This is a genomic window from Paludisphaera borealis, assembly GCF_001956985.1.
Taxonomy (GTDB): domain Bacteria; phylum Planctomycetota; class Planctomycetia; order Isosphaerales; family Isosphaeraceae; genus Paludisphaera; species Paludisphaera borealis.
Genome location: NZ_CP019082.1, coordinates 6,276,874 through 6,392,216, shown reverse-complemented (window position 1 = coordinate 6,392,216; position 115,343 = coordinate 6,276,874). Strand labels below are relative to the sequence as shown.

Genomic DNA, 115,343 nt, shown 5'->3' with positions numbered 1-115,343 from the left:
CCGGACATCGACGGGTTCCTCCCGCGTCGGCGGGAGGATGAAAAGGGAAGCCGGTGAGAATCCGGCGCAGGGCCGCTGCTGTATTCGGCGAGAGACCCGGCCACATAGCCACTGCGACGCGTGCGTCGCGGGAAGGCCGCTCGGGGATCGATCGTAGCCGTAAGTCAGAAGACCTGCCCGTCGTGCGACGCCAATGGTGCCCCGGACCCGGGTACGCGGCAGGTCAGGCTTCATCCGCACGTGCGGAACCCTCCTGCGTTCACGGTCCGACACCTCCATCTGCCCGGACCGGCAGGAAGGACCTTACCCTTGGATTCCTCGTTCGAACGCGAATGCGCGGGTATTCGCTCGCGCCACGCGGCACCCATCCGTCCCGTCTTCGTGGCCGCCGCCGTTTTGGCGGTCATGGCCGCCAGACTCCTTCCCCATCCGCCGAACTTCACGCCCGTCTGCGCGAGCGCCCTCTTCGGCGGCGCCTGCTTCGCCGATCGCCGCGCGGCTTTCCTATTGCCCCTCGCTTCGATGGCCCTGAGCGACCTCGCCCTCGGCTTCCAGTTTCATGCCCTGACAGAGGTCGTCTACGGCTGCTTCCTGCTGGAAGTCACCCTCGGTCTGTGGCTCCTTCTGCGCCGACGGCCCCTCCCGATCGCCGGTGCAACACTGCTCGGCGCGTTCCTCTTCTTCCTGATCACGAATGCCGCATGCTGGGTCTACTTCTATCCCAGGACGCTGGCCGGCATGAGGGACTGCTATGCCTCGGCCATACCTTTCTTCGGTTACACGCTTCTGGGAGACGCAACCCTCCTATTCGGGACGCTCGCCGTCGCCGAGGGCAGGTTCCCTGCATTGAGAGAACGAGCGATTCCTATCCTCGCATGATCTCCGGCCGGCAGCCTTTCTTCGTACGACACTCGAATCTAGGAGCTTGAATGATGACGACGGCGACGAACCTCGGTTTCCCCCGGATGGGCGCGCAACGCGAGTTGAAGAAGCCCCTCGAGCGGTTCTGGTCGAACCGGTCGAGCGGCGACGAGCTGGAAACGGTCGCGCGGCGGCTCCGCGCGGACCACTGGAAGCTTCAGCGAACGGCGGGGATCACCCACGTCCCCAGCAACGATTTCTCCCTCTACGACCACGTCCTCGACGCGGCGGTCATGTTCGGGGTGGTCCCCGACCGATTCGCCCACTTGCCGGCGGGTCCCGAACGCTACTTCGCGATGGCGCGGGGGATCGCCTACGAAGGCGGGCGCGCCGGGGCGGCGGCCCTCGAGATGACCAAGTGGTTCGACACGAACTACCATTACCTCGTGCCCGAGATCGATCCGCGCCAGGAATTCGCCCTCGGCTCGACCAAACCGGTCGACGAGTTCGTCGAGGCGAAGGCGCTCGGCGTTCTGACCAGGCCGGTCCTGCTCGGCCCTGTCTCGTTCCTCCTGCTGGCCAAGGCCAAGGGGAAGGACTTCGATCCGATCACGCTCTGGCCTCGGCTGCTTCCGGTCTACGAGGCGATCCTGGGCGCGCTCGCCGCGGCGGGGGCCGCGTGGGTCCAGATCGACGAGCCATGCCTGACGACCGACGCCTCCGCGCGGGCTCTCCCCACCCTGGAGGAGATCTATTCGCGGCTGGCGGGCGCGGCGGGGGCGACGAATATCCTGCTCGCGACCTATTTCGGCGACCTCGGCGAGGCCCTTCCCGCAGTGCTCCGCCTGCCTGTGAAGGCGGTGCACCTGGACCTCGTCCGCGCCCCGGATCAGCTCTGGCACGCGCTGCCGCTGCTCCGTCCGGAGCAGTCGCTCTCACTCGGACTGATCGACGGTCGAAACGTGTGGAAGACGGACCTGACCCGAGCCTGGGGGGTGGCCGAGGCGGCGGCCGCACGGCTAGGCTCTGATCGCATCATGATCGCCCCGTCCTGTTCCCTGCTCCACGTCCCGTTCGACCTGGATTGCGAATCGAATCTAGAGCCGGAGTTGAAGAGGTGGCTCGCGTTCGCCCGCCAGAAGCTCGACGAGGTCGCCCTGCTGGCCCGCGGCGCGTCGGAGGGCTTGCCGTCGATCGTCGAGAGTCTCGCGGAGAATCGGGCCGCGCTGAAGGGTCGCAGCGAGTCGCCTCGGGTCCGCTCTACGATCGTCCGTCGCCGGATGGCGGCGATCGCGCCCGACCAGCTCGTCCGGGCCCATCCATATCCGACGCGGCGGGTGGCCCAGCGCGGGCGCACGCCTTTGCCCCTGCTGCCGACGACCACGATCGGCTCGTTCCCGCAGACGGAGGACGTCCGCAAGGCCCGGGCCTCGTTCCGCGCGGGGAAACTGCGGGCCGACGAGTACGACGCCTTCCTCAAGGAGAAGACCGCCGAGGCCGTCCGCTGGCAGGAGGAGGTTGGGCTCGACGTGCTGGTGCACGGCGAGTTCGAGCGGAATGACATGGTGGAGTACTTCGGCGAGAACCTGGAAGGCTTCGCCTTCACGGCGAACGGCTGGGTGCAGAGCTACGGCTCGCGCTGCGTCAAGCCGCCGATCATCTTCGGCGACGTCGCTCGGCGCGGCCCGATGACCGTCGAGTGGACTCGATACGCCCAGTCCCTGACCGAGCGCCCGATGAAGGGCATGCTGACCGGGCCCGTGACGATCCTCCAGTGGTCGTTCGTCCGGGACGACCAGCCTCGTAGCGAGACATGCCGTCAGATCGCCCTGGCCATCCGGGACGAGGTCGCCGATCTTGAGGATGCCGGGATCTGTGTGATCCAGATCGACGAGCCCGCATTGCGGGAGGGACTCCCCCTCCGCCGCGACGATTGGGCCGAATATCTGCGATGGGCGGTCGACGCCTTCCGACTCGCCTCGGCCGGGGTCCGCGACGAGACGCAGATCCACACTCACATGTGTTACTGCGAGTTTAACGACATCATCGACTCGATCGCCGCTCTCGACGCCGACGTGATCTCGATCGAGACGTCGCGGTCGCAGATGGAGCTGCTCGGGGCGTTCGGGGAGTTCCGCTACCCGAACGAGATCGGGCCGGGGGTGTACGACATCCACTCGCCGCGCATCCCGACGCGGGAGGACGTCGAGCATCTGCTCGGCAAGGCGCTCGCGGTGCTCTCGCCGGAGCAGCTCTGGGTGAACCCCGACTGCGGGCTGAAGACCCGCCGGTGGGAAGAGGTCAAACCCGCCTTGGCCACGCTGGTGGAGGCCGCACGGGTCGTGCGTCTTCGCCTAGTTGAAGCCATCGCGACGGAGCGAGGCCCGACATGACATCGTCCTCATGGACTCGTTTGTCCCCGGGGTGCACGACCGGGGTCGGCAGCCTTCCTTTCCTCGACGCCGACGAGGCGGTCGAGTTTGTCGCCAAGTCCTGCCCGGAACTGCCATTCTGGCCTCAACTCCCCCGCCGTACGGCGGGGGAGGGCGTGATAGGGCAAGGCATGGGGAGGCTCGTGCAGTACCTCGAACCGATCTCCCGGCCCTATTGCTGGACGGTACGTCCCGGCGCGGGGCCGTTGTTCGCGGCTGCGCTCGACGGCGGCAACTCGGGGCTCATCCCGGAGACCGCGGCAGGTTTCTTCGCGCTGGAGCGGGCGATCCGATCGGGCCGGTTCCCCGCAGCGCGGGCCGTGAAGGCGCAGTTGGAGGGCCCTGCGACGCTCGCTCACTGCTTCTACCTGGACGGAGGGCCGGTCTCGCGGATTCCCGGCTGGTTAGGTCGCCTCGCCGGTTTCCTCGAACGCCAAGCCGCCTGGCAGGTGCGGCGGCTCCGCGACCTCGGGCTGCTCGTGGTGTTCGTGCTCGACGAGCCGGCGCTCTCCCTCGTCGACGGTATGAGCCCCGCAGCCCCTGCGGTCGCCTCGGCATTGCGACGCGTCCTGGCTGCCGCCCGTCGCGAAGGCGCGGCCGTCGGCATCCACTGCTGCGCCACTCTGCCCTCAGCCGCGTTCGAGGACATCGACCTCGATCTACTGTCCTTCGACGCACATCTCCCGATCGCGGACGACTTCTACTCCCTCGCCCGCGGCATTCTGGCTCGCGGGGGCCGTTTGGCTTTCGGCCTCGCACCGACCGGCCCGTCGTCCATGACCGTCGAATCGATGGAATCGCGCTGGCTGGCCCTTGCATCCTTACTCGGAGATCCGGCGGCCGTCGTGTCGCAGTCGCTGGTCACCGCGACGTGCGGTCTCGGGCTCTCGTCGACCTCCGATACCGATAGTTCTTTCACCCTCGCCCAACGGGCCGGCGACTCGATCCGTTCGTACGCCGCTGCACGATCGTCTGCCGGCTTGCCCTGAAGCGAAGCGCGAGTCGTAGTCGTTCCTATTCCTGACGCTCAATCGCACGGGGCTTTAGATATCATGTCCGTAGAACCTCTGGTCGTCGCTCCCGAGAACGGCACATCGCCTCACACGGTGAAACCGCCTGCGCAATCGGCGGCGGTCGCCGAGTCGGGCATGCACGTGCGAAAGCGCAACGGCGGGCTCGAACCGGTCGACGTCAACAAGATCGTCCGGGCGGTGCAGCGCTCGGTAGGCGGTCTCCCTCATGTGGACATCATGCGGATTGCGGTGAAGACGATCGGCGGCCTCTTCGACGGGGCCACGACGCGCGAGCTCGACCGGCTCTCGATCCAGACCGCCGCGTCCCTTATCGCCGAGGAGCCCGAATACTCTCAATTGGCGGCGCGGCTCTTGGACCGCTACATCGACAAGGAGGTAAGGAACCAGGACATCCATTCCTTCTCCCAGTCGGTCGCGGTGGGTCATCGCCTCGGCCTCGTCTCTACCGAGACGGCTCGTTTCGTCGCCTCGAACGCCCGGAAGCTGAACTCGGCCGCAGACCGATCGTGCGACCTCTTCGAGTACTTCGGGCTCCGCACGGTCTACGACCGCTACTTGCTACGCCATCCGGTCGCCCGCGACGTGACCGAGACGCCCTCCTACTTCTTCCTGCGGGTCGCCTGCGGCCTCTCGACGAGCGTCAACGACGCTCTCAGCCTCTTCGAACTCATGGCGGCTCACCGCTACCTGCCCAGCTCTCCGACCTTGTTCAACTCGGGGACGCCCCGATCGCAGATGTCCTCCTGTTACCTGCTCGACTCGCCGGGCGACGACCTCGAAGACATCTACGCCCGATACGCCGACGTCGCCCGACTCTCGAAATACGCGGGAGGGATCGGGCTGGCTTATCACCGAATCCGCTCGCGAGGTTCGCTCATTCGCGGGACGAACGGGCACAGCAACGGCATCGTCCCCTGGTTGAAGACGCTTGATTCCTCCGTCGCCGCAGTCAATCAGGGGGGCGGAGGAAAGGGGCGTGTGCTGTCTACCTGGAGACCTGGCACGCCGACATCGAGGAGTTCCTCGAACTGAAGGACAACGCGGGCGACGAAGCCCGGCGGACCTACAACCTCAACCTGGCGAACTGGGTCCCGGATCTCTTCATGAGGCGGGTCGAGAGCGGCGAACGCTGGTCGCTGTTCGACCCCAAGGTCGTCCCCCACCTCTCGGATCTCCACGGCGACGACTTCGACGCGGCGTACTCGCGGGCCGAGGCCGAGGGGCACGCCATGAAGCAGGTCGCAGCCCGGGACCTCTACGCCCGGATGATGAAGACGCTCGCGGAGACGGGCAACGGCTGGATGAACTTCAAGGACGCCTGCAACCGGAAGTCGAACCAGACGCTGCTCCCATCGAACATCGTCCACTCCTCGAACCTGTGCACCGAGATCGTCGAGGTGACCTCGGCGGGCGAGACGGCGGTGTGCAACCTGGGCTCGATCAACCTGGCCCGGCATGTCGGCGACGCGGGGTTCGACTTCGAGGGCCTCGCGGAGACCGCGCGGACCGCCGTGAAGTTCCTCGACGCGGTCGTGGACATCAATTTCTATCCGACTCCGGAGTCGGCTGCGTCCAACAAGCGATGGCGGCCGGTCGGCCTCGGCCTCATGGGGCTCCAGGACGTCTTCTTCCAGTTGCGATTGCCCTTCGACCGCCCGGAAGCGAGGGAGCTGTCCGTCCGCATCCAGGAGGAGATCTACTTCCAGGCGCTCAGCACCTCGTGCGAACTCGCGCAGGTCCACGGCCCGCATCCCTCGTTCGCCGAAACCAGGGCCGCCGAGGGAGTCTTCCAGTTCGACCTCTGGAGGACGACTCCGCGCGAGCCTGCGCGTTGGGAGGCGCTTCGCGATCGCATCCGGCTGTTCGGTCTACGGAACTCCCTCGTCGTGGCCATCGCCCCGACGGCGACGATCGCGTCGATCGTCGGGGCCTTCGAATGCATCGAGCCGCAGATCTCGAACCTCTTCAAGCGCGAGACGCTCTCCGGGGAATTCCTCCAGGTCAACCGCTACCTCGTCCGCGAGTTGAAGGGGCTCGGCCTCTGGACCGAGGATGTCCGCAACCGGATCAAGCTCGCCGAAGGGTCCATCCAGAGCGTCGCCGAGATCCCGCAGGAGCTGAAGAGCATCTTCCGCACCATCTGGGAGGTCCCGATGCGGTCGCTCATCGACATGGCCGCCGAGCGTGCCCCGTTCATCGACCAGAGCCAATCGCTGAACCTGTTCATCGAGAGCCCGACTATCGGCAAGCTCTCATCAATGTACATGTACGCCTGGAAGAAGGGCCTCAAGACGAGCTATTACCTGCGCTCGCGACCCGCGACAGGCATTGCGAAGACGACCACGACGCGAGTCGTCGAGGCCTCGAAGGACGTCGCGTGCTCGCTCGAGAACCCCGAGACTTGCGAAGCCTGCCAGTAATCCGAGCCGATCGTGAATGATCGCTCGACTCCTCGAAACCCGAAAGGAACACTCTGATGCTGCTCGACCCAGGGATGGACCTGACGCTCAGGCCGATGCGTTATCCGGTCTTCTTCGACATGTACAAGGCGGCGCTCAAGAACTCCTGGGCGGTGGACGAGGTCGACTTTTCCACCGATCTCGCCGACCTCGATCGGCGTGTGACTCCCGCCGAGCGCCACCTGATCCAGCGGCTGGTGGCCTTCTTCGCCACGGGCGACTCGATCGTCGGCAACAACCTCGTGCTGAACTTGTATCAGCACATCAACTCGCCCGAGGCGAGAATGTATCTCTCGCGCCAGCTCTACGAAGAGGCGGTGCACGTTCAGTTCTATCTGACCCTGCTCGACAACTACCTGCCGGACATGGCCGGGAGGGAGCAAGCGTTCGCGGCGATCAACAACATCCCCTCGATCAAGGCCAAGGCGGACTTCTGTTTCCGCTGGATCGACTCGATCGAGGGCCTCGACCGACTGGAGACCCGCGAGCATCGCAGGCAGTTCCTGCTGAACCTGATCTGCTTCGCCGCCTGCATCGAGGGGCTGTTCTTCTTCGGGGCGTTCGCCTACGTGTACTTCCTGCGCTCGAAGGGGCTGCTCCACGGTCTGGCGACCGGGACGAACTGGGTCTTCCGCGACGAGAGCGCGCACATCGCCTTCGCCTTCAACGTGATCGCAACAGCCCGCCGGGAAGAACCGGACCTCTTCGACGCCGGCGTGGAGGCGGACGTCGTTGCTATGATGCGGGAGGCGGTCGATTGCGAGGCGGCCTTCGCAGGAGACGTCTTGTCTCTCGGCGTCGCTGGGATGAGCCCCCAAGACCTGAGGAAGTATCTCGAGTACGTGGCCGACCGTCGCCTGGAATCCCTCGACATCGAGCCGATCTTCGGTTCACGCAACCCGTTCGCCTTCATGGAACTCCAGGACGTCCAGGAGTTGGCGAACTTCTTCGAGCGGCGCGTCTCGGCCTATCAGGTCGGGGTGACCGGCGACGTCGTCTTCGGAGAAGAGTTCTAGTGTCTCTGGCCACAAGTAATGCAAGGAATTCAAGGGGCGTGTCGAGCGAACCACTTTCTCATCTTCTGGTTGGTCCACGTCCACTCGAACGGGTGGGCGTAGCGCCGGCAGCCCTCTAAACGTGAGCTATGTACATGGTTTTCGAGCTTTCAATATCTTCGACGTGGCGACATGGCTGATCTTCGCCCCGCTTTGTTTCTTGGGCTTCGGCTTCTTCGGGCCGCGCGTGCTCTTGCGGTACTCCGACAGGGGCACGGTTCGCGCTCAGCCGACCAGCGTCGCGGCCAACTCCTCCGGCGGCATCTCCTGGAATTCCACCCATTCGTCCTTGGGGATCGCCCGCATCATCCCGCGGCTTCCTCCTCGCCGTGGGCCGCGCGGAGGGCCGACTTGACCGTGTTCATCACGTTGTACGACAGCAACGCCACGCAGAAGCTGAACAGGGCCGCCCGCGGGTAGCCCAGTTCCTTGATCTCCCCCTTGAGGGTCTTCTCCATCTCCTGTAACGCGGTCTCGATGGTCCATCGACGCCGGTAGATTTCCGCGACCTTTCGGGCGTCCGCGGCCTCGGCCGGCAGATTCGTCAGCAAATGGATCTCGTCGTCCCCGTCGCGAGTCGGCTGGTCCAGGACCACCGTCACCCGCCTCATCAGGAGTTCCTGGCCGACGGAGTTCGTGGCCCGCAGGGCTTGCTCGAAGACCGCGCCGGTGGCCGTCGGCTCCCGGGCTTCCCGCTCGCCCTCCAGGGTGCAGTACAGCGTCGAACTGTGCTGGCGGATCACGAAACAACCATCGCGGCGGGCGATCCCGAAGAGGAAGTCGGTCGTGCAGAAGTTGCGGTCCGCGATCCAGAGGTCCCGGGCCGCGACGGTCTCCACCACCTGATCCAACAGCGACCGTTTCTGGGCGTGGCCGTCCTCGCAGAGGACCACGTCGACTACCAGAGCCAGTTTGGGATCGAAGACGACCAAGGCGTGGCCGGGCAAGACCCCGGCGAGGATCGTCCGCAGTTCCTTGATCCGGTGCTCGGTCTTGGCCAGGTGGTTGCCGTCGAGGATCTTGGCGCGATAGCCCGCCAAGAACGGCGTCAGGCCGCCCCCCATGGCCTTGACGACCGGGGCGAGCCGCTCCGCCGAGGTTTGAACCAAGGCGGCGGCGATCGCGGGCTCGATGCGTTCGATCTTGCGGTAGAGGGCGGTGAGCGAGGCGTTGATGCGCACGGCGTTCTTGGCGTAGGCCGCGTTGATGGAGGGCCGGACGCCGCAGACGACGACGCTCATCAACTCGACGATCGAAGAGAACAAGAGCTCGCGAGTATACTGCCGCTCGGCGACGTCCTCGAAGAGTTGGTCGAGGATTCGAGGGCTGAGAGCGTTCTCCATCACAGCCTGAGCCATGACGGAGATGGTGTCCCCCTGGGTGAATCGTTCGAAGACTTCGCTGTGGATCATCGGGGCGGCCTCCCTACCTACAATGCTGACAACTCCTTGCATCGCGGCAGTTTAACAAATTCATATAGTGCATGTTGAAAGGGCTGGGTTCGCGTGGGGCCGGTTCCAGGCGGCCCAGCAGCCCTTACACCATGACCCGGTTGAAGCGATCGACGTGCTTCGGGGCCGGAAGCCCTGCTCGTTCAGCCGCTCGGCGATCGCCGCGGCGATCAAGCCCTCGGCGAACAGGGCCTGGAGCCTCGAAATCAGTACGGGGTAGTCGGCGCGGAGTCGTAACGCCTCACCGACCGGGCCAGGACGTGCGATTCCACATGTCCGCCGATGCAGTGAGGCTCGACGTCCACGTGCTCGACGGCCTTGTCGACGACTAAACTCACATGCTCGATCAAGAGCCTGGCGATCTGCGGAGAGGGCCGAACCAAGGTCGATCAAAGTTAATCGACCCGGCAGGGCCCGCCTTTCGTCCCGTTCCATCCGTTTGAGAAAGCCGCCCGTCAGGCCGATCCACCGAAATCCTCTCGTCGCGATCCCTCTGCGAACCGCTCGTTCAATCCGTCTGCGTGCCGGCTTCGACCCATAACCCGTTGTTGCGCACCTGGTCGAGGAGGTCGTGCGCGCCTACGAGGCGCGGCATTGGTCAACTGGCGTTGCCAAGCCCCCACGCTACGAGGAGGTCGTGCGCGCCTACGAGGCGCGGCATGGCCGTCACTCCCCGACTCGCCCGGTAGGACGGCGAGCGTGGCGAGGACGACCGACAGCCAGCGAGCCGGCGCGAAGGGGTTTGAGCCGCGCTGTCAACGTCCGAGGATTCCTTACACGTGCTTGGGGTACTCCGGCTTGTAGACTTGGCCTTCGACGAATCCCCGCACGCCGGCGGGCGCCTCGGCGCCGGCCAAGCCCCCCTGGCGAAGATGGTCTCGGCCACCTTGACCGCGACCGCGATCTCCGTCTGCAGGATGTTGCTCTGCGGGGGGGGACGGCAGCTTCGAGTCCCGTTCGGCCTAAGTCACCTGGTCGGCCACCGCTCTGGCGGCGTCCTCGAACATCTCGTCGGTCACCCGCCGCCGGGAAACAGGAGTGGGTATACGTCGAGGCATGCCGCTGATCGGAAACCGGCCCTCTCGGGATCCCGGATCGACTCGGGCTGGTTGCGGCGCGTCGGCAACCGTTCGGTGCTTCCAGGGGCGGGACCTTGGTGCCATCGCCCCATCCCAAAGCGGGTCGAGCAGCGTCTACCTTGGATCGCTCCGGCTGATAGAGTAGGAGGGGGTGAGAATCGGAGCCCGACCGAACACTCGATCAGCAGCGGGGTGAATGATGAGATCGATGACGCGCGGCCGACTTCCTGGTCGCCTGTTCGCGGCGGCGCTGGTGGGCGCGTGCGTTGCCGCAGCGCCGCCGCCGAGCGCGGCTGTCGAGGTCCCGGACGACGCGGGTTGGTCGACCGGCGCGCCGCGCGACGAGATCCGGCCCGAATTCGCATGCGAGCCCGGCGACGAGCCGGGCCGTCCAGCAGTGCTGATCATCAAGGCCGGGCCGCGCGACGGTGTGGACGGCTGCTGGACGAAGGCTTTTCCGGTGACAGGGGGCCGCCATTACCGCTTCGACGCGCGCTACCAGGCGAAGGGCGTGGAGGTCCCCCGACGCAGCGTCGTGGCCGAACTCCACTGGAGAGACGCGAACGGCCAGCACGTCCCGCTCGACGAGCCGGCCGTCAGCGGCTACCTCCAGGGGGCGACGCCGATGGCCGAGACGGAATTCCCCACGACGCGGGGGGACGACGGCCGGGGCTGGGCCGAAGTTTCCGACACCTACCGAGCCCCTGCGCACGCCACCCAGGCAGTCGTCGAACTGCACTTGCGATGGGCCCGGGACGGCGAGGTGCGATGGCGCGGCGTTTCCCTGAGCGAAACGACGGCGCCTTCGCCGCGCACGGTGCGGCTCGCCACCGTCCACTTCAAGCCGTCGGGCGGCAACACGCCGGAGGAGAACCGCCGGCTGTACGAGCCGTTCATCGCTGAGGCCGCCCGGCGGAAGGCCGATCTCGTGGTGCTCGGCGAGACGCTGACCTACCTGGGCCTGGGCAAGAAGTACCAGGAGGTGGCCGAGCCCATCCCCGGCCCGTCCACCGAGTACTTCGGCCGGCTCGCGAAGCGGCACGACCTCCACATCGTGGCCGGCCTGCTGGAGCGAGACGGGAACCTCGTGTACAACGTCGCGGTGCTCATCGGCCCCGATGGCGCGATCGTCGGCAAGTACCGCAAGGTCTGCCTCCCGCGCGGCGAGGTCGAAGGGGGCATCGCGCCGGGCTCCAGCTATCCCGTCTTCTCGACCCGCTTCGGCAAGGTCGGGATGATGGTCTGCTACGACGGCTTCTTCCCCGAGGTCGCCCGCGAGCTGACCAACCACGGCGCCGAGGTGATCGCCTGGCCGGTCTGGGGTTGCAACCCGTTGCTCGCCCGCGCCCGCGCGTGCGAGAACCACGTCTACGTCGTCAGCAGCACGTACGAGGACGTCTCGCACAACTGGATGATCTCGGCCGTTTTCGACCACACCGGCGAGATCATCGCTCAGGCGAAGGACTGGGGCACCGTCGCGGTCGCCGAGGTGGACCTGGACAGGCGCCTGAAGTGGGTCAGCCTCGGCGATTTCAAGGCCGAGATCCCCCGGCACAGGCCGGTCGCAACAGCCGGTGAATCCGACAGGTAGTCCGTTGGCGCCCGCCGTACCATGCTCCGAGACGACGGCAAGAGGTCCCCGTGACGCCCAGACGTCTGGTCCAGCTTACCCGGATGGAGTGTGCCCCCATGAGAGGTCGGAACGGCAAGACCATGAGGTCCGAGAGGGATCGGTTCATGGCGGGCGCCTGTTCTCGCGCGTTCCTGCTCGGGTTGGCCGCGCTGGCCGGGACGGCCTCGGCGCAGGATGAGGCCAAGCCGCCCGCAACTTATAAAGACCTGCCGAGTGAGACCCCCGCGAAGTTCGAGCCGACGAACGACGGCTTCGACCACGTCAGACGGGAGGTGATGATCCCCATGCGGGACAGCGTGAAACTCCATACGGTGCTGCTAGGTCGTGTGGACAGCAGCTGGTGAACCGCGGCGTTCTGGGCTATCGCAAGAGGATCATGATCGAAGCCACATGAACGAATCCGAGGAAGTTCTTGGCCGTCTTGTCGTACCGCGTCGCCACGCGGCGGTACTGCTTGGCCTTGTGCCAGAACCGCTCGACCAGGTTTCGGTCGCGGTAGCGATCCCGATCGTAAGGCCGCTGGATCTTGCGGTTGCGAAGCGAGGGGATCACCGCCTTGGCCCCGCGCGATTCGATCGCCTCGACCACGGCACGGCTGTCGTACCCCTTGTCGGCGACGACCACTTCCGTCGCCAGGCCGTCGATCAGCGCCTCGGCCTGGGGCGAGTCGGCGGCCTGGCCCGGCGTCAGGATCAGTCGCGTGGGGAGTCCGAGCCCGCTGACCGCCACGTGGATCTTGGTCCCGAATCCGCCTCGGCTGCGGCCGAGGGCCTGCTCGGCGTGTCCGCCGGAGCCGTCCCACTTTTTTTCGAGCCGGCCGCCGCCGGATGCGCGCGGATCACCGTGGAGTCGAGGATCAGCCATTCGAGGTCCTCGTCCTGCAACGCGGTCATGACCCGGGCCCAGACCCCCTTGGAACACCAGCGGTCGAACCGCCGCCAGGTGCTGTTCCAGTTGCCGAACCGCTCGGGGAGGTCGCGCCACGGCGCGCCGGTCTTGGCGATCCAGAGCACGGCGTCGACGAACCGGCGGTTGTCCTGGGCGCCCCCGCCGTGCCCCCCGGGAAGCCCCGGCAGGAGGTCCTTGATCCGGTCCCAATCGGCGTCGGAGATCTCGTGGCGGCGGCGCATGACAGGCCCTCCGTGATGGTGAAGCGTCGCCGTCATTAGCCCACAACGCCTATCTGCTGTCCACACGACCTAGGCCCGAAGGAGAATCAGGGCTTCTTCAAGGGGAAGCGATTCGTCCCGAGGGTCGTGACCGGGAAGAAGTGCCCGCTCTCCAACGATGTCGTCAAGGTCTATTCGTTCCTGGCCTACAAGGCCCGAGACGGGAGGCCGGTCCGCCCGGCCTTGATCTCCAGGAGGACCGGGCTGGAGCGGGGCCGGTCCGGGGAGCGGACCGGCAGGGCTCGGGGCGTCCCCAGGCACCTGGAGGCGCTGATCGCCGAGGGGCTCGCCCGGAAGGCGGAGGGCGGCTACGAGGCGATCGAACCGACCGGCGATCGGCGGGAGTGGTTCGCCTGGAAGCAGGGCAAGGACGGGGACTGGCACCGGCGGCTCGCCACCTACAGGATCTACACGATCGCACCGGGGGTCAGGCGCAAGGCGGCGGGCGAGGCGGTCCGACTGACCCAATCGGCCAGCGACCTGTACTTCCTGATGGCTTCGCTCGCCCGCTGGGAGGGAAAGCTCCACGGCCAGACTCGGGCGGGCCTGGCCGTCTTGCTCGGCGTGAGCCGCCCGACGGTTGCGGCCGGGCTCGCCCTGCTCCAGAAGCTCGACCTCGTGAACCCGACGGGCCACGGCTTCGCCCTCGGCTACTCGTCCGTCGAGACGCTCGAACTCTGGCGGGACCGCAAGGCGACCACGGCCCGGAAGGGGCCGAGGGGCGGGGCTCGGCCCGCCGCCAGCGAGCCGGTGTACGACCTGGCGGAGATCGTCCGGCAGAGCCTTGAAGGGCGTGGCCGCAAGGACGACATCGAGGTCGCCATCCCCGCCATCCTGGCCCACCGGCAGACCCTGGCGAATGCGAGGTACACGGACGAGGACATCACCAAGTTGCTGATCGGCACCCTGCCGCTTTTCCCCGGCCCCCACGAGATCTGGTTCTACTTCCAGACCGGGGGATTCCTCGACGCCTTCACCAGGGCCGAGGCCGAGCACAGGGCCAATGCGAAGCTGCCCGGACGCCCCTCCGTGGACCTGCTCATCTATAAGGTCAGGGAGGTCGCCAGGCAGGTCCGGTGCTGATGTTCGGCAAGCTGACGTGTAAAGGAAGCCGCACCGGCCCGTGCGGCTTGTTTGACGCTCCCGATGCGGCTTCCTTGGCACGGCATGCGGCTTGTTTGACGCCCGATGCGTCTTGTTTGCCACAATTAAGACTACTCTTATGACTTCGCTCAGGACTTCCCTTCAAGACCCCGATGCCCCTCGCAGGGGACTGGAAGGGAAGCCTTGCCTGCGGCAAGGAAAGACGAAGACGCATGGGCGAAGGTTCTCGATCCTTCAGCACGGGAATGAGCTGCGTCGTGGCGGAGATCCGCCTTCCGAGCGGGGACCGACGGCTTCATGAGGGACCACCCGTCCTCGGTCCAGGACCACTCCCCTCGCCGGCTTTCCCCAGGGTTTCGCCCAGGCCCCCATCCCGTTGCCCCGGCCGCTGATAACGATTTCCCGATCGGCCGAGGCCCACCAAGGTGAAGGCCCTCTCCCGTACCACTTTTGTACTCGGATGTCCCGTCGGCTAATAAACCTGGGACGGGACTGGCCGCCGGGCGTGCCATGCCATCACGCCACGTCCTCCCGGCGGCGGGCCTCGCCTCGATCCCTTCGCTGGCCTGACGGCGCTGCTGCTTCCTCTCGACGGCGGGCGATTCAATCGTCTTCCCGCTCCCAATTCCGCCTGTCGTCGCCGGCCTGGGCGTCGAACTCGTCCGGGGCGGCCTCGTCCTCCAACTCCGATTCATAACGGGCGACGATCTTCCCGATCTCGCCCCGGAGGACCGAGCCCTTGGCCCGCCGGACCCAATCGGGAAGGTCGGGACGCCCTCGCAGGTCGGCGATGATCTCGTCCGTGGGCATGCCGATCCGATGTGCCTCCACCACGGCCTCCCGGATGTCCTCCGGGTCCGTCACGACCGGCCCCTTCTTCCGCACGGGACGCTTCGCAGGCGGCGGGGCCTTCTCTTCGGCCCTGGGCGTAGAGTGCCGCCTCGCCGCCGACTCCTCATCCTTGATCGCCCTGTCCACCCGGTCGGTCAGCCATCTCAGCGCCTTGCCGAGGTCGTCGCCGCAGGCACGAAGGGCGGCCGAGCCGATCGTCATCCGGTCGCCGAGCCCCTCGCTGCGGTCCCGGTAGGTGCCCGAGCCGCCGGGCAGCGGGGTGTCGCCCAGCATCTCCCAGAAGTCGTTGACCCTCCGCTCCAGCGACTCCCGATCCTCGGCGACGGACCGGGCGATCTCCGCCTCCAGGGCGATCCCGACCGGAGGTCGCTCATCGTGGTCGTCGTCCGTCGAGGGGTCGTCGCCGTGGCGGTGATCGAGCGACTTGCGGGGGGCGATCACCGCCTCGGGATCGCTGAACGGCTGCAAGAGGTCATCGCCGACCTCGCCGTGACGTGACTTCTCGAAGTCCTCGACGATCTCGGCGACGAGCCCACGGACCGCCTCGTCCGGCGATTGCGGGGTTTTGTCGTCCCCGATGAACCGGCCGCCGGATAGGCGATTGAGCAGCTCGTTCTCCAGGTCGGATTCGGCCCGTGCGGGCGAAGGATAGCCCCGGAAGAAGTGCTCCGCCTGCTCGGGGGAGAGGATCGCCACCACACGGGCGACCAGCGGCCTCGCTTCCTCTCGGGCTCGTGCCTCCTCCTCGCTCGGCCCCGGCTTGACCCCATCCCCGCCTGGCCCGGCTTGAGGCGGTGCCGTCTCCACCCGGCTCCCAGGCACACAGGCGGCGATATGGTCTCTGATGAAATCGATCGCCTCGTCGTTGTTCTTGCCCAGGAGGCGGGCGTACCTGGGCAGCCAGATCACCCGGAATGCGAAGCCCCCGACATCCTCCGCCGGGATGCGGAGGAGGCCGGCATGATCGGCCACCTCTCCCGGCGTGACCACGACCTCATCGATCCGGGGCAGGCCGTAGGTCCGCCACGGCCCGAGGCACCTGGCCTCCATCTCGCCGAGGGCCTGGCGGGCGACTTCCACGCCGATCCGCTCCGGCCACGGCGAGGGAGGTCGCACCGCCGCCTCCCCGGTCGGCGTCGGCCCGCCTCGGCCCTCCCTTCCGGGATCGATCGACCCGCCCCGTGCGATCGCCCGCTTGGCCGCCGCAACCCTTTCGGCCACGCTCATCCTCACTTCGCCCGCCCCTTGCGGTCGGACCGGCGGTTGAACGCCTGGCTCCGCCTCCCTCTCCGGGGCGGTGGGGCCATGATGCGACCGCACGGCGGCCCGGACCTGCTCGACGATCCCCTTGAGGGCGGCGTCCTCCTCCCCCACGAGGAGCACGTACCGGCGCATCTCCTCGCCGAGCTTCCCCGCCCCGTCCTCGATCGAGGACGGGGGCACGTACCCGTCCCGCCACCAGGGGGGCGGGCCGTGGACCACATCGGATGCTGCGGCATGTGAGGCCGAGTCGCCGACCGAGGCTGCGTCGTGGACCTCTCCGGGCGAGTCCCACCCGACCCCGAATGCGTCCGAGACGGCCTGCTGGATGGAGCGACGTGCCCGATCGGGGGTCGTCCCGAGGGCCTGGGCGTACTTCGCCAGCCAGAGGTCCGAGGCGTGGGGGGCGATCCCCCGGATCGTCTTCAGGCCGAGTCGCTCGGCGAGCGAGGCGACCTCGGCGACCGTGACCTCCACCTCCTCCAGTCGGGGGAGCCCGACGGCCTTCCATCTCGCCAAGACCTCCAGGCGGAAGAAGTCGAGTACTTGGCCCGCCGCCCGCATCCGCTCGCAATCGTCACGAAAGGACCGGACCTGCTCGTCCCGCACCCGACGACGCTCTTCTTCCTCCAGCCGCATCCGTTCCCGCCGCTCCTCCCAGGCGGCCAGCCCCTTCGGGCCGCCCGTCGTCATCCAGGCGGCGGCAAGCCGGTCGTCCAGCTCCTCGGCGTTCCTCCGCCTCGCCTTCGCTTCTTCTTCCGCCTGCCTCCGGCCCTCCTCCTCTTCGGCGAGCTTCTTCCGCCTCGCTCGCCGCTCCCCCACGACCTGCTCCATCCGGGCGACGATCGCTCCCAGCAGCGGGTCGTCGGCCCCGGCGTCCAGGGCGTACTCCCGCATCAACTCCGCCAGGCGATCGGCCTCGTCCTTGATCGAGGACGGCGGCGGGGGGACGTACAGGTCTCGCTCCCAGAAGCCGTCGATGCCGGTCAGGCCCAGGTAGTTGGCCAGGGCCTCCAGATGCCCCCGGCTCCGCTTGTCCGGCCGGGAGATCCCGTCGGCCACGGCCCGACGGAGCCACTGGTACGGAACCCCGGCCTCGGCCGCCGCCTCCTTGCGGGTCACGCACCGGGCCGTGAGGAGGGCGTCAAGGTTCCTGGCGAACCGTCGCTTGCGATATCGATCCACGGATCGAGCCTCGAAAACCAACTTCTGTAGCGATTTATCCTCGACGAGAAGGCACCGGTTTTCAAGGATGATTCAGGCAAACTGCAACTTCGGTAGCGATATATGCCTTCGAGGATGCCGCCGGGACTTACACCATCGGGACGATCCGTCACGGCAAGTCGCCGGGACGAACCTGATGGAGGGCCGAGAGTCATGGGCAGCGACAACGACAGCATGATCAACCGGGACGACGCCGGGGCGACCACGCCTGGCCTCGACATGCCGCACGCCTCGTGGGACGAGGGCCGCCTCCTCGACTACATGCGGCAACACGACCGGGCCATCGGCGGCTTGGAGCGGACGAGCCTCCAGCACGAGTACTGCTTCGGGGCGGCGGCCCAGCTCAAGTACGAGCAACTCGGCGGCAAGTGGACCCAGTGGGCGAAGGACCAGGGCTACCCGAAGGAGGCGTTCCGACGCCGCCGGCTCCTGTTCGTCCGGGCCGGGGGCATCGAGGCCCTCGACAATTACCCCGGCAAGATGGAGGCGTACTACGACCTGGGCATCTACCCCCGGCCCAAGTTCGAGGATCTCGCCGCCCAGGATGCCGGGTCGCCCGCCACCCCCGACGACTCGGGGCCGGCGGAGGGCGTCGTCAAGCCGACCCACTCCGCCGCCGGTGCAGAGCCCCCGGCTCCTCGCACGATCGCCGCCACCGGCCCGGCCGACGGCGGAGACAAGGGAGAGCCCGTGGACGATCGCCCCAGGGAGACCTTCCTGCGGGGCCTGGAAGACCTCTACGCCGACGCCGCCGAGGCGCTGCCCGTCGCCCTGCCCCTGGTGAGCTGGAAGCTGCTCGACCACCTGGCCGCCCAGGAGGAGGCCGGGCACGGCGAGGTGATCGCTCGGGCCGTCCGGGACTACTGGCTCCGCAACGGCGAGATGGCCCGGATCGACACGCAGCCCTCGGCGACGGAGGTGGCGGGATGATCCTGACACGGCATCCCGGCGGCAAGGCGACGATCCGGCGGTGGATCGTCGCCCAGCTCCCGCCGCACGGCCGCTACGTGGAGGCGTTCGCCGGGGCCGCCAACGTCCTGCTGGCCAAGTCCCGGTCGTCCGAGGAGGTGCTGATCGAGCGGAACCCCGGCCAGGCCGCCTTGCTGCGTGCGGTGCGGGACAAGGCGGACGCCCTCGCCCGGAGGCTCGCCCCCCTCCGTTGGCGTTACGAGACTTGGCGGGACGCCAGGGATCGCCTGCGGGCCGGGGATTGGGGCTCCGGCTTGGAGCTGGCCGCCCTGACGTACATCCTCCGCCGGATGGGCCACGGCGGGTGCGGCGGGTACTCCGACAGCAGCTCGACGAAGGACCAGCAGGGTTGGTGGGACCGGGGGATCGTGAAGCTCTCCGATGTCCACCTCCGCCTCCAGGGGGTGAGGATCGTCTCGGGCGACTGCCTGGACCACCTGCACGACCTCGACTCGCCCGAGACCTGCTTCTACCTGGACCCGCCCTACGTCGGCGTCGGCCGCAAGATCTACGGCCGCTTCGGCCTGTCCGACGAGCAGCACGTCGAGCTGTGCCGCCACATCCTCCAGCTCCGGGGCAAGGTCGCCCTCTCGGGCTACGCCAACCCCATCTACGCCCGCTGGCTGTCCGACTGGCGGGTCGTCTCCCGCCCGGTGTCGATCCGCATGAAGGGGGTCGGCCGGGTAGAGCGTGTCGAGTGCCTCTGGCTCAATTTCTGACCCATCGAGCGTGCCGCCTGGCGATCGGGCCGATTGGACGCCGACCGAGGACGCCAAGTCCGAGGGCTGACCAACTCCAGACGGAGCGGAGCCCGCCGACGCCGAATCGGCACGCCTGCCTTGAGTCCATCAAGCGGGCGGGGACGACCATCCCCGCCCGTCCTCGATCGAGGACGATCGTGAAGTCCTCGACCAACTTTCCCCGACCCAACCGTCCGAACGACAGAAGGCGCAACATGCCCAAGAACAAGATCTCGCTCGTCGATTCTCCCAAGCCGCCCGAGCCCGAGGCGGGTCGCCGCAAGGACGGCCGGGGGGCGGACGCCCCGACGATCGGGGGACAGGTCGAACTCCTCCTGGGGATGGTCCCCGGCCTCCTGGAGGAGGTCGAGTACAGCGACGAGGACATCGAGGACCGGGGGGACGACTTCGAGTACGAGGGGGACAACCCTAACGCCGTCGCCGCCCTGGAGGCCGTCCTGGACCTGTCCCCGGCCCCCGCCCACCTGGCCCACCTCCCCGTCAAGTGCCCCAGGCTGGACTGGGAGTACCTCCGGTGCCGGGTGAAGTCGGTCGGCGATCTCGTGGAGGCCATCCAGGAGGCGATCGGGGACCGTGAGGACGGCGAGTTCGGCGAGGCCCTCGCCGAGGCGATGAGCTGGTTCGACGAGTTCTGATCGACCCGATCATCTCGGAGGACGACCGGACCGCCGGGGCCGGCGATCTCCCCAGGGCCGGGGCCAAGGACTGACCCGCACCGGCGGTGATAGGGGCCGCCGAGTCGGCAAGGCAGCAACGACACCCGAGGCGTCCCGGAGCCGTGCATCCGGGCGGGCGGGGGAGGTATGTCCCTCCCCAGCCTTATTCGAGCCCGGTCCGCCCCGGCGGGGTCTTTGGCCACCCCGCCTGGCGATGAAGGTACGTGCCGAGGAGACATGATTATGGGCAAGAAGAGCATCAAGCGAATCGTGGTCCTGATCGTCCCGGTGGGCGGAGAGCCCTACCCGGCGGAGATCAAGGACGGCTGCGACGGATGGCAGGAGGCGATCGGCAGCCGGTCGTTCGATATGGTCGGCGTCGGCCCCGGCGTCTTCATCGTGTGCGCCGACGACTACCACGGCCTCGATGACCGGCCGAACGGGTGCGGGCTCTACGGGCCGTACTTCTTCGTGAAGGTGGACGCCAACGGGCACTCCCGCTCGCTGACGGAGGCGCAGCTGGAGAAGTGCCGCCGGTACTGGGAGGCCCGGAGGCATGTCGCCCCGCCGACGCCCGCCGAGATCGACGGCTCGGGGAAGGTCTTCTCCTTCTCCCTCGGGTCGCCCGAGCACGACGCCTACGTGCGGGCTCGACGCCGGGAGGCCGAGGACAGGCGGCGGTTCTGGGAATCGCTGTAACCGCACATGCCGATGGCACCGCTCATCCCGACGGGGCACGGCCGGCGATGCCCGCTCCTTCACGGCGAACGCCGTCCCCCGTCGGCGACTTTACAAATCGCAGACCAGGCGTAAAGGGATATGCCGCCCGCTCGGGCGGCCGAACAAGGATCGGAGGACACCATGACCGAAGTCGCAGGAGGGCTCGCCGGACTGGCCAAGCTCGGGAAGCCCGTCCCCGCCGAGTCCGAGCTGGACCGGTTTGCGGCGTATATCGAATCCGGGGCGATCATCACCCACGCCTCGGCGTTCGAAGTCTGTGCCGAGAAGGGCGACTCCGAGCGTTCGTACCGACCCGAGGGCGGCCTGACCGAGGCCGTGTACCGCCTCGCCGGGAACGACGACGAACGGGCGATCCTGGCTCGGGGCGTCCTGGAGGGCGAACTCGTCCGCCGGGGGCACGAGTACCGAGCCGTCCGGGCCACCCTGGGGCGTTACGAGTGCGATGACCTCCGAGACCTCATGGACGACCACTCGTTCGGGGCGGTCGCCGACGCCCTGGCGGAAGTCATCCTGGCATCGGCGGCCCGGTCCGAATGGGAAGGAATGGGTCGGTCCGTGCCCGAGGCCGGCCTGGTGATCGGCGGAGTCGTCGGCACGGCCCCGGCTTATGAGGGGACGGTGGCGGCAATGCTCCAACGACTCGATGCCCTTGAAGAGGCCGCCGGACGGTCCCCCACCCCCACGACGGCGTGGGAAGCGATGGCCCGGAGCATCGCCCGGATCGCCGACGCCCTCGCCCCGCCGCCACCCGGCGTCGTGGATTCCGTTTACGTCGCCCGCCGGCTCGGCTGCACGACGACCTGGATCGCCGACCAGGCCCGCAACGGCGACATCCCCCGGCGGTGCATCGTGGCCGGGACCGGTCGGGGCAAACCGTGGAAGTTCCACCGGGAATCGATCGACGAGTGGATCGAGTCCCGATGAGACGACTGGACGTGCGGATACGATTCGCCGGGCGAAATGACGCCGGATCGATGGGGGGGACGAGGGATGCCACGCAAGCCGCTGCTGAAGAAACAGAAGGTCACGGTCGTCATCGACGGCTCGCCGATCACCGTCACGCTCACCCCGCCGACCGGGACGAGGCGATCCTGGTACGTCTACTGGCCGGGCCTGGTCGCAAGCAAGTCCACCGGGGTGACCGACCCGAGCGAGGCCGTCCTCGTCGCCGAGGAGATGATCCGCAACGGTGGCCATCGTCGCAGCCAAACCTGCGCCATACCGACCGACGAGGAATTCGAGGAGATCCAGCGTCGGCACTTCTCCAAGAAGCAGTCGCCGGAGGAGCGGCGGAGGGCGGAGAAGTCGCTCGTCGCCTGCCTCGAAGCGATCTCGGCCTTCCGGCAGATCAGCGGCCTGGAGCCGATCGCCGCCGCCACGCCCGAGGACTGCGAGCGATTCCAGCACGAGGCCCTGAAGCGGCCGAAGAACTGGCGGTCCCAGTACCCGAACAGCAGGAAGGAGGTCGAGCCGCTCAGCGCCAACACGGTCATCAAGTGGTCGGTGGCCCTCCAGGCGGCGTTCGAGCGGGCCAATCGGAACGCCGGGAAGAAGTGCGTCCGGGGCGTCGTCTCCGAGGACCGCCTGCTCTCGGAGAACCCCTGGCGTCAGTTCACCTGGATCAGGGGTTTCGACCGCAAGATCCGCCAATTCAGCGGCGAGGAGCTGATCTCGCTGCTGGATCACCTGGGGCGGAGGTGGCCCGGCATGACGGTCGCCCCGGCCATCGCCAAGGTCTGCCTCTGGTCCTGGGGGGCGCAAGAGCGAGGTGATGGGGCTGAGGTGGGACCAGTTGAAGCCCGTGGGCGAGGAGCGCCACTTCGAGATCGTCGGCAAGTGGGGCATCGACAAGTGGTTCCGCATCCCGGAGGGCCTGTACCGGGAACTCCTCGCTTTGAAGACCGATAGCCCCTACGTCTTCGGGATCTACAAGGATCAGCTCAGGCGATTCCACCAGCGGGGGCTTCGCCCCTGGCTGGCGGCCAAGGTCTCCGGCGAGTTCGACCCCGACCAACTCGGCGACTGGTTCTACGAGCGCATCCAGGACTGGTCCAAGGACGCTCCGGGCGGGCGGGCCTACCTCCACGTCTTCCGCAAGACGAGCCTCCAGTACGCCCGGACGGGGGAGGATCTGAACCGGCAGGTGGCCGCCGATGCCCGGCTGGGGGTGTCGGTGATGCTGACGAGCTACGTGAAGGAGTCGGACGAGGAGATGCGGGCGAAGAGCAACCGGACGTACCGGCGGATCGCCGCCAGCCTCCCGCCGGAAGTGGCCCGGCGCTACGGGTACGAGGAGGTGGAGATCGACCTCCTGGTCGAGCGTCTCCAGGAGGCCGTCGCCCGCCAGGACTGGGGGCTCGTCGCCCGGCTCACGGCGGACCTTCAGCACCGTGGAGAGCCGGGCCGTCCTTGTGAAATCCTGTGAAAGGCCGGCGAGGGGGGGCGGCTCGATCCGCCCTCGACTTGGCGGACGACCGTAAGGACCGTGAACCGGGGCTTCCGTCTCGCTCCGCCGAAACGACAAGAGGGGCGAGCCACATGGGATTGTGGCTCGCCCCTCTTCTGTCTTTCGTCGAATCGGTCGAGACCCGGCCGGGTGTTGGGTCTGTGAAATCCTGTGAAAGGTTCCTCGGGGCAAGAAACCCAATTTCACGAGATCGCCGCAACTCCTGAGTCTGTCGGCACTTCTGAGTACACCCGATAGGATTCGAACCTATAACCTTCGGTTCCGTAGACCGATGCTCTATCCAATTGAGCTACGGGTGCGACTGACAGGAATATGGTACCGGAGAGCCAGGCGATTGGCAAGGCTGAGACGGCGCGAGTTCGCGGCATGGGCCGAAGTCGAGGCCGCATAATCGGTTCAGGCGGTCTCGCGGTGGTAGTGGATCTCGTAGAGCCGCCGATAGAGCGGGCTAGAGCGCTTCAGTTCGTTGTCCGTGCCCACGGCTTCGATCCGGCCGTCGTCGATCAGTACGATGCGGTCGGCGAACTGGATCGTCCCCATGCTGTGGGAGATCAAGAACGTGGTTCGACCCTTCGAGAACTCTTCGATCGCCTTACGGATCAGGGCCTCGTCCTGGATGTCCACCGCGCTGGTGGCTTCGTCGAGGATCAGGATCGCTGGATCGCGGAGCATCGCTCGGGCCAGGGCGATCCGCTGGCGCTGGCCGCCGGAGAGGCCGTGGCCGCGCTCGCCGATCACGGTGTCGTAACCTTCGGGAAGCGTCGTGATGAACTGGTGGGCGTACGAGCGTTTGGCGGCCTCGACGATCGATTCGCGGCTAGCGCTGGGGTCGCCGTAGGCGATGTTTTTGGCGATCGAGTCCTGGAACAGGATCGTCTCCTGGGGCACGATGCCGATCTGACGGCGGAGGCTGCGGCCGCGGTACTCGCGGATGTCGCGGCCGTCGATCCGGATGGTTCCCGAGTCGACGTCCCAGAAGCGGGGCAAGAGGTTCATCAGCGTCGTCTTGCCGCAGCCGTTGGGGCCGACCAGGGCGATCGTCTCGCCGTGTTTCACGGTCAGGCTCAGCCCCTTCAACACGGTATGTCGACCATGATAGCCGAATTGGACCTCGTCGAACTCGATCGAGTGGCAGTGTCTCGGCAGGTCAGCGGCGCCGGCGCGTTCGGCGACCTGGGGCTCACGGTCCATCAGGGCGCAGATCCGGTCGGCCGCGGCTGCGGCGCGCTGGAGCTTCGAGTGGACGTTGGACAGCTTGCGGATCGGGTCCGACACACCGGCCATGATCGCGTAGAGCGTCAGCAGGTCTTCGATCTTCATGACCTCGGACGCGAGCTGGAGCTTGAACGGGCCGAGGTCCAGGAAGATCCGCTGCTTGAGCACCAAGTACGATCCGGCCAACAGCGCGATCGTGACGGTGATCAACGTCAGCATCTCGAGGACCGGGTCGGACATCGAGTCGATCATCGCGACCCGAATGCTCTTGCGATAGAGGTTCTTGGTTTCGAGGAAGAATCGCCGTCGCTCGATCCGCTCCATGCCGAAGGCCTTGACGACCTTGACCCCCTGCAAGGTCTCCTGGAGGATCTTGTAGATCGAGGACATGCTCTCAAGCGAGCGGCGCACGGCGCGCTTCATGACGCGGCCGACGCGGTAGGTGGTGTAAGCGGAGATCGGCACCACGACGAGCGTCAGGCAGGTCAGCCGCCAGTTGAACCAGAATGCGCCGGAAATGCAGATCACGGCTCGGAGCGGCTCGCGGATCAGCTTGCTGAGAAGCGTATTGAGGCCCTGGCCGAACGAGTCCATGTCGTTCGTGAACCGAGCCATCAACTCCGCCGACCCCTGGTCCGAGAAGCTGGCGAGGTCGAGGTTCATCGTTCGGCGGAAGAACAGGTTGCGGACGTCGAACAGCGTGAGCTGCATGACGTTCGCCACCAGGACTTCCTGAAGGAACGTGAAACATCCCTTGATGACCACGCCCACGAGCACCAAGGCCATCAGCAGCACGAGGGCGCGGAACTGATCGGAAGGCAAATACGTATAGATGGCGGGCTTCATGCGTAGGTAGAAGCGCTGCCACCACTCTGCATTGCTCCGCTCCTCGGCGATCACTTCGGACCGCTTGGTCAGCGCGAGACGGTCGCCCTTGCGGAGCAACTCGCTGTCCTGTTCGATCTCCTTCATCCGCGCTTCGGCGATCTTGTACTTGCGCTCCAGAAGTTCGATGTCGCGCCGCGCCAGCTCGGCGGGCTTCAACGGCTGTCCGTTGAGGCCGGGCAGGTTGACTTGATGTTCGAGTTCTTTCACCTCGGTGCCGTGCTTGAGGAACTCCCCTTTCAGCTTGAGGAAGTGCTCGCTCAGACCCGTTCCGCTCGGGCCGTCGGCTTCGAGCGCGGCCTGGACTCGCTTCAGCTCTTCCCTCTGGGCGTCGAGGCGTTCGAGGTTCTCGTCGATCGAGTCGAGCTTGAGCGTGATCCAGCGCTGAGGATTCTCGTTGTTGATGAGGATCTTCAGAAGCGGAAGGACGGCGCCCAGCTCCGTGAAATAGAAGAGCGCCACCATCAACGCACAGCCGACGGACAGTCCGAATCGAACGCGATAGGGCCAGGCGAATCGCACCAGACGTACGAAATTGTTCATATCGACCAGCGCCAAAAAGAAAGGGGCGCCAACGAGCATCCATGCAAAACGAGACCGCGTCGTGGTCTCGAAACCGTTGGGCGGGGTATCTCTACCATGATCGGCGAAGGTGGACAATCCGAGTTGCGGAAGTCGCGGTCGAAGGCGAACCGCGCCGGGGACGATCTCAAAGTTGGGATGGGACTCGGCCTTGGTTTAATTTCGGTTTCGGTTTAAGATCCGTCCGTCTCGATCGCGGAACGGACTCCACGTACGATGATGATGCTTGCCCGAACCGTCATGGAGGACGGGATGAGACTCCTCGCCCTGGTTGATTCGCCAGACCACGTCTGTTGCCGATATCGAATCCGGGCGTTCGAACCGGCGTTGCGCGACGCGGGCTGCTCGCTGGTCTGCCAGCCGCTCGAACGGTACTTCCTCCCTCGCCTGACGCAGCTTCGAGACGCTTCGCGGTATCACGCCGTGATCTTGCAGCGCAAGTTGTTGCCGAGCTGGCAGCTCGCCCTGCTCCGTCGTCACGCGCGGCACCTGATCTTCGACTTCGACGACGCGGTGCTCTACCGCGATTCGTACGACCGTCGCGGTCCGCACTCGGCTCGTCGCGAGCGACGGTTTGCGGCGACCGTCCGGCTGGCCGACACGGTGATCGCGGGCAACGATTTTCTGGCCGACTGCGCCCTCCGCGCGGGGGCGGCCGCGGAGAGCGTTCGAACCATCCCGACGTGCGTCGATCCGATTCGTTACCTCCCCAGGACGGAGCGGCCGACGGAGCGCGGCGAACGGCCGATCGAACTCGTCTGGATCGGCTCGTCGAGCACACTCAAGGGCCTCGAATCGCAACGAACGCTCTGGGAACGGCTGGGAGGGGCGATTCCAGGGCTGCGGCTCCGGGTCGTTTGCGACCGTTTTCCCGACTTCCAGGGCGTTGAGGTCGTGCCCGTGCCCTGGACCGAGTCGAACGAAGCCGCGGAACTCGCGCGGGGCGATCTCGGTGTGAGCTGGCTGCCCGACGACGACTGGAGCCGGGGGAAATGCGGGCTCAAAATCCTCCAGTACCAGGCCGCGGGCCTGCCGACGATCGCCAATCCGGTCGGCGCCCACGTCGAGATGATCGAGCCTGGCGCGACCGGGTTTTTAGCCTCGACCCCGGACCAGTGGATCGAGGCCGTGCGCGCGGCGGCCGACCCCGCGTTCCGCGCCGAGATGGGACGAGCCGCTCGGAGTCGCGTCGAGACGCACTATTCCATCGCGGCCTGGGCGCCGACGTTCGTCGCCTCCGCGACCGGCGTTGATCACCAGGGGTCTTCGAGTCTACGTTGCGGCTGGTCGGACGCTCGACCCGCCGCGCCCACGCCGTTCGTCTTCAGGAGACGAGCCAACCACGAGCCGGAGCCGCCCGCGAGGGCGGTTTCGCCCGAGCAGCCACGCCGGGAGCAGGACTGATCAGGAAATGCTCATGAACTCTACGCTTCCGACAAGACGCTCGCAGACGGCCTCGAAACGCATGTTCAAACCGCCCGACTGGCGGTTCGTCCAGGCGGGCGACGTCGGATGGTGGGTACACGAACCGTGGCGCGACCTGCTGCTGGACTCGATCGGGCTCCGGCTCGACCAATGGCGGGCCGAAGGGCGGGTGACGACCGTCAAATCGGGGCCGCACCGGGTCGTCTACCGGGTTCAGCTCCCTGATTTCGCGGTCTATATCAAGCACTATCTCGTGCCGGACCGGCGCGCCAAGTACCGGCAGTGGTTTCGCCGAGGCAAGGGCCGCAATGAGGGCAAGCGCTCCGAGAGCCTCGCCTCGATCGGCGTTCCGACCATCTCGCCGATCGCGCTGGGCGAGCGCCGCAAGCATGGGTTTCTGTTCGACAATTACCTGATCACTCGGGAGATTCCCGATTCCACGCCGCTCGACGCGTTCGTGGAACGGAACCTCGAACAACTGTCCGAGCCCAGGCGGTCGCGGGTCCGTCGGCGACTGGCGACGGCGGTTGGGGTGTTCACGGCGAGGCTACACAACGCGGGCCTCTTGCACATCGACTTCCACCCTGGCAACGTTCTGGTCCGGCTCGACTCCGACGACACCCCGGTCCTGATGATGATCGACCTGGACGCGCTCCGCACGGTCAAGAAGCTGAGCTGGGTCAAGGCGCAGCAGAACCTCGCCTTGCTCGACCATTATTTCTGGCTGCGGAGCAGCCGGGCCGACCGGCACCGGTTCCTCAAGGCGTACCTGGCCTTTCGCAACGACGCGCACCCGCCGGTTCGGAGCTTCGCCAAGGGAGTCGAGGAATCGACCCGACGGTGGGCCGAACGGCTCTGGCGGCGGTGGGGCAAGCGCTGTCGGTCGACGAATAAGTATTTTCAGGTCTATCAGTCTCCGAACGCCTGGTGCGTCGCCTCGCGCGACCTCGATCCGGCCGACATCGAGCCCTTGCTGACCGACCCGGACGCGCCTTTCGACAGTCCGAACGCGCGGCTCATCAAGGACTCGCGGACGACCCGGCTGGCCGAGACGACGATGCGCGTCAACGGCGTGCCGACGCCCGTCATCTACAAGCGGTTCAATCGCAAGAAGTGGATCGATCCGGTCCTAGCCGTCTTCCGACCGTCGCGAGCCTGGCGATCGTGGCAGGCCGGGCAGCATCTCGCCAGCCGGGGCATCCCGACCCCTCAAAACCTGGCGTTCGTTTCGCGCCGTCGCAAGCCTTGGTTCTCGCCTTTCGAGGGCATGCTGCCTCACGAAACCTACCAGATCACGATCAAGCAGGAGCATGCGACGACCCTGCTGGATCATGTGCTCGAGGTGCTCCCGCAGCTCGATCCGGCGACCTTGCATTCGGAAGTGCGTCGAACCACCCTGGCGCTGGCGTCGCTCGTCCGATCGCTTCACGAACGGTCGCTGTCGCATCGCGATTTGAAGGCCTCGAACATCCTGATCTGCCACGACCGCAGCGTGCGCGATGGATTTCTCAGCCTCATCGACCTGGTGGGCGTCCGGCTCCAGAACCCCGTGCCGATGAATCGCCGCGTGCAGAACCTGGCGAGGCTCAGCGTCAGCCTGTCCGACGCCCCCGGTCGGACTCGCACCGAATCGCTTCGCTTTCTCCGCGCTTACTTACCGCGAGGGCTCGCCCCGTCGAGCGGGTGGAAAGACCTGTGGCGTGCGATCGACAAGGCGACTCGGACCAAGCAGGCCCGAAATCATCGTCGCGGTCGACCGCTGTCCTGATTCATGGAGGGATCGGTCTTGAACAGGTCCAGCACGACTCTTCGAGACGCATCGGCCCGCGCGGCCCTCTGGGCGGCTCTGCTGGCCGGCCTCTTGTCGGCCGGCTGCGCCACGACCGGCAAGCGCGGTTCGAGCCTGCTGCCGACCCAGCATCAGGTCAAGACGGGCCCGTTCGTCATTTACTCGAACAGCCCCGTCGAAGCCGATTCGCCCGCGGTCCTCGCGCTCGGCGACCTCAAGGACGACCTGGCGGCCAAGCTCGACTGCCGCGAGGACCCCATCGCTGAACCCATAGAAGTGTACGTCCTCGACGACCGCAACGCGTTCCTCCACCTCCTGCGGTTCTACTTCCCCGAACTGCCGCCGCGCCGGGCGTTTTTCATGGCGCAGGGAAACCAGCGCGTCGTCTATACGTACCTGGGGCCGAAACTGGAGGAAGACCTTCGCCACGAGGCGACTCACGCTCTCTTGCGCGGACGGTTCGGGGACATTCCGCTCTGGCTCGACGAGGGCCTGGCCGAATACTTCGAGGCGGGTCCGAACGATCTGGCGGACCGGAACGCGCGGCTGACGCGGATCGCCGACGATCGGCAGTCAGGCTGGAGCCCGAGCATGACGCGCCTGGAGTCGCTGGCGGACATCCATCAGATGACCCCTCGCGATTACCGCGAGTCGTGGGCGTGGGTCGACCTGCTGCTCGGGGACTCTCGGTCCGGGTCGGCGATCCTCGTCGACCATCTCCAGCACGGGCGGGACGCCGTCCATCCCGATCCGTTGTCGAAGATCCTCGCCGCCAAGGGGACGGACGCCTTGACGTTGATCGCTCATCTTGAAGCCGGTCCGCCCCAGAGCGTCGTTCAGAAGCCGGGCGCATTTGAACCCGGTCACGAACCGCTCATCCGCCTTCAGGATCGACCTCTCGACTCTTCCCGGTCTGCCGCCCCGCCTCCGCGACCCGGTCTGTTCCGTCGACTCGCGGGCCTGCTCGGGCTGTGATGAGTGCAAGCCGACGCCTCCTTCCGGGCGCGGTCGGCTCGCTTGGCCGGATCAACTGAAATCATCCTCGAAGTCGTCCGTATCCAGACGCGTGGAGGCTTTCTCCGACTTTCCCCCCACGTCGTCGCGATGAACGGCCACATCGACGCGCTTCGGCTCGTCGACTGGAGTGGCTCGGCTGCTCATGTCATATGCCCTGTTGCGCCGGAGGATCTCCTTGGCCTCGTTGGACTTGTCCATCGTATTGACCGTGACGATCGTTCGGCCGGCCGCGAACTCGTCATGATAGTAGCGGGCCTCGTGCTCGGGGACGCCCGCCCCCACCAGCGCGCCGATCAGCCCGGCGATTCCCGCGCCGGCCGCGGCGTTGGAGAGGATGACGCCGAGCGTCCCCCCGGCGATGGCCGGACCGATCACGGGGATGACGCCGGAAAGCACCCCGAGCCCCGCCAGGGCGCCCAGGCCCAAGCCGGCGACCGCGCCCGTGACAGCCCCGGGGCCGGCCTCGGTCCCCCCTTCGATCGTCTCGCCCACGACGGCCTCGACGTGCTTTCGAGCGACCCCGATCTGATCGTCCCGGAAGCCGTCTCTGTACAGTTCTGCGACGGCGCGATCGGCGTCGGCTTCGTTCTCGAAAACGCCGATGACAGTGTAATTCTGACGTGATTGCATGACGGTGTCCTGGTTGCAAGATGCTCAACGTGCGTCTCACGACGTCGAGTCGAACGCCACGCGGACGCCTCGTTCCAACACCAGGAACATCAGCAAACGACGCGCCGATCCGTTCGGCGTGTTCGATGAATTGATGTGGACGCCAGGATGGCGGAATCTGTTCACCCGTCTTAATGCCGCTTGAGCTGGATCGGGATCTCGTTGATCTTGGCCGCGAGGATGAAATCGTTCTCGGTGAGGCCGCCGGCGGCGTGGGTCCAGAGCTCGATCGCCACGTTGCGGTAGCCTTCGAGGTGGAGATCGGGGTGATGGCCTTCGCTCTCGGCCAGGGCGGCGACCTTCTCGAAGAAGTCGATCCCCGCCATGAAGTTCTTGGCGATCCACTCGCGGCGAATGCGCTGGCCGTCGTGGCTCAACGACCAGTCGGCGACGGCTTCGAGGAGGGCCTTGGCTTCGTCCGGCGAGAGCGGAGGAACGTCGCCCTCGCACGGCACGCACTTCTTGGATGTTAATTCGATCAGGGTCGGAGTGCTCATGGCGATGCTCCCGAAGCGTTGAGGAGTCGGAACCGGAGAGCCATCCTGGAATTGTAGGCGTCGAACCGATCCGAAACTCAACGAAAGCTCTCGCCCTCGGTGGGGAAGTCGCCCGATTCCACGTCCTTGATGTAGCGAGCCGCGGCGTTGCGGATCACATCGCCGAGTTCGGCGTAGCGGCGCGCAAACCGGGGCCGGAAATCGTCGAGTAGGCCGAGCATGTCGTGGAGGACGAGCACCTGTCCATCGCATGCAGCTCCCGCGCCGATGCCGATGGTGGGGATCGGGATTTCGGCCGTGATGGTCGCCGCCAGCTCGGCGGGAACGCATTCCAGAACGATCGCGAAGGCTCCCGAATCGGCGACGGCCTGCGCGTCGGCCCGGATCGCGTCCGCCTGGCGCTGGACCTTGTAGCCGCCGAATCTACGGACCGACTGGGGCGTCAGCCCGACGTGGCCCATCACGGGGATCTCCGCATCGACGAGCGACCGGATCGTGGCGGCCATGCGGGTGCCGCCTTCGAGTTTCACGGCCTGGCACCGGGTCTCCTTGAGCATCCGCCCCCCCGATCGGATCGCCTGGCGACGCGACACCTGGTACGAGAGAAACGGCAGGTCCGCAACAACCAAGGCACGCTTCGCCGCGCGTGCGACCATCTCGGCGTGGTAGACGATCTGGTCGAGGGTGACGCCCAGGGTCGTGTCGTGGCCCTGGACGGCGGTGCCCATCGAGTCGCCGACGAGCAGGCAGTCGATGCCGGCGTCGTCAAGCAGCCTGGCGATCGAGAACTCGTAGGCCGTGAGGACCGAGATCTTGCGTCCCTCGGTTTTCCAGGCGGCGAAATCGGGGATCGTGACGGAGCGATTTTCAGTCGGCATGTCCGCGAGGCTCTGGAGAGATGAGTTCGGCGAGGAGGAAGTCCGGTCGGTCCATCCAGATCTTGTAACGCCGCCGGATTCCTTCGTGCAAGGCCATTCGGCGCGCGTCGCCAGCGACGGCCCCGACGTCGGCGACCCATCGCGCCCCCTGGGTCCGATAGAATTCGATCAGATCGAGTGGATCGCCGACTTTCGCGCCGGTCCCCCACTCGGCGGCGGCTCGTTCGGCGGCGCGCGGCGTGAATTCGAGCCGGCACCCCCGGCGATTCGCCTGATAGAGAAGCGGTTCGGGCGCGACGATCCAGTCGCCCGGCGGGGTCGACGCCGCGGCGGCCTCGCCAGCTCGATCGAGAGACTTCCACTCCTCCGGAGTCCGCCACGTCGACGCCGAAAATCCGACGCAGAGAACGCCGAAGACAAGGGCCGACCCCCAGGCGAGCCGATCGCCGCGCGTTGCGATCCGCGACCACGCGCAGCCCAGGCCGGCCGCGACCACCGGCGCGAGGCACAGCCAGTAGTATTCGTGATGTAGTTTCTGCGCGACCATCGCCATCGTCGCCAGGGCGAAAGCCGCCCAGCTCCACCAGATCAAGCCGGTTCTCCCGCAATCGGATCGCGGCCAAAGTCCCCACACCGCGACGACCAGGCCCGCCGGCGTGAACGCGCGGATGGCCAAGAACCGGACGATATGCGACCACGTCTCGCCGTTCGCCAATGCACTCAAACCGACCAAACGCATCCAGATCGCCCGGTTGTCGGCCGAGGCTTTCGACCCCGTTGAGCCGCCCACGAGATGATCGGCCCAGAGATACCAGAGCAAGGCCGGAACGAGCATCGACAGGACGAGCGCGACGACCCGCCAGTTTCGATTGCGGAAGACCGCGAGCAGGGCGACGGGCAGGAGGAACGCGGCGATCACCTTGGCGGCCAGGCCGGTCGCCAGGAGCAGCCAGCCGAGCGCCAGCCAGCGGCGGTTTCCGGACGTTGCCCGATCCCAGCAGGCCAGGCCCGCCGTGCACGCGCCGAGCATGAGGGCGTCGGGCTGAAACGCACGGCCGTAGCGGATCGTGATGGGAAGCATCGAGAACGCCGCCGCCGCCGCAACCGCCGAAGTGCGCCCCGCGCGACGGTCGACGAGGATGAAAACGCCCCACGCGCCGAGGGTCGTCGCCAGATCCGAGATCAGCCGTCCACAGACTTCGAGCGGCCAGCCTGAGAGGCTCCGAAGCCCGACCACCAGCCCCTGGTAAATCGGCGGCTCGACGACGAAGAAATTGGGAAAGGGCGCGGTGTCGAGCTGAGGTCGCAAGAAGCCCGACCCTCTGTCCAGATTCCTGGCGACCATGGCCGTCGGAATCTGTCGGCCGACGTAGTTTTCGACGATCGGCTGGCCCAGATGGAGCCCGCGAATCACCAGTCCCAACGTCAGCACCAACCCTAGCGGCCAGGTCATGGCGGCCGGCGAATCGCGCGTTGACGATTCAATGGATGTTATGTCGGATATGGATTTGCACAAATGCATGAGACCCGGAGTTCGGAGCGTTCGTTCGGTTCAGCGCGACGGTCCCGGAGTGGAGCCCTTGCCGAGTCGCCGCAACGCGAAATTCAAATTTCTTCATCTTCAAGAAATCGTTTGCAACCTATAGTTGAAGGTGGCACGATACGGCATCAGATCACATCCTTCCCAGGGTCCAGGGCGTCGCCTACTCACAAATTCGTGTCGATCGGCTGCGCCCTAATTCCATCCGAGGAGCGAGTCACCATGCTTGTTCGCGATGTTCTCGATGCGAAGGGACGGCGAGTGGTGGCGATTGATTCCGAAGCTTCGGTCAACGAAGCGATCGCCAAGCTGGTGCAAAACAACATCGGATCGCTTCCGGTCGTCGATCATGATAACCGTCTCGTCGGCATCTTCTCGGAGCGCGACGTCCTCCGGCTTTTTCACCATAAGGGCGAGGGATTCGGACGCGTTCATATCGCTGAGTGCATGACGTGTGATCCGGTGACGTGCGACATCTTCGACGACGTCAACGAGGTCATGGGGCTGATGAGCGAACGTCATATCGCCAAGGTGCCGGTTCTCGAGGATTTGAAGCTTGTCGGCGTCATCTCGGTCGGCGACGTCATCAAGGTCATGTTCGACAAGGTCACGACCGAGAACAAGCATCTCATGTCGTACATCCACGGGGCGATCTGAGGGACGCCGTCCGCCGTCGTCCCTGCCGGTCGATCATGCCCGGGGGGACGCTCCGACGGACGCCGACCCGGCTGGTCCGGCGAGCCCGGCTTTGGAACCGGACTCGTCGGTGTGCGTCGATTCGGGTGTCACGCCCGAGTGGAGGCTGCGCGCCGGGCGGCGGTGAAGGTCGTGGGCCGCGGGGAGCACGCCGTTCCAGCGGCCGTAGAGCGCGGTGAGGTCGGCCAGCCGGTTCGTGACCCGGGTGGTCAGCTCGCCGGGCGTGATTCGCCATCCCCAGTTCCCCTCGCTCTTGCCGGGCACGTTCATCCGCGCGCGGCTGTCGAGGCCCAAGACATCCTGCATCGGGATCACCGCGATCTCCGCCACGGAGGAAAATGCCAGGCGGATCATGTCCCAGTTGAACTCCCGGCCGTGGGTTCCCGCGTACCGAAGCGCGAATCCGCGCTCTTCCTCGATCTCCTCGATCGACTGGGTCGATTCGACGTGCGCGCTGGTGAGCCAGCCGATGCTGGTGTCGTTGTCGTGGGTGCCGGTATACGCGACGCAGTTGGTCTCGTACCGGTGCGGCAGGTGCTTCTCGCAGTCCGGATCGGCGGCGAAGCCGAACTGAAGCACGCGCATGCCCGGGAGGTGGAACTCATCGCGGAGGGTCTCGACGTCGGGCGTGATCAACCCGAGATCTTCGGCGATGAACGGAAGTTCGGGGAACTTCTCCTGGAGGGCGTGGAAGAGTGCAGCGCCGGGGCCGGGGGCCCACCGGCCGTGGATCGCCGTCTCCGATCCACCGGGCACTTCCCAATAGGCAGCGAAGCCCCGGAAGTGGTCGATCCGGATCAGGTCGACCTGGTTGAGCAACGCATTCAGCCGGTGAATCCACCAGGCGTAGCCTTCCTCGGCGTGCGCGTCCCAGCGGTAGAGCGGGTTGCCCCAGAGCTGGCCGGTCTCGCTGAAGTAATCGGGCGGCACGCCGGCGACGACCGTCGGCTTGCCTTCCTTGTCGAGATAGAACAAGTCCGGCCGAGCCCACACGTCGGCGCTGTCGTGAGCCACGAAGATCGGGATGTCGCCGATCATCTTCACGTGGCGTCTCATGCAAGCGGTGCGCAGGTCTTTCCATTGCGTGTAGAAGACATACTGCACGAACTGATGGAACCGGATCGCCTCGGCCGCCGATTCGCTGAACGCGGCCAGCGCCTCGGGTTGCCGCGAGACCAGCTCCGGCTCCCAGGCGAACCAGGGCAGGCCCTGGCGAAGCTCCTTGATCGCCATGAACAGGGCGAAATCGTGCAGCCAGTGGTCCTGCTCGGCGACGAATTTCTGGAACCCCGCATCGCTCGGCGAGAACCGCGCGAACGCCTTGCCGATCAGCCCGTTCTTGAGTTCGATGACCTTGAGGTAGTCGACCTCATCCGTTGCGGGCTCGGGATCGTCGGGAAGGTCGGTCGGCTTGAGCCAACCGCGCGCGACCATCGCTTCGGGACTGATGAGCAATGAGTTGCCTGCGAACGACGAGTGCGACTGGTAGGGCGAGTTGCCCGCGCCCGTCGGCCCCAGCGGCAGAAGCTGCCACCATCGCTGGCCCGCCTCGGCCAGAAAGTCCACGAACTTGTGGGCCTCCGGACCAAGATCGCCGATGCCGAACATCCCCGGCAGCGAGCTCGGGTGCAGGAGGACGCCGCTGGACCTCGGATATCGCATTCTCGACCTCGCGCGGACATGGGGCGGGAGTTCATTCAAAGGACGGCGGGCCAGGCGATCCGGCCGATCCGACGCCTCACGAAAGGGAAAGCAGAAACCGTTCCAGCGCTTCTCGGAAATCGAGCTTGTTCTCGATATGCGGCATGTGGCCGACGTTGGGCAAGACGATCATCCGGGCGTTCGGCAACCGGTTCGCCAGATCTTCGGCCACGCGCGGCGGATTCACCAGGTCGAGCGCGCCGACCAGCACCAGGCAGGGCGCGTCCACCCCCCCGAGGCGGTCGCGCGCATCGTGAGACATCGCCGCGCGAGCCTGTCGCGTGAAGGCGGCCGGATCTTGCGGCCAGGCGTTGCCCTCCGCGAACCGGACCAGGCCGTCGATCTGCTCTTTGTGAGCGTAGAATGGAGGAGCGACCAGCCAGGGGAGCGTCGCGCGGGTGAACCGGCCGGCGTCGACCGCCTCGCGAAGCTGGATCCACGACTCGATGACCGCCTTCCGCCAGTCGTTCGACCCGGCGTGGGATGAGGCCAGAACCAGGCTCTTGACCCGGCGCGGGTGGCGGATCGCCAGCTCCTGGGCGACCAGGCCGCCGAGCGACTGGCCGACGATGTGGGCGGAATCGACTCCGACCGCGTCCAGCAAGCCGGCGACGTCGTCGGCCATGTCGGCCGTCGTGTAAGGAGCGTCGGCCCGATCGCTCCGTCCCGCGTCGCGGGCGTCGACGCCCAAAGTCCGATAGCTCTTGCCGAAGTGCCGCTGGGCGATGCTGAACGCCCTGTGGTCGCCGCCGAGCCCGCTCAGGAAGACGAGTGGCTCGCCGTCGCTTCCGACTTCTTCGTAGTACAGGTTGCGTCCGTTGGCGGAGATGGTCGGCATCGGCGCTCTTCTGGGCTGGCCTGGGCTGAACCGCGTACGTCGTCGCGATCGTATCGCAATCGTCGAAGCCAGCCTAGAACGTTTCCCCTCGGTATCAAGGCGGAATTCGTTGCACCGAGCCGTCGGCGACGACTTTCAAGCCAAGTATTTGGTCCAGAGACTTGACTAGGTGAAGCTATGGATTAAGATACTAACTCAGTCGCCCCCATCGTCTAGCGGCCTAGGATTCTTGGTTCTCAGCCAAGCGACCGGGGTTCGAGTCCCCGTGGGGGTATTTGAGAGACGACCAACGCCTGGTCGCCCGCAAGTCGGGTCGGCCAGGCGTTTCGTTTTTGCCGGCGGCAAGCTCGGCCGTAAGTTTGAAAACGAAAACGGCGAGCGAGGGTGTGAACCCTGGCTCGCCGTTTTCGCGCTTGTTCGTTGGTCGCGTCGCGACCAACAGGACCTTCTGCCTCAGATGAGTTCTTGGATCGGCTCGCGGTCGTCGAGCAGAAACATGGGGCGGCCGCCGCGGTCGGGCACGGCGGTGCTCGGCTCGATGCCGAGGTTGTGGTAGAGGGTCGAGAAGACGCTTGGGTAGGTGATGGGCCGGTCTTTGGCGAAAGCCGCGTGCTTGTCGGTCGAGCCGATCACCTGGCCGGTTCGCATCCCGCCGCCCGCGAGCGCCACGAAGTTGACCGGCGGCCAGTGGTCGCGGCCGGCCTGGGCGTTGATCTGCGGAGTCCTGCCGAACTCGCCCCAGACGACGACCGAGACGTCCTTGTCCATCCCACGGTTGTGGAGGTCTTCGACGAGGGCCGATAGACCCATGTCGAGCTTCGGAATGCGCTCGGCGTTGGTGCTGAAGTTGTCGCTGTGGGTGTCCCAGCGGCCGAAGGCGAGGGTCACGACCCGCACCCCGGCTTCGACGAGCCGTCGAGCCATCAAGAAATGGTCCATGCAGCACGGAGGTCCGTCGAACTCCTGCTTCATGTCGCCGATCCCGTAACGGGCGCGGAGCCGTGGGTCTTCCTTCGAAAGATCGAGCGCTTCGAAGACCTTGCGCGAGCCGAGGATGTCGAAGGCCCGCGTCGTGAACGAGTCCGCCCCTTGAATCGCCGGCGACTGTTCGAGCCCGCGACGGAATTGGTCGAGCTGCCCGAGCAAGGAGCGACGGCCCGCCAGACGGTCGGGAATGATGACGCTCTCGTCGAGCTTCAGGCCCACCGAGTCCGGGTTGTCACCCGTCTTGCCGTCGCTACCTTCCGCTCGAAACGGAGCGAACGGCGCGTAGGCGAGTCCCAGATACCCCGGGTCGCCGGGATTGGCCCAGGGCGGATGCCCGACGCGCGGGGAAAGCCCCACGAACGGCGGGATGTCGGAATGGATCGGCCCTTCGAGCTTCGCGACGATCGATCCCAGGCTCGGCCTGCCCCCCTGAACCCTGCTGACGAGGTCGGTGTACCCGGTAAGGCACTGACCCGCCGAATGGTCCGGCCCCGACCCGACCAGCGACCGGATCACGGCGAATTTGTCCATCATCTTGGCCATGCGCGGCATGTGCTCGCAGATGTCGAACCCGGGCACGTTGGTCGCGATCGGCTTGAAGTCGCCGCGAATCCCCGAAGGGGCGTCCGGCTTGAGGTCGAACATGTCCTGGTGCGGCGGCCCGCCGGCCAGGAAGACCATGATGATCGCCTTGTGCGACTTGCCCACGCCGGCCTGCGACTCCGCCCGCAGCAATTGCGGCAGCGAAAGCCCGCCGAGTGCCAACCCGCCAAGCTTCAAAAAGTCGCGCCGGCGCATCCCGTCGCAGAAGCTGCCGTGCGCCTGTCCACCGAGGGTCAGCATCGACATCCTCCTTTTGAAGTCTAGTGTCGACCATCTATTCCGCACTGGTTTAACAAATCTGTAACACGCGACTCGGTCCAATGCAAGGTTGGAGCGTAAGAGTGATGACGGAAAGCCGCCTCGGGACGGTTGTTGGCGACGTGCGACCCGAACATGTGCGCACAGCGCATAGGTGGTCGAGAGGGGGGGCGTTCGGTTACACTAGGAAGGTGAGGATGGAACCTGACTCGCTTGCGGGTGTCTGACGGATGACGCTCTTGAACTTTTAACTATTGCGGGCGGCGGTATCGCCGCCAATCGCGGGTCTCCGGTCGGCAGACGACGGAGATTCGACCTTCTTCAGGAAGACGGAATGCCAGAGCAAGAAAACCCGGCGACTCCTACTCCGGAGCCTTCGTCGCCGACGGCTCGCACCAAGGCGATCCGCGCCACGCGGTCGATCAAGACGGCCCAGGACGATGTCGTCTCGCGGGCAGTCGACCGTCGCAACCCCGACCGACTGACCCGTGCGTTCGCTCATGCGCGGCTGGCCGCGAAGATCACCGACGACAACCGCGCCAAGGACATCCTGCTGCTGGACCTTCGCGGCGTCACCCCCCTGCTCGACTTCTTCGTCATCGCCACCGCCAACTCGCGGCGACAAGCCAATGCCATCGCCAGCGAGATTGACGCCGAGATGAAGAAGATCGGCGAGCTCAAGCTCGGCATGGAGGGCTCGGAGGAAGGGCGATGGATCTTGATCGACTACGGCGACTTCGTCGTCCATATCTTTTCGGGAGACGGCCGCACGTATTACGCTCTTGAAGAGATCTGGGGAGACGCGCCGCAGTTGAGTTGGCGCGACGAACCGGGCGCGCCAGCCGGCGAACTGCCGCCTCCGCCGACGATGACGACGACGGATGCGTCCACTCCCGCCGAATCCACCGCCGAAACCCCCGAAAAATCCTCTGACTGACCGTCTCGCCCCCCCCCGGCGATTTCCCGCGGAAGCTGTTTCATGAACGTCCTCGACAAGTTAAGGTCCGCCTTTGGAAACGCCACTCCCGAAGGCGGCGATCGCCAGGCCTTCATGGGGGCCGTCCGCGCGTCGGCTGATGCCAAGTTCGGCGATTACCAGGCCAACGGCTGCATGGCGCTCGGCAAGACCCTGGGCAAGAATCCGCGCGAACTGGCCTCGGCGGTCCGCGAGGTCGTCGACCTCGAGCCGCTGGCGGCCAAGCCCGAGATCGCCGGTCCCGGGTTTCTCAACGTCCGGCTCCACGTCGAATGGCTCTCCGAAGCGCTCGCCGGCCTGCTCGGCGACGACGCCCACGGCCTGTCCGCCCCCAAGACGCAGCGGACGGTCGTCGTCGACTTCTCGTCGCCGAACGTCGCCAAGCCGATGCACGTCGGCCACCTCCGCTCGACGGTCATCGGCGACAGCCTGGCGCGGATCTTCGAGGCGCTTGGCCATCGCGTCGTCCGCGACAACCACCTGGGCGACTGGGGATCGCAGTTCGGCATGATCCTCTGGGGCTGGAAGAACGCCCGCGACGACGCGGCGTACGAAGCCGATCCCGTCACCGAACTGGCTCGGCTCTATCGCCTGGCCCAGGACCGCATCAAGGCTGGCGAGAAAGGCGTCGAGGACGCCGCGCGGGCCGAGACCGCCAAGCTCCACGCCGGCGACCCCGAGAACCGCGAACTCTGGCAGCGGTTCATGCCCCACTGCCTCAAGGCGCTTGAGGCGATCTACGAGCGCCTCGGCGTGCGGTTCGACGTCGAGTTGGGCGAGAGCTTCTACGACCCCATGCTCGCGAACGTCGTCGAGGATCTCACCCAGCGCGGAATCGCCGAGGAAAGCGAGGGCGCCGTCGTCGTCTTCGTCGACCGCAAGAAGGCCCCGTTCATCATTCGCAAGAGCGACGGCGCGTCCAACTACGGCACGACCGACCTGGCGACCATCCAGTACCGCGTGAAGACCTGGAACCCCGACCAGATCCTCTACGTCGTCGACCATCGCCAGGGCGACCACTTCAAGCAACTGTTCGCCGTCGCCAAGACGTGGGGGTACGACAAGGTCGACCTCGAACACGTGGCGTTCGGCACGATCCTGGGTGCTGACCGGCGTCCGTTCAAGACCCGGCAGGGCGACGTCGTCGGCCTGGAATCGCTGCTCGAAGAGGCGGTCGCCGAAGCGCGCAAGGTGGTCGACGGCAACAGCCCCGACCTCGCGCCGGAGGAGCGCGCCCGGGTCGCCGAGGTCGTCGGCCTGGGGGCGGTCAAGTACGCCGACCTGTCGCAGAACCGGATCAGCGACTACGTGTTCGACTGGCAGAAGATGCTCGCCATGAACGGCAACACGGCGACCTATCTCCAGTACGCCTACGCCCGAATCCAGAGCATCTTCCGGCGCGGAGAGATCCGCCCCGAGGACGTCCGCCAGCGCAAGCCGGTGATTTTGCTCTCGCACGCCGCCGAGCGGGGCCTGGCCGTGCGCGTTCTGCGGCTGCCGGAAATCCTGGAGCTGGCGGCCAACGAGCTGAAGCCGAACATCGTCACCGATTACCTCTTCGATCTGGCCAACGCGTTCAGCACGTTTTTCGAGGAATGCCCGGTCCTGAAGGCCGAGTCGGCCGAGCGGCGCGACAGCCGCCTGGCCCTCTGCGACCTTACCGCCGAGACCTTGAAGTTTGGTCTGAGCCTGCTGGGAATCGACGTCGTCGACCGGATGTAAACCCCTCCCCCCGTTCGCGGCGGGCTGGGCTGGAGCCTTCTCGATGAAAGACCACGGCCGTTCGACCTGGATCAGTCTGGCATTGGGAATCGTCGCGGTGGTCGCGACGCTGGCGATCGGCGGCCGTCGGTCAAGCGCCGGCGGGCCGGAATCGCCCGACTCGAGGGCCAAGGTCCAGGCGGAAGTCCACCGCTCGCCGGTCGCCCTGGCCCTTTCCGCTGACGGCCGTCGGCTGCTCACCGCCAACCAGACGGCCGGCACGGTCAGCCTGGTCGACGCCGGGTCGGCCAAGGTGCTCGACGAGATCGCCACGGGAGACCGTCCCGCCGGCGTGGCGATCTCGGCCGACGGCCGCCGCGGGGCCGTCGCGCACTGGTACGGCTACGACCTGGCCGTCCTCGAAATTCAGAACGACAAACTTCGCGTGGTGGGCCGGCTCGAAGTCGGACCCGAGCCCAGGGGGGTGGCCCTCAGCCGCGACGGCAAGACCGCCTTCGTGGCGGTCGGCGTGGCCGACGAGGTCGCGCGGGTGGATCTCGACAAGCTCGCCGTCACCGGCCGGCTCGCCGTGGGCAAAGAGCCGCGCAGTCTGGCCCTGTCGCCGGACGAGTCGCTGCTGGTGGTCGACAACGCGCGGTCGCAGAACGTCACGGTGATCGACGCGGCGAGCTTCACGGTCAAGAAGACGGTCTCCGTCGAGGGCGACAACCTGCGGCAGGTCGCCGTCGCGCCCGACGGCCGGTTCGCCTACCTCGCCAACATGAGGGCTCGCGGATTCGCGGTCACGAAGAACAACATCGACCTCGGCTGGGTGCTCGGCCAGCGGCTGACGCGCGTCGACCTCAAGGAAGCCGAGCCGTTCGCGACGATCTCTCTCGACGCCCAGGGCAAGGCCGCGGCCGACGCCCACGGCGTCGCGATCAGTCCCGACGGCAAGCTGCTGGCCGTCGGTCTCGGCGGATCACATGAAGTCATGCTCTTCCGGACCGATCGCCGCCGACTGCCGTGGCGCATCGACGGCTCGCGCGACCTGATTCCCCAGGAACTTCTCAACGGCGACGGTCGGTTCCGTCGCGTGACGCTCGGCGGCCGGCCGACCGAGCTGGCTTTCGCTCCCGACGGCAAGACGCTCTACGTCGCCAACTACCTGGCCGATTCCGTCCAGGTCGTCGATGCCGAATCGGCCCGCCTGGTCGAGACCATCGCCCTGGGGGCCCCGGAGACGGTGTCGCTGGCGCGCCAGGGGGAGATCCTCTTCCACGACGCCGCGCGGTCGTTCAACCAGTGGTACAGTTGCAACACCTGCCACAGCGACGGCCACACCAACGGCCTTCACTACGACACGCTCAACGATGGCAGGCAGGATTTGCGGAACGTCCATGAGCGAAGCCGCAAAAAGTCGCCCACTCTGAGAGGCGTGGCGAAGACGGCCCCCTGGACGTGGCACGGCTGGCAGACGAGCCTTGAAGAAGCCTGCGTCGAGTCGTTCACCAAGAGCATGCAAGGCCCGAAGCCGACGCATGACGAGACGCGCGCGGTCGTGGCGTATCTCGAAACTCTTGAGTATCCCAAGAACCCGTACCGGGCCGCCGACGGAATCGCTTCGGCCAAAGTCGAGCGTGGCAAGGCCGTCTACCGATCGGCCAAGGCCGCCTGCAACACCTGCCACGGCGGTCCCGAGTTGACCGACGGCAAAATCCACTCGACGGGTCTCGAAGAACCAGACGACGCTTATGAAGGATACAACCCCCCGTCGCTCCGGGGCGTTTACGACAAGTATCCCTATCTCCACGACGCCCGGTCGCCGACGCTCCGCGACGCCCTCACCGGCCCCCACAGCGCCGAGATCACCGGGGGCGGCGCGCTCACCGAGCAAGAGCTGTCGGATCTGATCGCGTATCTGAAAACGCTCTGACCACCGCGAGTCGAGTCGCTTTCGGAGTCCCGACGCGTGAACCTTGCCACGACGATCCGCGGAGAACGATTCACCTTCGCCGGCCTGGTCGAGGTGTTGGCCAAGGCCAACGAGGAGAAGTCGGGCGACCAGCTCGCGGGCGTCGCCGCCCGGACCGAGCGCGAGCGGGTCGCGGCCAAGATCGTCCTGTCCGAGCTGACGTTGGGCGAAATCGTCGACAACCCGGTCATCGATCCCGACCACGACGAGGTCAGCCGGCTGATCCTCGACCAACTCGACGCCGCGGCTTTCCGCCCGTTGCGCGGCCTGACCGTCGGCGCGTTCCGCGAATGGATTCTCGACGACGCGACGACCGGCGAGCAGCTTGCGGCCGTCCGCCAGGGGATCACGCCGGAGATTGCGGCGGCCGTCGCCAAGCTGATGAGCAACAAGGACCTCGTGGTCGCCGCCGCCAAGATCCGGGTCGTCACCCGGTGTCGCAATACGATGGGCGTGCGCGGGGTGCTGGGAATTCGGGTCCAGCCGAATCACCCCAGCGACGACCTCGGGGGTATCCTGCTCTCGGCGGCCGACGGACTTACCTACGGATGTGGCGACGCGGTGATCGGCGTCAACCCGGCGACCGAGTCGGTCGATGTGGTCGAGAACATCCTGCGCGGGCTCGATCGTCTGATCGACGCCTTCGCGATTCCGACCCAGGCGTGTTGCCTGGCGCACATCACGACTCAGCTCGCCTGCCTGGAGCGAGGCGCGCCGGTCGACCTGCTGTTTCAGTCGGTCGCCGGGACCGAGTCGGCGAATCGCAGCTTTGGCGTCGACCTCACGCTGCTCCGCGAAGGGCGTGAGCGCGTGCTCGAAAGCCACGACCGCCGCGACGTCGTGTGGGTCGGCCGACAGGCGATGTATTTCGAGACCGGCCAGGGGAGCGCGCTTTCGGCCGCCGCTCACCACGGGGTGGATCAGTTGACGCTGGAGGCCCGGGCGCACGGCGTGGCGCGCGCTTTCGACCCGTTCCTGGTCAACAGCGTCGTCGGCTTCATCGGGCCCGAATACTTGTTCGACGAGCGGCAGATCATCCGCGCGGGGCTTGAGGATCACTTTGTGGGCAAGCTGCTGGGGCTGCCGATGGGGGTCGACGTCTGCTATACGAACCATGCGGCGGCCGACCAGAATTCGGCCGACAACCTCCAACTCCTACTGGCGGCGGCCGGCTGCAATTTCTTCATGGGGGTTCCCTGCTCCGACGACGTCATGCTCAACTATCAGTCGACGAGCTATCACGACGCGGTCGCCGTTCGCTCGCTGTTGAGCCTTCGCCCGGCGCCCGAGTTCGAAGCGTGGCTCACCGCGCGGGGATTTGGAGCGGCCCGGGCGGTCGAGTGGGCCGAGGCGCGCGACCGGGTCTTGCGGCAGTTGGAAACCGTGTTGAGGGGATAGGGAACGTGCCTGACGCGACCGAGAACGATGAATCCAGCCAGACCGCGATCGACGACGCTCGGGTCTTGCGAGGGCTCGGTTACAAGCAAGAGCTTTCCCGTCGGCTGAGCGGGTTCTCGAACTTCGCGATCTCGTTCTCGATCATCTGCATTTTGGCCGGCGGGGTGAGTTCGTTCCACCTCGGCCTTTCCAGCGTCGGGGGGGCGTCGATCGGCCTGGGCTGGCCGCTGGTCGCGCTCTTTTCGATGGCGGTCGCCGCGACGATGGGTCAGCTCGCGTCGGCTTTCCCGACGGCCGGCGGTCTCTACCATTGGGCGGCGATCCTCGGCGGTCGCGGCTGGGGATGGGCGACGGCCTGGTTCAACCTGGCGGGCCTCGTGACGGTGCTCGCCGCCATCAACGTCGGCACCTACCGATTCGCCGCGACGGCCCTCGGGGTCGGCCACGGCGACGCCGATTCCTGGGGCGAGCACCTGGTTCAGTCGCTCGTCGTGATCGGGATCACGGGCTCGCAAGCGGCGATCAATCACCTGGGCATCGGCGTAACGGCGAAGCTCACCGACTTCAGCGGCTACTGGATTCTCCTGGTCTCGGCGGTGCTCGTCGGCTGCCTGCTCTGGTTCGCGCCCGGCCTGGAATTCGCGCGGCTGATCACGTTCCAGAACTTCAGCGGCGAGGCGGGGGGCGGCGTCTGGCCGCGCACCGATCAGATGGCCATGCTGTTCGCGCTCGGCGCACTCTTGCCGGCTTATACGATCACCGGTTTCGACGCCTCGGCCCACGCCTCCGAGGAGACCGTCGGCGCGACCGAGATGGTGCCGCGCGGCATCGTGCGGTCGGTTTTGATCTCGGGAATCGCCGGCTGGGCGTTGCTGTCGGCCGTCGTGCTCGCGGCCCCGAGCGTCGTCGAGGCCGCGAATCAGGGCGAAGGGGCGTTCCTCTGGATTCTGCGATCCGCGCTGCCGGGCTGGCTCGCTCTCGGTCTGTCGGCCGGGATCGTCGTATCGCAATACCTTTGCGGCCTGGCCACGGTGACTTCGGCCTCTCGGATGGCTTTCGCCTTCGCCCGCGACGGCGGCCTGCCGTTCTCGACGGCCGTCCGCTGGGTCTGCCCGAAACGACGGTCGCCGGCCGTCGCGATCTGGCTGGTGTCGTCGGCCGCCGTCTTGTTCACGGTCTACACTCCGGTCTACTCGACGATCACGGCCGTCTGCACGATCCTGCTCTACCTCTCCTACGTCTTGCCGAGCGTGCTCGGAGCGCTCGCCTACGGGCGAACGTGGACGGTGATGGGGCCATGGCGGCTCGGCCGCTGGTATCGCCCGCTCGCCTGGCTGAGCGCCGCCGGCTGCGGCGGCTTGATCGTGATCGGCATGCAGCAGCCCAACGAGCGTTCGCTCTGGGTGGTCGGCGGCATGGCGGCGATCCTGGCCGTCGTGTGGTTCGCTGGCGAACGCAATCGCTTCCCCGGGCCGCCCGTCTCGCTGCGGACCCACGCCGAGGCCCCCCGGATCGAAATTCCGGCGAACGCGACGTCCTGAAGTCTCCAGGAGCCGACCGCGATGGACGACCTCGAACCGAAGATCGAAACCGACGCCTCCCGCTTTCTCGAACAGGTCCAGGCACGGACTCCGGCGCGGATCTTGACCGGCCGCGTCGGCGGGTCGTACACGACGCGGACGTGGCTCGAACTTCGGGCCGACCACGCGGCGGCCCGCGACGCCGTCCGCGACGAGATCGACCTCGAAGCCGACCTCGGCCGTGACTTCATCGATCGTTGGGGACTGTTCGAAGTCTCGACCCTTGCGACCAGTAAAGACGAATACCTGCTGCGGCCCGACCTCGGCCGATCCCTCTGCGTTTCGGCACGTGACGAAGTCGCGGGCCGGTGTCCGTCGGGCGTTGATCTTCAGATCGTGCTTGGCGACGGCCTCTCCGCCCGGGCGATCGTCGCCCAGGCGCCGGGGCTGCTTCCTCGGCTCGGCGATCTCGCGACCCGCGCCGGCTGGAGTCTGGGGCGGCCGTTCTTCGTCCGTCGCTGTCGGGTCGGCGTGCTCAACGACGTCGGCGAAATACTCGATCCGGCCGTCGTCGTCCTCTTGATCGGCGAGCGGCCCGGCCTGGCGACGGCCGAAAGCCTTTCGGCCTACCTGGCTTATCGGCCGCGGAACGGACACGACGACTCGCGCCGGAATTTGATCTCGAACATCCACGCCCGGGGCGTTCCCCGCGATCAGGCGGCGCGGCGGATCATTCACCTCGCCGGCCGGATGATCGAGCTGGCGACGAGCGGTGTGAGCGTCAAGGAAACCTGGACGCCCTCGCTCGGCGACGATTCCGACCTCCCGCGATCGCTGCCCGAAACGCCCTGATCATCGTCGCTCGCCGGCTCGTTCGAGCCGTTCCATCCATTCGGCCTCGATCTGGTCAAGCCGTGCCGCGCAGATCTCGGCGGTCGTCGCCGTGGCGAAGACGGTCATGATCGGTTCGAGCGTGTCGATCGTGGTTCCCGGCCAGGGAACGTCAGCGATCGAAGGAACGGCGAACAGGTCGGCCGATCGGCCCGGTACGGCGATCGGCGGCGTGACGAGCCTTTGTCTTGCATAAAGGATGCGCTTGCCGACGATTCGCGAAGCGGAAGACTCGAAAGCTTCGGGCAATCGCCCCTCGGCGCACGCGAGGACGTGATCGCGGAGCAGCGCGCGGCCCATGGCGAGTTCGAGGATCTCGACCGACGCGGTGTAGCGCGGGTTGACCTCGATCGGCCAGGGCTCGTCGTCGTTCAGAATGAAATCGACGCCGAACAGCCCGATGAGCGCGAACTCGGCCGCCAGCACCTCACCGAGCAGGCGAAGCCGCGTGGTGGTCGCATTCGAGACGGGCCACGGACCGATCCCGCCGCGATACAGGAACGGAGCCTCCGGCGCTCCTTGAAACTGCCGGGCGACACCGAGTAATCGCGCGCGTCCCTCCGCCGCGACGTACAGCGCGGAGAGCGTCGGGCCGTCGACGAACTCTTGATAATAGAATGATGCGTCAGCGCGGGCGGCCGACTCTTCGGCCCGGAAGATCGACCGGCCGCCGGCCGAGGCCAACGGCTTGAGGAGCCAGCGTCCGGGCGCGGGCGGTCGTTCCGAGACGCGCGCCAGCGACGGCCCGGCCAGGCCGTTGCGAGCCAGTGATGCGGCCACCCGCCAGGGGTCGCGAATCGCGCGGAGCGTCTCCGGACCATTGCCGAGAAGTGGGCCGGCGGGTTTCAGCCGTTCAATCAGCCCGGGATGGTTTTCAAGCGGTCCGGTGTAGAACCAGGAGGGGCAGTCGTGAGCCGCCGCCATCTGGTCGAGGCGAGCTTCGTCTTCAAGGGGGTCGAAGCGCGACGTCGGACAGAGGTCCGTAAGGTCGGCGTCGGCGTACTGGTCGAGGCAGCGCGGACGCAGTCCGGCGCGGGCGGCGGAGAAGGCCGCGGCTCGGGTGCTGGCACCGACGATCAAGACGTCCGCGGTCGTAGGCATGAAAAAACCCCGTCTCGGTCGGAGGAGCGAGACGAGGGTCCTGGCATGGCTCAAGAGCGATTCTGTGGGGAATCGGTCAGTCGTCGTTCTTGGTGATCTTCTCGGTCGGGGTGAGAAGCTTCTTGCCTTCCTTCTCAACCACGGTCCCGGTGACCTTCACCTTGACCGGCGAGTCCTTCTTGGCTTGGCAAATGCCCAGGCCCTGGTGGGCGTCCTTGAAGAACTCGTTCTTCTCAAGGTAGTAGGTCGTCTTCTTGCCGTCCTTGGTGACGATGACGGCGTTCTGGCACTCCTTGGCCTCTTTGAGGGCGCACTTGGCGCAGAGGCCTTCACCTTCAATGGTGACCTTCTTGCCCTTGTCGTCAGCGTGGAGGGCGCTCACGCCCGCGAACAGAACGCCGCAGGCTACGAGCGTCAAGAGTTTGCGCATCGTTCAACTCCGTCGGAAAAAGGTCGGCGGACGCAGGCTCGGGAACGCGCGAGAAACACTCCTCGACTGGTTAGTCCCCCGCCTGCTTGACAAGTATTGAACCAGTTTCCTCGCGTTGAAACAATCTCCTTCCCCGCGATCCGGAGGTCGTTTCACGGGGTTGCCCCGAGAGGCTCGGCCGTCTATCATGCGTGTCTTGGTCGTGCGCCGGAGGTGGCGCGCGGCGACGGCGCGAGGCTCGACGCCGTCGACTTTCCCGCGAAAGTCGATGCGCGTCTCACAGGGAGATAGGGAAGCATGGCCACGAATATTCTGATGAACGTCGGCGAAGCGCTCGTCGGCGAGGGCAACGAAATCGCCCACATCGACCTCTTGATCGGCAAGAAGGACGGCCCGGTCGGGCTCGCTTTCGCCAACGCGCTGGCCAACCAGTCGGCCGGGCACACGAACCTGCTGGCGGTGCTCACGCCCAACCTAGTCGCCAAGCCGGCGACCGTGATGGTCACCAAGGTGACGATCAAGGGGATGAAGCAGGCCGTGCAGATGTTCGGCCCGGCTCAGGCCGCCGTCGCCAAGGCGGTCGCAGACAGCGTCGCCGAGGGCGTGATCCCGGCCGACGCCGCCGAAGACCTCGTCATCGTCTGCGGCGTGTTCATCCACCCCGCCGCCGAAGACAACGCCAAGATCCTCAAGTACAACTACGAGGCGACCAAGCTCTCCATCCAGCGCGCGATGAAGAACGAGCCGCCGATCAGCGAGATCACCGCCAAGAAGGATTCGGTCGAGCACCCGTTCGCCAAGTGACGAACCGAACTTGATCGATGGAATTCGACGGGCTTCGGCGCGGCCAAGGTCGCGCCGGAGCCCGGTTCGCAATCACCCGCACATGAACCCCCTTCCGCTTATGTTATGGGGTCGCGCCATGTCCAACTCGAAACCGACCATCCTGGTTCAGCTTGACACCGACGCCCAGCCCAGCGTCTTCGACGGCGTGGTCGCCGTCGACGCGGGGGTCGACCACCTGTTCCGGCACGCGAGCGTGACGCCCGACAACGTCCGCGACCTGGTCTACGGCGCGCTGTTCACCCGAGGCCCGGCCGACCTGCGCCAGACGGCCCTGTTCGTCGGCGGGTCGAACGTCGCCGCCGGGGAAGCCGTCCTGGAGACGATCAAGGAGACGTTCTTCGGCCCGTTCCGGGTCTCGGTCCTGTTCGACGCCAACGGCGCGAACACCACGGCCGCCGCCGCGGCGCTCGCCGCGCTCACGAGCGTGGGAGGCTCGCTCGACGGCGCGCACGCCGTCGTGCTCCCCGCGACCGGCCCGGTCGGCCAGCGGGTGGCTCGGCTCTTGAGCCGGCTCGGGGCTTCCGTGTCGATCGGCTCGCGCGATCTCGGCCGCGCGCAATCCCTCGCCGAGCGGCTTCGAAATACGACGGGCGGACGCTTCGAGGCGTTCACGGGCGGCGACCCGGCGCAACTCAACGCCACGATCGCGAAGGCGTCGGTCGTCGTAGCCGCCGGTCCCGAGGGGGCGCAGGTGCTCTCCGCCGCGCTCTGGCAGGGCCGATCGGACCTTCGCGTGGTCGTCGATCTCAACGCCGTCCCGCCGCTGGGCGTCGAGGGAATCGAGGCGACCGACAAGAACGTCGAGCGCCACGGCGCCCGCGCCTGGGGCGCGCTGGGCGTCGGCGGGCTCAAGATGAAGATCCACAAGAAGGCCGTGAAAGCGCTGTTCAACGCCAACGACACGATCCTGGACGCCGAGGAAGTCCTCGAACTGGGCCGGGATCTCGTCTGAGCCGTCGGCGTTGAACGCGCGTCGTTACTTCTCACTTCTTGTTGATGACGAATTTGTTGGGCGTGCCTTCCAGCGGGCCGCCGGCCTCGGGCCGCCAGAAGACGCTGTCTTCGATCTTGCGGGCCAGGGCGAAATCCTTGTCGGTGATCCCGCCGGCCGAGTGGGTCTTGAACTTGATCCAGACCTTGCCCCAGGTCACCGACAGGTCGGCGTGATGATACGCCGCCTCGCAGAGGAAGCCCACGAGGTTCACGACCTGAAGCGTCGTCTGCCAGCCGTCGGTGCTCACCTTCCGGCGCAGCCAGCCATCCTCCATGTACCAGGCGTCCAGACCAAGCTCGGCCGTCCTGGCGGCGATCTCGTCGTCCTTGTAGACCTTCTCGTCGCTCATCGTGGGCATCCTCTCGGATAAACGATCGTCAAGGCTTGCGGACGCCGGGGATCAGCCCTTTGGTCTTGAGCTGCACCCGGCCGATGTACATGTCGGACGCGATGTACAGCACCGACCCATCCTCGCCGAACGCACAGTTGCCGGTGGCCTCGCCGGAGTTGAGCGTCCCCAGGTGCGTGCCGTCGGATGAGAAGATGAAGACGCCGCCGGGACCGGTCGCGAAGACGTTGCCGTTCACGTCGACCTTCATTCCGTCAGGCAATCCAGGGTTTTCCTTGCCGACCTTCGAGGTCACGTCGGCGAACACGCGGCCCTCGCCGATCGTGCCGTCTTCCTTGACCGGATAGGCCGTCCAGACCGCCCGCTTGGGATCGGAATTGGCGACGTACAGCGTCTTCTCATCGGGCGAGAACGCGATTCCGTTGGGGAACGTCAGCTCCTTGGTCAGGAGCGTGACCGAGCCGTCGGGGGTCACCCGGTAGACGCCGTTGAACGGGATCTCCTTGGCCGGGTCGTCGTTCAGCTTGAGCAGGCCGTACGGGGGGTCGGTGAAATAGTAGTCGCCGTTCGATTTGAAAACGCCATCATTGGGGCTGTTGAACCGCTTGCCGTCGTAGCGATCGGCCAGAGTGGCGAAGCTTCCATCGGACACCAACCGTGCGATTCGGCGGTCGCCGTGCTGGCAGAGGACGAGCCGCCCCTTGTGGTCGAACGTCAGGCCGTTCGATCCGGGTTCGCCGCCGCGCGGCTTCGATCCGGTGTACCCGCTCGGCTTGAGGAGGACGCCGGTTCCCTGTCCCTTCGTCCATCTGTGGACGACGTTCAGCGGCACGTCGGAGAACAGCAGCTGCGAGCCGACGGCGTCCCAGACTGTTCCTTCCGACCAGTCGAAGCCCTCGGCGACGCGCTCGATGCGGCCGTCGGTCGGGACGATCGCGTCGAGTTTCGGGTCGAGTCGTTCGATCTTCCCCAGGGTCGGGGTGTCCTTGGCCCGCGCCTCATCGGCGCCCGTGAACAGGAGGCCGGCCGAGAAGGCCATCGCCGCAAAATGTCGAGTCTTCATGGGTGGGGAGAGCTCCCAAAAGCGTACCGTCGAAATCGACCGCCGATGCGGGTCGTCACGAGTACGAGGTTAGCGGGCGCGGCGGGCGATCGCAACGAGGCGGTGAACGGGTCAACGGCCGCCGCCGGCGAGAATGGCATAGATCAATACCGCGACGAAAAGCGACCAGATCCACGCCTTGACCTGGGTTCGCAGCCGGGGAGGCTTGCGCGTGGCGGGCTCTCCCAGCCGCCACCGCCTGAGCGTCTCGGCGCAGGCGTGCCGACGCGAGCGGAAGGCGAAGTCCGTGCGGCCGCAGTCAAGGCAGTGGTACTGGATCAAGAACGGGCAGAGGGCCGTCAGGATCAACGCGATCAGGAACAGCGGCAGGTTCCGGACTCGCAGGGAATAGCAAAGAACCGCCCAGGCTCCAACCAGTCCCACGACGGCCGGCAGCGGGTTGGCGAGCACTCTCTGGTACTCGGCGACGCTCTCGCCGTACGGGTTCTGGGCGCTGGCGCGAGGGATGTCGAGATCCGGGTCGAACGTGGGCATAAGAGACCTTCGCGGTCGTGACGACGTCGTGAGCCGTTCCTGGTATCGTTCGCGGCGCGACCGGCGAGTTCAAGCCCCTTGTGGGATCTCGGCGACGCTTGCTGTTCCACGACGGCTGTCGGACCAAGTTCGCTTGACATCCGTGCGCATCCGCACAGATAATTCAACCACGACGCCGCTCCCGGTCAGAACCCGCCGCCTCGCCGCTTGGCCTGTTACGTCGTGTCGCGCGACCTGAGAGCTGGTCGCACATCCCATTAAATGGACGCATGATCGTGAACAAAGGTATTGGCACCGCATCGTCTCGCCTTGAGGAAATCCTGGCGGAACGGATTCTCGTTCTCGACGGTGCGATGGGCTCGGTGATCTACTCGTATCAACCCACGGAAGAGGATTATCGGGGCAGCCGGTTCGCGAATCATCCCATCAGGCTGAAGAACTGCACGGAAATCCTCGTCTTGTCCCAGCCCCAGATGATCGAGGACATCCATCGCGCCTACCTCGAAGCGGGCGCCGACATCATCGAGACCGACACGTTCAACAACAACCCGCTGTCGCTGGAGGAGTTCGGGCTCGACGAGCATGTTCGCGAGCTGAACGTGCGGGCCGTCGAGATCGCTCGCAAGGCCGCCGACGACTACACCCGGCGCAATCCGGACAAGCCCCGGTTCGTCGCCGGCAGCATCGGGCCGACGAAGAAGCAACTGTCGATGGGCATCGACGTCGAGGACCCCGGCCGGCGCGACGTGACGTTCGACGAGATGGTCGCCAACTACAAGGTCCAGATCGCGGCGCTTGTCGAGGCGGGAGTCGACCTCCTGTTGCCCGAGACGTCGTTCGACACGCTCGTACTGAAGTCGTGCCTGTTCGCCATCGATTCCTACTTCGAGGAGATCGGCCGGCGGCTCCCGGTGATGATCTCGGGGACGATCTTCGACAACCACCGCACCCTCTCGGCCCAGCCGGTCGACTCTTTCTACTACTCGGTGTCGCACTTCGACGCCTTGAGCGTGGGCTTGAACTGCGCGGTCGGCGTCGATCAGATGCGGTCGTCGGTCGAGGCGCTTTCGAGCCTCTGCCGGACGCGGGTGAGCTGCTACCCCAACGCCGGCATGCCCGACGGCTTCGGCGGCTTTCAGGGCGACAAGGCCCATACCGCGAAGGTCCTCGGCGAGTTCGCCCGCAACGGCTGGCTGAACCTCGTGGGGGGCTGCTGCGGAACCACGCCCGAGTGGATCGCAGCCATCGCCGAGCAGGTCCAGGGAGTCCCGCCGCGGAAGATTCCTGATCTGCCGGGGTACTCGACGTACAGCGGGATGGACCCTCTGGTCCTCCGCCCCGAGACGAACTTCACCATGGTCGGCGAGCGGACCAACATCACCGGCTCGAAGCGGTTCGCCCGGCTCATTCGCAGCGGCGACTACGAGGCCGCAGTGAGCGTGGCGCGCGACCAGGTCGACGGCGGCGCGAACATCGTCGACGTCAACATGGACGAGGGCATGATCGACGGCGAGCAGGCGATGACACGCTTTTTGAACCTGATCTCGGCCGATCCCAACGTCGCTAAGGCGCCGATCATGATCGACAGCTCCAAGTGGAGTGTGATCGAGGCGGGCCTCAAGTGCGTCCAGGGCAAGTCGATCGTCAACTCGATCAGCCTCAAGGAGGGCGAGGCGAAGTTCCTCGAACAGGCCAAGCTCGTCCGCCGCTACGGGGCGGCCGTCGTCGTCATGGCGTTCGACGAGACCGGCCAGGCCGTCGAGTGCGACCGCAAGGTCGAGATCTGCAAGCGGGCCTACAAACTGCTGACCGAGACGGCGGGCTTCCAGCCCGAGGACATCATCTTCGACGTCAACATCCTGACGGTCGGCACCGGCATCGAGGAGCACAACAACTACGCGGTCGAGTTCATCGAGGCCGTCCGCGAGTTGAAGCGGCTGTTCCCGAGGTCGAAGACCTCCGGCGGCGTGAGCAACGTCTCGTTCTCGTATCGCGGCAACGACCTCGTCCGCGAGGCGATGAACGCCGCGTTCCTCTACCACGCCATCCGAGCCGGGCTCGATATGGGCATCGTCAACGCCGGCCAGCTCGAAGTCTACGAAGAGATCCCCAAGGATCTGCTCGTGCACGTCGAGGACGTGCTGCTCAACCGCCGCCCCGACGCGGCCGACCGGCTGACCGAGTTCGCCGAAAGCGTCAAGTCGGCCGGCAAGAAGGACGGCGGCCGAGACATGGCCTGGCGCGACGCAAGCGTCGCCGAACGGCTCAAGCACGCGCTGGTGACCGGCACGGTCGACTACGTCGAGACCGACGTCGACGAGGCGCTGCTCGAATTCCCCAAGCCGCTGTCGATCATCGAAGGCCCGCTGATGGATGGGATGAACGTTGTCGGCGACCTGTTCGGCGCGGGCAAGATGTTCCTGCCCCAGGTGGTCAAGAGCGCCCGGGTGATGAAGAAGGCCGTCGCCCATCTGACCCCGCTGATGGAGGCCGAGAAAGCCAGGGCCGCCGCCGCCGGCGAGTCCGATCCCAACGCCCGCAAGGCCCGGGGCAAGATCCTCATGGCCACGGTCAAAGGGGACGTCCACGACATCGGCAAGAACATCGTCGGCGTCGTCCTCGCCTGCAACGATTACGAGGTGATCGACCTCGGCGTCATGATCCCTTGCGAGGACATCCTCAAGAAGGCCCGCGAGCACGAAGTCGACTTCATCGGCCTGTCGGGCCTGATCACCCCCTCGCTCGACGAGATGGTCCACGTCGCCAAGGAGATGGAGCGCGAGGGGTTCAAGCTTCCGCTCCTGATCGGTGGGGCGACGACCAGCGTCAAGCACACGGCCGTCAAGATCGCGCCCCAGTACAGCGAGACGGTGATCCACGTGAAGGACGCATCACGATGCGTCGGCGTCGTCGACCGCCTCAACCGGCCCGAGACGAAACCCGATTTCGACCTTCAGAACCGGACGATGCAGGAGAAGGAGCGTGTCGCGTTCGCGGCCCGTCGCCAGCGGAACCTGATCTCTCTCGAAGACGCGCGACGGCGGAGTCCGCGAATCGACTGGTCGGAGTCGCCGATCGCCAAGCCGTCGTTCCTCGGCACGCGCGTGCTCCGCGACTTTCCGTTGGAAGAGCTGGTGCCGTACGTCGACTGGTCGCCGTTCTTCATGGCCTGGGAGTTGAAGGGGAAGTATCCGGCGATCCTCCAGGACCCGGTGGTCGGCGAGACGGCCCGCGAGCTGTATGAGAAGGCGAGGGCCTTGCTCGACCAGATCATCCGCGAGAAGTTGCTGACCGCGCACGGCGTCTACGGGTTCTTCCCCGCCAACGCCGACGGCGACGACGTGGTGATCTTCACCGACGACACCCGGACCCAGGAGCGAAGCCGGCTCCACTTCCTCCGCCAGCAGTGGGAACGCCAGGGGCAGAACGAATTCCGCTGCCTTGCCGACTTCGTCGCGCCGCTTGATTCGGGCAAGGCCGACTATATCGGAGGGTTCGCGGTGACCAGCGGCATCGGCAGCCAGGCGCTGGTCAAGGGGTTCAAGGACGAACTCGACGACTACAACGCGATCATGGCCGAGGCCCTGGCTGACCGGCTCGCCGAGTCTTTCGCCGAGGCGCTCCATGTGCGGGTCCGCCGCGACTGGGGCTACGGCCTCGACGAACAGCTCTCTCCCGACGACCTCATCGCCGAGAAGTACCGGGGCATCCGCCCGGCCGCGGGCTATCCGTCGTGCCCCGATCACACCGAGAAGTCCACGCTCTGGACCTTGCTCGACGCCGAGGAAGCGACCGGCATCCAGCTCACCGAGTCGTTCGCGATGCAGCCGGGCGCCTCGGTCAGCGGGCTCTATTTCGCGCATCCCCAGGCCCGCTACTTCGCCGTCGACTTCATCCAGCGCGACCAGGTGCAAGAGTACGCCGCTCGGAAAGGCGAGCCCCTCTCCACGATTGAGCGGTGGCTGGCCCCCAACCTCTCTTACGACACGGCCTGACGCCGAAACGTCGATTCGTTCCGACTCGTTCCTGGAAAATCTCGAAGTCGCTCGTCGCTCGACGCGGCGATCGACTAAACTTGAATTGGCACTCGCGACCGTTCACGATCGCCTTTGAATCCGAGACCACCAGGGAACGACCTTCCATGACGCTCGCACGTCTCCGAATCCGATGGCTTCCCGCCGTGGCGGTCGCGGCGGCCCTCTGGGCCGCGCCGGCGGCCTTCGGCCAGACCGCCCCTCCCCCGCCGCCGCCGATCGCCGGCGAGTCGCCGCTCGCTTCGACGGGGACGACCAAGAATCCGAACGTGTATCCTTCGTACGTGAGGCCGCAGGCCCACTACCAGCAGCACAGAAGAAGCGTGGTCCAGCACTACCCCTATCCGTATCCCGGCTACTATCACGGCGACGAGACCGCCGGCTTCCGCAACCCGAGCGGCGCCGGTCGTTATGCGGAATACTATCCGGCCGGCGACCGCTTTCAGGTCGAGAACGACCCGGTCCGCACCGCCAGGTTCGATCAGGGGGGCGGCGCGCCGGACCGCTCGGAACAGCTCGCCGCCGAGCAGATCGGCATCCAGCGCGGCAACTCCATCCAGGGGCATATCGACAACTACGCCCGACCCGCCTTCGGCTACGGCTTCGGCGTCGGCGGCTTCGGCGGATTCTGGTGAGCCGGTCGCGACGACCACCGGGCCCGACCTTCGAGCGAAGGCGGGCCTGATCGTCGACGCGGGGCTCGCCCCGCAAAACCTCCCAATCCCCTCCCCGTCTCGTGGTTTTTCCACAATCCGTCCGGCCGACCCTTTACGGTTCGCATCCCGTGGAGCATTATTCGGGGGTGACTTCCTCGACGAGAGACGACGCTCCCCTGACTGTCACGACCCCGGCCTGGACGAAGCCGACTTGGCGTGCCGTCAAGCCGCCCCTTTCGTTTTCGCGCCGCGCGAATACGTGATTGGGATCGGCGCTTCGCCCAGACTCGAATCGTTCGCTCGTCGTGAAGTCCTCACCAGACCGTTCACCGAACCCCAGGCCGCAGGCTCGGCATCCTCATGCTCCTTGCGACAGTACACTCTTCGCGCCCATCCTCATGGCCGTTCGAGCGGCGCGTTCGGCGGCGGCGGCACGGGCGCGACGCGGTTCGAGACGGCTGGCGACGACCGCGGCGTGGCGTCTCGCCGGAGCTGGACCTGCTCGAAGAGCGGGCGGTGCCGACCTCGTTCTCGATGCTCTCGCCCACCTCGCCCGGCCCGCTTCTGAGTCCGATCACGCCGGTCGGCGGCATCGTGATCGACCTGTTCGGCGCGTCCGGCGGCCGGATCGAGGCCCAGCTCGGCCCTGGGGAGCTGTTCAGCGGAGTGTTCGGTTCGGGAACACCGGTGCTCCTCGGCACCAGATCCGGGTTCACACCGTCGGTCCTGGACACCCTGGGCGGCGGCCTCTCCGCGATCTCCGTCCGCGTGACGATGAACAGTGGCGGGACGGGGCCTGGCGACGCGGGCCGGAACCAGGACGTGCTGCTCGTCAACGGCGCGTCGATGGGCGACTTCAGCAGCGTGACCACCCAGCAGACCAGCCCTGACGGCCAGTCCGGCCTGTCGATGAACACGTCCGGCGGCTTCCGTTCGGATTCGCTCGACACCGGGTTCTTCTACTCGACCGACGGCGGACTGCTGTCGCAGATTTACGCATCGATCGAGCGGACGGGACGCGTCATCTACGGATTGCAGTCGACGGCCCGATCTGAAAGCTCGGTCGACTTCGTGGGCGGCCTCTCGCGCGACCTTCAAAACGCGAGCCGCATCCCGATCCTGGCGATCAACCCGCCGATCATCACGGACGTGAAGGTCGGCTCGCCCATTAACGAAGGCGCGGCCGCGACGATCGTGGTGACGGCCTTCAACCTCCACCATCCCGCGTCGGGTCAGAACCTGACCTACCAGTTCGATCCCAACAACGACGGTACGTTTCCGATCTCGAACACCACCGGCGCTGCGTCGCTAAGCTTCGGCCATCCGGGGACCTACGTGGTGCCGATCCGGGTCTACAATCCCGAAGGCGCCCGGGCCGACGCGCAGGCCGTGATCGTGGTTCGCAACGTCGCGCCCACCGTGACGTCGCCCGGCGATCAAACGGCCGTCGAGGGTGCGACCGCCCGTCTCGATCTGGGGAGTTTCACCGACCCGGGCCGCGACTCGCCGTGGACCGTCGTGGTCGATTGGGGCGACGGCTCGTCGCCGCAAACCTTCAACGTCGCGCATGCCGGCGACCTCGGAACGCTCGATCATCTTTACGTCAGGCCCGGCGCGTACGCGGTCGGCGTCCATGTCACCGACGCTGTCGGTCTGTCGGCCGATGCGTCCTTCACGACCGCCGTTGCGAACGTCGCGCCCACCGTGACGTCGCCCGGCGATCAAACGGCCGTCGAGGGCGTCGCCGCCGACTTACGGCTTGGCGCCTTCACCGACCCCGGGCGGGACGACCCCTGGCTGGTTCACGTGAGCTGGGGCGACGGCTCGGCGATCCAGACCTTCAGCGTCGATCAGACGGGCGATCTCGGCTCGCTCTCCCACCTCTACGCTCAGGCCGGGACGTATTCCGTCGCCGTGTCGGTCGTCGACCTGAACGGCCTGGGACTGAGTGGCGCGGCCTGGTTCCAGGTCGTCGCGCAGAGCGTGGCCCCGACGCTGGCGTCGCCCGGCGATCAGAAGGCCGTCGAGGGCCAATCCACTCCGATCGCTCTGGGGAGTTTCAGCGATGCGAGCCGGAACGCGTCCTGGACGGTTCAGGTCGATTGGGGCGACGACTCGGCCGCGCAGACGTTCACGACCTCGCAGCCTGGCCTTCTGAATTCGCTCGGCCACGCCTTTCCCCGCGCGGGGGTGTTCACGGTCAACGTCCGCGTGACCGCCGCGAACGGCCTGGCCGACTCGGTTTTGTTCCTCGTCGATGTGGCGAACATCGCCCCGACCGTGACGTCGCCCGGCGATCAGAAGGCCGTCGAGGGGACCACCGCGAGCTTCGCATTGGGGAGCTTCACCGACCCCGGGCAAGACACCCCCTGGACGTTCGTCGTGAACTGGGGAGACGTTGCCGAATCCCAGGTCTACCAGACGAGCCGGCAAGGCTCGCTGGGAAACCTGACGCATACTTACGCCGTTCCGGGTCGGTACGCGGTCTCGATTCAGGTCGCCGACAGCGGCGGCTTGTTCAATCAGGCCACGTTCGGGGTCGACGTCGCGAACGTCGCGCCCACCGTGACGTCGCCCGGCGATCAGGTGGCCCTTGAGGGGAGTCAGGCGACGCTGGCGCTGGGTCGCTTCACCGATCCCGGCGCCGATTCGCCCTGGACGGTCCACGTCACCTGGAGCGACGGCGCCGACGAGCAGGCATTTACCGTCGACCGTCCCGGCGACCTGGGCGCAGTGACGCGTGTGTTCGGCGTTCACGGCGTCTATCAGGCCACGGTCGAGGTGACCGACGCGCTGGGCATGCGGGGAACGTCGAGCTTCCTCGTGAACGTCGGAGACGTCGCGCCCATATTCGACGACGTTCAGTTCCCCGCCACGATCGACGTCAATCAGTCGGGCCTGCTGCTGGCGACGTTCCACGACCCGGGATTCCTCGATCGGTTCCACGTATCGGTCGACTGGGGCGATCAGACCTCGACGGACTTCGGAAGCGGGCTGACCTTCCGCGACTACTTCGCCACCCACGCGTTCGCGAGGTCCGGCTCCTATCAGGTCGTCGTCACGGTCGTCGACCTCGCGGGGGCGTCGGCCTCGGCCCGGCTCAGCGTGCTGGTGAACGCCCCGCCGATCGTGGCGACGCCCACGCCGGCGGCGCATCAGGCCGCGCCGCCGGTCAGCCAGCCGCTGTCGAGTTCCTTGATCACGGCGCTCGATTTCCTCAGTTCGTCGTCGTCCAAGGGCCGAGGAACGTCGTCCGCGCCTCCACCGAAGGGCTTGATACCCAATTTCCCCGGGGCTCTCGGGCAGGGAATCGGGAAGAACGGGTCGTTCTCGAAGATGGCTGGCAAGACCGGAGCGAACGGCGGTCGGAGCCTGGAGGAGATTCTGGCGATCTTGCTCTCGGGTCGGAAGGCCCCGATCCAGGTGGCCGCCGCGGCGCGCGGGGCGGGCGTTGAAGTCGCGGGCGATCTGAGGGCGCTGGTTGCGACCGCCGGACCGAAGTCGCCGGAACTCGCCGCCGCCGTCGGCCTGGTCGGGCCCGAGGCGCTGGGTTCGCCGCTGTCGCGTTCAAAGCGCGCGCGTGGCAAGGCGACGCGGGTGATGATCCTGGTGGTCGCCTGGACGGTCAGCCTGCGCAATCAGCGGGGATCGAGCTTTACGAAGCGCTCAGGCCGATTCAGTCCCGAAAAAGCGAAGCCCGCCGGGCAGCCGTCGTAGGCAAGTGATAGACTGGTGTGGTTCTGCGGGCCGCGTAGACTTTTCGTCGTCCTCCCGATCCTCGTTCGGTTCGTGCTCCATCATGAATAGCTTTCCTCGCAATAAGCAAGAACTGCCGGACAACTGGGGCTACGACCTGCTCCGTTACGGCAATGAGGAGATCATCCGAGGCTCGGACACGGGAACTCTCGTCGCCTTTGGCGCGATCGCCTTTCAAGAGCTGAAAGGCGAGGGACTGCCGCACCAGCATTTCGGATGCGGCATGCTGCTGTTCAGCGTCTTGCTCTGCGCCGTGGTGCATTTCGCGGTCGGCGGGGCGACCATCGGCCGCGGTCAGCATATCATCAACGGGGAACAGGAGACGCGCGGGAACTATTACTTCCGCAAGACGAACCAGCTCATCGCGTGGATCGCGGCGGCCCTTCAGTTTATCATGACGGTCATCGGCATCCTGCTCGTTCTCAAGTCCACCCCGCCGCCGTTCCTCGAAAAGCACCTGATGTCGTGGTTCTGACTTGCTCCACCCAACGGAGGCTTGGACGAGTATTGCCTCCGCCGGCCCATGCCCTTCACCCCTCAAGGCAAGCGCCGAGCATGAGGCGAGAGCTGGAGTCCGACGTCGACGCTCCAGGTGCCCATCGCATGGTGAGCGCCCAGAATGCGAGAGCGAGGGCGCTGTAGAACGCTCCGAGCAGGCACACGCCAGTCCAGCCCGCCCACGCATACGCGGCGGTCGAGCTGATCGAACCCAGACCGCTGCCGATGGAATAAAAGACCATGTAACCGGCGACGAGCCGACTGCGCGCGTCCGGTCGGACGGTGAAGATCAGGCTCTGGTTCGTGACGTGCACCGCCTGAATCGCCAGATCCAGGAGGATTACGCCGACGATCAGCGCGGAGATCCACTGTTGCGTGAGGCCGATCAGCATCCACGACGCTAGCAACAAGGTCAGACCGACGCCGGTCGTCCAGTTCGCCAACCCACGGTCGGCAAGGCGACCCGCCCTTCCCGCCGCGAGCGCTCCCGCCACCCCCGCGAGGCCGAACATCCCGGTCGTGGTATGCGAGAGTGACAACGGCGGCGCGCTGAGGTGGAGCACCAGGGAAGTCCAGAAGGCGCTGAACGCAGCGAAAATCAGCATCGCGATCCCGGCGCGGATGCGCAGAATCGGCTCCTCGACGAACAGGACGAACACCGAACGCAGCAGACGTGGATACGACGGCGACAGGCCCACGCGTTCATGTTCCGGCAGAACCCGGAACAGCGCACCGGCCATGATCAACGTGAAGATCGCGGAAGTGAGGTAGACCGCTCGCCAGCCGGCGAGATCCACCAAAAACCCGGCCACGACTCGCGCCAGCAGAATGCCGAGCACCACGCCGCTCGTTACCGAGCCGACCACGCGTCCGCGCTCTTCGCTGGCAGCCAAGGTCGCCGCGAACGCAACCAGCGTCTGCACCACGACGGCGAGAAACCCGACCGTCGCCATACCCGCCAGCAGCACCCCGATATTCGGAGCGAAGGCCACTGCGACGAGCGCCAGCACGGACGCCAGCAACTGACCGATGATCAGTCGGCGGCGGTTCAGCAGATCACCCAACGGCGTCAGCAAGAGCAATCCCAACGCATATCCTGACTGTGCGGCGGTCACGACGATCCCTACGGAACCATCACTGATCCGGAATTCGCGCGCGACGGCGTCTAACAACTGATGCGCATAGTAGACGTTGGCGACGCTCAACCCGGCGGCGATCGCAAAGAGAAACACCAACGGACCTGGCACCGATGGAGCCGCGGCGGATTCAGCCCTGTCGCTCCTCCCGCACGCCGATTGCACAGGCTCCCCGACATCCCCGCCGGTGGTCAACCTCTGAACGTTCTCGACCGACATCATCGGCTCTCCTCTGCAAAATGGTTGCATAATGAAACCGCTTGAACTCTAGCGAATTTGGTTTTATAATGCAACCAGAATTGTCGGGCAGTCGGGCGGCGGCCCTATGGCGTCGTGACGGCGGTCACGTGTGGCCTGGCCGTTCATAGGAGGGCGAAATGGTTAAGCGGACGAGTCTTGAAGGAGCGGAGTGCCCCGTCGCCAGGTCTCTGGACGCGATTGGCGATTGGTGGTCGCTCTTGATCATCCGCGACGCATTCGACGGCTTGCGCCGTTTTGGCGAGTTTCAGAAGAGTTTGGGCGTCGCGAAGAACATTCTAACAGCCCGTTTGCGCGCGTTGACCGCCCACGGAATCCTGGAGCTTGCGCCTGCGTCCGACGGTAGCGTGTACCAGGAGTACGTTCTGACGCCGCGAGGGCGCGGGCTCTTCCATGTGGTGGTCGGACTGAGGCAGTGGGGCGAAGAGTCCTTTTACGAGCCTGGCGAGACCCACTCGGTGCTGGTTGACCGCGAGGGGGGGCTGCCCGTCCGCAGGTTGGAGCTTCGGTCGGAAGATGGACGACTCCTTGGTCCAGCCGATACCATCGTGAAGAAAGCAGCGGACTCGACATGACCGGCGCGGTCCGCATTGCGGCCGCGGCATTGCCTCGGCGTCGGGACGTCGACACCGAATGGGAATGGTCTTGCTCCTGCGACAGCTCAGACTGCCGTAAGCTCCACCTGTCCGGCTTCTTCCACGTCTTCCAAGCCGTGCGATACCGGTATCTGGCGCTCCTGGACGATTGGTCCATCGCCGAGAATCAGGACGAAGTGGATGCGCTGAAAAGACAAATCCGCATTTGAGCTGGAGGGACGACGGGCCGCGCTGGCTGCCATGCGGCCCGTCGTGTCGGCTCATTCTTCCTCGACGCCCGCGCGGCTTCGCTGATAGCGGTCGACGATTTGCTGCTGGATGTTGGGCGGAACGGCCTCGTAGCCGTGCATCTCCATGGTGTACGAGCCGTGTCCCGAGGTCATGCTCTTGAGGGTGGACGCGTACGAGAGCATTTCGGCCAGCGGGACGACCGCCTGGATGGTCTGCTGGCCGGCGGACAGGGTTTCCATCCCGGTGATGTGTCCCCGGCGGGTCGACATGTCGGCCGAGATGTCGCCGAAATGGGCCGACGGAACAGTGACCTCGACCGACACGATCGGTTCGAGCAAGACGGGATTCGCCTTCTCGAACGCCCGGCGGAACGCGTGGTCGGCGGCCGTCTTGAAGGCTTGTTCCGAACTGTCGACCGGGTGGTCCTTGCCGAAGTAGACCTCGACCTCGACGTCGACGACCTGGTTGCCCGAAACCGCCCCCCGGTCGAGCCGTTCGCGGACCCCCTTCTCGACGGCCGGGATGTACTGGTTGGGAATCGTTCCCCCCTTGACCGCGTCGGTGAACGTGAAGCCCTTGCCGCGCTCGACCGGGCGGACGCGGAGGTGGACCTCGGCGAACTGGCCGCGACCGCCGGTCTGCTTCTTGTGGCGGTAGTCGGCCTCGGCCGGCGTCGTGATCGTTTCGAGGTAGGGCACGTGCGGGATGTGCGTCGTCATCTCCAATTTGTAGCGGTTCTTGAGTCGCTGCTGGATGACGTCGAGGTGCAGGTCGCTCATCCCCGAGATCACCAGCTCGTGCGTCTGGGCGTCGCGACGGATGGTGAAGGTCGGGTCCTCGTCGGCGATCTTGGCCAGTCCCGCGGAGATCTTGGACTCGTCCTCGCGGGCCTTCGGCACGACGGCGCGGGGGACCATGGGGGCGGGGAACTTGATCGGCGAAACCTTGAGCTGGCGGACAGACGTGTTGCCGCCGACGTTGCTGACCGTGTCGGAAACGTGGAGGTCGTCGAACTTGGCGATCGCCACGATGTCGCCGGCGATCGCTTCGGAGACCTCTTCCTGGGCCTTGCCTTGCAGAACGTAGACGTGCCCCGCCTTGCCGGTCTTGCCGCTGCGGAGGTTGACGAGGTTGGTGTCGGGCGTGATCCGGCCGGAGAGGATGCGCAGAAAGCTGAGCTTGCCCATGAACTGGTCGTTGGAGGTCTTGAACACCTGGGCCACCAGGGTGCCGTCCTCGGCGGGGAGGATCTCCTCGTCGGAGGCGTCGCCGTCGTCGCCGCGCGTACCGAACCGATGGACGTCGCTGGGGCTCAGGCCACAGGTCGTGATCAGGTCGAGCAGCTCCTTCACGCCGAGATCCTTGCGAGTGCAGACGCAGAGGATCGGCACCAGCTTGCCCGCGGCGATGGCGTCGTGCGCGGCCTTGCGCAGCTCTTCGACGTCGATCGATTCGCCTTCGAGATAGCGCGTCATGAGGTCTTCGTCGGTCTCGACGATCTGCTCGACGAGCATCTGGTAGGCTTCGCTGGGGGCCAAGGGGCAGTCGGCCGGGTCGTCGTCGTGGGTCTGGAGGACGTCGATCACGCCTGAGAAGCTCGCCCCCTGGCCGATCGGCACGTTGAACGGCACGCACGAATTACCGAAGGTTTCGCGGATCGCTTCCAGGTCGGAGCGGTAGTCGACGTTGTCGGCGTCCATCTTGGTGATGGCGATGAATCGGCCGAGGCTCAGCCGCCGAGCCTCGTTGAACAGCCGCCGGGTGTTGACCTCGATGCCGGCCGGTCCCGAGACCGCCAGCACGACGTTCTCAACGGCGGCCAGAGCGCTCAGGGCGTTGCCGATGAAGTCGGGGTAGCCGGGGGAGTCGATCAGGTGGACTTGCTTGTCGTTCCAGGCGAGGTGGCCGAGGTGGCAGTCGATCGTGAAATGTCTGCGTTTTTCTTCGTCGTCGTAATCCAGCGTGCTCGTTCCGTCGTCGACCGATCCTTTGCGCTGCGTGGCGCCTGCGGCGAATAAAAGGGCGTCGGCGAGGCTGGTCTTCCCCGACGCCCCATGTCCAGCGAGGGCGACGTTCCGGATGTCCGCAATATGATACGTCGTGGTCATGGATGTTATCCTCGTGATTGAGGTTCATGTGTACGCACGAAGGCACGAACAAGCGCGGAAGGTCCTCCTTTCCCGGTTCGGAGACGGGGAAGCGACGAAGGAGATCGAGATTTGAGCGGAACCGCGGAGCGAGATGAGAAGAACGACTCGACGATCCGGACGGACTGATCAGGAACGGGAAGGCGAGCCGCCCGCCCTCGCCACGGCTTCCGTCAGCGAGAAATTGCCCTCGTACAGAGCCCGGCCGACGATGCAACCGACCACCGGCAGCGTCGCCAGGCGCTCGATGTCGACGAGTCCGCCCACGCCTCCCGAGGCGATGACCGGCGTCTTCACGTGCCGGCAAAGCGCGCCGGTCGACTCCAGATTCGGCCCTTCGAGCGTGCCGTCGCGCGCGATGTCGGTGTAGATGATGGCCGCCAGCGGCAGGTCGTCGAACTGCTCCGCCAGCAGCGGCGCCGTGACGTTCGACGTCTCCAGCCAGCCGTCGGTCGCGACCCGGCCGTCGCGCGCGTCGAGGCCCAGGATCAGGCGGCCGGGAAAGGTCTCGGCCATGGTCCGGAACCATTCGGGATCGCGGAGCGCCTGCGTGCCAACGATCACCCGTTCGATGCCGGCGTCGAGCCATGCGGCGATGGTGCGCTCGTCGCGGACGCCGCCGCCGAGCTGACAGGGGACTGACACGGCGCGGATGATCGCGCGGACGGAATCGACGTTGACGGGACTGCCGGCCTTCGCGCCGTCGAGATCGACCAGGTGGATGCGGGTCGCGCCTTCCGATTCCCAGCGGGCCGCCATTGCCGCGGGGTCGTCGCCGAACACGGTCTCGCGATCGTAATCACCCTGGCGGAGACGCACGCACAGGCCTCCCCGCAGATCGATGGCCGGGATAACTTGCATGGATCTTCACCGAAACAACGGACAGGAATTCAATTCCCCCACTGTAGCCGTCGCTGCAAGTCGTCGCAAGCACCGAGCGAGGCTATCGCGAGGCGGCCGCCGCCGCTTTTCGAGCCGTCGTCTGGGCGATCAGCCGGCTCCAGCGCGCGGCCGCCAGATGGGGCCGCGGCTGGCTCGCCGCCTTGCGCCGAACAATCACGACCTTCTTCGGGCCCTTCGCGGCGAGGACGGGGCGGGCGGGTGCGACGGGAGGCGTCTGCGTCTGCGTCTGCGGCGTCTGCGTCGTCGATGTCAGGTCGGTGCTCACCGAGGCGATCGAGATCAGCCCGCGAATCACCGCATCCCCCCGAGGCGTCCCCAGGCCGGCCGCCAGGCTCCCGACGCGTCCCGACGCGACCTGGTTGAAGCTGGAACTTGGCAGGCCGTACAGCAAGGGCAAAGTCTGCGAGCCGCCGTCGAGGCCCGGTTTGCCGTCGAGGGCGCGTCCCTGCGCGACGATCGCGACGATCGCCGCCCACGCCGGCGTGCCGAGGCTCGTGCCGGCGACGACCTGCCACGAGCCCGTCGTCGCGCCAGGAGGCGTCGAGTAGACCTGGACGCCGGTCTCGGGATCGCTGAGGAACGAGACGTCGGGGACGCTCTTGCCGCCGGTCTTCTGGAGCGACCGTTGATAGCTCGGCTCGGCGGTGATCCGGCTGACGCCGGTGCCGCTGTCGGCCCAGATCGCTTCCGACTGATACCCGCCCGAGGCGTCGAGGGTCAGCGTGGTTCCTCCCACGCCCAGGACGTTCGGCGAGCTGGCCGGGTAGACCGCGCCTTTCCCGGCCCCGCCGTCGCCGCTGGCCGCGACGAACGTGATCCCGGTGTGTCCGGCCGGGGTCGTGAACAGGTGATCCAGGGACTTCTGGCTGGCCGATTCCGGCAGGCCCCAGCTCATTGAGACCGCGACGACCCCCGGCGTATTCCGGGCGACGTTCACGGCCTCCATCAGGTCGGTCTGGGTATCGGATTTCGCTTCGACCATGAGGATCGACGCGCCCGGTGCCAGAGCGTGCGCCCACTCGGCGTCCAGCGCCGACTCGGACGCCCACGCCGCGTTGGTTTGCGAACCCGCCAGGTTGACGACGGTGAGCTTGGGGTCGGGCAGGCCGAACGTCCGGCTGAATACCCCGAGATCGGCCGGGAGATTCGGATTGTGGAACGCGCCGATGATGGCGATCGTCTGCCCCGAGCCGTCTCCCGCCACGGCCTGGCCCGACGGCGAGGTCAACGTGATCGGCCCAAGCCCGTACGCGGCGGCGATCTGCGACGGTGTGAAGCCGGACGGCAGACTGCGGTCGTCAAGGGGCTCGACCCCCGGACGGAGGCGGCGGCCGCGCTGGCGGCTGATCATAACTCCACTCCTCCGACGAACATGCGGCCGATCGCTGGTCGATCCATCGACCCTGCGTAGGTCGCCGCTCCCTCCTTGCCCCTGTCGGTGGAAGCGGCACACCTGTCATCGGTTATCGCATGCCTCGAACCGCCCTACGGACGGGCCTGTTTACGACATGGAGTTGCGGTCGTGCCGAAAATACGAGTCGGTCGGATTCGATCGATCCGGCGGGGTCGAGAGCAGCCTTCGCGGCGGCTCAGCGCCGGGCGAAGTTGGCGTACATCGTCAGGCCGATCTGCTGGCTCTTTTCCGGGTGGAACTGGCAGGCGGTGAGGTTCTCGTGGTTGACCACCGCGGTGATCGGTCCGGGGTAGTCGGTCTCGGCGGCGACGTCGTCGGGGCGGTCGGCGATGGCGTGATAGGAGTGGACGAAGTAGACCGACGCTTCGGGACCGACGCCCTCCAGGAGCGGGATCGGCCGGCGGATCTTGAGCGTGTTCCAGCCCATGTGAGGGATCTTCAGACCCGGCTGAGACCTGAGCCGGACGACCCGGCCGGGAATCAGCCCAAGCCCCCGGAACTCGCCGTCCTCGAAGCTCGTGGTGAACAGGAGCTGAAGCCCGAGGCAGACTCCCAGGCAGGGCTTGCCGGCTCGGACGGCCTCGGTGAAGGCCTCGTCCATTCCGGTGCGCCGCAGTTCGGTCATGGCGTCGGCGAACGCGCCCACGCCGGGAAGGACGACATGCGAGGCCTGGCGCACCCGGTCCGGGTCGGTGGTGATCTCGGCGGAATGGCCCACGGCCTCGATCGCCTTCTGCACGCTTCTCAGGTTGCCCATCCCGTAGTCGATGATGAAGATCATTCCGCCCCTCGGTGTTCAAAATCCGGCTGCTCTGCGACCAATCGTACCAATCCGATTTCTCGCCCGGCAACTCCGACACGCTCTGGCCCAGGAGCGGTTCGCCGCATGCGCCGAGGGCGACGCCTCAGCGCTTCGCGGGGGCCTTGGCGTCGGCACCATTGGCGACCGGCAGCCAGTTCACGTTCTCATCATCGATGTTCAGGGAGACCGAGTCGTCGGCGGGCCGCTTGGGGCGCGGCTTTGCGCGGCTGGAGCTGGAACGCGGCCGCGGGTCGTCGTCAATCTTGAGCGGCGGCGGATCGTCGTCGTCGTCCACGGTGGAGATCTGCGCGGTGGGGGGCTTCCTCGGTTTAGAGGTCTTTCGGCCCGCGGGCAGCGTCCGGGGATGGGCGGGAACCTCGTCGACGTCCAAACCGCGATCCCGCATGGCGTTGCGGGCGTCGTCGAGCTTGGCTGTGAGCGTGCCGGTGTGCATCTGCTCCTGGACGAGCCGATCCTCCATCGTCCGGTTCTCTTCCTTCAGCCGGGCGACCTGCGTCTTGAGCTGGTCGTTCTCGTACTCCAGATGGCTGAGGCTGGTCTTGAGCTGACCCGTCGACGGGCCGCCGGTGATGTACGACGTGCGACCCGAACAGCCCGACGAGACGAGGGCGGCCACGCACGCAAGCAAGCCAAGCCGCGCCGGCCCGAACGCCCCCCGCGGCGAGCCGAGGGCGCGCGACCACGCGGCGAGCCGGGGGCTCGCGACGTTCACCAGATCAGCGTTCAGCGGCGTTGCGCGGTCCACGACATCCTTTCAACGGATCGGAATCGGGATCGGAGATGGCATCTAGTCCTATCTTCGGTCATTTCACCATCCGGAATTCGGAAACCCTTCCTCGGTTTTCGAAGCATAGTCCGCTGGAGGGCGATCTTCGTCGAGGATCTTGGCGTTCTGCGGGTCCGAGGGGTTTTGCGGCCCCCGGATTCTCCGGAGAGCGAAAAAGACCGTCATGACCAGAATCGTCACCAGCGACCCGCACAGGGCGCTCAGCAGGATGATCACCCCGACGGTGCTGTCGAACATGCCGAGTCGGAAGGGCAAGGCGACCGTCACGGGGGCGCCGTTGGCCCAGATGAACCAGAGCATCAGGCCCAGGAGGACGGCCGAGCCGATCAGACGGCGATACACCCAGAAGTTGCGGATGATGGAAGGCCGCCGACGTTTATATTGATAGGCCATGTCCTCAACCTCCTCGGTTCGGGTCGCCGACCCGCCCCAAGCCTCGGCGGGGCGATCATGCGGATTCTAGCCTGAACGCCTACTCTCGTCGCCCTGACTTTCGAAGCCAGGACCGCCGATCCGATCAGCGGGGCGGCCCGACCTTGACGCCGAGCAGCAGCCAGAAGACGGTGCGGTACATCTCGAAGAGGTCCCCCGCCCAGAACGGCCAGAGCCAGTTCCAGGAAAGCAACAGGGCGACGGCGGCCATGCTCAGGTAAGGCCCAAAAGGGATTTCGCGATCGGCGCTCGATAATTGGCCGCCTCGCAGCCGCTTTTGCAGGTAGGTCGTCAACTTGAAGAGGGCGTGGGCCAGGCCGAAGAACGGGGCCAGGAAAAAGGTCAGCACGGCGGCTTGCCACCCCAGGAACGAACCGATCATCGCCATCAGAGTCACATCGCCGAAACCCATCGCTTCGCGCCGGAGCAGCGCCGAGGCGAACGTCCGGACCCCGGCGGTCAGACCCGCCCCGACCAGAAGGCCGACGAACCCGACCCAGAATCCCCCTCCGTAGCTGGAAGCCGTCCCCGGAAGCGGCCGGATGTCGGGCGACATCGTCCCGATCAGCAGGCCCAGCACCATGCCGGTCACCGTCACCTGGTCGGGGATGATGTATAAGTCGTAGTCGATGAACGTCGCGGCGACGAGCAGGGCCGTCAGCAGGGCGTGGTAGGCGAACGTTGCGAGCGACGCCGTCGGAATCTGGCCGTAATCCCCCCTGACGGCGCAGAGGACGTCCGTTACGTAGAGCCCCACGAACAGCAGGCCGACGAGGGCCTCGATGAGGGGGTATCGCATCGAGATCGGCAGACCGCACGTCCGGCATTCCCCGCGAAGGGCGAGCCATCCCACGATCGGGACGTTGTCGCTGGCGGCGATCGTCCCGAGGCAGCGGGGGCATCGCGAACTCGGCCAGATCACGCTCTTTTGCCAGGGAATCCGGTAGATGCAGACGTTCAGGAAGCTGCCGACGACGCTGCCGACGACGAACACGCCGAACCCCAGAAAGACCAAGATCGGCCAGGTTACGAACACGGATGCGGTTCCTGCGGAGGACGGGGTTCGGAGCAGCGGGACCAGTCTTCGAGGATCCAGTCGGCGATCTCGTGGGCGGGCTTCCCCTCGGTCTCGACCGAGGCGTGGGCGACTTCCTCGTAGAGCGGCGTCCGGGCGGCCAGCACGTCGGCGATCTCGTCGAGGACCCCGCCCGAGGTCAAGGCGGGTCGGGTGCTTCGGGTCCGGGCGTCGGCTTCGAGGCGGCGGACCAGGATGTGAGGCTCGGCCCGGAGCCAGACGACCCGGCCGAACGACCGCAGCACCCGGCGGTTGGCTTCCCGGAGGATCGCCCCGCCCCCCGTAGCCAGGACCGCGCCCGGCCGGGCCTCGGCGACCTCGCGGAGCACGCGCTCCTCCCAGTCTCGGAAGGCCGGCTCGCCCGACTCCTCGAAGATCGCCCGGATCGACCGCCCGGCGCGGGCCTCGATCTCGTAGTCGGCGTCCACGAACGGCCGGCCCGACCGCTCGGCGAGCAGCCGCCCGACGGTCGACTTGCCCGTGCCTCGATAACCCACCAGCACCAGACCCTCGCGGCGGCTCAGTAGGGCGTTCATTCGTCGCGGAGCGGCCCCAGCTTGCGCTTCAGGACCGACCTCATCAGGTCGGTGGGGGCCTCTTGGCCGGTGTAGATCTTGAACTGAAGGGCGGCCTGACGCACAAACATATCGACTCCCGTCAGCGTCGTGCAGCCGCGCTCGCGCGCCAGCTTGAGCATCATGGTGTTCTCGGGATGGTAGATCGTGTCGAAGACGACCAGGCTCGACCGCTGGAACGCCGAGGGGGGCAACGGGGTGTCGTCGACGTTTGGGTGCATGCCGACGGGGGTGCAGTTGATGACCACGTCGGCGATCGACGTCGCCCGCATCGACCAGGTCACGGCGCGGCAGCCGACCTCTTCCGCCAGGCTCGTCGACCGCTCGTCGTGGCGGTTGGTGATGGTCACGTTCGCCCCCCGGCGCGCCACGCCGAAGGCCATCGACCGGGCCACGCCGCCGGCGCCCAGGATCAGGACTTGCTTCTCGAGCAGCGGGCTCGGCGCCTCGGGGTCCTCGCTCTTGCCCATGACGGCTTCGATCGAGTCCATCGCGGCCCGGTAGTCGGTGTTGTAACCGGTCCACTTGCCGTCCTCGTTCAGCGCCACGGTGTTGCACGAGCCCGTCCGCTCGACCGAGTTCTCCTTGTGCTGGAGCAGCGGGATCACGTCCACCTTGTGGGGGATCGTGACGCTGCACCCCTTGATTCCGACCCACTCCAGGTCCTCGTAGAACGTCTCAAGCTCCCCGGCCGGGACCAGGAACGGCGCCATGACCTTGTTCAGGCCGAGTTGGCGGAACGACGCGTTATGGATGGCCGGGCTCAGGCTGTGGCCGATCGGGTCGCCGACGACGCCGTAGACCTCGGTCTGGGCGTCGATCTGGTCGTAGAAGTAGTCCTTCTTGAGGCTCGGGAAACTGAGCATCCCGGCGGCGAAGACCCGCTCGGGGTTGAAGCCCGCGTAGGTGAACGGAGCGCCGTACTTGGCCCCCAGAATCCTCGTGAACGTACCGACCTCGCCCATGGCGATGGCGATCGTCGGACGCTTGGAGGTCGCGCCGAGCTTCAGGACGCGGGCGGCGTCGGCGAAGTTGTGGGCCAGCGTGGCGATCTTGACCACGTCCGGGTCGCAGGTCGCGCACTGCTCGGCGACGTCGGCCAGGTCGATCGGGGTGTTCTTGAGGTTGTGGTGGCTGACGATTCTCTTGGTTTTGCCGAATCGGCGGATCTTGTCGGCGATGTCGTTTTCAAGGTCCACGTAGTCGACGCCCAGCGCGATCGCCTCGCGGAGCAACTGCTGGCGCTTCTCTTCCTGGCCCCGCCACATGCCGCCGTCGGCGCCGCGACGGATCGTGAAGACCATCGGCGTCGGCCGGTCCTTGAGGATTCGCTTCAGGTCCGGCTCGCGGCGGAGGCAGTCGACGCGCAGCTCGACGAGCTCGGCACCGGCTTTGGCCGCGGCCTCCCATTCCTCGACGAGCGAGGTGTGTCGTCCACGACCGATTGTTACACAGATCATCGCCGGATCGCTCCCCGCTCTGGGAGAACTCGTTTCGCCTCGCCTCGCGCCCGCCCGAACCCTCGAAAAACTCGCGGCGGCACCCCACTATGAGTGATTCTACGCCAGCCGCGAAGATCGAGAAAGAGGGACCTCGCGGTCGGCCCGGTTCCCCGCTCGACATGTTTCAAATTCGCCCGAACTGCTTCTCCAGCTCGCTTTTGGTGAAAATCAAGGCCGTCGGCCGACCGTGCGGACAGTGGTGGGCGTCGGCGGCCAGCTCGCGGCGATCCAGCAGGGCGTCGATCTCCTCGGGCGTCAGCCGTTGCCCCGCCTTGATCGCGGCCTTGCAGGCCACCATGTGCAACAACTCGGCGACCAGCCCGTCGCGGGTCGGCGGCAACGGCTGGGTCGCAAGATGCTCGGCCAGGTCGCGAACCAGCCGGTCGGGCTGCATCCGCGAGAGCATCACCGGCGTGCTTCGGACAAGCACCGTGTCGCGACCGAACCCCTCGACCTCGATCCCCAGCTCAGCCAGCAAATCCGCGTGTTCCAGCAGCGTCGCCGCCTCGTCGGCGGCCATCGGCACCGGCTCGGGGACGAGCAGCCCCTGCGATTCGACCCGGCCGTCGGCCACCTTCTTCCGAAGCTCCTCGTAAAGAATCCGCTCGTGAAGCGCGTGCTGGTCGATGACCATCATCCCCTCGTTGGTCTCGGCGATCAGGTAGCTGTCGTGAACCTGGATCGCCTTCGAGCCCGCCCCCTTCAGCTTCAACTCCGCGCCGATCGCCTGGGCTGGCTCGACCGGGGGCGAGGCCGAGGCGGGCATGCGGCCCCCCGCCCCTCGGTCTTCCTCGTCGATCTCCACATCGGCCGCCTTCGCCCCGGCGAACTCGTCGAACGTCGGGCCCGAGGCGAACTCGAATCGGCCGGGGAGCGACCGCGACCACTCGGGAGGCTGGATCTGGCCGATGTCGTCGGGGAACTTCGGCGGCTCGCCGGCGGGCCGACGGCTCGTCGGCTCGAACCACGACGCCACCGCCTGGCGGTCGGTCGGCCCCGAGCCCAGGCCGTACGGCGAATCGCTCGATCCGACCGACGGATTAGGGGGGGGCGCGACCGGGCGGGGAGCGGATTCGGCGGGCTGCTCGGCGGGGACGGCTTGCAGCCGGCTGTGGAGGTCGCTGGCGAGGAAGGTTTGCCGGAGCGTCGACAGCAGATGGCTGTAGATCCGCTGGGGGTCGCGGAACCGGACTTCGATCTTGGTCGGGTGGACGTTGACGTCGACTTCCTCGGGGGGGATTTCGAGGTTGAGGAACGCGATCGGGTTGCGGCCGACCATGAGCAGGCCGCGATAGGCCTCGTTGAGAGCATGGCTCAGGGAGCGATCGCGGACGTACCGGCCTCCCAGGAAGAGGAACTGGTTCTTGGTGCTCGACCGGCTCTGCGACGGGTGGCCGACGTACCCCCAAAGGCTGATCCCGTCGAGCCGGCCCTCGACCCAGAGGAGCGACTCGGCCAGCTCTCGGCCGAAGAACGTGGCGATCCGGTCGCGGATGCCGGTCACCGCCGGCAGGTCGTGGACGATCTTCCCCCCCGACCGGAACGTCAGGTGGACCTCCGGATGGGCCAGGGCGATCCGCGAGAACGTCTCGGCGACGTGCCCCGCCTCGGTGCCGTCCGACTTCAGGAACGTCCGCCGCACCGGGGTGTTGAAGAACAGGTTGCGGACCTCCATCACGGTGCCCGGTGGACCGCCGCAACTCTTGATGGGGCCAGCGATTCCGGCTTCGATCTGGATTTCCGACCCTTCGTCGGCGTCGGCCCGCCGGGTCTGGCAACGGAGCTTGGAGATCTCGGCGATCGCCGCCAGCGCCTCACCTCGGAACCCGAGCGTGCGGATCTTGTGGAGGTCGTCGACCTCCGAAAGCTTGCTCGTCGCGTGCGGTTGAAACGCCAGCAGCAGGTCGTCGGGCGCCATCCCCTCGCCGTCGTCGGCGATCCGGATCAGGTCCTTCCCTCCGCGCTCAACGCTGACCTCGACCCGCCTGGCCTTGGCGTCGATCGCATTCTCCATCAACTCCTTCACCACCGACGCCGGTCGTTCGACGACCTCGCCCGCGGCGATCTGATTCACGACCGACGGCGACAACTTCCGAATCACGCCCATCCCGGCGACCTCCGCTAACGCCCCTGCCCTTCATCATCCTCTATTTTACCTGCTGATCTTGCGTACAGAAAGCAGCGTTTCCGATTCCTCGCCCTTCTCCCGACCGACGACTCCGAGATTGGGTTCGTTCGTCGCCGAACACCGCGCCCCATCGGTCAGAAACACCCTGGACGGCGTTGGGTTCGTTTGCTCGAAAACCGCTGGAACCGGCGTCCGTCGCCGTTGGGTTCGTTCGGCCCGTGTTTCACCGAGTCAACCTCGTGGAACGGGTGCCTCCAGTCGTCCGAAAGCTTTTGGCCATAATCGATTAACGATCCATAGGCGACCGACTCGCACGCTGGTGGATTGGCTTCGATCGGCCGAAAACGAGGCCCCATTCAAGCTCCGGCGAGCTTCGGCGGTTGGCCGGGGATTGGGTTCGATCGTCCCCCAAAGCGGCTCTGTCGAGGCTGACCATCGGCTCGCTTCGACCCGATCGGTCGGAGGCGAGATTGGGTTCGATCGCGCCGATTTCGGCGTCGCCGAGGCGGGGAGGTTGCGGCTCTTCGTCCCGTTCGGCCGACCGGGTCGGCGTGGGCTGACAACCGGATTGGAAAAGAGCGCGGCGGGCGGGAAGAGAACCTCCCACTATGAATCTACTACCGATTGCGACTCATCGGATGACGACCCGTGAAGAAAGCCGATGGAAAAGCGTGGCGGACGGCAAGAGTGTTCGGCACGAAATTTGAGGTGGGGTTGAAAGCGATCCGATCTGTAGCCGGCCTCTGTGAGGTCGGTTCCATGCGCGGTTGTGGAGTGCGGCGGCTTGCCGCCGCGCTGAACAACGCGGCCCATGCGGGACAAGCTCCCGTACTCCACAAGAGGAGGCTAGTTTGGTCCCAAGGCGCGCGTCCCGGCCTCACAGAGGCCGGCTACAACACTCCACAAGAGGAGGCCGGTTCGGTCCCAAGGCGCGCGTCCCGGCCTCGCAGAGGCCGGCTACAATCCTGCAGTCGGTCCCAAGGGCTGCGATACGATGGAGGGCCGCAATGGGTTATTGACGTCGACCGCGATCGGTTCGTCCCACTTTGGGATGGTCTTGCGCGGAAGTTAGGGATTGGCGACGAGCCCAGATCGGCCGTCGGGCGGGAGCTTGTCGAAGCCTACAGCAGCGAGGATCGGCACTATCACGGCGTCAGTCACATCCTGACGATGCTCGATGCAATCGAGCGGTTCGAGGCCCGATTTCAGGACCCGGACGCGGCCCGACTCGCGGCATTCTTCCACGACGTCGTCTATCTCCCCGGACGTACGGACAACGAGCAACGCAGCGCGGAGCGATTGGCGTCGTTGCTCGCCGAGGTCGAGGACGCCCAGGTCATCGACAGGGCTTGCGAGCTGATCATGGCGACCGGAGAGCATCGGATGTCGGGCAATCCGAGCGTCGACCTGTTCATCGACGTGGACATGTCGATCCTCGCCGCGTCGTGGCCGGAGTACTCGAAGTACGCGGAAGGGGTGATGCGGGAGTACACCCCCGCCTCCGGGGATCAAGCCTACCGCAAAGGGCGCGTTGAGCTCTTCCTGAACCCGATCCTCGCACGGGGCTCCGTCTTCGTGACCTCGACGTACGCGCCGCTCGACGCGGCGGCGATGACGAATCTGGCGACGGAACGGGAGATCCTGGCTTCGGGTGGCCGATTCGACGTCTTGTAGGCGCGCCGAGACGTGGAACGCGACCCGATCCCGCCAGGTCTCAGGCGGAATATTCCTTGATCTTGCGATAGAGCGTACGCTCGCCGATGCCGAGGAGCTTGGCGGCTTCTTCGCGGTTGCCGGCGGTGAGCTTGAGGGTCTCGGTGATGTAGTGCTTCTCGATCTCTTCGAGCGACTTACCGATGAAGTGGTCGACCCCGTCGTGACGGTCGCCGGGGAGCGAGGCCGCTCCGGTTTGCAGGTCTTCGGTCAGGTCGTCGAGGTCGAGGACGCCGTCGTAGTCGATGACGACCATGCTCTCGATGACGTTCTTCAACTCGCGGACGTTGCCGGGCCAACTGTACTGACGGAGAATCCGCCGCGCGGCGGGGGTGATCGACGTGATTTTCTTGGCGTGGGACGCCGTGTGCTCCTTGAGGAAGTGGTCGATCAGCAGATCGATGTCCTCCCGGCGCTCGCGAAGCGGAGGAAGCTTGACGCTCACGACCTTGAGGCGGTGGTAGAGGTCTTGCCGGAACGCGCCCGAGGCTATGGCGCTGCCGAGGTCGCGGTTGGTGGCCGAGATCAGCCGGACGTTGACGTTGATGGGGTCGTTCGTGCCGACCCGGACGATCTCGCCGCTTTCGAGGGCGCGGAGGAGCTTCACCTGGGTGCCGATCGGGATGTCGCCGACCTCGTCCATGAACAGGGTGCCGCCGTTGGCGTGCTCGAACCACCCCTTGCGCTCGCGATCGGCCCCCGTGAACGCCCCCTTGACGTGGCCGAACAGCTCGCTTTCGAGGATGTTGTCGCTGAGCGCGGCGCAGTTGAGGGTGACGAACGGCTTGTAGCGGCGCGGGCTGTTGTTGTGGAGGGCCTTGGCGACCAGCTCCTTACCGGTGCCGCTCTCGCCGGTGATGAGGACCGAGGCCGACGTCGGCGCGATCTGGCGGAGGCGGGCGACGACCGTATGCATGGCCGGCGAGTTGCCGATCACGCCCTCGAAGCCGAACTTCTCGTTGAGCTGCTTCTGAAGCTCGATGTTCGACCGGGCCAGCCGCTGCCGCTCCGACGCCTTGTCGACCACCGTGCGAAGTTCGCCGATGTCGAGGGGCTTGGTCAGATAGGTCGTCGCGCCAGCCTGCATGGCGGTGACGGCCGTCTTGATCGTGCCATGGCCGGTGAGGATGACGACCTCGGCGTCGGGCAGCTCGCGCTTGGCCTTGGAGAGGATTTCCAGACCGCCGATCCCGCCCATGATCAGGTCGGTGATGATGATCTCGAACGTCTGCTCCTCGATCAGGCGCAGGCCTTCCCGGCCGCTGGTCGCCACGACGCATTCGTAGCCCACGCGCGCAAGGCTTTCGGCCACGGCCTCGGCGTGGGGTTCGTCGTCATCGACCACCAGGACGCGAATCTGCTGGTCCATCGGACTGCCTGGTCTCTCCAGATCGGCGGGATGAGGTTGAACGCGCGTCTTGACGGTCAAGACGTCCTCGGCGGGGCCGGCAGGCGGATCGAGAATTGCGACCCCTTGTGCGGCACGCTCAGCACCTCGATCGAGCCGCCGTGTCCTTCGATGATGTTGCGGGTCGTCGGCAGGCCGAGTCCACTCCCCCCTTTTCGGGTCGAGTAGAACGGGTCGAAGATCTTGGCCCGCACGTCGTCGGTCATGCCCATCCCGGTGTCGGTCACGTCGAGCACGACCCAGTGGCCGTCGCGGCGGGTGGTCAGGATCAGCTCGCCGCCGTCGGGCATCGCGTGCTCGGCGTTGAGCATCAGGTTGAGGACCGCTTGCTTGAAGACGTCGGCGTCGAGGGGGACGAGTGGCAAGTCGGGGGCGAAGTGGGTGCGGACCACTACCCCGCGCGTCGAGGCCTGCGGCTCGTAAAAATCGCACATCTCCTCGACGACCGTGTTGAGGTTCGTCGGGGACGGCTTCAGATCCTGAAGCCGCGCGAAGCGGAGGAAGTTCTCAAGGATGTCGTGAAGCCTGCGGACCTCGTGCTTGAGCCGGTCGATCCGCTGGCCGGCGCGGCGGTCTCGGGGGGACTCGGCCCCCTGAAAATCCTCGGCCAGCAGGTCGAGGTTGAGCGACAGGGTCGACAGTGGGTTGCGGATCTCGTGCGCCAGGCCGCCGGCCAGTTGCGAGATCTGGGCGTTCTGGACCCGCAGTCGACGTGCGATCTCATGTTCGGCGGCCGCTTCACCGACGACGGCCGGCGATGCGGCGGTGGACGGGCTGACGGCGGCGCCTGCGACGGGATTGGCCATAGGTCTCGATTGCCGGTTCAGGGGCGTGGAGACGGTCAGAGCCGCAAGGGGATGATAAGTCGCGAGCAAGCGCCGGGGACGAGGCCCCGGCGCTGTTCGCATGGACCGGATTTCAAGGATCTCAGCGTCGGGGAGGACCGCCGTAGCCGCCGCGGCCGCCGTCGGGGCCGGAAGGCCGCCGGGGAGGTCCGCCGGGACCGCCGCCGGGTCCGCCCTGGGGACGGTCGGGAGCGCCCGCGGGACGGGTCCGCGAGGCGAACTCGTCGGGCTCGCCGCGCTCGGCGAGGGCCGCCTTGCGGGAAAGCTTGACGCGGTCCTGGTCGTCGACGGCGATCGCCTTGACCAGCATCGGGTCGCCCACATGGCAGATGTCGGTGACGCTGCCGACGTAGCCGTCGGACAGCTCGCTGATGTGGACCAGGCCGTCCTTGCCGGGGAGGATCTCGACGAACGCGCCGAACTCCTTGATGGAGGTCACGCGGCCTTCGTAGATCCGGCCGATCTGGACGCCTTCGGTCATGGCGACGATCTTGTCGCGGGCCGCTTCGGCACCGGCGGCTTCGAGGCTCGAAAGCGTCACGACGCCGCTGTCGTCGATGTCGATCTTGGCGCCGGTCTCGTCCTGGAGGCGACGGATCGTCTTGCCGCCGGGGCCGATGATCAGGCCGATCTTCTCGGGGTTGACCTGGATCTGGATCAGCCGGGGGGCGTTCGTGGAGATCTCTTCGCGCGGCCGCTTGATCGATCGCAGCATGGCCCGCAAGATCTCGAGCCGGGCCTCGTGGGCCTGTTCGAGGGTCTCACGGATGATGTCCTCGGTGATCCCCTGGTTCTTGAGGTCGAGCTGGATTCCGGTGACGCCGCGCTGGGTGCCGGCGACCTTGAAGTCCATGTCGCCGAAGTGGTCTTCGTCGCCGATGATGTCGGTCAGAAGGACGTATCGGCCGGTCTCGTCGTCCTGAACCAGGCCGATCGAGATGCCGCCGACCGGGTCGGTGATCGGCACGCCGGCGTCCATCAGGCTGAGCGTGGCGCCGCAGACCGAGGCCATCGAACTCGATCCGTTCGATTCGAGGATGTCGGAGATCACCCGGATCGTGTACGGGAACTTGGCCGGGACGGGGAGGATCGGGGCGACCGACCGTTCGGCCAGGGCGCCGTGGCCGATTTCGCGACGGCCGGGTCCGCGGATCGGGCGGATCTCGCCGACGGCGAACGGCGGCATGTTGTAGTCGAGCATGAACTTCTTGCTGTACTCGTCCATGATGCCGTCGACGCGCTGCTCGTCGGCGCCGGTTCCGAGTACGGTGGTCACCAGCGCCTGGGTCTCGCCGCGCTGGAAGATGGCCGAGCCGTGGGCCCGGGGCAGGACGCCGACCTCGCACTTGATCGACCGCAGATCCTTCGGGCCGCGGCCGTCGGACCGCTTGCCGTCGAGGATCAAGTTGCGGACGACCTTTTCTTCCACCGCGTGGAAGGCGGTCTTGATCCGCAGGGGGGTGACCGCCACGGGGGCCTGCGAAGAGCCGGCGGGGCCGGCCAGCGGCAGGGCCAGAGCCTCGCCGTCGGCCGGGATCAGCTCCTTGACGATTGACTCGAGCAGCTCTTTGACGGCCGAGTTCCGCTCTTGCTTGAGGACGATCTGCTTGAGTTCGCGGAGCCGCGAGCCGAAGCGGTCGTGAAGAAGCTGGCGGAGCGGGTCGGAAGGGGTCGGCCTCTGGTCGGGGCGGTCGTGGCCGGCCGCTTCGAGCAGCTCGTACTGGAGGGCGATCAACTCCTGGTTGATCCGGTGCCCCTCGATGATGGCGTCGGCCATCTCGGGCTCGGGGATCTCCTCGCCGAACCCTTCGATCATGACGACGGCCTTCGCCGTGCTGGCGACGATCAGGTCGAGGTCGCTGGCGGCGATTTCGTCGGCCGTGGGGAACGCGATCAGCTTGCCTTCGATCCGTGCCAGGCGGACGGCGCCGATCGGGCCCAGGAACGGGGCCTTGGCGAGCATCAGGGCGGCCGAGGCCCCGATGATCGAGAGCACGTCGGGGTCGTTCTGGCGGTCGGCCGAGATCGGACCCGCCTGGATCTGGACCTCTTCGCGGTACCACTCGGGGAAGAGCGGCCGGATGGGCCGGTCGATCAGCCGGGCGGTGAGGATTTCCTTGGTGGTGGGCCGACCTTCGCGCTTGATGAAACCACCGGGGAACTTGCCGGCCGAGTAGGTTTTTTCACGGTAGTCGACCGTGAGCGGGAAGAAGTCGAGCCCTTCGCGGCCCGGGCCGGCCATACTCGTCACGAGCGACATGGTGTCGCCGAGACGGACGACGACGGCGCCGGAGGCCTGCTTGGCGAACCGCCCCGTTTCGATGCTGATCGTCCGGTCGCCGATGGTTCGCTCGACGACCTTGCGGGAGAAAGGCGTATTGGACATGAATGTACCTGGATGAGACTCGGAGTCGTGTGGCGTCGGGATGATCGCGAAGCATGGACGTCGCCGACGACTCTCATGGCTCTCGCCCAGGGCCAGGCGTTGGGGTCGCGGCCGGACGACGCCGGCGGCGAAACGCAAAGCCCCAAGCAGAAGCGGGCCGGACCTCGAAAGGACCGGCCGCTCTTTTCAGCCAGGAAGTAGAATGATCGCCTACGACCGACTCATACTCACGCTCACGAGGGAGCTGCCGGCGGATGTTCGTCCCGGACGACCGAATTTCCTGGTCGGCTTTGGGGCCGAGCGCGTTGGAAATTCTGAAGTCGTGGCACGGCCGAATGGAACCGGTCGTCGGGGAGAGCGGTTCGCCGACTACTTGCGGATGCCCAGGCGGCTGAGCACTTCGAGGTATTTCTTCCTGTCGTGCAGCCGCAGATATTTGAGCAGACCTGAACGCTTGGAAACCATCATCAGCAGCCCTCGGCGGCTGGCGTGGTCCTTGCTGTGCGTCTTGAAATGCCCGGTGAGATCATTGATTCGGGCCGTCAAGAGGGCGATTTGCACCTCCGGCGAACCGGTGTCCTGATCACCGCGGCTGAAAGACCCAATCAGTTCCTGCTTCTTCTCCTTCGTGATGGCCATCTGTCGCCTCAAACCTCCGGCCTTCTCGTTGAGAGCCGTTCTTGTGAATTCCTCTACACTTCAAGTGAACCACAATAGGCGAACTCGCGTCGGAATACAATCCCTTCCCCGGGGTTTCCCGACCCTTAAGTTCGGGAAATGACGGCGAGTCGTCGAACCCCTGTTATCGGCCTCGCTCTCGCCCTTTCTTCGGGAATCCGCGGACTTTGGGCGGACTTCCCCCGCCGGCCCGGGGGGATTCCGCCCCCCTCCCGCGGTGCGGCGACGGGAGCGTCGCGTTCGTGTCGCCGATTCTCCTCCCCCCTTGTAATTGAACGGATTCGACGAGCTACGCGGCCGCGTTGGCCCGGGAGTCTGGAAACCGTGGGTTTTCGGCCTCTCACGCCGTGCGGTCTCCCTCTCGGTTCGTCCACCGTTCGATCGCCGGCGCTGCACTCGGCCCGCGTTTTGCGATGGGGCCGTGGGATAAGGATTCGACATTCCTGCTGTCATGATGAGGAGCCGTTCGTGGAGACCACGCAGCCAGTGCATCTGGAATTCGCGTCGAAAGAGCCGTCGCCGACGAGTCTGCGCGCTCTGGACGGCCTGAATTTCTTCCTCGCCGACGTCCGCGACGGCATGGGGCCGTTTCTGGGGACGTACCTCCGCGACGCCCACAAGTGGGACGCGGGGCGGGTGGGAATCGCCCTGGCGGCGTCGCAGCTCGGGACCGTGCTGGCGCAGACGCCGGCCGGCGCGCTGATTGATCGCATCCGCTGGAAACGGAGGGCGGTGGCGGCGGCGGCGGCCGTGGTGGCGATCGGATGCGCCGTGCTTTACCTCGCGCCGATCCCCGCCGTGGTTGTGATGGCGCAGGCGACGATCGGGGCGGCCGGGGCCCTGCTGCCGCCGGCGATCGCCGCGCTGACCCTGGGGGTGGTCGGGCGCGTGGCGATGGCGGCCCGGACCGGTCGCAACGAGGCGTTCAACCACCTCGGCAACGTGGTCGCCGCCGCGCTCGCGGGAGGGCTCGCTTACCTGTTCGGTTATAGCGGGATGTTCTTCCTCGTGGCCGGAATGGCGGCGTGCGCCATTTTCGCCGTCGCTCTGATCCGCGAACGGGACATCGATCACGTGCTGGCTCGCGGCGGCGACGACGACGGGCGGAACTGCAAACCGATCGGCGTCGCCGCGCTGTTCCAGGATCGGCGGATTCCGATATTCGTCGCGTCGGCCGTCCTGTTCCACCTGGCCAACGCGGCGATGTTGCCGCTCGTCGGCCAGAAGTCGGCCGACGGATTGAAGGAAGGGGCCGCCGTCCTGATGTCGGCCTGTATCATCGCGGCGCAGGTGGTGATGATCCCGGTCGCCGTGCTGGCCAGCCGGTACGCCGAGTCGTGGGGGCGTCGGCCGGTCTTCCTGATCGGCTTCGCCGTGCTGCCGGTGCGTGGACTCTTGTATTGCCTGAGTGTCAACCCCTACTACCTGGTTGCGGTGCAGCTCCTCGACGGCATCGGCGCGGGGATCTTCGGCGTCGTTTCGATCCTGGTCGTCGCGGACCTCACGCGGGGGACGGGGCGATTCAACTTCACGCAAGGTGTGCTGGCGACGGCCACGGGCGTCGGGGCGGGGCTGAGCAACCTGATCGCCGGATTCATCGTCAAGGAGGCGGGCTTCGACGCCGGTTTCATCGCGCTCGCGATCGTCGCCGCGCTGGGCTGTCTGTTCTTCGCCCTGGCCATGCCCGAAACCCGAAACGCCGCCGAGGAGCCGGTCGGAGGAAGCTCCTCAGAGGCCGTTCTCGAAGCCGCCGTGCTCTGATTGACCACGCGAGGCGGGCGGCCGGCGGACCTTCCTACTTCCGCCTCTCGACCATCGCCTCGATGCCCGAGCCCCAGGTGAACTTGTGCCAGGCGCGGTCCCACCGGTTCTGGATCGCCACGTTCCCCGTCGATCCGATTTTCAAGATCGACAGCGCGATGATGAGGACGACGGCGGCGATCCAGATTCGCCTCAGGCGTGTGGCGGTCGCGAGATGGACGTGATCGAGCGATCCGACCCCGATCCGTCGCGGCGCGACGATCAGGCCGACGGAGATCAGCGCTCCGATCGCGGTGAGAGTGAGCCCAAGCGTGAAGCCGGCGGGGCGGTAGTGGAACTCGACGGTGTGCGCGCCCTTGTCGAGATAAACGGCCCGGAACGCGACGTAGGCGGGGGCGATCGGCGCGGGGTTGCCGTCGACGGTCGCTGACCAGCCTGGGTCGAAGGTGTCGGCCAAGATCAGGTAGGCTGGAGTCTGGGCGTCGACTGACACCACGACGTGCTCGGGCAGATCGGTCGTGATCCGCGCCGAGCCGGCGACCTCGGCGTCGGGGCTGAGCGGTCGCGCGGGGTCTTCGACGACGATCCGCGCGTACAGTTCGCGGTTCAGTCGAGTCAGCGCGGCGACGGCGTCCTGCCGGTCGGCCGCGTAGAACGGTTTGCCAGCCAGGCGCGCGCGGGGCAACGCGTTCTTGTTCACATGCACGAAGGCGTCGCCGACGGGCGTATTGGGGACGAAGCTGGATCGCTGGAGCCGGCCCGTGATGATGTGGCTGACGCTGTCGAGATCGAACCGGCCCGCCTTGTACATGGCGTTGTCGGTGTAATCGAGGATGCGCCGGGGGATCATCGGCGTCTCCCCCTTGGACGACGCCAGGCCCCAGGCGGCCGGCAGGCTCCAGTTGAGGGTGTCGCGGACCCGCATGAAATCGATCGGCTCCGACGCGAAGCCGGGCTCGCCCGAACTCTTGTCGCCGGTCGCGAAGACGCGGATGAACGAGGGGTCGGCCTTGAGCCGGTTGACGATCTCCGGCGGCGACGTCCAGTAAGCGGGATCGACCGTCGGAGCGTCGTCCTTGTGCGCCCCGAGGAGATCGAGCAGGACCAGGACCGGCAGGCACGCGGCCAGCCTCGCCCGCGGCCTGGGGCGCGACGTCTTCGACGCGCGCCAGGCCAGCCCGAGACCGAGCGCGACCAGGACGCCCGTCCGCGCCGCGCCGGTGAGCAGCTCGCGGCCCAGCCAGCGGTAACGGGCAAGGTGGTATGGGAGCGTCCAGCGTTTGGGGTCGTTCCAGATCGGCTCATAGACGAAGAACAGGATCGGCGCCGAGACGACCACGATCACGACGACGAGGCCGATCGCCGCGCGAAGGCTCACTACGCCGGGCCGCTGCAACCGCTCGACTCCGACCGCCGCCAGCGCGGCGACCGCCAGCGCGACCCAGAGATGAAACCGCACCGGCTCGCGCGAGCTGCCGAGGATCGGGATCTTGTGGGCGTAGTCGAACAGGAAGGTGAACCGACCCAGCATCAACAGGCCGCCGGTGATCGCCAACAGCGCCCAGAAGGTGGTCCAGCGATCCTTCGCGCCGGGACCCGCCGCGCCGACGACGGCGAGCGCCAGGCCGAGCAAGCCGAGGTAGGTGTCCATCTCGTGGTACGGATAGAAGCCGTCCATCCAGTCGGTGTCGCGGGCGCGGGTGCCGTAGGCTTCACGCAGTGCCAGCGTGGGGAGCAGCTCGGGACTCCACGAGCCGAACGTCAGTTCGTCGTACGAGAGCCCGCCGGCCCGCGGCGAGCGGTCGAGCAGCTCCTTCGAAGGGACCCACTGGACGGCCGCGAGCACGACCCCCAGCGCGACCAGGCCGAACGTCCGGGCGAGCACGGCGCGACGCTCGGGCTTCGAGGCGGCGGTCGCGGCGCGGTAGAGCCCGTACGAGCCGAGAATCCCCGAGCAAAGGATGACGTCTTGCAAGTGGCCGGCGAAGACCTGGCAGGCGATCGCGAGGGCTCCCAGCACCACCCCGCGCCAGGCGCCCGAGGCCCACGCCCATTCGAGCGCCCAGACGGCGAACGGCACGCTGGCCAGGGCGTTGATCATGCTCGTGTGGACCAGATGGGCCCAGGTGAAGCCGCCGACGCCGAAGAGCGCCGCGCCGGTCAGAGCGCCGGCCGGTCCGACGTGTCGCCGGAGCCAGCCGTACGTCCCCGCGCCGGCCAGCCAGATCGACAGCACGGTGTCGAAGTTGAACGCCTTCCAGGTCTCCATCCAGGGATAGAACAGGTACTTGAGCGGGTGGAGATAACCCGCCTGGCTCTCGCTGAACAGCGGCAGGCCGTTGTAGAGCCACGGACACCAGCGCGAGAACCGACCCGCCTTCAACTCCTCGGCGAAGAAGTAGCGGTACGGATAATTGATCTCGGTGACGTCGAAGTAGAAGAACGCCCCGCGCAGGCTGACGGCGTCCCAGAAGATCCAGCAGACGGCGACGGTCCAGGCGAGGAGCGCGACGACGTCTCCCCACCCTCTGCCCGGCGGTTGGAACCACGACGACTCGTCTTCGACACCCGGCATCGGTTCCAACTGCGACACGAAACGCCCTCGCGAATTGCGGATCTCAATGGTTCAAGGTCGATCGGGCTGCTTCGCGATCGGCCAGCTCGCGATCGTCGTCCCGCGCTCCCGGAACAGAATCCGGCCCCCGTCGCCGATCGCCCGCCGCAGAAACGCCTGATCCTCGGCCGTGGGGCGGGCGATCAGGGTCTCGGAACGGCCGCCGGGAAGGTCCTTCGACCACTCGGGGAACCGGTTCGGGTAGATCGGATGAGGCGTCCCGCGCAGCGGCCGACGACTCAGGAAGGCCAGCCGGTAGGCGTCCCAGTAGCCCGCCGCGAAGTCGACGACCTCGGGATGCTCGCCCAGCCACCGCAGCGCGGGATCGTCGAGCGGACGATGGACGACGGCCCATCGATCGTCGATCCATCCCAGACGACGATACCATGCCGCGGCGTCGAGCGTGAACAAGCCGCCGATCGCAACGGCCGTCGCGATCACGACCGCCAAGCCGCGTCTCGACCACCCCCCCACCGCCTCGGCCGCCAGGCCGAAGCCCAACGCCCAGGGGATCAGCAGCAAGACGAGATAGCGATAATTGTCGGAGTTGAAGATGTTGCGATTCACGACGAAGGCCGACAGGATCGCCGCCGTCGAGATCAACAGCCCGAACGCCATCGCGGACTTCCCCGCCCGCCGGCCGAGAAATCCGAACGACGCGACGAAAAGCCCAACCGCAAGAGGCGTCAATAACGCCGCGACGAGGCTGATCGATGACGCTCGTCCGCTCGTCTTCTGGATAGGCGCCGCCTGGCCCAGCAAGGCCGGATCGGGGTCGGCCTCCAGTCCCGGAAGCCGGTGGCCGGCGATCAGGCGCGGCAGGCAGTCGAGGAACAAGATCCGCGCGTGCTCGGTCAGGACGGCTGAATCCAGGCTCCACGCGAATTGCTCGTTATAGGCGTCGTGCGGTTCCATCCACCGGCCGATCGGACGCGGCGCGTAGCCGATCGCGAAACCGGCGACGAGGCATAGGCCGCACGCCAGCGCCCGCGAAGCGCGCCAGGCGTCGCCGCGCGTCACGATCACGGCGGCCATTCCGCTCGGAACGAGGCCGAGCAGCGTCATGAGGAACAGCGAATCGAGGTAGACGCCGAGCCCGCAGAAGACCCCGAGCGCGAAGCCCCGCGCCGGGCTCGGTTTCGACGCGAAATGCATCAGCAGCCACCACGCCCAGGCGCTCCAGGCGGCGGCGAGCATGTGGCCGCCGGTGATCCGGCCGGTCAGCCAGATCGTCCCCGTCGACGCGAAGGCCAGCGGCACGAGGCTCCAGCCGGCGACCCTCGGCCCGAAGCCCTTCCAGGTCGTCGCGAAGACGCCGCCGACCAGCAGCAGATATGCGAGCGTCCCGCCGCTGACGAGGGTCGCGGGCGAGACGCCCCAGAGCTTGGCGGGAACCCAGCTCAGCAGCACTGAGCCGGTCCCCATGTAGGGCGTCCCCGGATAGTGCCACCGCCAGTGCCCCTGAATCGCCTCGCTCAGCGTGAGACCGTCGACGGCCAGGTCGCTGTCGAGATGGACGTCGGCGTTGACGATCAGGGGCGCCCGGATCACGGCGCTCCACCCCAGCGCGGCGAGCAGGGCGATCCAGGGGACCGTTCGTATCCAGCGTGGCGAGAGGGAGGATGCGGCCGGGATCAAAGAAAGACGTCCGAAACGAGGCACCGAAAACCGGGAAGCTCGGGGAGGTTCTCGATCGTCTGATCCAGTTGCAGAACGACAGGAGGAGCGTCGAACGTGCGGTACACGGCGACGGTCCGGCTCTTTGGATAGACCACCCAGACCATCAGCACGCCGGCGTTCAGGTATTCGCCGATCTTTTGAAGCATCGCGCCCGGACGATTGCCCGGGGACGACACCTCGACGACGAGATCTGGCGCAACGGGGGGCAAGGCTCTGCTAACTTGCGATCGCGGCCACCGGGCGTGGCTGTAGAAGCAGACGTCCGGGCCGCGAACCGTGTCCGGACTGCGTTCCGTGAGGACGGCGGAGTCGTTCGAGAGTGTGTAGCCGAATCCCGAACGCCGGCCGTATTCCCAGAGAATGCCGGCGATGTTGCCGCAGATCAGGCCGTGTTCAGGACTCGGCGGCGACATGCGGACAACCTCCCCGTGGACCAGCTCGAACGTCCCTTCTCCGAGGTCCGCAGTCAGGAACTGCTCGGCGGTCAGCAGGCGAGTCGTCAGTTCGGCGGCCATTGAGAACGCTCCAGGATGACTCTCGTCGATCACACCGCCCCGGCCATGGCCTCAAGCTGGACGACGGAGCGGTTCTGCTCCTTCACCAGGTAGTCGCGGCCGTACTTGATATGGATGTGGTCCCAGGGGAGCACCTCGTCGGTGGGCCGGTCGCGGTGGCTGTACCACTCGACGTCGATGCCCAGATCCTCGAACGTCTTCCACCACAGCTTGTGATCGAAGTATTCGGTCCAGGCGTCGAGCCGGGCCCCGCGCCGCCAGGCTTCCTCGAGCGCGGCGGCGACGCGGCGGTCGCCTCGGGTCATGATCCCTTCGAGCATGCTCCGCTCGATGTCGTGTCCTTTGATCGTGACCGTGCGAATCCGGACCCGGGACCGCAGGTACTTGTGGGCCCACTTGAGGTAGTCGCGGGACTGGATGCCGTTCCACTGGTAGGGGGTGTGCGGCTTGGGGATGAAGTTGGAGACGCTGGCGATCACCTCGGCGTGCCGGCCGGTGACGTCCTTGCCGATCCGCGCGATGGTCTCGGCCATCTCGATGATCCCGTCCAGGTCCGCCGGCCGCTCGCCGGGGAGCCCGCACATGAAGTAGAGCTTGACCTTCTTCCACCCTCGGCGAAACGCCTCGGCGCAGCCTTCGTACAGGTCGGTGTTGTTGATCGGCTTGCGGATCTGCTCGCGCATGTCGTCGCGGGCGACCTCGGGCGCGAGGGTCAAGCCACTCCGCCGCCCCTCCTGGAGCAAGGCCGGGATCTTCTTGAGCGTCTCGGTGATCCGCAGGCTCGGCAGCGAGATCTTGACCCCCAGCGGCGTGAAGACCTCGCTCATCCGCGTGACCAGGCGCTCGAAGTCGGGGTAGTCGCTGGTCGACAGCGACAGCAGGCTGATCTCGTCGTAGCCGGTGTTGCGGTACGATTCGAGGGCCGCGTCGACGATCGTCTCGACGGTGCGGTAGCGGAGCGGGCGCTTGATGACCGTGCTCTGGCAGAACCGGCACTGCCAGGGGCAGCCGCGCATGATCTCGATGGCGATCCGGTCATGCGCGGTCTCGACGACCGGGACGACCGGCCTGACAGGCAACGGCGTGCCGTCCAGATCCTGGATCACGCACGGCCGGATGCCGGCCGGCACGTCGTCGCGGAGCCGGCGGATCTCGACGATCGTGCCGTCCTCGGCGTAGATCGGCTCGTAGAACCGAGGCGCGTACGCCCAGTTGACCGAGCCGACGATCCGCGCCAGCTTCTCCTCGCGCGACAGGCCCGAGCCCTTCATCTCGCGCCATTGTTCGCAGACGACCGGCAGGCTGGGCTCGCCGTCTCCCATGACGAACAGGTCGATGAACGGCGCGAGCAGCTCGGGGTTCTGGCCGCCCGGGCCCCCGGCGATGACCAGGGTGTCGTCGTCGCCGCGATCCTCGGCGTGGAGCGGAATCCCGCCGAGGTCGAGCATCGTCAGGACGTTCGAGTACGAGATCTCGTACTGGAGCGTGAAGCCGAGGACGTCGAACTGGTTGAGCGGCGTGAACGTCTCCAGGCCGTAGAGCGGCAGACCGTGCTCGCGGAGGCCGGCCTCGAAGTCGGGGAGCGGCGTGAACGCCCGCTCGCACGCCCAGCCCAGATCGTTCATCAGGCTGTAAAGGACCTGGAGCCCGTGATGGCTCATCCCGATCGAATACGTGTCGGGAAACGCCAGGCAGAGCGTTCCCTGAACGGTGCTGTGATCCTTGGCGATGCTGTTCAGCTCGCCGCCGACGTACTGCGCGGGCGTCCGGACCTTCGTCAAGATCCGAGAAACGACGGCGTCTTTGAGTTTCTGGTTGAGCATCGGCGCGTACCCCCGCGAGGTGATCGTCGAAATGGCTGAAACGGTCGGTTCCGCAACCGCAAGGGTCGTCCAGAACATACGGACCTGAGCCAAGGCCGGCGTTCTCGCAATCCTGGTCGAGAACGGGTCATGCTTCGCATCTTAACCGGGGCTTGCGCCGCTGAACAGCCGACCCACGCGGCCTCGACTCTTCTGGACAAGCCGAAGCCTTGATCTCACAATCATAGGGATGACCACGCCTTCGAACGACAAGCCGATACATCCCCCTGAGCGACCGACCGTGGCCTTGACGATGGGCGACGTTGCGGGCGTCGGCCCCGAGGTCATCGCCAGGGCCTGGACCGACCCGGCGCTGCACGCGCTTTGCCGGCCGCTGGTGATCGGCAGCGCCGCCGTCCTTCGCCGCGCCTTCGACCTGGCGGGCCTCGACGTCCGCGTCCAGGAGATCGACCGGCCCGAGGACGCCGAGTCGTCCCCAACCACCGCCCCCTGCCTCGATCCTCCGGGCTCGGCGCGGGTCGAGGACGTCCTCCCCGCGCGCGTCGACGCTCGCGCGGGCCGCGCGGCGCACGACTATCTGAATTACGCGATCGACCTGGCTCTGAAAGGTCGAATCGACGCGATCACGACCCTGCCGTTGAACAAGGAATCGCTCCACCTGGCCGGAATCCGCCACCCGGGGCACACCGAGATCCTCGCCGACCGGTGCGGGACGCCCGACCACGCGATGATGCTTTACCTCGCGGCCGACCGGAATTCCGCCAGGGCGCCGATTCGGCCCGGTCTGGGCGTCGTTCACGTCACGCTGCACATGGCCTTGCGCGACGTCTTCGACGCGATCACGGTCGATTCGGTCGCCGCCAAGATCCGGCTGGCCGACCGGGCGCTTCGACCACTGACGGCTGGCAGGCGGCCCAAGATCGCCGTCTCATCGCTCAACCCCCACGCCGGCGAGAACGGCCTGTTCGGCGACGAGGAAGTCACGATCATCCGGCCGGCCGTCGACTTGACCCGGGCCGAGGGGTTCGACGTCTCGGGGCCTCTTCCCAACGACACGCTCTACATCAACGCCCTCTCGGGCGCGTTCGACGCCGTGGTCGCGATGTACCACGATCAGGGGCACATTGCGCTCAAGACCGCCGGATTCCGGCGCGGGGTGAACGTCACCCTCGGCCTGCCGATCGTGCGGACGAGCGTCGCTCACGGCACGGCGTTCGACATCGCCTGGCAAGGGACCGCCGACCCTTCCAGCCTGATCGAAGCCGTCCGCGTCGCCGCCCAGATCGTCGCCGCCTCGCGGAGTGATTAGCCTCCCGCGTGATCCTGGGGATTCACAAGAACAAAAGTCGCCCGAGCGTTCGAGTCGGATTTGGAGCGAGGCGGCTTGCTTCCCGCCTTTCGGTGGGCGGCAAGGTTTTGCTCCTTGAATTCAATGTGATTCAGGCCTGACCCCTTTCCCCCCTCCGAGAGCGTGGCCAAGCCGGAGTCGAATCACGGGCGGGACGAGCTCGGAAGTCGATCGGAGATCAACCAGGTGGGCTCGTCCTGCGCCCTGACGGACGCGATGCAACGCAGCCGGGTTACGCCGCGACCCTCGCGCGTTGCTTGGAGCGCGACCAGCAATGGCCCGAGAAGAACAGAATTGCAGTGCCCAGCATCGCGAAGCTCGAAGGCTCCGGCACGGCTTGCGCCGAGAGGCTGTAACCAATCGCACTGAATGACGCGAGCTCATTCGCCCCCAAGGCCGGATTCGTTCCGGGAGTGCCGAACGCGTCTTGTACTTGGGGATTGGCACCGCCTGCCCAATCTCCGTAGTCAGCCCCTGCTATTTGATTGAAGTAGGAGAGGACCGTTTTGCCCCCATCGAGGGAAAAGTAGGAGTTCGCGTTCTGATCGGTCGTGAAGCTGCGGACGCCAGGCGCGGAATATCGGTAGAGATCCAACGATCCAACGCCAGAGAGACTGGTCCCGAGGAACGAGCCGAGGCCGCCGATGCCGAGAGCCTCGTCCAGCTCGTGGTTCGCGACGGCCTGAAGGCCGTAGTACCCAGCGAGGCCCTGTGGCGGGCTGGTGATCGACGTATTCAATCCGATGATCGTGTCGTATGTGCCTCCCGGGCCCGTGACCACGCCAGGAGTGTCGAATCCAAGCATCCTGCCTTGCGGCGCCGAAATCTCCATCGACGTGCTGCCATTGACGGGGTTGGGCGAGGACGAGGACGTGGGAGCCTGGCCCAACGAAGCGAGGGCGGTGAGCTGCTCAGGCGTGGTCATGTGAGCCTTCAACGCATTGTAGTAATCAAAATAGGATAGGGTGTAAACACCAGACGTGCTCTCGCCCAATCCGCTGTTCATGTTCTGGAAAAGGATCGAAACCGTGATCGGACTGGAGATGTCGTGTTCAAGAACACTGATCGCGGAGTTGATGGCGCCTTCGATCGCAACCGCGTCGGGCAGGCTGGTGATCGAGCTGTCGAACGTCGCGTTGATCGTCAACCCACTGTAGGCCTGGGCGTTGCTACAGAGCATTGAGGCCGCGACGACAGGGGCCAAAAGGCCCCAGGCAAGGAAGCGGTGGCGCTGCGGGCGCCCTGTCAATCCATCAACATTCTTCATTGAAGTGATCCTCAGGGTGAAGTGATGCGCGCAGGCTCGCTGCGCAATCAGGAATCCGATTCCCAAAAGTTCGGTCGGCGCGCTGACGTCGACGTTCGTGACGAATGTTGCTTTTTGGCAACACGCCCGTTACGCCCGAGGCCCGAGACGAGAAACGCTTCTAGCGGCCTTTGTCGAGGTCCGCCGTACCGGGGTTTATGCCAAGGCTCAGGACCACCTGGAGGCCTCTGCAATTGGGCTCTTCGTCGTCGCCCACCTCACCGGTAGTCCTCCACCAATACTGCGACATACTTCTCATCCACAGAATATTGGCGACATCCATGGCGCAGAATCTAGCAAGCGCCGAGACGGATTTCAATCGCTAAATGAAGAAATATTCACAATGTTTGTGCAAGGCTTGACGATCCGGTTTGAGTTTCGTCGCGGCCGATTCCACAAAGCAACACTCATGACCTTAAAAAGGTCGCCCCACCCCATGAAAAGGGAGGTTCGGGGTGGCTCGGGTCCGAATACAAGCTCGAAGCGCCAGCGAGTGAATCTCCGTCGGGCCATTGGAGGCATCCACTCGCTGGCGCTTCGAGCTTGTATTCGGGGCAGGCCTTCGCGAGGCCATTTTCAGATACTCCAGAGGGAATGACGGTTCAGTCGCACGCTACGCGTCCTGGCGTCTCCGACGAGCTTTCTGTTTTCAGGTCCCTTACCGCTCTCTTTCCCGCCTCCTCGCGTCGGTGTAGGCTTGCCCCGTGCCACCCAACGTCTCGACACCCCCGCGCGGACGTCATGATGCTCAAGACACTCGCCTTCTCATTGGCCTTGCTGACCGTCGTATTCGCCCTGGTCGTCCCCGCATCGGCGGCGGGCCCGCCTCATGACAGGGTCAAGGAGGCGGTGACGAAGGGGCTGGCGCTGGTCCAGAAAGCGGCCTCGAATTACCCCACGCATCGCGACTGCTTCTCCTGCCACCACCAGACGCTGCCGATGTTGGCGACGGTCAAGGCCCATGATGCGGGCGTCAGCGCCGATGAGACGCTGCTCCAGGCCCAGGCCGAGTTCACCCTGGAATCGTTCGTCGAGAAGCGATCGGCGATGAAGGCGGGCAAGGGGGTCGGCGGCGGCGCGATGACGGTTGGTTACGGCCTCTGGACCCTCGACATCGGCGGTCTGGAAGCCGACGAGACCACCGACGCCATGACGTCGTTCCTCCTCAAGACGCAGGGCAAGGACGGCCGATGGACGACCGGCGGGCGCCCGCCGATGGAAGAATCGGCGGTGACATGCACGGTGATCTCGGCGTACGGGCTGAAGAGTTTCGCCCGGGGGCCGGACAAGGCGCCGGCGGACGCCGCCGTGGCCAGCGCCCTGCGCTGGATCGAGAACGCCCCTCGGTCAGTCCAGGAAGATTACAGCTCGCAGCTCTGGGGACTGACCCTCCTGGGCGCCGGATCGGACGCGATCACGCGGGCGAGAGAAAGCGTGCTCGCCAGGCAAAACGAGGACGGCGGCTGGTCGTCGGCCGACAAATTGCCGAGCGACGCCTACGCCTCGGGCCAGGCCCTCGTGCGTCTGAGCGAGTCGGGCGCGAGTCCGAGTTCTCCGGCCTTTGAACGGGGTGTCCGTTACCTCCTGGAGAGCCAGCAGCCGGACGGTTCGTGGCGGATGGAGACGCGGGCGAAGCCGGTCCAGGAGTACTTCGACAACGGCGACCCGCACGGCAAGCACCAGTTCATCTCGACCCCCGCGACCTGCTGGGCCGTCGCCGCGCTGGCGGTCGCGATGCGGCCTGAAGCTGCGAAGGCCGAGGCCGCGGTCGAGCCGCTCGACCTGCTGATCCGCGGCGGCACGATCGTCGACGGCTCGGGGAACCCCGCGTACCGGGGCGACGTCGCCGTGCGGGGCGACCGGATCGAGGCCGTCGGCCGCATCCCGGCCGGCACCCCCGCGCGTCGCGTGATCGAAGCCCGTGGGCTGATCGTCGCGCCGGGCTTCATCGACATACACTCGCACTCCGATATGACTTTATTCGAAGACGGCGCCGGGACGAGCAAGGTCAGCCAGGGCGTGACCACCGAGGTGCTCGGCGAGGATTCGTCGGGGGGGCCTTCGCTGGGCAAGCTCCACCCCAAAAGGGTCAAGTTCGGCGACAAGACCTTCGAGTGGACGACCCTCGGCGGTTATTTCGACGCCCTCGAACGGAGCAAGATCGCGCCGAACGTCGCCTCGTACGTCGGCCTCGGGACGCTCCTCGACTGCGTGACCGGCGACGCTTTGGACCGGCCGACCGCCGCGCAACTGGAGGAGGTGAAGACCCTCCTCGACGGCGCGATGAGCGAGGGAGCGTTCGGCCTCTCGACGATGCTCGCCGGGCCGAGGGAACTCAAGGTGACGACGGACGACCTCGTCGCGCTCGTGGACGTCGTCCGGCGGCACGGCGGGATCTTTTCGAGCCACATGCGCAACGAGGGGACGGACGTCTTCGCCGCGATCGACGAGGCGATCACCATCGGCGAACGGGGGGACGTGCCCGTCGACATCCTCCATCTGAAGATCGCCGACCAGGCCTTCTGGGGGAAGATGGATCAGGTCGTCGCCCGGATCGAGGACGCGCGGCGGCGGGGCGTGAACGTCCAGGCGAACATCTACCCCTACACGCGCGGCAACAACGACCTCGTGACCATCATCCCCCCCTGGGCTCACGAAGGGGGCAAAACAGCGCTGCTCGCCCGCCTGAAAGACCCGTCGCAGCGCGACAGGCTCAAGGCCGAGATCCGCGACGGCCTGCCCGGCTGGTACGACCATTACAAGGCCGTCGGCGGCGACTGGTCGCGGATGCTCGTCAGCGCCCGGCTGACCCCGAAGAACGTCGCGTTCGAGGGCAAGACGATGGACGTCATCCTCGCGGCGAAGGCGAAGTCGAGCCCGGATCAGGCCAAGGCGGATCCGCTCGACCTCTTCCTCGACTTCCTGATCGAGGAGGGGGGCTCGGTGTCCACCATCTACGCGCACCACACCGAGGAGGACATGAACCTGGCGCTCCGGCAGCCGTGGTGCTCGATCGGTTCCGACGGCCTCGCGCTGGCCGTCGAGGGGAGCCTCCGCCGAGGGCATCCGCATCCCCGCAGCTTCGGCACGTTCCCGCGCGTCCTGGGGGTCTACGTCCGGGAGCGTCGGCTTCTGGCCGTCGAGGACGCCGTTCGAAAGATGTCCTCCTTGAACGCGGCCAAGCTCGGCATCCAGGACCGCGGCCTGCTCCGCGCTGGGATGTTCGCCGACGTGACGGTCTTCGACCCGAAGACCGTCGTCGACAAGTCGACCTATCTCGAACCGTTCCATTACAGCGAAGGCATCGTCCACGTGCTGGTCAACGGCCGCCCTGTCTTCCAGAACGGCAAGGCGACTGGCGACAGGCCCGGGCGGGTCATCCGCCACAAGGGTTGATCGGTCTACCGCCGCACGACCTCGGCGGCGACCCAATCCGTCTGGATCTCGCCCGGCCAGACGGAGCGGACCTCGGGATCGGTCCAGCCGAGGTTCGGGTCGGCGATCAGTATCACGCGTATCGCGCGGCGGCCGGGGCGGTCGATGACGCCTTCGGGCAGTGCCGGGCCCATCGCCGGGGTCAGGTCGTGGCGCGTCGGCGGTTGCGCCGTCGTCGCCGAATCGTCGCGAATCGACCGGCCGTGAGCGATCAGCACGCCGCCGGAGATCCGCGATTCGACCCCTTCGATCTCGATCCAGACGCGGTGGGCCAGGTCGTGAGGCAAGGGGGACGATACGACCAGTTGCGGCGGGTTGCGGATCATCAATTCTCCGCCGAGCGGGAGGAACCGGGGACTCGATCCAGAGGCCGTCGCGGCGTCTTCCAGCCGGACGGCACGGCTCATCGCCGCTTCGCGAGCCGCGTCGGGCGAGGCCAAGAGCGAGTCGACGGCCAGCCGGGGGTCGAATTCGAAGCTGAACGGAACGTGGGGGAGTTCGATTTGCCAGGAGTCGGTCAGTCCGACGGTGCGGACCCGAGCCTGGAGCGCCAGCCGGTGCGGGCCGTCGGTCTCGAAGTCGGCCGGAACGATCGAGAACTCGACGTTTCCCTCGCCGGCGTTCGGTGACGATTCTTCTTCGATCGCCGCCCGCCGCGCTCCGCTGATGCGGTGCGACCATTCCAGGTTCTCGGGAGCCAGGCCGGGGCCTTCGGACGACAGGAACGGCAGCCCGTAGCGGACCCGGATCGGGATCTCGCAGTTCAGGTCGCGCGGGTAGCGTCGGCGGGCTCCCCAGGTCACGTGGAAGGCCCGGCGCACCAGCGCCTGCTCTTCCTCGGCGATCAGCTCATCCTCGCTCCAGAGGATCGCGATCGCGCGGGCGGCGGCTTCGCGGACGGCGACCGAGGCCGCCTCGCCCTGGAGCCGGAACAGCTCGTGCAGGCCCGCGCGGCCGAACCGGGCCGCGGCTTCGACTTCCTCCGGCCGAACATTGGGCTGGACGAGCCGCGCGATCAACTTGCGGGCTGCGAACGCGTGCAAAAGCCTCCGGCCGCCGCCGACCACGACGACCAGGCCGAGCACGGCGAGCACGCCGGTCCGGGGTTCGGCGAGCCAGTTGCGACCGCTCGGGGCGGCTTCGTCGCGGGAGCGGTCGGCGCTGGACTGCATAACGTCGTGAGACCTCGTGGAGACGGCTGTCAAAGTCGGGTGCGCGGCCGTTTCGGCGGAGTCGAGGGACGTAGATCCTTGGAATCGGGCTGCGACTCGGGCTTCGGAACGGCATCAATCTTGGGGGGGCCGTCGGGATTCTCGGGCATCTCTTCAATGATCGTGGGCTTTCGCAGACGAGGGCCCCCTTCCGCGTCCATCTCGCCCGGCGCGCCCGATAGCTCGCGAAGGTCCTCGACCACGTCCTGGATTTCGTGGACGTCGCGATGGAGATGGCTCAGTTCGGTCCACACCTTGTCGAGCGGGTCGTCCGCACCTTCCTTGTCGGTGAGGATCAGGAGGTTGTCTTCGGGGATGATCCGGAAGGTCAATTGTTGCTGGTCGAGGAGCAGCTTCAAACCGGTCTTGAGCCGGACCCCTTTCAGCTCCAATTCGACGGTGTCGTCGGGCTTGATTTCGAGCCGTTCGAGGGCGGCGAGATCGAGGACCACCGGCCCGCCGAGGTCGGCGGTCAGTCGCCGCGAAACCTCGCTGAGCGTCGTGGGCTTGCCGAACACAAACGTGTACGGCCGGTGGAGCGCCTCTTGCAACGAAACCTTCGATGTGGCTGTCGGAGGCTCGGGCCTCGACTCGATCTCACTCGGGGCGTCGGCGGCCGGTCTCGCTATCTCGACACCCTGGGGGGCGACGTCAGGGGACGGACTCGCCTTGGTCGTGTCTTGCTGGCGAATGGGGGTTGCCGTGACTTTTATGACATTCCTCTGCGCATGCAGAGGGACCTGGGTCGACCCGATCAGGCCGAGGATCAGGCCGACGAAGACGTAAAGCAGGTTCCTGCGACTCATGGGACGATCCTTCGGGACGGTACGTTGCGAAACGCCTGGCGCTCTTGGCAAGCGACACGGGCGAGCCTCGCCGTCGAGCCTGGATTGTAACCCGCGACGAGAAAACAGGCCAGCACGGTCAAGAGCGGAGGAGCTGAGCATCTGGACGAGGAATCCACTCCCGCCGCTTAGCCGTCGAGCCAGCGATCCCAGAGCGGGTTCGCCAGGTCGGCCGGTCGCACGCGTGCGCGGCTCGCGAAGGCCGACCGGACGCGCGTCAGCAAGCGGCTGACGACGGTCAGCGGCTTTTCCGCCGAAGCCTTTCCGACGGTCGCGACTTTCCCGGCCGCTCGGTCGTCCCGCGGCCGGATCGTCTCCGGGAGCCGCTGCCGGGCGCGCGGAGGGCCGAGCAGACCCAGTCGCCTCGACCGACGCTCAGCCTCGACCCAGCGGCGAAACTCGCGAAACGCGAGGGCCAACGGATCGTCGGGCCGGAAGCCGCCGTCGGCCTCGCGGAGCTTCGCCAGGAGGTCGCGGGCGAACGAGTCGGGGTCGCCGCCGCCTGTCGCCTCTGACGGCCGGAGCGTTTCCAGCACGCCCGATCCGAGGGTCGATTTCAGCCACAAACGCATCGGGCCGCGGCCCATCGGCCGATCTGTCGGCATCGGGATTCCCCCTGACGACGACCCATGGATGGAAGAGACGATGACGTCTCGATCCTATCTCGAAACCGTCCGGAGGTCCAACGCCGAATCACCAGGAAGGACTTCAGTCGACGCATCCTCGGGCCGTCGCGGCGTCGATCTCGGCTTCCGTCGGAAATCCGAAGTCGGTGCGATCGAGAACCAGGGCCGACGCCGCCGCTGCGCGACGCATGGCCGTCGCGATCGTGCGGTCGTCGATCACGCCGGATGCGGAGTCCCAACCGAGTTCGCACAAGGAGGCTACGAGGCAGGCCGCGAACGCCTCGCCGGCGCGGTTGGTGTCACGCGGGGGTCTAGCGCGCGGGAAAGCCGGCTCGCGGATCGTCCGCGAATCTCCTTGAGGGTTGGTGTATCGCGCCGAGCTTCCCGACGGGCCGTCGGTGACGACCAGGATCGAGAGTCGGGCGGCGACCTCCTCGCGATCGTCGAGCGCCTCCCACTCGCGGCGGTTGCAACAGAGGACGTCGACCGCGCCGGCCATTTCGGAGACCGGCGGCGCACGATCGACCATGTTCCGCATGGCCGGAGCGAACAGCCGGAACCGCGCGCCGGGCGCCCGCAGCGCCACGGAAGCCAGCCGGTTGGGCAAGCCGGCGACGACGCGGACGTCGCAAGGCTCGGCGAGGGTCGATTTCAAGGCGTCGGCGTCGAGGGCGGCGTGGCAGCCTCGAAAACCGATCGCCAGCTTGTCGCCGTGTTCGCCGCTGGATACCAACAGCGTCCAGTCGGCCGGCTGATCGGCGACTCTCACGCAGCGATGCGAGACGCCGTGGCTTTCCAGAAGCGCCGTGATTTCCCGGCTCGTCGGGTCGGTTTCGGAGCCGAGCACGCTGACGAGCGTGCCGCCGAGGGCCGCCGCGAAGCCCGCGCCCATGCCTCCCAGGTCGTCGCGCCAGTTTACCGCCCTCAGCTTGCGGACGCCTTGAGGCGTCTTGACGAGCGGTTGTTCCAGATCGACGAAGCCGAGCGGCCCCGGCCAGTCGTCGGGGACGGCGATGGAAAGGGACGTGCCCAGCGGGTCGATGATGTCGAGCCGGTCCCCCGCGCCGAACCTCGGGCGGCCGTCGACGCTCTGGTCAAGAGGGGGGCCGACGTCGGGATCGAGCAAGGGGCGGTCGACGCGCAGGACGCGGTCGAGATAGGCGGGTCCGAAGACCTGGACGCGGCCGATCATGGCGACTCTCCCCCCCTACCCGTCCGGCTCCGCCCCGACGGCGAAAGCCTCGGTATTCAGGCCGTTGGTTTCTTGAGTATAGTAGATGAAGAACGCCTTCCTCGAATTCATGTGTCGTGCTTTGGGAGAACTGGGTTGACGGTGGAAATCGAATCGGATTCGGACGTGGAGTCGCTCGACCACCCCGTGGACAATGCGCCCGTGCGCTCGATGGTGCACCACGGCCTGACGGTCGAGGGCTATTCGCGAGCCGCCGTGCAAACCTACTGGCGGGTGCCCGAGCTGAAGATCGGTTTCGATCTGGGGGCCCAGCCCTGGTCGTTCATGACGACGCCCAACTGGTTCGTCTCGCACACGCACCTCGACCATATCGCCGCACTCCCCGTGCTGGTCGCCCGCCGGCGGATGATGAAGATGGAGCCGCCGACGATCTACCTGCCGGCCGATGCGGTCGACGGCGTGAACCAGTTGCTCCGCGCCTATCAGCGGCTCGACCGGGGTCGGATGAACGTCAACCTGGTCGGCATCGAACCGGGCGTCGAGATCCAGCTCTCGCGCGAGCTGGTCGTCCAGACGTTTCCGACCCGGCACACGATCCCGTCGATGGGCTTCCTGGTCTGGGAGCGCCGTAGGAAGCTCAAGCCCGAGTACCACGACCTGACCGGCGACCAGATTCGCGACATCCGGCTCTCGGGCGTCGAGGTCTCGGCCGAGATCCGGCTTCCGAAGGTCGCGTACATGGGCGACACCGCCCCCGCCGGCCTCGACGACTTCCCCGAGATCTACCGCGCGCAGATCCTGATCCTGGAGATGACCTTCGTCGCGCCCGGCGAGCGCGCGTCGGTGATCCACAAGTTCGGCCACACCCACCTCGACGACCTCATCGCGCGGGCCGACCGGTTCGAGAACGAGGTGATCATCGCCTCGCACTTCAGCACGAGACTGCACCCCGACCAGATCCAGCGGATCGTCGACCGCCGCCTGCCCGATTCACTGCGGGGCAGGATGAAGATCTGGTTGTAAGCGATCGATGTGAAGGGATGTGAAGATGAAGACGGTCGGGGCGGTTCCACCGCCGCGACGCGTCGTGGACGTTCTGGTCGGTCCGGTCGTCGCGCCGATTTCTCCAGTCGGCGGGACGAAGGCGTCAAGCATCAGGCCTGGGCGGCCTTCGCGCGGCGCTTGGTCCAATTACGAAGGCCCAGCAAACCGGACAAGCCCACGATCAACAGACTCATCGACTCCGGTTCGGGCACGGCGATCGGCACCGTGCTGAACAGCAGGCCGTCCAGGCTCGGGTTGACGTCGACCGTCGCGTCTCGGCCGGCCAGGGTGATCGCCCAGGTTCCCGATACGAAGCTGATCGGCGCGGTCGCCGACACGAAGCTGAACGTCACGATGCCGCCAGCCACCAACGGATTGTTGAAGGCCAGGTGAACGGTGTCGGTGCCGATGACGCCGGTCACGCCCGCGGGCGTGAGGAGCTGCACGTCGGTGATCGGGCCGCCCACGCCCGACCAGGTCGTGTCCAGACCGTTCGCGGGCAAACTGGTGTTGTCCGCGATCGTCACGGTGGTGATGTACGACGCCTGCGTCGGTGCGGCCAGCGCGAACGTGGCGATCACACTCGCGGCCAGCGCCAGGAACATGATTCGTCTCTGCACAGCGATTCTCCGATTTCCTTGGTGAACTTGAACCCGTACGAGGCTTCATCGCGTCGGTCCCATCGGCTGCCTGCCGACGGACCGTCGGTCGAGCTGTCGCCGTCATGGCGAAGCCCGATCGGGGGAGGCCGGCCCGTGTGGCTTTGTTAAGCCGTAGATATCGTGGTGTCGGCCCGCGCGGTTGTCAACCTAGTTTGGCTAAACTTACTATTATTTTTACATGAGGATTCCGTGATCCTCAACAATCGCGTCTGCATCCGCACATGTATCGTCTCGCGATGCGTCTCGTCGTAGTTCGGTTGATTGGATGCGGAGTCGTCCGGAGGCGGGCCGCGGCGGTTCGTCCCGCAATCGAGATTGCGTTGACGACGTCCACCCGGCTCAGTCGGAGTGGTGATGCAGCGCGGCTACCTGGCCGATCAAACCCGCGCCCAAACCGCCCGGTCGTCGATCCTCGAAGGATACCGGTGCACGTCGTTACCGCGGAGGGTCGTGCAGCGGCCGTCGCGGAGGCGGAACCGCCAACGGTGGAGCGGGCAGAGGAGCTCGCCCTCCTCGATCCAGCCCGAGCCGAGCGAGCCGCCGGCGTGCGGGCAGAGGTCGGAGATCACGACGATGGAGTCGCCGTCGCGGATCACCGCCACGCGCGCGCCGGCGACTTCGATCGTCCGCGCGCGGCCGTCGGGGACTTCGTCGATCCGGCACAAATAAACCCATTCGGGCATCGATCGGGCTTCCGGGAGAATCGAACCGACTCTTTGAGAATGCCGGGACCTAGGACTTGCGTCCGAGGCTCGGGTCTCAGTAGATTCTACTGGGGGCGCAAGGCGTCTCCCAGGGGCGGACCGATGTTGGGGAAGGAAATCGGGCGTGACGTGGAACCGGCGTGAATCACTTCCGGCTCGCTTACAGGCCGGGGCGGCTTCGGCGCTCTGCGTGATTCTGCTGGCGACGGCTTCCGGTTGCGGCGCCCGGGGGTCGGCGACGCCGGATCTGGTCTGGGGGGTTCACGGGACGAAGGACGGCTGGATCCACAAGCCTCGGGTCGCGGCGTTCGACGGCGCCGATCATCTGTACCTCGCCGACCTGACCGATCGAATCCAGGTCTTCGACCGCGACGGCGGTTTTTTGCGAGGCTGGCGGACGCCCGATTTCAACGTCGACGGGCCGAGCGGCTTGACGGTCGATCGCGAGGGGCGGCTGCTGGTGGCCGACACCCATTTTTACCGGGTTCTGGTCTATGGGGCGTCGGGCGACCTGCTGTTCCAGATCGGCGACGGCGTGCAGGGGACGACTCCGGGGCGGTTCGGCTATCCGACTGACGTGGTGATTGACAAGGCGGGCAATTTCTACGTTTCGGAATACGGCGAGAACGACCGGATTCAGGTGTTCTCGCCCGAGGGGAAGTGGCTGCGGCAGTGGGGAGGCCACGGCTACGAGCCCGGCGAGTTCCTTAGGCCCCGGGCGATGGCGATCGACGAGAACGATCACATCTATGTGGCCGATAGCTGCAACCACCGGATTCAGGTTTTCGACGTCGAGGGCCGGCTGCTGCGGATGTGGGGAACGCGCGGGATGAAGCTCGGCGAGATGAGCTATCCTTACGATCTGGCGCTGGGGCCGGGAAATATTCTTTACGTGTGCGAGTACGGCAACAGCCGCGTCCAGAAGTTCACCCGCGACGGCGAACCGCTGGCGATCTGGGGAGGTTCCGGGCGCGGACCGGGGGAGCTGTACAACCCCTGGGCCCTGGCCGTCGATTCGCGAGGGGAAGTTTCGGTGGTCGACTCGAACAACCACCGCGTGCAACGATTCCGACTCTGACGCGGCTTCAGGGGTCTGACGAGGATGCTGGGAAACGTCTCGATCACGTTCGGGCAGCCCTGGTGGCTGATCTTGATCCCGCTTATCCTGCCCCCGCTGGTCTGGATGAGCTACGGCAGCCTGTCGGGCCTGGGCTCGTTCCGCCGCGCCCTGGCGATCGTGTTCCGCGCGGCGGTCGTCACCCTGATCGTGCTGGCCCTGGCCGAGATGCAGACCGTCCGCCGCTCGGACCGGCTGACGACCATGTTCCTGGTCGACGCCTCGCAGAGCGTGCCGCGCGACCAGCAGAAGGCGGCGCTCACGTACGTGACCGAGGCCTCGAAGAAGCGTCGGAAGGACGACCTGGCCGGGGTGATCGTCTTCGGCAAGAGCCCGCGCGTCGAGATCCCTCCCGCGCCCAGCGAGCTGAACTTGATGGGCGTCGAGAGCACCATCGACGCCGAGAACACCGACCTGGCCGCCGCCCTGAAGCTCGCCCTGGCGACGTTCCCCGAAGACACGGCGCGGCGGATCGTGATCCTCTCCGACGGCAACGAGAATCGCGGCAACCTGCTCGAACAGGTGCTCGTCGCCAAGTCGCTCGGCGTGCAGGTCGACGTCCTGCCGATCAGCTACTACTACGACCGCGAGGTCCTGGTCGAGAAGGTGTCGATTCCGCCCGACGTCAAGAAGGGTGAGACGGTCAACATCAACGTCGTGATCCGGGCCAGCGAGCCGACCTCGGGGACGCTCCAGATCTTCCAGAAGGCCGACGGCTACCGCGCGCCGGCGGCCGGCAACGAGAAGCCCTCGCCGATCGAGCTTCAGCGTGGGCTCAACGTGTTGACGCTCAAGCAGTTGATCACCGAGCCCAATTTTTACACGTTCACCGCCGAGTTCATCCCCGACAAGGACAGCGGCGACCGCCGGTCGATCAACAACGTGGCCGAAGGGTTCACGCACGCCCGGGGCAAGGCCCAGGTGCTCTTGATCGAGGGGACCGCCGGCGAGCACGTCGAACTGGTCAAGGCGCTCCGGGAGAAGGAGATCGAGGTCAGGACCCTCACCGCTCCCCGGATCGATGGCACGGGAGGGGTCGGCGGCGACCCACTGCCGACCGACGTCGCGCAGCTTCAACCCTACGACTGTGTGATCCTGGCGAACGTCCCCAAGGAGGCGTTCACCGAGAGCCAGACTCAGCTTCTGGCCTCCAACTGCCACGACATGGGCGCCGGCCTCATCATGCTGGGAGGCCGCGACAGCTTCGGCGCCGGGGGCTGGATGAACACCCCCGTCGAGAAGGCGCTGCCGGTCGACATGCAGATCAAAGCCTTGAAGATTCAAGGCCTGGGGGCGATGGTCCTGATCATGCACGCCAGCGAGATCCCCGAAGGCAACTTCTGGCAGAAGGTCGTGGCCAAGGCGGCGATCAACGCGCTTTCGAGCTACGACTACGCCGGCATGCTCCACTGGGAAGGCGAAGAAGCGTGGCTGTTCTCGCTTCGAACGATCGGAAGCGGCCGCCCCTCGATGCTCCGGGCGATCGACCGGATGACGCCTGGCGACATGCCCGATTTCGACCCGTCGCTGGTCAAGGCCATGACCGGCCTGAACGCGGTCCGCGACGCGATGACCAAGCACATCGTGATCATCAGCGACGGCGACCCGACGCCCCCGACCCCGCGCGTCATCAACCAGCTCGCCCAGAGCAAGATCACGGTGACGGCCGTCCTCACCGCGGCGCACGGCAACGACCTGGGCGCCATGTCGGTGATGCAGAACCTCGCTCGCCGAACCAAGGGCCGATTCTACAACGTCACCAACCCCAGCGCCCTGCCCCGCATCTATCAGAAGGAAGCGCGGACGATCTCGCGACCGCTGATCTTCGAGCAGGAGAAGCCCTGGGCGCCCCGGCTTCAAAGCCCGATCACCGAGCCCGTCATGGGCTTGTCCGACGACTTGCCGGGGATCACCGGCCTGGTGCTGACGACCCTCAAGGAGAACGAGCTGGTCGAGATGCCGATCGTCTCGCCGCTCCCCACCGGCCAGGTGAACCCGGTGCTGGCCCACTGGACCTACGGCCTAGGGCGGTCGCTCGCGTTCACGTCCGACGCCGGCCGGCGTTGGGCCAAGGCCTGGCCCGACTGGCAGAACTACGCCGCGTTCTGGTCGCAGGTCGTGCGGTGGACGATGCGACCGGCCCAGCAGGGCAACGTCGCCATGACCGTCCGCCGCGAGGAGGGACGCATCAAGGTCGTCGTCGACGCGCTCGACAAGGACGACCAGTTCTTGAACTTCCTCCGCATCCAGGGGAACGTGGTCGACCCCGACCTCAAGGCGGCTCCGCTTGAGCTGACCCAGTCGGCCCCCGGACGCTACGAGGCGACCATCGAGAACGCCGACGCCCGCGGCAACTATTTCGTCAACCTTGGGTATCGCGGGGCCGACGGCAACCAGGGGGTGATCTCCAGCGGCGTCTCGGTCCCTTACTCCGACGAGTACCGCGAGCTGCGGTCGAATCCGGCCCCCCTCGAAACCGCCGCCAGTCTGACCGACGGACAGGAAGCGTCGTGGCAATACACCCCCGACGGCCAGCTCGACCTGCGGCGGACCGTCGCCGGCGCCAACCACTTCCGGCGCGATCCCGGGCTGATCAATCCCCGAGCCTTCGCCGCGCTCTGGCCCACGTTGCTCTGGCTGGCGGGCTGCCTGTTCCTGGGCGACGTCGCCGTGCGGCGGATCGCCTTCGACGTCGACCGCATCCGGCACGACCTGGCCAACCGCTGGCGGAGCCTGCGTGGCCAAGAGCCCCAGATGGCCAGCACTTACATGGACCAGCTCAAGTCGCGCAAGGCCGAGGTCGGCGAGCAGCTCGACCGCTCCCGCGCGGCCACTCGCTTCGATCCGACCGCCGTTCCCGGCGACGAACCGCGGACCGCCCCGATCGGCGAGCCGTTGCTCGAAGGGACCGCCCCGCAAGACCGCTCGAAACCGGCCCGGCCCGCCCCCGGAGCCGGCGGCGCCGGACTCGCGCCCGAGTCGGCCAAGGCCGATGAGGCCGGTTACACCAACCGCCTCCTCAAGGCCAAGCAGCGCGTCTGGGAAGATCGCGAAAAGGACAAGCCCAAGGAAAAAGATAAGCCCAAACCCGACCCCGGCGCGGGCTCTTAGCAACTCACGATTCAAGATAAGCGAACACGACACGAAAGGAACCTCGGCGATGGCTGGAGAACCGTCTGCGACGATGGAGGAGCGGACCGAGGAGTTTCGGAACCGCTACAATCAGGTGAAGGCCGAGATCGCCAAGGTGATCGTGGGTCATGACGAGATCGTCCACGGCGTCTTGACCTGTCTGTTCGTCGGCGGGCACGCCTTGCTCGAAGGAGTGCCGGGGCTCGGTAAGACGCTGCTTGTCCGTACGCTGGCCGACGCCCTGTCGCTCGACTTCAACCGCATCCAGTTCACGCCCGACCTGATGCCGGCCGACATCCTCGGCACCAACATCGTGATGGAGGCGCCCGACGGCCAGCGGATGTTCCAGTTCCAGCGCGGGCCGATCTTCTCGCAGATCGTCCTGGCCGACGAGATCAACCGGGCGACCCCAAAAACGCAGTCGGCCCTGCTCGAAGCGATGCAGGAGCACTCGGTCACGGTGGGCGGGACGATCCACCGACTCAAGGAACCGTTCTTCGTGATGGCGACGCAGAACCCGATCGAGCAGGAAGGGACGTACCCGCTCCCCGAGGCGCAGCTCGACCGGTTCCTGTTCAAGCTGGTCGTCGGCTACTCGACGCGCGACGAGCTGAGCACGATTCTCGACCGGACGACGCGGGGCGAGCGTCCCAAAGCCGAGAAGGTGATGGACGGCGAAACCATGCTCCGGTTTCAGGATCTGGTCCGCGACGTGATCATCGCGCCGCACGTCCAGGACTACGCGATCCGGCTTGCCCTGGCGACCCACCCCGAGGGCCCGTTCGCCGCGGCGGCGACGAACCAGTACGTGCGATGGGGGAGCAGCCCGCGCGGGGTCCAGACGCTGGTTCTGGCGGCGAAGGTGCGAGCTTTGCTCGACGGACGGTACAATGTCTCGTTCGAGGATCTTCGCCGCGTTTATCTGCCGTCGTTGCGACACCGGGTGTTGCTCAACTTCGAGGCCCAGGCCGAAGGGATCGATCCGGACGACGTCCTGTTGAAGGTGCTCGATTCCGTCTCCGAGAAATCCGAGGAACGCGCCTCCGCCGTGGCTTGACGGAGGCTCGACGATCACAGGCTCGCTCATCATGCACGACATCTACGATCCGCCGCCGGTCCCCGAGATCGACTGGAAGCGTCCCAGGCCCGAACCGTTGATCTTTTCGAAGAACGACGTGATCTGCCTGGTCTCGCTGTGCGGCCTGCTGCTCGCCGTGTCGGTCTTCGCCTGGCGGTCTGAGCCGCTGCTGGCCTTGGTCGCGGCCGGCGCGGGGGCCCTGGTGGTCCTCGAAAGCTGGTTCACGGCCTTGGCCTATTTGCACCGCTGCCCGCCGCTGGGCCTGAAAGCCCGGTGGACGATCTTCCTGGCCGCCCTGGTCCCCTGGATTCTGGGCGTGAGCGCGGCCGTCGCGTTCATTTACGGCCTCTTCTGGGTGTCGGACCACTACTGGACCTGATACAGACGAATTCGAGTTATCCCATGCCTGGCGCCCATCCGATTCCGACCGCCTCGACCGACCCGGCCCCGCCGGCGTCCCGGTCGGGCTCCGCGCCGTTGCTGGACCCCGACTTCATGCACAAGCTCGAACAGCTTGAGCTGGTCAGCCGCAAGATCATCTCGGGGCGGATGAAGGGTGAGCGCAAGAGCAAGAAGCGGGGCTCGTCGGTCGAGTTCGCCGAGCATCGCCAGTATTCGGCGGGCGACGACCTGAGGCATATCGACTGGAACGTCTACGCCCGGCTCGACCGGCTGTTCCTCAAGCTGTTCCTCGAAGAGGAAGACCTGCAAGTCCACACGCTGCTCGACACCAGCCTGTCGATGAGCTTCGGGACGCCGTCGAAACTTCACTACGGCAAGCAGGTGGCCGCGGCGCTGGCGTTCGTCGGTCTAGTCAATCACGACCGTGTCATCATGGAGACGTTCGCGAACAAGCTCGACCAGGGGATTCCCGGCGTGCGCGGGCGTTCGCAGATGTGGCGGGTGATACAGTACCTCGAACGGCTCCAGCCGACCGGCGAGAGCAACCTGACGTCGGCCGCCCGCGACTTCGCCATCCGCCACGGCGGCAAGGGAGTCGTCGTGGTGATCTCCGATTTCCTCGACAAGAACGGCTATGAAGACGCCCTCCGCTACCTCCTCGCCCGCAACATGGACGTCTACGTCATCCATGTTTTGAGCCAGGAGGAAGTCGAGCCCGAGCTGGTGGGCGACCTCCGGCTGGTCGACTGCGAGGACGACGACGTCGCCGAGATCACGATGAGCGCGCCGTTGCTCAAGCGGTATAAGGACAATCTCAACGCCTTCGTCGGCGGGCTCAAGGAATGGTGCACCCGGCGCGGGATCACGTACATTTTTACGACCAATCAATATCCTTTTGACAAGCTGATCCTCAATTACCTTCGCGAGCGTGGCCTGGTCAAGTAAGCGAAGACGGATCGTCGTTCGAGGTTTTTCTCATGGATCGCTTCTGGATCACCAGTCCGGCCGTGTTTTACGGGATCGGCGGACTTCTCGTCGCCTACGTGTTGTACATGATGGTCGTGAGGCGGAAAGGCGAACGGTCGGACCTCGCGGGTCGCGGACCCGAACTCTGACCCGAACGCCGGAGGACTCGGACGATGCCTTGGGACTTCGTAAAGTCGCTCGAGTTCAGTTCGCCGCTGGGGCCCCTGCGGTGGCTCGCGCTCGCCGCCGTCCCGCTCGGGATCGTCGCGCTCTACTTCCTCAAGCTCCGGCGACGCCCGGTGCAGGTGGCCAGTACGCTGCTCTGGCGGAAAAGCCTCGAAGACCTGCATGTCAACAGCCTGTTTCAGCGGCTCCGACGCAACTTGCTGCTGTTCCTTCAACTGCTGATCATCGCCCTCGCGATGCTGGCGCTCGCCGGCCCCCGGATGAAGGGGACCGGCGGCCAGGCGCAACGGTACGTCCTGATGATCGACGATTCGGCCAGCATGTCGGCGACCGACGTGGCGCCGAGCCGGCTGGAGAAGGCCCGCGAGGAGGCGCGCAAGATCGTCCGCAACATGGGCGGCGACGATCTGGCGATGGTCGTTTCGTTCGCCGATTCGGCCCGGGTGGTCTCGAACTACACGAGTGACAAGAGGTTGCTGCTCAGTCGGATCGACGCGATTCAGCCGACCCAGTCGTCGACGTCGCTGCGCGAGGCGCTTCAGGTCGCCTCGGGCCTGGCGAACCCGTCGAAGCAGTTCGGCGAGGGGGTCGTCGCGACGGCCCAGATCACGCCCAAGCTGTTCATCTACACCGACGGCGGCTTCCCGGACGTCGAGGGCTTCAGCCTCGGCAACCTGGAACCCGAGGTCGTCGTGATCGGTCCTCCTCCCCCGCCTTACGTCCGCCCCGGCGAAGGTTCGAGCCCGGCCGACGCCCGCAACCCGTCCGACAACGTCGCGATCGTCGCCCTTCAGGGCCGGACGAGCGACGACAAGCCCGACGTCTACCAGCTTTTCGGGCGGGTTCATAACTTTCGACCCGAGCCGGTGAAGACCGAGGCTCAGCTCTTTCGCCATCAAACCGACAAGCCCGGCGATGAGGGCTCGCTGGTCGACGCCGTCGCGCTTGAGATCCCCGCGCGGACCGACCAGTCGTTCAAGTTCGACATCCCCGAGACCCAGCTCGCCGCATTCGAGGTCCGGCTGCCGATCGACGACGCGCTGGCCGTCGACAACCGAGCCTTCGCCGTCGTGGGCAACGCCCGCAAGGCGCAGGTGCTGGCGGTCTCGGCCGGCGACCGGTACTTGGTCGACGCCTTCAACACCCCCACGGCCGTCGACCAGGCCGACGTGCTCGTCGTCACGCCCGACGAGGCCAAGGGGGAGGCGGTCGCTCGGGACATCAAAGGGGGACGCTACGACCTCGTGATTTACGACGGATGGCGTCCTGAGACGCCCCCCGAGGCCAACGCCTTGTATTTCGGCGTCTTCCCGCCGGGCGCGGCGTACGACAAGGCCAGGGACGTCGAGAACCCGGTGATCCTCGACTGGAACATCAGTCACCCCCTGATGCAGTACATCCGCGACCTGGCGCTTGTCTACGTCGCCAAGGCCCGCATCGTCGAGCCCCCTTCCGGGGCGACCACGCTGATTGAGAGCAACCTCGGCCCGCTCGCCTTCGCGGTCCCGCGCGAGGGGTTCACCGACACCGTGGTGACGTTCCCGCTGCTCGACGGGCCGAACCCGAATACGACGTGGTTCCGGTACATCAGCTTCCCGCTCTTCCTGTTCAACGGCGTCGAGGCGATGGGCAACGTCCGGGGCGGCGATGGCGAACTGACGACGAGCCCCGGCAAGCCCATCGCCCTCCGCGCCGAGACGGCCGAGAAGACGATCCAGGTCACGTCGGCCGACGGCTCGAAGACCGAGACGGTCGAGCGCAACCCCCAGGGGACGTTCGTGTACAACGAGGCCGCGACCACCGGCTTCTACCAGGCGCGCTGGGGGAAGGACGGTCTGCTGCCGTTCGCGGTGAACCTCTTCGACTTCCGCGAAAGCGACCTCGCCCCGCGCGGGCTGGTCCCCGCCGGAGCGCCGGAGGGCCAGGTCGAGTCGTACAAGATCAAGATCGGCTACAGCCCCGTGGCCGGCGTCCAGACGCTCCCCGTCACGAAACTCGACTGGTGGAAATACCTCGCCGCCGCCGGCCTGGCCGTGCTCCTGATCGAGTGGTATATCTATAACAAACGCGTCTATATCTAAAAGTACAAGCCCGAATCGCCGGCGAGTGCATGGATTCGAATGGCCGACTGGAAACGCACTCGCTGGCGCTTCGGGCTTGTACTCGGACCCTGCCGACCGCGAGCCCATTTTCATGAGGCCGGAAATCCCGGCAGCGTCAGCTCGCCGGCGGGGGGTCTTCGGCCGGCGTCGGAACGGGATCGGGATGGGGCGACTTGGGTTTCTCGCCGTCCCGGCCGGGCTGGGCGGTGTTGATGTGCAGGGCTTGCTCGACGGCTTCCATCAGGCGGTCGGACCGGAAGGGTTTGTACAGTACGGTCTGCAAGCCTTCCTGGCGGGCCTTGACGATCGAGTGGGTGGGGTCGTAGCCGAAGCCGGTCATGAGGATGACGGGGGTGCCGGGCTGGGTCTCGCGGAGTCGGCGGAAGATCTCGTAGCCGTCGAGGTCGGGCAGGCGGATGTCGGCGAGGGCGGCGGAGTACGAGTTCTGGCGCATCAGAGCGAGCGCCTCGTGGGCGTCGCGCGCGGTCTCGACGTCGGCGCCTTGCATGCCCAGGAGCTGGTGGGCCGACCGGCGGATGGCCTCGTCGGCGTCGACGACCAGAATCCGCGCGCCGGCGAGCTTCGCCGCGGGGGCCTTGACGACCCGGCTCGGCGGCGGCGCGATGCTCGTGCCGACCTTGTGGATGATGCCCCGGATCTCCCGGGCGCGGTACAGCAGGTGACGCAGCCGCGCGATGATGTCTTCGTCGTGCCCGGCATAGCGGTCGAGGATCGTGGCGGCGTCGGTGATGATGTCGTCCAGCGGCATCGCGACCTCGCGGCTGATCGCCTGCACCGAGGCGTTCGCGGTGCTCGCCTTCTCGGCCTGGAGCAGTTCGAGGGTGTTGAGGGCCGAGGCGACATTGCGGCCGTAGATCTCCAGGAACTGGCGGTCGCGGTCGTCGAACGCGTCGGCCTGCGGGCTCTCGACGTTCAGCGTGCCGATCACGTTGCCGTGGTAGATCAGCGGCACGGTGAGCGAGCTGCGGGCGCCCTCGGCCCCTTCGATGTAGATCGGGTCCTTGGTCGTGTCGGGACAGAGGTAGCTCTGCCCGGTGGCGGCCACGAAGCCGGTGACCCCCTGCCCGTGCTTGCGGGCCAACAGCTCGCGGTTGGCGGCGAGCGGGGTCATCCCCTCGGTCAAGAGCGGGATCAGCTTGCCGGTCTCCCGGTGGAGCAGGCGGATCTCCATGAAGTCGAGACCCATCAGGTCCTTCATGTGCCGCGCGATGTTGAGCTTCAGCAGGTCGGTCCGCTCGTCGACCCCCATCTCCGAGAGTTCCTCGGGCGTGAGGTCGGCAAGCTCGTCGCCCGCCTTGGCGATGGCGTTGACCTTGAGCTGCTGCTGGGTCTCGTCGGTGATCTCGCGGGTGAGCGCGATCAGGTGGGTGAGCACGTGCTGAGCGTCGAACACCGGCGTGACCGTCACGCGGAGATACCGATTGTTGCGGATCTTCAGCAGCGTGCTCGACGGCGACTTCGAGGCGACGGACGTCGTGAACGGACAGGGCTCGGGGCCGAGGATCTCCGACTCGTCGAGCGCCTGGAAGAACCGATTGCCGATGACCTGTGTCTCGGCGCTGGTCAGCGACAAGAATTCGGGGTTCGCCCAGATGATCCTCAGGTCCGGGTCGACGACCGCCACGCCGTCGGCGATCGCGTCGAGGATCTCCTCGGCCTGGATGATCATCCCCACCCATCGTACGGCCGAAAGCTGGGCCGAGTCGACGTAAACCCCCTCGAACCGCGAGTCGCGGAGCATCGAGAGCGCCTTGGAGATCGATTGGACGGTCGTGACCTCGAACGCGTCGCCGAGGGTTTCGAGAATCGCCTTGCCCCTCGACGCGTCCCGCTCGATGACAAGAACTCGGGGCTTTTCGGCCACGTGGGTAACCCAGTCCAGGCTAAACGAATTCGGATCGAGCACGACAGGCAGGGGGAGCCGCGAAAGTCCGGGTCGACGGCATTCCAAAAAACATCGTAGTCCGCCGATCTCCCGCCGGCAAGGAGCAGCCCTTATAATAGGGACGACGGATGGAGACGACGGCCCAGATTTTGCAGGGCGAACCGCCCGGAACGGGCCGACCCGAATGGAGGAAAAGAACGATGCGCGCAACCCAACGACTGACCGCGCCCCGAGGCGCGTTGCTGGTGATCGACGTCCAGGAAAAGCTGATCGCGGCGATTCCCGACCGTGAACGCCTCGTGGCCAACGCCGTCCGGCTGATCCACGGGGCGAAGCTGCTGAACATCCCGGCGTCAGCCACCGAGCAGTACCCCAAGGGCCTCGGCGCCACGATCCCGGCGATCGCCGAATTGATCCCGGACCGACCGTCGAAGCTCGCGTTCCAGTGCTGCGCAGTGCCCCAGATCCTCGAACAGCTTTACGGCCGCCACATCCGCCACATCACCCTTGCGGGCATCGAGGCGCACGTCTGCGTCGCCCAGACGGCTCTGGAACTGCTCGATCTCGGCTTCCGCGTCCAGATCCCTGCCGACGCCGTCGCCTCCCGGAGCAGCTCCGACCAGAAGTTCGCGCTGCGCCGCCTCGAAAACGCCGGCGCGACCATCTCCACCACCGAAGCCGTCCTCTTCGAATGGTGCGAGACCGCCGACCGCCCCGAATTCAAGGCGATCAGCGGCCTGATCAAGTCGGGATCAGCGGGCTGAGGGCGGCGGCGGAGCAACGATCGGCACCCCTGGAGCGGGCTGATCGAAAGCTGGACCGTCCAGGCTGCCAAGCTCCTTGAAGTGGCTCTTGGCCCAGTCCAGGATGCGTTGGGCCTGCTTCAGGCGAGTTCGGAGCAGGCCCTCCTGCAATTTGCACCTTTCCAGTTCCTTTTTCTTGACGAACAACTCGAAAGACGCGACTCGCAGCCCCATTTCGGCATCGGCTAACGCGGGCTTGAAGGTGGAGTGTTGCTTGGCAAGTGCTTGATATCGTTCAACAGCGAGTCTCGCATCCTGCTGACGGCTTTGCGCTTCCAGGACCTCCGCTCCCACGCTGGGCGACTCGATCGTCTCGACGAACTCCAGTTCCCCCGTCAG

General features: G+C 66.4%; 89 protein-coding genes, 2 tRNA genes, 2 pseudogenes and 1 riboswitch (2 of these 94 only partly in view). Of the genes and pseudogenes, 46 read left to right on the top strand and 47 right to left on the bottom strand.

Annotated features, from left to right (window positions below; translation table 11 throughout):
- Positions 1-195: riboswitch (cobalamin riboswitch) on the top strand (it extends 5 nt beyond the left edge of the window).
- Positions 196-309: 114 nt separating this feature from the next.
- The 5 genes and pseudogenes from BSF38_RS24710 to BSF38_RS24690 all read left to right on the top strand — a co-directional run bounded on the left by BSF38_RS24710 (position 310) and on the right by BSF38_RS24690 (position 7,802).
- Entirely contained in the window at positions 310-879 is a 570-nt protein-coding gene (locus tag BSF38_RS24710) for a DUF6580 family putative transport protein (protein WP_237170600.1), read from the top strand.
- Between the two features lie 50 nt (positions 880-929).
- Positions 930-3,254 carry a 5-methyltetrahydropteroyltriglutamate--homocysteine S-methyltransferase gene (metE, locus tag BSF38_RS24705; protein WP_420819234.1) on the top strand — a complete coding sequence of 775 codons (2,325 nt, stop codon included), beginning with the start codon at positions 930-932 and terminating at the stop codon, positions 3,252-3,254.
- Positions 3,251-4,282: a uroporphyrinogen decarboxylase/cobalamine-independent methonine synthase family protein gene (locus tag BSF38_RS24700; RefSeq protein WP_145952309.1), complete on the top strand. Its 1,032-nt coding sequence runs from the start codon at positions 3,251-3,253 to the stop codon at positions 4,280-4,282. Before metE ends, BSF38_RS24700 begins: the two co-directional genes overlap by 4 nt.
- Positions 4,283-4,441: 159 nt before the next feature.
- A pseudogene (locus tag BSF38_RS32740) lies at positions 4,442-6,747 on the top strand (ribonucleoside-diphosphate reductase subunit alpha).
- Positions 6,748-6,803: 56 nt separating this feature from the next.
- Positions 6,804-7,802, top strand: a complete 999-nt coding sequence (locus BSF38_RS24690) for a ribonucleotide-diphosphate reductase subunit beta (RefSeq protein WP_076349734.1) — start codon at positions 6,804-6,806, stop codon at positions 7,800-7,802.
- Between the two features lie 344 nt (positions 7,803-8,146).
- Here BSF38_RS24690 and BSF38_RS24685 read toward each other — a convergent pair whose 3' ends face one another.
- A complete protein-coding gene (locus BSF38_RS24685) occupies positions 8,147-9,253 on the bottom strand; it encodes a transposase (RefSeq protein ID WP_168189454.1) in 1,107 nt (368 codons plus the stop codon).
- A gap of 245 nt (positions 9,254-9,498) precedes the next feature.
- Positions 9,499-9,675: a hypothetical protein gene (locus BSF38_RS31535; protein ID WP_168189453.1), complete on the bottom strand. Its 177-nt coding sequence runs from the start codon at positions 9,673-9,675 to the stop codon at positions 9,499-9,501.
- 904 nt (positions 9,676-10,579) lie between these two features.
- On the opposite strand from BSF38_RS31535, the gene BSF38_RS24680 reads away from it, so the two are divergent.
- The gene (locus tag BSF38_RS24680; protein ID WP_237170598.1) at positions 10,580-11,962 is read left to right on the top strand and encodes a carbon-nitrogen hydrolase family protein; all 1,383 of its coding nucleotides are present in this window, start codon (positions 10,580-10,582) and stop codon (positions 11,960-11,962) included.
- A gap of 98 nt (positions 11,963-12,060) precedes the next feature.
- The gene (locus BSF38_RS24675) at positions 12,061-12,348 is read left to right on the top strand and encodes a hypothetical protein (protein WP_076349733.1); all 288 of its coding nucleotides are present in this window, start codon (positions 12,061-12,063) and stop codon (positions 12,346-12,348) included.
- Positions 12,349-12,364: 16 nt separating this feature from the next.
- On the opposite strand, the pseudogene BSF38_RS24670 reads toward BSF38_RS24675, so the two are convergent.
- Positions 12,365-13,134, bottom strand: a pseudogene (locus tag BSF38_RS24670) (IS5 family transposase).
- Positions 13,135-13,260: 126 nt separating this feature from the next.
- Here BSF38_RS24670 and BSF38_RS24660 point away from each other — a divergent pair.
- Positions 13,261-14,256 (top strand): hypothetical protein, encoded by a 996-nt coding sequence (locus BSF38_RS24660; protein ID WP_076349730.1) that lies wholly within the window; start codon positions 13,261-13,263, stop codon positions 14,254-14,256.
- Positions 14,257-14,880: 624 nt separating this feature from the next.
- Here BSF38_RS24660 and BSF38_RS24655 read toward each other — a convergent pair.
- A complete protein-coding gene (locus tag BSF38_RS24655) occupies positions 14,881-17,574 on the bottom strand; it encodes a hypothetical protein (protein ID WP_145952308.1) in 2,694 nt (897 codons plus the stop codon).
- 192 nt (positions 17,575-17,766) lie between these two features.
- Here BSF38_RS24655 and BSF38_RS24650 point away from each other — a divergent pair, with 192 nt between their 5' ends.
- The 7 genes from BSF38_RS24650 (at position 17,767) to BSF38_RS31530 (ending at position 23,165) form a co-directional block, all read left to right on the top strand.
- Positions 17,767-18,543 carry a hypothetical protein gene (locus tag BSF38_RS24650; protein ID WP_076349728.1) on the top strand — a complete coding sequence of 259 codons (777 nt, stop codon included), beginning with the start codon at positions 17,767-17,769 and terminating at the stop codon, positions 18,541-18,543.
- Positions 18,540-19,301 carry a DNA adenine methylase gene (locus BSF38_RS24645; RefSeq protein ID WP_076349727.1) on the top strand — a complete coding sequence of 254 codons (762 nt, stop codon included), beginning with the start codon at positions 18,540-18,542 and terminating at the stop codon, positions 19,299-19,301. The genes BSF38_RS24650 and BSF38_RS24645 overlap by 4 nt, the downstream gene beginning before the upstream one ends.
- A gap of 236 nt (positions 19,302-19,537) precedes the next feature.
- Positions 19,538-19,978, top strand: a complete 441-nt coding sequence (locus tag BSF38_RS24640) for a hypothetical protein (RefSeq protein ID WP_145952307.1) — start codon at positions 19,538-19,540, stop codon at positions 19,976-19,978.
- Positions 19,979-20,242: 264 nt separating this feature from the next.
- Complete coding sequence (locus BSF38_RS24635) at positions 20,243-20,698, top strand: DUF3846 domain-containing protein (RefSeq protein ID WP_076349725.1); 456 nt, start codon at positions 20,243-20,245, stop codon at positions 20,696-20,698.
- 162 nt (positions 20,699-20,860) lie between these two features.
- Positions 20,861-21,664, top strand: coding sequence for a helix-turn-helix domain-containing protein (locus BSF38_RS24630; RefSeq protein ID WP_076349724.1), 804 nt, complete (start codon positions 20,861-20,863; stop codon positions 21,662-21,664).
- A gap of 66 nt (positions 21,665-21,730) precedes the next feature.
- Positions 21,731-22,648: a hypothetical protein gene (locus BSF38_RS24625; protein ID WP_076349723.1), complete on the top strand. Its 918-nt coding sequence runs from the start codon at positions 21,731-21,733 to the stop codon at positions 22,646-22,648.
- Positions 22,635-23,165, top strand: coding sequence for a hypothetical protein (locus BSF38_RS31530; protein ID WP_076349722.1), 531 nt, complete (start codon positions 22,635-22,637; stop codon positions 23,163-23,165). Before BSF38_RS24625 ends, BSF38_RS31530 begins: the two co-directional genes overlap by 14 nt.
- Positions 23,166-23,432: 267 nt before the next feature.
- Here the strand turns inward: BSF38_RS31530 and BSF38_RS24615 are convergent.
- A tRNA-Arg gene (locus BSF38_RS24615) sits at positions 23,433-23,506 on the bottom strand.
- A gap of 97 nt (positions 23,507-23,603) precedes the next feature.
- A complete protein-coding gene (locus tag BSF38_RS24610; protein ID WP_076351434.1) occupies positions 23,604-25,850 on the bottom strand; it encodes an ABC transporter ATP-binding protein in 2,247 nt (748 codons plus the stop codon).
- A 291-nt stretch (positions 25,851-26,141) separates the two neighbouring features.
- Here BSF38_RS24610 and BSF38_RS24605 point away from each other — a divergent pair, with 291 nt between their 5' ends.
- Genes BSF38_RS24605 through BSF38_RS24595 form a run of 3 tightly spaced genes read left to right on the top strand, consistent with a single transcriptional unit; the run spans position 26,142 to position 30,078 of the window.
- Complete coding sequence (locus BSF38_RS24605; RefSeq protein WP_083714018.1) at positions 26,142-27,293, top strand: glycosyltransferase family 4 protein; 1,152 nt, start codon at positions 26,142-26,144, stop codon at positions 27,291-27,293.
- A gap of 13 nt (positions 27,294-27,306) precedes the next feature.
- Positions 27,307-29,082 (top strand): lipopolysaccharide kinase InaA family protein, encoded by a 1,776-nt coding sequence (locus BSF38_RS24600; RefSeq protein ID WP_076351432.1) that lies wholly within the window; start codon positions 27,307-27,309, stop codon positions 29,080-29,082.
- 18 nt (positions 29,083-29,100) lie between these two features.
- Positions 29,101-30,078 carry a DUF1570 domain-containing protein gene (locus tag BSF38_RS24595; RefSeq protein WP_168189452.1) on the top strand — a complete coding sequence of 326 codons (978 nt, stop codon included), beginning with the start codon at positions 29,101-29,103 and terminating at the stop codon, positions 30,076-30,078.
- Between the two features lie 51 nt (positions 30,079-30,129).
- Here the strand turns inward: BSF38_RS24595 and BSF38_RS24590 are convergent, their stop codons facing one another.
- From BSF38_RS24590 to BSF38_RS24575, 4 genes are all read right to left on the bottom strand, one after another.
- A complete protein-coding gene (locus BSF38_RS24590) occupies positions 30,130-30,750 on the bottom strand; it encodes a general stress protein (RefSeq protein ID WP_076349720.1) in 621 nt (206 codons plus the stop codon).
- A gap of 170 nt (positions 30,751-30,920) precedes the next feature.
- Positions 30,921-31,286 (bottom strand): 4a-hydroxytetrahydrobiopterin dehydratase, encoded by a 366-nt coding sequence (locus tag BSF38_RS24585; protein ID WP_076349719.1) that lies wholly within the window; start codon positions 31,284-31,286, stop codon positions 30,921-30,923.
- Positions 31,287-31,363: 77 nt separating this feature from the next.
- Positions 31,364-32,164 carry a 3-methyl-2-oxobutanoate hydroxymethyltransferase gene (panB, locus tag BSF38_RS24580; RefSeq protein ID WP_076349718.1) on the bottom strand — a complete coding sequence of 267 codons (801 nt, stop codon included), beginning with the start codon at positions 32,162-32,164 and terminating at the stop codon, positions 31,364-31,366.
- The gene (locus BSF38_RS24575) at positions 32,154-33,617 is read right to left on the bottom strand and encodes an ArnT family glycosyltransferase (RefSeq protein WP_099092028.1); all 1,464 of its coding nucleotides are present in this window, start codon (positions 33,615-33,617) and stop codon (positions 32,154-32,156) included. Before BSF38_RS24575 ends, panB begins: the two co-directional genes overlap by 11 nt.
- Before the next feature lie 264 nt (positions 33,618-33,881).
- Between BSF38_RS24575 and BSF38_RS24570 the strand changes: the two genes are divergently transcribed.
- The gene (locus BSF38_RS24570; RefSeq protein ID WP_237170597.1) at positions 33,882-34,361 is read left to right on the top strand and encodes a CBS domain-containing protein; all 480 of its coding nucleotides are present in this window, start codon (positions 33,882-33,884) and stop codon (positions 34,359-34,361) included.
- A 33-nt stretch (positions 34,362-34,394) separates the two neighbouring features.
- Here BSF38_RS24570 and malQ read toward each other — a convergent pair whose 3' ends face one another.
- Positions 34,395-36,062, bottom strand: a complete 1,668-nt coding sequence (malQ, locus tag BSF38_RS24565) for a 4-alpha-glucanotransferase (protein WP_099092027.1) — start codon at positions 36,060-36,062, stop codon at positions 34,395-34,397.
- A 76-nt stretch (positions 36,063-36,138) separates the two neighbouring features.
- The gene (locus BSF38_RS24560; RefSeq protein ID WP_076349714.1) at positions 36,139-36,939 is read right to left on the bottom strand and encodes an alpha/beta fold hydrolase; all 801 of its coding nucleotides are present in this window, start codon (positions 36,937-36,939) and stop codon (positions 36,139-36,141) included.
- A gap of 201 nt (positions 36,940-37,140) precedes the next feature.
- Between BSF38_RS24560 and BSF38_RS24555 the strand changes: the two genes are divergently transcribed.
- Positions 37,141-37,213: transfer RNA gene (locus BSF38_RS24555), tRNA-Glu, on the top strand.
- Positions 37,214-37,392: 179 nt separating this feature from the next.
- On the opposite strand, the gene BSF38_RS24550 is transcribed toward BSF38_RS24555, so the two are convergent.
- A complete protein-coding gene (locus tag BSF38_RS24550; RefSeq protein WP_076351428.1) occupies positions 37,393-38,769 on the bottom strand; it encodes a DUF1501 domain-containing protein in 1,377 nt (458 codons plus the stop codon).
- A gap of 352 nt (positions 38,770-39,121) precedes the next feature.
- Here BSF38_RS24550 and rsfS point away from each other — a divergent pair, with 352 nt between their 5' ends.
- Genes rsfS through eutC form a run of 6 tightly spaced genes read left to right on the top strand, consistent with a single transcriptional unit; the run spans position 39,122 to position 47,209 of the window.
- A complete protein-coding gene (gene rsfS / locus BSF38_RS24545; protein WP_083713412.1) occupies positions 39,122-39,724 on the top strand; it encodes a ribosome silencing factor in 603 nt (200 codons plus the stop codon).
- Positions 39,725-39,766: 42 nt separating this feature from the next.
- Positions 39,767-41,485: an arginine--tRNA ligase gene (gene argS, locus BSF38_RS24540; RefSeq protein WP_076349713.1), complete on the top strand. Its 1,719-nt coding sequence runs from the start codon at positions 39,767-39,769 to the stop codon at positions 41,483-41,485.
- Between the two features lie 43 nt (positions 41,486-41,528).
- The gene (locus BSF38_RS24535) at positions 41,529-43,400 is read left to right on the top strand and encodes a YVTN family beta-propeller repeat protein (RefSeq protein WP_076349712.1); all 1,872 of its coding nucleotides are present in this window, start codon (positions 41,529-41,531) and stop codon (positions 43,398-43,400) included.
- Between the two features lie 36 nt (positions 43,401-43,436).
- The gene (locus BSF38_RS24530) at positions 43,437-44,837 is read left to right on the top strand and encodes an ethanolamine ammonia-lyase subunit EutB (RefSeq protein WP_076349711.1); all 1,401 of its coding nucleotides are present in this window, start codon (positions 43,437-43,439) and stop codon (positions 44,835-44,837) included.
- Between the two features lie 5 nt (positions 44,838-44,842).
- Positions 44,843-46,378, top strand: coding sequence for an amino acid permease (locus BSF38_RS24525; protein ID WP_083713409.1), 1,536 nt, complete (start codon positions 44,843-44,845; stop codon positions 46,376-46,378).
- Between the two features lie 21 nt (positions 46,379-46,399).
- Positions 46,400-47,209: an ethanolamine ammonia-lyase subunit EutC gene (gene eutC / locus BSF38_RS24520; protein WP_076349710.1), complete on the top strand. Its 810-nt coding sequence runs from the start codon at positions 46,400-46,402 to the stop codon at positions 47,207-47,209.
- On the opposite strand, the gene BSF38_RS24515 is transcribed toward eutC, so the two are convergent.
- Positions 47,210-48,349: an ATP-grasp domain-containing protein gene (locus BSF38_RS24515; protein ID WP_076349709.1), complete on the bottom strand. Its 1,140-nt coding sequence runs from the start codon at positions 48,347-48,349 to the stop codon at positions 47,210-47,212. It abuts the gene before it with no gap.
- A 76-nt stretch (positions 48,350-48,425) separates the two neighbouring features.
- Positions 48,426-48,779 carry a DUF6370 family protein gene (locus BSF38_RS24510; RefSeq protein ID WP_076349708.1) on the bottom strand — a complete coding sequence of 118 codons (354 nt, stop codon included), beginning with the start codon at positions 48,777-48,779 and terminating at the stop codon, positions 48,426-48,428.
- 297 nt (positions 48,780-49,076) lie between these two features.
- On the opposite strand from BSF38_RS24510, the gene fae reads away from it, so the two are divergent.
- Positions 49,077-49,583, top strand: coding sequence for a formaldehyde-activating enzyme (fae, locus tag BSF38_RS24505; RefSeq protein ID WP_076349707.1), 507 nt, complete (start codon positions 49,077-49,079; stop codon positions 49,581-49,583).
- A gap of 118 nt (positions 49,584-49,701) precedes the next feature.
- The gene (locus BSF38_RS24500) at positions 49,702-50,577 is read left to right on the top strand and encodes an NAD(P)-dependent methylenetetrahydromethanopterin dehydrogenase (protein ID WP_076349706.1); all 876 of its coding nucleotides are present in this window, start codon (positions 49,702-49,704) and stop codon (positions 50,575-50,577) included.
- A 31-nt stretch (positions 50,578-50,608) separates the two neighbouring features.
- Here BSF38_RS24500 and BSF38_RS24495 read toward each other — a convergent pair whose 3' ends face one another.
- The 3 genes from BSF38_RS24495 to BSF38_RS24485 all read right to left on the bottom strand — a co-directional run bounded on the left by BSF38_RS24495 (position 50,609) and on the right by BSF38_RS24485 (position 52,565).
- Positions 50,609-50,968, bottom strand: a complete 360-nt coding sequence (locus tag BSF38_RS24495; RefSeq protein WP_076351424.1) for a 4a-hydroxytetrahydrobiopterin dehydratase — start codon at positions 50,966-50,968, stop codon at positions 50,609-50,611.
- A 28-nt stretch (positions 50,969-50,996) separates the two neighbouring features.
- Entirely contained in the window at positions 50,997-52,031 is a 1,035-nt protein-coding gene (locus BSF38_RS24490) for an SMP-30/gluconolactonase/LRE family protein (protein ID WP_099092026.1), read from the bottom strand.
- A gap of 111 nt (positions 52,032-52,142) precedes the next feature.
- Positions 52,143-52,565 (bottom strand): hypothetical protein, encoded by a 423-nt coding sequence (locus tag BSF38_RS24485; protein WP_076349705.1) that lies wholly within the window; start codon positions 52,563-52,565, stop codon positions 52,143-52,145.
- Between the two features lie 275 nt (positions 52,566-52,840).
- Between BSF38_RS24485 and metH the strand changes: the two genes are divergently transcribed.
- From metH to BSF38_RS24465, 4 genes are all read left to right on the top strand, one after another.
- Positions 52,841-56,560 (top strand): methionine synthase, encoded by a 3,720-nt coding sequence (gene metH, locus BSF38_RS24480; protein ID WP_237170596.1) that lies wholly within the window; start codon positions 52,841-52,843, stop codon positions 56,558-56,560.
- Between the two features lie 146 nt (positions 56,561-56,706).
- On the top strand, positions 56,707-57,234 hold the full coding sequence (locus BSF38_RS24475) for a hypothetical protein (RefSeq protein WP_076349703.1): 528 nt from the start codon (positions 56,707-56,709) through the stop codon (positions 57,232-57,234).
- 537 nt (positions 57,235-57,771) lie between these two features.
- Complete coding sequence (locus BSF38_RS24470; protein ID WP_076349702.1) at positions 57,772-60,972, top strand: PKD domain-containing protein; 3,201 nt, start codon at positions 57,772-57,774, stop codon at positions 60,970-60,972.
- 82 nt (positions 60,973-61,054) lie between these two features.
- Positions 61,055-61,486: a hypothetical protein gene (locus BSF38_RS24465; protein WP_076349701.1), complete on the top strand. Its 432-nt coding sequence runs from the start codon at positions 61,055-61,057 to the stop codon at positions 61,484-61,486.
- A gap of 55 nt (positions 61,487-61,541) precedes the next feature.
- Here the strand turns inward: BSF38_RS24465 and BSF38_RS24460 are convergent, their stop codons facing one another.
- Positions 61,542-62,864: an MFS transporter gene (locus tag BSF38_RS24460; RefSeq protein ID WP_076351420.1), complete on the bottom strand. Its 1,323-nt coding sequence runs from the start codon at positions 62,862-62,864 to the stop codon at positions 61,542-61,544.
- 158 nt (positions 62,865-63,022) lie between these two features.
- Between BSF38_RS24460 and BSF38_RS24455 the strand changes: the two genes are divergently transcribed.
- Positions 63,023-63,478 carry a winged helix-turn-helix transcriptional regulator gene (locus tag BSF38_RS24455; RefSeq protein ID WP_076349700.1) on the top strand — a complete coding sequence of 152 codons (456 nt, stop codon included), beginning with the start codon at positions 63,023-63,025 and terminating at the stop codon, positions 63,476-63,478.
- An 86-nt stretch (positions 63,479-63,564) separates the two neighbouring features.
- Here the strand turns inward: BSF38_RS24455 and BSF38_RS31525 are convergent, their stop codons facing one another.
- From BSF38_RS31525 to mutL, 11 genes are all read right to left on the bottom strand, one after another.
- The gene (locus BSF38_RS31525) at positions 63,565-63,741 is read right to left on the bottom strand and encodes a hypothetical protein (RefSeq protein ID WP_168189451.1); all 177 of its coding nucleotides are present in this window, start codon (positions 63,739-63,741) and stop codon (positions 63,565-63,567) included.
- 18 nt (positions 63,742-63,759) lie between these two features.
- A complete protein-coding gene (gene fusA / locus BSF38_RS24445; RefSeq protein WP_076349698.1) occupies positions 63,760-65,838 on the bottom strand; it encodes an elongation factor G in 2,079 nt (692 codons plus the stop codon).
- 168 nt (positions 65,839-66,006) lie between these two features.
- Positions 66,007-66,738 carry a 1-(5-phosphoribosyl)-5-[(5-phosphoribosylamino)methylideneamino]imidazole-4-carboxamide isomerase gene (hisA, locus tag BSF38_RS24440; protein ID WP_076349697.1) on the bottom strand — a complete coding sequence of 244 codons (732 nt, stop codon included), beginning with the start codon at positions 66,736-66,738 and terminating at the stop codon, positions 66,007-66,009.
- Positions 66,739-66,820: 82 nt separating this feature from the next.
- Positions 66,821-68,131, bottom strand: coding sequence for a S53 family peptidase (locus BSF38_RS24435; RefSeq protein WP_076349696.1), 1,311 nt, complete (start codon positions 68,129-68,131; stop codon positions 66,821-66,823).
- 238 nt (positions 68,132-68,369) lie between these two features.
- Positions 68,370-68,975: an imidazole glycerol phosphate synthase subunit HisH gene (hisH, locus tag BSF38_RS24430; protein WP_076349695.1), complete on the bottom strand. Its 606-nt coding sequence runs from the start codon at positions 68,973-68,975 to the stop codon at positions 68,370-68,372.
- Positions 68,976-69,099: 124 nt separating this feature from the next.
- A complete protein-coding gene (locus BSF38_RS24425; protein WP_076349694.1) occupies positions 69,100-69,762 on the bottom strand; it encodes a hypothetical protein in 663 nt (220 codons plus the stop codon).
- 63 nt (positions 69,763-69,825) lie between these two features.
- Complete coding sequence (locus BSF38_RS24420; protein ID WP_076349693.1) at positions 69,826-70,197, bottom strand: hypothetical protein; 372 nt, start codon at positions 70,195-70,197, stop codon at positions 69,826-69,828.
- Positions 70,198-70,321: 124 nt separating this feature from the next.
- Entirely contained in the window at positions 70,322-71,272 is a 951-nt protein-coding gene (locus tag BSF38_RS24415; RefSeq protein WP_076349692.1) for a prepilin peptidase, read from the bottom strand.
- Positions 71,263-71,847 (bottom strand): shikimate kinase, encoded by a 585-nt coding sequence (locus BSF38_RS24410; RefSeq protein ID WP_076349691.1) that lies wholly within the window; start codon positions 71,845-71,847, stop codon positions 71,263-71,265. The genes BSF38_RS24415 and BSF38_RS24410 overlap by 10 nt, the downstream gene beginning before the upstream one ends.
- On the bottom strand, positions 71,844-73,346 hold the full coding sequence (gene aroE / locus BSF38_RS24405; protein ID WP_076349690.1) for a shikimate dehydrogenase: 1,503 nt from the start codon (positions 73,344-73,346) through the stop codon (positions 71,844-71,846). Before aroE ends, BSF38_RS24410 begins: the two co-directional genes overlap by 4 nt.
- A gap of 166 nt (positions 73,347-73,512) precedes the next feature.
- Positions 73,513-75,495, bottom strand: a complete 1,983-nt coding sequence (mutL, locus tag BSF38_RS24400) for a DNA mismatch repair endonuclease MutL (protein WP_076349689.1) — start codon at positions 75,493-75,495, stop codon at positions 73,513-73,515.
- A 669-nt stretch (positions 75,496-76,164) separates the two neighbouring features.
- On the opposite strand from mutL, the gene BSF38_RS31520 reads away from it, so the two are divergent.
- Positions 76,165-77,190 (top strand): HD domain-containing protein, encoded by a 1,026-nt coding sequence (locus BSF38_RS31520; protein WP_168189450.1) that lies wholly within the window; start codon positions 76,165-76,167, stop codon positions 77,188-77,190.
- Positions 77,191-77,230: 40 nt separating this feature from the next.
- On the opposite strand, the gene BSF38_RS24385 is transcribed toward BSF38_RS31520, so the two are convergent.
- From BSF38_RS24385 to rpsO, 4 genes are all read right to left on the bottom strand, one after another.
- On the bottom strand, positions 77,231-78,598 hold the full coding sequence (locus BSF38_RS24385; protein WP_076349687.1) for a sigma-54-dependent transcriptional regulator: 1,368 nt from the start codon (positions 78,596-78,598) through the stop codon (positions 77,231-77,233).
- A 56-nt stretch (positions 78,599-78,654) separates the two neighbouring features.
- Entirely contained in the window at positions 78,655-79,443 is a 789-nt protein-coding gene (locus tag BSF38_RS24380) for a two-component system sensor histidine kinase NtrB (protein WP_076349686.1), read from the bottom strand.
- A gap of 121 nt (positions 79,444-79,564) precedes the next feature.
- Entirely contained in the window at positions 79,565-81,868 is a 2,304-nt protein-coding gene (locus BSF38_RS24375; RefSeq protein WP_076349685.1) for a polyribonucleotide nucleotidyltransferase, read from the bottom strand.
- A 369-nt stretch (positions 81,869-82,237) separates the two neighbouring features.
- Positions 82,238-82,507, bottom strand: coding sequence for a 30S ribosomal protein S15 (rpsO, locus tag BSF38_RS24370; protein WP_076349684.1), 270 nt, complete (start codon positions 82,505-82,507; stop codon positions 82,238-82,240).
- A gap of 507 nt (positions 82,508-83,014) precedes the next feature.
- On the opposite strand from rpsO, the gene BSF38_RS24365 reads away from it, so the two are divergent.
- Entirely contained in the window at positions 83,015-84,307 is a 1,293-nt protein-coding gene (locus BSF38_RS24365; RefSeq protein ID WP_076349683.1) for an MFS transporter, read from the top strand.
- A 34-nt stretch (positions 84,308-84,341) separates the two neighbouring features.
- On the opposite strand, the gene BSF38_RS24360 is transcribed toward BSF38_RS24365, so the two are convergent.
- Genes BSF38_RS24360 through BSF38_RS24345 form a run of 4 tightly spaced genes read right to left on the bottom strand, consistent with a single transcriptional unit; the run spans position 84,342 to position 90,939 of the window.
- On the bottom strand, positions 84,342-86,900 hold the full coding sequence (locus BSF38_RS24360) for a YfhO family protein (protein WP_237170594.1): 2,559 nt from the start codon (positions 86,898-86,900) through the stop codon (positions 84,342-84,344).
- Positions 86,901-86,933: 33 nt separating this feature from the next.
- Complete coding sequence (locus tag BSF38_RS24355) at positions 86,934-88,559, bottom strand: hypothetical protein (RefSeq protein WP_145952306.1); 1,626 nt, start codon at positions 88,557-88,559, stop codon at positions 86,934-86,936.
- Positions 88,556-89,116 carry a Uma2 family endonuclease gene (locus tag BSF38_RS24350; protein ID WP_076349681.1) on the bottom strand — a complete coding sequence of 187 codons (561 nt, stop codon included), beginning with the start codon at positions 89,114-89,116 and terminating at the stop codon, positions 88,556-88,558. The genes BSF38_RS24355 and BSF38_RS24350 overlap by 4 nt, the downstream gene beginning before the upstream one ends.
- Positions 89,117-89,145: 29 nt before the next feature.
- Positions 89,146-90,939: a TIGR03960 family B12-binding radical SAM protein gene (locus BSF38_RS24345; protein WP_076351414.1), complete on the bottom strand. Its 1,794-nt coding sequence runs from the start codon at positions 90,937-90,939 to the stop codon at positions 89,146-89,148.
- Positions 90,940-91,168: 229 nt separating this feature from the next.
- Between BSF38_RS24345 and pdxA the strand changes: the two genes are divergently transcribed.
- Positions 91,169-92,248 carry a 4-hydroxythreonine-4-phosphate dehydrogenase PdxA gene (gene pdxA / locus BSF38_RS24340; protein WP_076349680.1) on the top strand — a complete coding sequence of 360 codons (1,080 nt, stop codon included), beginning with the start codon at positions 91,169-91,171 and terminating at the stop codon, positions 92,246-92,248.
- Between the two features lie 271 nt (positions 92,249-92,519).
- Here the strand turns inward: pdxA and BSF38_RS24335 are convergent, their stop codons facing one another.
- Positions 92,520-93,554, bottom strand: a complete 1,035-nt coding sequence (locus tag BSF38_RS24335) for an NF038122 family metalloprotease (protein WP_145952305.1) — start codon at positions 93,552-93,554, stop codon at positions 92,520-92,522.
- 783 nt (positions 93,555-94,337) lie between these two features.
- On the opposite strand from BSF38_RS24335, the gene BSF38_RS24330 reads away from it, so the two are divergent.
- Entirely contained in the window at positions 94,338-96,989 is a 2,652-nt protein-coding gene (locus BSF38_RS24330) for an amidohydrolase family protein (RefSeq protein WP_237170593.1), read from the top strand.
- A 5-nt stretch (positions 96,990-96,994) separates the two neighbouring features.
- Here BSF38_RS24330 and BSF38_RS24325 read toward each other — a convergent pair whose 3' ends face one another.
- From BSF38_RS24325 to BSF38_RS24310, 4 genes are all read right to left on the bottom strand, one after another.
- Positions 96,995-98,200 (bottom strand): hypothetical protein, encoded by a 1,206-nt coding sequence (locus BSF38_RS24325; protein ID WP_076349677.1) that lies wholly within the window; start codon positions 98,198-98,200, stop codon positions 96,995-96,997.
- 29 nt (positions 98,201-98,229) lie between these two features.
- Positions 98,230-99,045: a hypothetical protein gene (locus tag BSF38_RS24320; protein WP_076349676.1), complete on the bottom strand. Its 816-nt coding sequence runs from the start codon at positions 99,043-99,045 to the stop codon at positions 98,230-98,232.
- 167 nt (positions 99,046-99,212) lie between these two features.
- Positions 99,213-99,689 carry a hypothetical protein gene (locus BSF38_RS24315; protein ID WP_145952304.1) on the bottom strand — a complete coding sequence of 159 codons (477 nt, stop codon included), beginning with the start codon at positions 99,687-99,689 and terminating at the stop codon, positions 99,213-99,215.
- A 103-nt stretch (positions 99,690-99,792) separates the two neighbouring features.
- Positions 99,793-100,902: a PfkB family carbohydrate kinase gene (locus BSF38_RS24310; protein WP_076349674.1), complete on the bottom strand. Its 1,110-nt coding sequence runs from the start codon at positions 100,900-100,902 to the stop codon at positions 99,793-99,795.
- Positions 100,903-101,112: 210 nt separating this feature from the next.
- Between BSF38_RS24310 and BSF38_RS24305 the strand changes: the two genes are divergently transcribed.
- Positions 101,113-101,925 carry an MBL fold metallo-hydrolase gene (locus BSF38_RS24305; protein ID WP_083714017.1) on the top strand — a complete coding sequence of 271 codons (813 nt, stop codon included), beginning with the start codon at positions 101,113-101,115 and terminating at the stop codon, positions 101,923-101,925.
- Positions 101,926-102,056: 131 nt separating this feature from the next.
- Here the strand turns inward: BSF38_RS24305 and BSF38_RS24300 are convergent, their stop codons facing one another.
- Together BSF38_RS24300 and BSF38_RS24295 are read right to left on the bottom strand one after the other, a co-directional pair.
- Positions 102,057-102,551 carry a PEP-CTERM sorting domain-containing protein gene (locus BSF38_RS24300; RefSeq protein ID WP_076349673.1) on the bottom strand — a complete coding sequence of 165 codons (495 nt, stop codon included), beginning with the start codon at positions 102,549-102,551 and terminating at the stop codon, positions 102,057-102,059.
- A 434-nt stretch (positions 102,552-102,985) separates the two neighbouring features.
- On the bottom strand, positions 102,986-103,291 hold the full coding sequence (locus BSF38_RS24295) for a Rieske (2Fe-2S) protein (protein WP_076349672.1): 306 nt from the start codon (positions 103,289-103,291) through the stop codon (positions 102,986-102,988).
- Positions 103,292-103,436: 145 nt separating this feature from the next.
- Between BSF38_RS24295 and BSF38_RS24290 the strand changes: the two genes are divergently transcribed.
- The 7 genes from BSF38_RS24290 to BSF38_RS24265 are packed head-to-tail and all read left to right on the top strand — an operon-like array spanning position 103,437 to position 112,274.
- A complete protein-coding gene (locus tag BSF38_RS24290) occupies positions 103,437-104,390 on the top strand; it encodes an NHL repeat-containing protein (RefSeq protein WP_076349671.1) in 954 nt (317 codons plus the stop codon).
- Positions 104,391-104,414: 24 nt separating this feature from the next.
- Positions 104,415-107,540, top strand: a complete 3,126-nt coding sequence (locus tag BSF38_RS24285; RefSeq protein ID WP_076349670.1) for a glutamine amidotransferase — start codon at positions 104,415-104,417, stop codon at positions 107,538-107,540.
- 49 nt (positions 107,541-107,589) lie between these two features.
- Positions 107,590-108,618 (top strand): AAA family ATPase, encoded by a 1,029-nt coding sequence (locus BSF38_RS24280; RefSeq protein WP_076349669.1) that lies wholly within the window; start codon positions 107,590-107,592, stop codon positions 108,616-108,618.
- 31 nt (positions 108,619-108,649) lie between these two features.
- Complete coding sequence (locus BSF38_RS24275; protein ID WP_076349668.1) at positions 108,650-109,018, top strand: hypothetical protein; 369 nt, start codon at positions 108,650-108,652, stop codon at positions 109,016-109,018.
- Positions 109,019-109,041: 23 nt separating this feature from the next.
- Positions 109,042-109,986: a DUF58 domain-containing protein gene (locus tag BSF38_RS24270; RefSeq protein ID WP_083713397.1), complete on the top strand. Its 945-nt coding sequence runs from the start codon at positions 109,042-109,044 to the stop codon at positions 109,984-109,986.
- 32 nt (positions 109,987-110,018) lie between these two features.
- Complete coding sequence (locus BSF38_RS31515; RefSeq protein ID WP_168189449.1) at positions 110,019-110,156, top strand: hypothetical protein; 138 nt, start codon at positions 110,019-110,021, stop codon at positions 110,154-110,156.
- Positions 110,157-110,180: 24 nt separating this feature from the next.
- Positions 110,181-112,274: a VWA domain-containing protein gene (locus BSF38_RS24265; protein WP_076349667.1), complete on the top strand. Its 2,094-nt coding sequence runs from the start codon at positions 110,181-110,183 to the stop codon at positions 112,272-112,274.
- Between the two features lie 136 nt (positions 112,275-112,410).
- Here the strand turns inward: BSF38_RS24265 and BSF38_RS24260 are convergent, their stop codons facing one another.
- Positions 112,411-114,180: a response regulator gene (locus BSF38_RS24260; protein ID WP_076349666.1), complete on the bottom strand. Its 1,770-nt coding sequence runs from the start codon at positions 114,178-114,180 to the stop codon at positions 112,411-112,413.
- A 221-nt stretch (positions 114,181-114,401) separates the two neighbouring features.
- On the opposite strand from BSF38_RS24260, the gene BSF38_RS24255 reads away from it, so the two are divergent.
- Positions 114,402-114,965, top strand: coding sequence for a hydrolase (locus tag BSF38_RS24255; protein WP_076351408.1), 564 nt, complete (start codon positions 114,402-114,404; stop codon positions 114,963-114,965).
- On the opposite strand, the gene BSF38_RS24250 is transcribed toward BSF38_RS24255, so the two are convergent.
- Positions 114,954-115,343, bottom strand: partial view of an RNA polymerase sigma factor gene (locus BSF38_RS24250; RefSeq protein ID WP_076349665.1) — the 3' portion only. The gene runs 1,455 nt beyond the window's last position; only the last 390 of its 1,845 coding nucleotides appear in the window; its start codon lies off the right edge, out of view; its stop codon occupies positions 114,954-114,956. The two genes, BSF38_RS24255 and BSF38_RS24250, sit on opposite strands and share 12 nt — an antisense overlap.

Bases quoted from the DNA above. Each gene is read 5' to 3' on its own strand.
- metE (WP_420819234.1), top strand. From the start codon at position 930: ATGATGACGACGGCGACGAACCTCGGTTTCCCCCGGATGGGCGCGCAA.
- BSF38_RS24700 (WP_145952309.1), top strand. From the start codon at position 3,251: ATGACATCGTCCTCATGGACTCGTTTGTCCCCGGGGTGCACGACCGGG.
- BSF38_RS24690 (WP_076349734.1), top strand. From the start codon at position 6,804: ATGCTGCTCGACCCAGGGATGGACCTGACGCTCAGGCCGATGCGTTAT.
- BSF38_RS24685 (WP_168189454.1), bottom strand. From the start codon at position 9,253: ATGATCCACAGCGAAGTCTTCGAACGATTCACCCAGGGGGACACCATC.
- BSF38_RS24680 (WP_237170598.1), top strand. From the start codon at position 10,580: ATGACGCGCGGCCGACTTCCTGGTCGCCTGTTCGCGGCGGCGCTGGTG.
- BSF38_RS24675 (WP_076349733.1), top strand. From the start codon at position 12,061: ATGAGAGGTCGGAACGGCAAGACCATGAGGTCCGAGAGGGATCGGTTC.
- BSF38_RS24650 (WP_076349728.1), top strand. From the start codon at position 17,767: ATGGGCAGCGACAACGACAGCATGATCAACCGGGACGACGCCGGGGCG.
- BSF38_RS24645 (WP_076349727.1), top strand. From the start codon at position 18,540: ATGATCCTGACACGGCATCCCGGCGGCAAGGCGACGATCCGGCGGTGG.
- BSF38_RS24640 (WP_145952307.1), top strand. From the start codon at position 19,538: ATGCCCAAGAACAAGATCTCGCTCGTCGATTCTCCCAAGCCGCCCGAG.
- BSF38_RS24635 (WP_076349725.1), top strand. From the start codon at position 20,243: ATGGGCAAGAAGAGCATCAAGCGAATCGTGGTCCTGATCGTCCCGGTG.
- BSF38_RS24630 (WP_076349724.1), top strand. From the start codon at position 20,861: ATGACCGAAGTCGCAGGAGGGCTCGCCGGACTGGCCAAGCTCGGGAAG.
- BSF38_RS24625 (WP_076349723.1), top strand. From the start codon at position 21,731: ATGCCACGCAAGCCGCTGCTGAAGAAACAGAAGGTCACGGTCGTCATC.
- BSF38_RS24610 (WP_076351434.1), bottom strand. From the start codon at position 25,850: ATGAACAATTTCGTACGTCTGGTGCGATTCGCCTGGCCCTATCGCGTT.
- BSF38_RS24605 (WP_083714018.1), top strand. From the start codon at position 26,142: ATGAGACTCCTCGCCCTGGTTGATTCGCCAGACCACGTCTGTTGCCGA.
- BSF38_RS24600 (WP_076351432.1), top strand. From the start codon at position 27,307: ATGAACTCTACGCTTCCGACAAGACGCTCGCAGACGGCCTCGAAACGC.
- BSF38_RS24590 (WP_076349720.1), bottom strand. From the start codon at position 30,750: ATGCAATCACGTCAGAATTACACTGTCATCGGCGTTTTCGAGAACGAA.
- BSF38_RS24585 (WP_076349719.1), bottom strand. From the start codon at position 31,286: ATGAGCACTCCGACCCTGATCGAATTAACATCCAAGAAGTGCGTGCCG.
- panB (WP_076349718.1), bottom strand. From the start codon at position 32,164: ATGCCGACTGAAAATCGCTCCGTCACGATCCCCGATTTCGCCGCCTGG.
- BSF38_RS24575 (WP_099092028.1), bottom strand. From the start codon at position 33,617: ATGACCTGGCCGCTAGGGTTGGTGCTGACGTTGGGACTGGTGATTCGC.
- malQ (WP_099092027.1), bottom strand. From the start codon at position 36,062: ATGCGATATCCGAGGTCCAGCGGCGTCCTCCTGCACCCGAGCTCGCTG.
- BSF38_RS24560 (WP_076349714.1), bottom strand. From the start codon at position 36,939: ATGCCGACCATCTCCGCCAACGGACGCAACCTGTACTACGAAGAAGTC.
- BSF38_RS24550 (WP_076351428.1), bottom strand. From the start codon at position 38,769: ATGCTGACCCTCGGTGGACAGGCGCACGGCAGCTTCTGCGACGGGATG.
- rsfS (WP_083713412.1), top strand. From the start codon at position 39,122: ATGCCAGAGCAAGAAAACCCGGCGACTCCTACTCCGGAGCCTTCGTCG.
- argS (WP_076349713.1), top strand. From the start codon at position 39,767: ATGAACGTCCTCGACAAGTTAAGGTCCGCCTTTGGAAACGCCACTCCC.
- BSF38_RS24535 (WP_076349712.1), top strand. From the start codon at position 41,529: ATGAAAGACCACGGCCGTTCGACCTGGATCAGTCTGGCATTGGGAATC.
- eutC (WP_076349710.1), top strand. From the start codon at position 46,400: ATGGACGACCTCGAACCGAAGATCGAAACCGACGCCTCCCGCTTTCTC.
- BSF38_RS24515 (WP_076349709.1), bottom strand. From the start codon at position 48,349: ATGCCTACGACCGCGGACGTCTTGATCGTCGGTGCCAGCACCCGAGCC.
- BSF38_RS24510 (WP_076349708.1), bottom strand. From the start codon at position 48,779: ATGCGCAAACTCTTGACGCTCGTAGCCTGCGGCGTTCTGTTCGCGGGC.
- fae (WP_076349707.1), top strand. From the start codon at position 49,077: ATGGCCACGAATATTCTGATGAACGTCGGCGAAGCGCTCGTCGGCGAG.
- BSF38_RS24500 (WP_076349706.1), top strand. From the start codon at position 49,702: ATGTCCAACTCGAAACCGACCATCCTGGTTCAGCTTGACACCGACGCC.
- BSF38_RS24495 (WP_076351424.1), bottom strand. From the start codon at position 50,968: ATGAGCGACGAGAAGGTCTACAAGGACGACGAGATCGCCGCCAGGACG.
- BSF38_RS24490 (WP_099092026.1), bottom strand. From the start codon at position 52,031: ATGAAGACTCGACATTTTGCGGCGATGGCCTTCTCGGCCGGCCTCCTG.
- BSF38_RS24485 (WP_076349705.1), bottom strand. From the start codon at position 52,565: ATGCCCACGTTCGACCCGGATCTCGACATCCCTCGCGCCAGCGCCCAG.
- BSF38_RS24475 (WP_076349703.1), top strand. From the start codon at position 56,707: ATGACGCTCGCACGTCTCCGAATCCGATGGCTTCCCGCCGTGGCGGTC.
- BSF38_RS24465 (WP_076349701.1), top strand. From the start codon at position 61,055: ATGAATAGCTTTCCTCGCAATAAGCAAGAACTGCCGGACAACTGGGGC.
- BSF38_RS24460 (WP_076351420.1), bottom strand. From the start codon at position 62,864: ATGTCGGTCGAGAACGTTCAGAGGTTGACCACCGGCGGGGATGTCGGG.
- BSF38_RS24455 (WP_076349700.1), top strand. From the start codon at position 63,023: ATGGTTAAGCGGACGAGTCTTGAAGGAGCGGAGTGCCCCGTCGCCAGG.
- BSF38_RS31525 (WP_168189451.1), bottom strand. From the start codon at position 63,741: ATGGCAGCCAGCGCGGCCCGTCGTCCCTCCAGCTCAAATGCGGATTTG.
- fusA (WP_076349698.1), bottom strand. From the start codon at position 65,838: ATGACCACGACGTATCATATTGCGGACATCCGGAACGTCGCCCTCGCT.
- hisA (WP_076349697.1), bottom strand. From the start codon at position 66,738: ATGCAAGTTATCCCGGCCATCGATCTGCGGGGAGGCCTGTGCGTGCGT.
- BSF38_RS24435 (WP_076349696.1), bottom strand. From the start codon at position 68,131: ATGATCAGCCGCCAGCGCGGCCGCCGCCTCCGTCCGGGGGTCGAGCCC.
- hisH (WP_076349695.1), bottom strand. From the start codon at position 68,975: ATGATCTTCATCATCGACTACGGGATGGGCAACCTGAGAAGCGTGCAG.
- BSF38_RS24420 (WP_076349693.1), bottom strand. From the start codon at position 70,197: ATGGCCTATCAATATAAACGTCGGCGGCCTTCCATCATCCGCAACTTC.
- BSF38_RS24410 (WP_076349691.1), bottom strand. From the start codon at position 71,847: ATGAACGCCCTACTGAGCCGCCGCGAGGGTCTGGTGCTGGTGGGTTAT.
- aroE (WP_076349690.1), bottom strand. From the start codon at position 73,346: ATGATCTGTGTAACAATCGGTCGTGGACGACACACCTCGCTCGTCGAG.
- mutL (WP_076349689.1), bottom strand. From the start codon at position 75,495: ATGGGCGTGATTCGGAAGTTGTCGCCGTCGGTCGTGAATCAGATCGCC.
- BSF38_RS24385 (WP_076349687.1), bottom strand. From the start codon at position 78,598: ATGGACCAGCAGATTCGCGTCCTGGTGGTCGATGACGACGAACCCCAC.
- BSF38_RS24380 (WP_076349686.1), bottom strand. From the start codon at position 79,443: ATGGCCAATCCCGTCGCAGGCGCCGCCGTCAGCCCGTCCACCGCCGCA.
- BSF38_RS24375 (WP_076349685.1), bottom strand. From the start codon at position 81,868: ATGTCCAATACGCCTTTCTCCCGCAAGGTCGTCGAGCGAACCATCGGC.
- rpsO (WP_076349684.1), bottom strand. From the start codon at position 82,507: ATGGCCATCACGAAGGAGAAGAAGCAGGAACTGATTGGGTCTTTCAGC.
- BSF38_RS24350 (WP_076349681.1), bottom strand. From the start codon at position 89,116: ATGGCCGCCGAACTGACGACTCGCCTGCTGACCGCCGAGCAGTTCCTG.
- BSF38_RS24345 (WP_076351414.1), bottom strand. From the start codon at position 90,939: ATGCTCAACCAGAAACTCAAAGACGCCGTCGTTTCTCGGATCTTGACG.
- pdxA (WP_076349680.1), top strand. From the start codon at position 91,169: ATGACCACGCCTTCGAACGACAAGCCGATACATCCCCCTGAGCGACCG.
- BSF38_RS24335 (WP_145952305.1), bottom strand. From the start codon at position 93,554: ATGAAGAATGTTGATGGATTGACAGGGCGCCCGCAGCGCCACCGCTTC.
- BSF38_RS24330 (WP_237170593.1), top strand. From the start codon at position 94,338: ATGCTCAAGACACTCGCCTTCTCATTGGCCTTGCTGACCGTCGTATTC.
- BSF38_RS24325 (WP_076349677.1), bottom strand. From the start codon at position 98,200: ATGCAGTCCAGCGCCGACCGCTCCCGCGACGAAGCCGCCCCGAGCGGT.
- BSF38_RS24320 (WP_076349676.1), bottom strand. From the start codon at position 99,045: ATGAGTCGCAGGAACCTGCTTTACGTCTTCGTCGGCCTGATCCTCGGC.
- BSF38_RS24315 (WP_145952304.1), bottom strand. From the start codon at position 99,689: ATGCCGACAGATCGGCCGATGGGCCGCGGCCCGATGCGTTTGTGGCTG.
- BSF38_RS24310 (WP_076349674.1), bottom strand. From the start codon at position 100,902: ATGATCGGCCGCGTCCAGGTCTTCGGACCCGCCTATCTCGACCGCGTC.
- BSF38_RS24305 (WP_083714017.1), top strand. From the start codon at position 101,113: ATGGTGCACCACGGCCTGACGGTCGAGGGCTATTCGCGAGCCGCCGTG.
- BSF38_RS24300 (WP_076349673.1), bottom strand. From the start codon at position 102,551: ATGTTCCTGGCGCTGGCCGCGAGTGTGATCGCCACGTTCGCGCTGGCC.
- BSF38_RS24295 (WP_076349672.1), bottom strand. From the start codon at position 103,291: ATGCCCGAATGGGTTTATTTGTGCCGGATCGACGAAGTCCCCGACGGC.
- BSF38_RS24285 (WP_076349670.1), top strand. From the start codon at position 104,415: ATGCTGGGAAACGTCTCGATCACGTTCGGGCAGCCCTGGTGGCTGATC.
- BSF38_RS24280 (WP_076349669.1), top strand. From the start codon at position 107,590: ATGGCTGGAGAACCGTCTGCGACGATGGAGGAGCGGACCGAGGAGTTT.
- BSF38_RS24275 (WP_076349668.1), top strand. From the start codon at position 108,650: ATGCACGACATCTACGATCCGCCGCCGGTCCCCGAGATCGACTGGAAG.
- BSF38_RS24270 (WP_083713397.1), top strand. From the start codon at position 109,042: ATGCCTGGCGCCCATCCGATTCCGACCGCCTCGACCGACCCGGCCCCG.
- BSF38_RS31515 (WP_168189449.1), top strand. From the start codon at position 110,019: ATGGATCGCTTCTGGATCACCAGTCCGGCCGTGTTTTACGGGATCGGC.
- BSF38_RS24265 (WP_076349667.1), top strand. From the start codon at position 110,181: ATGCCTTGGGACTTCGTAAAGTCGCTCGAGTTCAGTTCGCCGCTGGGG.
- BSF38_RS24255 (WP_076351408.1), top strand. From the start codon at position 114,402: ATGCGCGCAACCCAACGACTGACCGCGCCCCGAGGCGCGTTGCTGGTG.